105 protein-coding genes and 1 tRNA gene (1 of these 106 running past the window's edge) are annotated in these 115343 nt (G+C 36.4%); 40 read left to right on the top strand and 66 right to left on the bottom strand.

Translation table 11 applies throughout. The annotated features are described in order from the left end of the window. Window positions 1-789: 789 nt before the first annotated feature. The 7 genes from C1634_RS23625 to C1634_RS23655 form a co-directional block, all read right to left on the bottom strand. A complete protein-coding gene (locus C1634_RS23625; RefSeq protein WP_103233981.1) occupies window positions 790-1149 on the bottom strand; it encodes a VanZ family protein in 360 nt (119 codons plus the stop codon). Next, window positions 1142-1519, bottom strand: a complete 378-nt coding sequence (gcvH, locus tag C1634_RS23630; RefSeq protein ID WP_047373847.1) for a glycine cleavage system protein GcvH — start codon at window positions 1517-1519, stop codon at window positions 1142-1144. Before gcvH ends, C1634_RS23625 begins: the two co-directional genes overlap by 8 nt. Window positions 1520-1626: 107 nt before the next feature. Further along, window positions 1627-8661, bottom strand: a complete 7035-nt coding sequence (sov, locus tag C1634_RS23635; protein WP_109739249.1) for a T9SS outer membrane translocon Sov/SprA — start codon at window positions 8659-8661, stop codon at window positions 1627-1629. A gap of 57 nt (window positions 8662-8718) precedes the next feature. After that, on the bottom strand, window positions 8719-9303 hold the full coding sequence (gene ruvA / locus C1634_RS23640; protein ID WP_103233979.1) for a Holliday junction branch migration protein RuvA: 585 nt from the start codon (window positions 9301-9303) through the stop codon (window positions 8719-8721). A gap of 237 nt (window positions 9304-9540) precedes the next feature. Beyond that, complete coding sequence (locus C1634_RS23645) at window positions 9541-11826, bottom strand: NADP-dependent malic enzyme (RefSeq protein ID WP_109739250.1); 2286 nt, start codon at window positions 11824-11826, stop codon at window positions 9541-9543. A gap of 16 nt (window positions 11827-11842) precedes the next feature. Next, window positions 11843-12694, bottom strand: coding sequence for a BadF/BadG/BcrA/BcrD ATPase family protein (locus C1634_RS23650; protein ID WP_109739251.1), 852 nt, complete (start codon window positions 12692-12694; stop codon window positions 11843-11845). A gap of 85 nt (window positions 12695-12779) precedes the next feature. After that, window positions 12780-13043 carry a hypothetical protein gene (locus C1634_RS23655; protein WP_103234995.1) on the bottom strand — a complete coding sequence of 88 codons (264 nt, stop codon included), beginning with the start codon at window positions 13041-13043 and terminating at the stop codon, window positions 12780-12782. Between the two features lie 363 nt (window positions 13044-13406). On the opposite strand from C1634_RS23655, the gene C1634_RS23660 reads away from it, so the two are divergent. From C1634_RS23660 to C1634_RS23690, 7 genes are all read left to right on the top strand, one after another. Beyond that, window positions 13407-13865: a GtrA family protein gene (locus C1634_RS23660; RefSeq protein WP_103234996.1), complete on the top strand. Its 459-nt coding sequence runs from the start codon at window positions 13407-13409 to the stop codon at window positions 13863-13865. A 3-nt stretch (window positions 13866-13868) separates the two neighbouring features. Continuing rightward, on the top strand, window positions 13869-14606 hold the full coding sequence (locus C1634_RS23665) for a lysophospholipid acyltransferase family protein (protein WP_103234997.1): 738 nt from the start codon (window positions 13869-13871) through the stop codon (window positions 14604-14606). A gap of 30 nt (window positions 14607-14636) precedes the next feature. Further along, window positions 14637-16082, top strand: coding sequence for an MFS transporter (locus C1634_RS23670; protein ID WP_103234998.1), 1446 nt, complete (start codon window positions 14637-14639; stop codon window positions 16080-16082). Between the two features lie 91 nt (window positions 16083-16173). Continuing rightward, a complete protein-coding gene (locus C1634_RS23675; protein WP_228410149.1) occupies window positions 16174-17133 on the top strand; it encodes a DUF3810 domain-containing protein in 960 nt (319 codons plus the stop codon). Between the two features lie 837 nt (window positions 17134-17970). Then, window positions 17971-19485 carry a thioredoxin domain-containing protein gene (locus C1634_RS23680; RefSeq protein WP_109739252.1) on the top strand — a complete coding sequence of 505 codons (1515 nt, stop codon included), beginning with the start codon at window positions 17971-17973 and terminating at the stop codon, window positions 19483-19485. A 190-nt stretch (window positions 19486-19675) separates the two neighbouring features. Further along, window positions 19676-21871 carry a peptidase domain-containing ABC transporter gene (locus C1634_RS23685; protein ID WP_109739253.1) on the top strand — a complete coding sequence of 732 codons (2196 nt, stop codon included), beginning with the start codon at window positions 19676-19678 and terminating at the stop codon, window positions 21869-21871. A gap of 298 nt (window positions 21872-22169) precedes the next feature. Next, the gene (locus tag C1634_RS23690; RefSeq protein ID WP_103232360.1) at window positions 22170-23468 is read left to right on the top strand and encodes an HlyD family secretion protein; all 1299 of its coding nucleotides are present in this window, start codon (window positions 22170-22172) and stop codon (window positions 23466-23468) included. A gap of 420 nt (window positions 23469-23888) precedes the next feature. Here C1634_RS23690 and C1634_RS23695 read toward each other — a convergent pair. From C1634_RS23695 to greA, 7 genes are all read right to left on the bottom strand, one after another. Continuing rightward, window positions 23889-23962 (bottom strand) — tRNA-Met (locus tag C1634_RS23695). Window positions 23963-24006: 44 nt separating this feature from the next. Beyond that, window positions 24007-25299: a TlpA family protein disulfide reductase gene (locus tag C1634_RS23700; RefSeq protein ID WP_103232361.1), complete on the bottom strand. Its 1293-nt coding sequence runs from the start codon at window positions 25297-25299 to the stop codon at window positions 24007-24009. A 61-nt stretch (window positions 25300-25360) separates the two neighbouring features. Beyond that, complete coding sequence (locus C1634_RS23705; RefSeq protein ID WP_103232362.1) at window positions 25361-25573, bottom strand: signal peptidase; 213 nt, start codon at window positions 25571-25573, stop codon at window positions 25361-25363. Between the two features lie 5 nt (window positions 25574-25578). Next, complete coding sequence (locus C1634_RS23710; protein WP_103232363.1) at window positions 25579-27564, bottom strand: T9SS type A sorting domain-containing protein; 1986 nt, start codon at window positions 27562-27564, stop codon at window positions 25579-25581. A 74-nt stretch (window positions 27565-27638) separates the two neighbouring features. Beyond that, a complete protein-coding gene (clpX, locus tag C1634_RS23715) occupies window positions 27639-28826 on the bottom strand; it encodes an ATP-dependent Clp protease ATP-binding subunit ClpX (RefSeq protein WP_103232364.1) in 1188 nt (395 codons plus the stop codon). A 71-nt stretch (window positions 28827-28897) separates the two neighbouring features. Beyond that, complete coding sequence (locus tag C1634_RS23720; protein WP_103232365.1) at window positions 28898-29287, bottom strand: HIT family protein; 390 nt, start codon at window positions 29285-29287, stop codon at window positions 28898-28900. A gap of 50 nt (window positions 29288-29337) precedes the next feature. Further along, window positions 29338-29808 (bottom strand): transcription elongation factor GreA, encoded by a 471-nt coding sequence (gene greA, locus C1634_RS23725; RefSeq protein ID WP_103232366.1) that lies wholly within the window; start codon window positions 29806-29808, stop codon window positions 29338-29340. A 109-nt stretch (window positions 29809-29917) separates the two neighbouring features. Here greA and C1634_RS23730 point away from each other — a divergent pair, with 109 nt between their 5' ends. From C1634_RS23730 to C1634_RS23745, 4 genes are all read left to right on the top strand, one after another. Next, window positions 29918-30373 (top strand): hypothetical protein, encoded by a 456-nt coding sequence (locus C1634_RS23730; protein ID WP_103232367.1) that lies wholly within the window; start codon window positions 29918-29920, stop codon window positions 30371-30373. Window positions 30374-30381: 8 nt separating this feature from the next. Continuing rightward, window positions 30382-30831: a D-aminoacyl-tRNA deacylase gene (dtd, locus tag C1634_RS23735; RefSeq protein ID WP_103232368.1), complete on the top strand. Its 450-nt coding sequence runs from the start codon at window positions 30382-30384 to the stop codon at window positions 30829-30831. Window positions 30832-30840: 9 nt separating this feature from the next. Then, window positions 30841-31437 carry a zinc metalloprotease gene (locus C1634_RS23740; protein ID WP_103232369.1) on the top strand — a complete coding sequence of 199 codons (597 nt, stop codon included), beginning with the start codon at window positions 30841-30843 and terminating at the stop codon, window positions 31435-31437. Window positions 31438-31723: 286 nt separating this feature from the next. Beyond that, the gene (locus tag C1634_RS23745) at window positions 31724-33382 is read left to right on the top strand and encodes a S8/S53 family peptidase (protein ID WP_109739254.1); all 1659 of its coding nucleotides are present in this window, start codon (window positions 31724-31726) and stop codon (window positions 33380-33382) included. Window positions 33383-33469: 87 nt separating this feature from the next. Here C1634_RS23745 and C1634_RS23750 read toward each other — a convergent pair whose 3' ends face one another. The 13 genes from C1634_RS23750 to C1634_RS23810 all read right to left on the bottom strand — a co-directional run bounded on the left by C1634_RS23750 (window position 33470) and on the right by C1634_RS23810 (window position 45125). After that, complete coding sequence (locus C1634_RS23750; RefSeq protein ID WP_103232372.1) at window positions 33470-33982, bottom strand: hypothetical protein; 513 nt, start codon at window positions 33980-33982, stop codon at window positions 33470-33472. 60 nt (window positions 33983-34042) lie between these two features. Beyond that, complete coding sequence (locus tag C1634_RS23755) at window positions 34043-34582, bottom strand: hypothetical protein (protein WP_103232381.1); 540 nt, start codon at window positions 34580-34582, stop codon at window positions 34043-34045. A 71-nt stretch (window positions 34583-34653) separates the two neighbouring features. Further along, on the bottom strand, window positions 34654-35343 hold the full coding sequence (locus C1634_RS23760; protein WP_103232373.1) for a DUF1361 domain-containing protein: 690 nt from the start codon (window positions 35341-35343) through the stop codon (window positions 34654-34656). A gap of 6 nt (window positions 35344-35349) precedes the next feature. Next, the gene (locus C1634_RS23765; protein WP_109739255.1) at window positions 35350-36720 is read right to left on the bottom strand and encodes a DUF4153 domain-containing protein; all 1371 of its coding nucleotides are present in this window, start codon (window positions 36718-36720) and stop codon (window positions 35350-35352) included. Between the two features lie 58 nt (window positions 36721-36778). Continuing rightward, entirely contained in the window at window positions 36779-37072 is a 294-nt protein-coding gene (locus tag C1634_RS23770) for a hypothetical protein (protein WP_103232375.1), read from the bottom strand. 11 nt (window positions 37073-37083) lie between these two features. Continuing rightward, the gene (locus C1634_RS23775; protein WP_103232376.1) at window positions 37084-37569 is read right to left on the bottom strand and encodes a Coq4 family protein; all 486 of its coding nucleotides are present in this window, start codon (window positions 37567-37569) and stop codon (window positions 37084-37086) included. A gap of 21 nt (window positions 37570-37590) precedes the next feature. After that, complete coding sequence (locus tag C1634_RS23780; RefSeq protein WP_103232377.1) at window positions 37591-37887, bottom strand: hypothetical protein; 297 nt, start codon at window positions 37885-37887, stop codon at window positions 37591-37593. A gap of 32 nt (window positions 37888-37919) precedes the next feature. Continuing rightward, the gene (locus tag C1634_RS23785) at window positions 37920-38210 is read right to left on the bottom strand and encodes a hypothetical protein (RefSeq protein WP_103232378.1); all 291 of its coding nucleotides are present in this window, start codon (window positions 38208-38210) and stop codon (window positions 37920-37922) included. A gap of 65 nt (window positions 38211-38275) precedes the next feature. Next, the gene (locus tag C1634_RS23790) at window positions 38276-38566 is read right to left on the bottom strand and encodes a winged helix-turn-helix domain-containing protein (RefSeq protein WP_109739256.1); all 291 of its coding nucleotides are present in this window, start codon (window positions 38564-38566) and stop codon (window positions 38276-38278) included. 99 nt (window positions 38567-38665) lie between these two features. Further along, window positions 38666-39283, bottom strand: a complete 618-nt coding sequence (locus C1634_RS23795) for a hypothetical protein (RefSeq protein WP_103232380.1) — start codon at window positions 39281-39283, stop codon at window positions 38666-38668. Window positions 39284-39456: 173 nt separating this feature from the next. Next, window positions 39457-40962, bottom strand: a complete 1506-nt coding sequence (locus C1634_RS23800; RefSeq protein WP_109739257.1) for a RagB/SusD family nutrient uptake outer membrane protein — start codon at window positions 40960-40962, stop codon at window positions 39457-39459. A gap of 11 nt (window positions 40963-40973) precedes the next feature. After that, a complete protein-coding gene (locus C1634_RS23805; protein ID WP_228410150.1) occupies window positions 40974-43919 on the bottom strand; it encodes a SusC/RagA family TonB-linked outer membrane protein in 2946 nt (981 codons plus the stop codon). Between the two features lie 441 nt (window positions 43920-44360). Next, on the bottom strand, window positions 44361-45125 hold the full coding sequence (locus C1634_RS23810) for an enoyl-CoA hydratase/isomerase family protein (protein ID WP_103234317.1): 765 nt from the start codon (window positions 45123-45125) through the stop codon (window positions 44361-44363). 251 nt (window positions 45126-45376) lie between these two features. Between C1634_RS23810 and C1634_RS23815 the strand changes: the two genes are divergently transcribed. After that, on the top strand, window positions 45377-45925 hold the full coding sequence (locus C1634_RS23815; RefSeq protein ID WP_103234318.1) for a phage tail protein: 549 nt from the start codon (window positions 45377-45379) through the stop codon (window positions 45923-45925). 36 nt (window positions 45926-45961) lie between these two features. After that, a complete protein-coding gene (locus tag C1634_RS23820; RefSeq protein WP_103234319.1) occupies window positions 45962-46783 on the top strand; it encodes a T9SS type A sorting domain-containing protein in 822 nt (273 codons plus the stop codon). An 86-nt stretch (window positions 46784-46869) separates the two neighbouring features. On the opposite strand, the gene C1634_RS23825 is transcribed toward C1634_RS23820, so the two are convergent. The 21 genes from C1634_RS23825 to C1634_RS23920 all read right to left on the bottom strand — a co-directional run bounded on the left by C1634_RS23825 (window position 46870) and on the right by C1634_RS23920 (window position 65051). Beyond that, window positions 46870-47556, bottom strand: a complete 687-nt coding sequence (locus C1634_RS23825) for an SMUG2 DNA glycosylase family protein (RefSeq protein WP_103234320.1) — start codon at window positions 47554-47556, stop codon at window positions 46870-46872. Window positions 47557-47558: 2 nt separating this feature from the next. Next, window positions 47559-48329, bottom strand: coding sequence for a DUF4241 domain-containing protein (locus tag C1634_RS23830; RefSeq protein ID WP_103234321.1), 771 nt, complete (start codon window positions 48327-48329; stop codon window positions 47559-47561). 75 nt (window positions 48330-48404) lie between these two features. After that, entirely contained in the window at window positions 48405-48653 is a 249-nt protein-coding gene (locus C1634_RS25830) for a bacteriocin-like protein (protein WP_123921561.1), read from the bottom strand. A 133-nt stretch (window positions 48654-48786) separates the two neighbouring features. Next, window positions 48787-49404 carry a transposase gene (locus C1634_RS23835; protein ID WP_109739259.1) on the bottom strand — a complete coding sequence of 206 codons (618 nt, stop codon included), beginning with the start codon at window positions 49402-49404 and terminating at the stop codon, window positions 48787-48789. A 156-nt stretch (window positions 49405-49560) separates the two neighbouring features. Next, window positions 49561-52056, bottom strand: coding sequence for a phenylacetic acid degradation bifunctional protein PaaZ (gene paaZ, locus C1634_RS23840; RefSeq protein WP_109739260.1), 2496 nt, complete (start codon window positions 52054-52056; stop codon window positions 49561-49563). A gap of 109 nt (window positions 52057-52165) precedes the next feature. Further along, on the bottom strand, window positions 52166-52993 hold the full coding sequence (locus C1634_RS23845; protein WP_103233833.1) for an alpha/beta hydrolase: 828 nt from the start codon (window positions 52991-52993) through the stop codon (window positions 52166-52168). Between the two features lie 18 nt (window positions 52994-53011). Then, entirely contained in the window at window positions 53012-53605 is a 594-nt protein-coding gene (locus C1634_RS23850; protein WP_103233834.1) for an acyltransferase, read from the bottom strand. Between the two features lie 88 nt (window positions 53606-53693). Next, entirely contained in the window at window positions 53694-54899 is a 1206-nt protein-coding gene (pcaF, locus tag C1634_RS23855) for a 3-oxoadipyl-CoA thiolase (protein ID WP_103233835.1), read from the bottom strand. 103 nt (window positions 54900-55002) lie between these two features. Further along, a complete protein-coding gene (locus tag C1634_RS23860; protein ID WP_103233836.1) occupies window positions 55003-55416 on the bottom strand; it encodes a PaaI family thioesterase in 414 nt (137 codons plus the stop codon). 5 nt (window positions 55417-55421) lie between these two features. Next, the gene (locus C1634_RS23865) at window positions 55422-55730 is read right to left on the bottom strand and encodes a hypothetical protein (RefSeq protein WP_109739261.1); all 309 of its coding nucleotides are present in this window, start codon (window positions 55728-55730) and stop codon (window positions 55422-55424) included. An 89-nt stretch (window positions 55731-55819) separates the two neighbouring features. Next, entirely contained in the window at window positions 55820-56953 is a 1134-nt protein-coding gene (locus tag C1634_RS23870) for a 3-hydroxyacyl-CoA dehydrogenase NAD-binding domain-containing protein (RefSeq protein ID WP_109739262.1), read from the bottom strand. Between the two features lie 40 nt (window positions 56954-56993). After that, window positions 56994-57347 carry a four helix bundle protein gene (locus tag C1634_RS23875; RefSeq protein ID WP_103233838.1) on the bottom strand — a complete coding sequence of 118 codons (354 nt, stop codon included), beginning with the start codon at window positions 57345-57347 and terminating at the stop codon, window positions 56994-56996. 34 nt (window positions 57348-57381) lie between these two features. Further along, a complete protein-coding gene (locus C1634_RS23880; protein ID WP_109739263.1) occupies window positions 57382-58182 on the bottom strand; it encodes an enoyl-CoA hydratase/isomerase family protein in 801 nt (266 codons plus the stop codon). 142 nt (window positions 58183-58324) lie between these two features. Continuing rightward, a complete protein-coding gene (gene paaD / locus C1634_RS23885; RefSeq protein ID WP_103233840.1) occupies window positions 58325-58789 on the bottom strand; it encodes a 1,2-phenylacetyl-CoA epoxidase subunit PaaD in 465 nt (154 codons plus the stop codon). A 3-nt stretch (window positions 58790-58792) separates the two neighbouring features. Next, entirely contained in the window at window positions 58793-59602 is an 810-nt protein-coding gene (locus C1634_RS23890) for an alpha/beta hydrolase (protein ID WP_103233841.1), read from the bottom strand. A 6-nt stretch (window positions 59603-59608) separates the two neighbouring features. Continuing rightward, window positions 59609-60358, bottom strand: a complete 750-nt coding sequence (gene paaC, locus C1634_RS23895) for a 1,2-phenylacetyl-CoA epoxidase subunit PaaC (protein ID WP_103233842.1) — start codon at window positions 60356-60358, stop codon at window positions 59609-59611. A gap of 103 nt (window positions 60359-60461) precedes the next feature. Next, entirely contained in the window at window positions 60462-60743 is a 282-nt protein-coding gene (gene paaB / locus C1634_RS23900; RefSeq protein WP_103233843.1) for a 1,2-phenylacetyl-CoA epoxidase subunit PaaB, read from the bottom strand. 103 nt (window positions 60744-60846) lie between these two features. Next, window positions 60847-61785 carry a 1,2-phenylacetyl-CoA epoxidase subunit PaaA gene (gene paaA / locus C1634_RS23905; RefSeq protein WP_109739264.1) on the bottom strand — a complete coding sequence of 313 codons (939 nt, stop codon included), beginning with the start codon at window positions 61783-61785 and terminating at the stop codon, window positions 60847-60849. 113 nt (window positions 61786-61898) lie between these two features. After that, entirely contained in the window at window positions 61899-62984 is a 1086-nt protein-coding gene (locus tag C1634_RS23910; protein WP_109739265.1) for a 2Fe-2S iron-sulfur cluster-binding protein, read from the bottom strand. Next, the gene (locus tag C1634_RS23915) at window positions 62984-64300 is read right to left on the bottom strand and encodes a phenylacetate--CoA ligase family protein (RefSeq protein ID WP_103234540.1); all 1317 of its coding nucleotides are present in this window, start codon (window positions 64298-64300) and stop codon (window positions 62984-62986) included. Before C1634_RS23915 ends, C1634_RS23910 begins: the two co-directional genes overlap by 1 nt. Window positions 64301-64472: 172 nt before the next feature. Beyond that, on the bottom strand, window positions 64473-65051 hold the full coding sequence (locus tag C1634_RS23920) for a TetR/AcrR family transcriptional regulator (RefSeq protein WP_103234541.1): 579 nt from the start codon (window positions 65049-65051) through the stop codon (window positions 64473-64475). 370 nt (window positions 65052-65421) lie between these two features. Between C1634_RS23920 and clpB the strand changes: the two genes are divergently transcribed. The 8 genes from clpB to C1634_RS23960 all read left to right on the top strand — a co-directional run bounded on the left by clpB (window position 65422) and on the right by C1634_RS23960 (window position 75311). Continuing rightward, complete coding sequence (gene clpB / locus C1634_RS23925) at window positions 65422-68016, top strand: ATP-dependent chaperone ClpB (RefSeq protein ID WP_103234542.1); 2595 nt, start codon at window positions 65422-65424, stop codon at window positions 68014-68016. 140 nt (window positions 68017-68156) lie between these two features. Next, window positions 68157-68309 (top strand): hypothetical protein, encoded by a 153-nt coding sequence (locus C1634_RS26170; protein WP_165835393.1) that lies wholly within the window; start codon window positions 68157-68159, stop codon window positions 68307-68309. A 202-nt stretch (window positions 68310-68511) separates the two neighbouring features. Beyond that, complete coding sequence (locus C1634_RS23930) at window positions 68512-69081, top strand: hypothetical protein (protein ID WP_103234543.1); 570 nt, start codon at window positions 68512-68514, stop codon at window positions 69079-69081. 650 nt (window positions 69082-69731) lie between these two features. Continuing rightward, window positions 69732-70517 (top strand): sensor histidine kinase, encoded by a 786-nt coding sequence (locus tag C1634_RS23940; protein WP_103232532.1) that lies wholly within the window; start codon window positions 69732-69734, stop codon window positions 70515-70517. Continuing rightward, window positions 70514-71155 (top strand): response regulator transcription factor, encoded by a 642-nt coding sequence (locus C1634_RS23945; protein WP_109739267.1) that lies wholly within the window; start codon window positions 70514-70516, stop codon window positions 71153-71155. Before C1634_RS23940 ends, C1634_RS23945 begins: the two co-directional genes overlap by 4 nt. Before the next feature lie 245 nt (window positions 71156-71400). Continuing rightward, complete coding sequence (locus C1634_RS23950; RefSeq protein WP_103232531.1) at window positions 71401-72414, top strand: zinc metalloprotease; 1014 nt, start codon at window positions 71401-71403, stop codon at window positions 72412-72414. Window positions 72415-72778: 364 nt separating this feature from the next. After that, window positions 72779-73792, top strand: coding sequence for a zinc metalloprotease (locus tag C1634_RS23955; RefSeq protein ID WP_103232530.1), 1014 nt, complete (start codon window positions 72779-72781; stop codon window positions 73790-73792). 109 nt (window positions 73793-73901) lie between these two features. After that, complete coding sequence (locus C1634_RS23960) at window positions 73902-75311, top strand: phosphatase PAP2 family protein (protein WP_103232529.1); 1410 nt, start codon at window positions 73902-73904, stop codon at window positions 75309-75311. 36 nt (window positions 75312-75347) lie between these two features. Here C1634_RS23960 and C1634_RS23965 read toward each other — a convergent pair whose 3' ends face one another. Then, entirely contained in the window at window positions 75348-77213 is a 1866-nt protein-coding gene (locus C1634_RS23965) for a M1 family metallopeptidase (RefSeq protein ID WP_103232528.1), read from the bottom strand. A 106-nt stretch (window positions 77214-77319) separates the two neighbouring features. Next, a complete protein-coding gene (locus C1634_RS23970) occupies window positions 77320-79689 on the bottom strand; it encodes an outer membrane beta-barrel family protein (RefSeq protein ID WP_103232527.1) in 2370 nt (789 codons plus the stop codon). Between the two features lie 461 nt (window positions 79690-80150). Here C1634_RS23970 and C1634_RS23975 point away from each other — a divergent pair, with 461 nt between their 5' ends. Together C1634_RS23975 and C1634_RS23980 are read left to right on the top strand one after the other, a co-directional pair. Beyond that, window positions 80151-81467 (top strand): sensor histidine kinase, encoded by a 1317-nt coding sequence (locus tag C1634_RS23975; RefSeq protein WP_103232526.1) that lies wholly within the window; start codon window positions 80151-80153, stop codon window positions 81465-81467. Continuing rightward, window positions 81457-82143, top strand: coding sequence for a response regulator transcription factor (locus tag C1634_RS23980; protein ID WP_103232525.1), 687 nt, complete (start codon window positions 81457-81459; stop codon window positions 82141-82143). The genes C1634_RS23975 and C1634_RS23980 overlap by 11 nt, the downstream gene beginning before the upstream one ends. 5 nt (window positions 82144-82148) lie before the next feature. Here the strand turns inward: C1634_RS23980 and C1634_RS23985 are convergent, their stop codons facing one another. The 9 genes from C1634_RS23985 to C1634_RS24025 form a co-directional block, all read right to left on the bottom strand. After that, window positions 82149-82976, bottom strand: coding sequence for an endonuclease/exonuclease/phosphatase family protein (locus C1634_RS23985; RefSeq protein WP_109739268.1), 828 nt, complete (start codon window positions 82974-82976; stop codon window positions 82149-82151). Between the two features lie 66 nt (window positions 82977-83042). Next, complete coding sequence (locus tag C1634_RS23990) at window positions 83043-83246, bottom strand: hypothetical protein (RefSeq protein WP_103232523.1); 204 nt, start codon at window positions 83244-83246, stop codon at window positions 83043-83045. Then, a complete protein-coding gene (locus tag C1634_RS23995; RefSeq protein ID WP_103232522.1) occupies window positions 83243-84505 on the bottom strand; it encodes a S8 family peptidase in 1263 nt (420 codons plus the stop codon). The genes C1634_RS23990 and C1634_RS23995 overlap by 4 nt, the downstream gene beginning before the upstream one ends. A 12-nt stretch (window positions 84506-84517) precedes the next feature. After that, a complete protein-coding gene (locus tag C1634_RS24000; RefSeq protein WP_103232521.1) occupies window positions 84518-85096 on the bottom strand; it encodes a hypothetical protein in 579 nt (192 codons plus the stop codon). Continuing rightward, a complete protein-coding gene (locus tag C1634_RS24005) occupies window positions 85096-85794 on the bottom strand; it encodes a phage tail tape measure protein (protein WP_103232520.1) in 699 nt (232 codons plus the stop codon). The genes C1634_RS24000 and C1634_RS24005 overlap by 1 nt, the downstream gene beginning before the upstream one ends. 15 nt (window positions 85795-85809) lie before the next feature. After that, window positions 85810-86697: a DUF2589 domain-containing protein gene (locus C1634_RS24010; protein ID WP_109739269.1), complete on the bottom strand. Its 888-nt coding sequence runs from the start codon at window positions 86695-86697 to the stop codon at window positions 85810-85812. A gap of 335 nt (window positions 86698-87032) precedes the next feature. Further along, window positions 87033-88973 (bottom strand): M1 family metallopeptidase, encoded by a 1941-nt coding sequence (locus tag C1634_RS24015; RefSeq protein ID WP_109739270.1) that lies wholly within the window; start codon window positions 88971-88973, stop codon window positions 87033-87035. Between the two features lie 82 nt (window positions 88974-89055). After that, window positions 89056-89937, bottom strand: coding sequence for an SDR family oxidoreductase (locus C1634_RS24020; RefSeq protein WP_109739271.1), 882 nt, complete (start codon window positions 89935-89937; stop codon window positions 89056-89058). A 176-nt stretch (window positions 89938-90113) separates the two neighbouring features. Then, window positions 90114-90524: a DUF1573 domain-containing protein gene (locus C1634_RS24025; RefSeq protein WP_109739272.1), complete on the bottom strand. Its 411-nt coding sequence runs from the start codon at window positions 90522-90524 to the stop codon at window positions 90114-90116. A gap of 161 nt (window positions 90525-90685) precedes the next feature. Between C1634_RS24025 and C1634_RS24030 the strand changes: the two genes are divergently transcribed. The 3 genes from C1634_RS24030 (at window position 90686) to C1634_RS24040 (ending at window position 95010) form a co-directional block, all read left to right on the top strand. Continuing rightward, window positions 90686-91939 carry a sensor histidine kinase gene (locus C1634_RS24030; RefSeq protein ID WP_109739273.1) on the top strand — a complete coding sequence of 418 codons (1254 nt, stop codon included), beginning with the start codon at window positions 90686-90688 and terminating at the stop codon, window positions 91937-91939. Window positions 91940-91951: 12 nt separating this feature from the next. Further along, window positions 91952-92635: a response regulator transcription factor gene (locus C1634_RS24035; protein ID WP_109739274.1), complete on the top strand. Its 684-nt coding sequence runs from the start codon at window positions 91952-91954 to the stop codon at window positions 92633-92635. Between the two features lie 77 nt (window positions 92636-92712). Then, entirely contained in the window at window positions 92713-95010 is a 2298-nt protein-coding gene (locus C1634_RS24040; protein ID WP_103234476.1) for a GH92 family glycosyl hydrolase, read from the top strand. Window positions 95011-95164: 154 nt separating this feature from the next. Here C1634_RS24040 and C1634_RS24045 read toward each other — a convergent pair whose 3' ends face one another. Next, window positions 95165-96220: a tetratricopeptide repeat protein gene (locus C1634_RS24045; RefSeq protein ID WP_123921563.1), complete on the bottom strand. Its 1056-nt coding sequence runs from the start codon at window positions 96218-96220 to the stop codon at window positions 95165-95167. 206 nt (window positions 96221-96426) lie between these two features. Then, window positions 96427-97764, bottom strand: a complete 1338-nt coding sequence (locus C1634_RS24050) for a dihydroorotase (RefSeq protein ID WP_103234474.1) — start codon at window positions 97762-97764, stop codon at window positions 96427-96429. Between the two features lie 100 nt (window positions 97765-97864). Between C1634_RS24050 and C1634_RS24055 the strand changes: the two genes are divergently transcribed. The 8 genes from C1634_RS24055 to ribA all read left to right on the top strand — a co-directional run bounded on the left by C1634_RS24055 (window position 97865) and on the right by ribA (window position 104910). Next, a complete protein-coding gene (locus C1634_RS24055) occupies window positions 97865-99292 on the top strand; it encodes an oligosaccharide flippase family protein (protein WP_103234473.1) in 1428 nt (475 codons plus the stop codon). A 147-nt stretch (window positions 99293-99439) separates the two neighbouring features. Beyond that, window positions 99440-100456, top strand: a complete 1017-nt coding sequence (locus C1634_RS24060) for a sugar phosphate nucleotidyltransferase (RefSeq protein ID WP_103234472.1) — start codon at window positions 99440-99442, stop codon at window positions 100454-100456. A 105-nt stretch (window positions 100457-100561) separates the two neighbouring features. Beyond that, complete coding sequence (locus C1634_RS24065) at window positions 100562-101407, top strand: DUF4292 domain-containing protein (RefSeq protein ID WP_109739275.1); 846 nt, start codon at window positions 100562-100564, stop codon at window positions 101405-101407. Further along, window positions 101404-102966, top strand: coding sequence for a murein hydrolase activator EnvC family protein (locus tag C1634_RS24070; RefSeq protein WP_109739276.1), 1563 nt, complete (start codon window positions 101404-101406; stop codon window positions 102964-102966). The genes C1634_RS24065 and C1634_RS24070 overlap by 4 nt, the downstream gene beginning before the upstream one ends. Window positions 102967-102997: 31 nt before the next feature. Next, window positions 102998-103210: a twin-arginine translocase TatA/TatE family subunit gene (locus C1634_RS24075; RefSeq protein ID WP_103234782.1), complete on the top strand. Its 213-nt coding sequence runs from the start codon at window positions 102998-103000 to the stop codon at window positions 103208-103210. 15 nt (window positions 103211-103225) lie between these two features. Then, on the top strand, window positions 103226-103840 hold the full coding sequence (locus C1634_RS24080; RefSeq protein ID WP_103234783.1) for a DUF4254 domain-containing protein: 615 nt from the start codon (window positions 103226-103228) through the stop codon (window positions 103838-103840). Beyond that, the gene (locus C1634_RS24085) at window positions 103837-104295 is read left to right on the top strand and encodes a hypothetical protein (protein ID WP_103234784.1); all 459 of its coding nucleotides are present in this window, start codon (window positions 103837-103839) and stop codon (window positions 104293-104295) included. Before C1634_RS24080 ends, C1634_RS24085 begins: the two co-directional genes overlap by 4 nt. A gap of 18 nt (window positions 104296-104313) precedes the next feature. Continuing rightward, window positions 104314-104910 (top strand): GTP cyclohydrolase II, encoded by a 597-nt coding sequence (gene ribA / locus C1634_RS24090; protein ID WP_103234785.1) that lies wholly within the window; start codon window positions 104314-104316, stop codon window positions 104908-104910. A 244-nt stretch (window positions 104911-105154) separates the two neighbouring features. On the opposite strand, the gene C1634_RS24095 is transcribed toward ribA, so the two are convergent. Further along, window positions 105155-105706, bottom strand: coding sequence for a hypothetical protein (locus C1634_RS24095; RefSeq protein ID WP_103234786.1), 552 nt, complete (start codon window positions 105704-105706; stop codon window positions 105155-105157). Window positions 105707-105822: 116 nt separating this feature from the next. Between C1634_RS24095 and C1634_RS24100 the strand changes: the two genes are divergently transcribed. The 5 genes from C1634_RS24100 to C1634_RS24120 all read left to right on the top strand — a co-directional run bounded on the left by C1634_RS24100 (window position 105823) and on the right by C1634_RS24120 (window position 110818). After that, on the top strand, window positions 105823-107547 hold the full coding sequence (locus tag C1634_RS24100; RefSeq protein ID WP_103234787.1) for a glycoside hydrolase family 3 protein: 1725 nt from the start codon (window positions 105823-105825) through the stop codon (window positions 107545-107547). A gap of 4 nt (window positions 107548-107551) precedes the next feature. After that, window positions 107552-108700: an N-acetyl-alpha-D-glucosaminyl L-malate synthase BshA gene (bshA, locus tag C1634_RS24105; RefSeq protein ID WP_109739277.1), complete on the top strand. Its 1149-nt coding sequence runs from the start codon at window positions 107552-107554 to the stop codon at window positions 108698-108700. A 28-nt stretch (window positions 108701-108728) separates the two neighbouring features. Further along, complete coding sequence (locus tag C1634_RS24110; protein ID WP_109739278.1) at window positions 108729-109985, top strand: DUF2851 family protein; 1257 nt, start codon at window positions 108729-108731, stop codon at window positions 109983-109985. A gap of 95 nt (window positions 109986-110080) precedes the next feature. Then, a complete protein-coding gene (locus C1634_RS24115) occupies window positions 110081-110302 on the top strand; it encodes a PspC family transcriptional regulator (protein ID WP_103234050.1) in 222 nt (73 codons plus the stop codon). A 3-nt stretch (window positions 110303-110305) separates the two neighbouring features. After that, the gene (locus C1634_RS24120; RefSeq protein WP_103234049.1) at window positions 110306-110818 is read left to right on the top strand and encodes a GNAT family N-acetyltransferase; all 513 of its coding nucleotides are present in this window, start codon (window positions 110306-110308) and stop codon (window positions 110816-110818) included. Between the two features lie 186 nt (window positions 110819-111004). Here the strand turns inward: C1634_RS24120 and C1634_RS24125 are convergent, their stop codons facing one another. The 4 genes from C1634_RS24125 to C1634_RS24140 form a co-directional block, all read right to left on the bottom strand. Beyond that, on the bottom strand, window positions 111005-111739 hold the full coding sequence (locus C1634_RS24125; RefSeq protein ID WP_103234048.1) for an SIMPL domain-containing protein: 735 nt from the start codon (window positions 111737-111739) through the stop codon (window positions 111005-111007). Window positions 111740-111847: 108 nt separating this feature from the next. Next, window positions 111848-112660, bottom strand: coding sequence for a carboxypeptidase-like regulatory domain-containing protein (locus C1634_RS24130; RefSeq protein WP_228410151.1), 813 nt, complete (start codon window positions 112658-112660; stop codon window positions 111848-111850). Between the two features lie 12 nt (window positions 112661-112672). Then, complete coding sequence (locus C1634_RS24135; RefSeq protein WP_103234052.1) at window positions 112673-113485, bottom strand: hypothetical protein; 813 nt, start codon at window positions 113483-113485, stop codon at window positions 112673-112675. Window positions 113486-113490: 5 nt separating this feature from the next. Then, window positions 113491-114237, bottom strand: coding sequence for a hypothetical protein (locus C1634_RS24140; RefSeq protein ID WP_103233940.1), 747 nt, complete (start codon window positions 114235-114237; stop codon window positions 113491-113493). Window positions 114238-114419: 182 nt separating this feature from the next. On the opposite strand from C1634_RS24140, the gene C1634_RS24145 reads away from it, so the two are divergent. After that, window positions 114420-115343: the beginning of a UvrD-helicase domain-containing protein gene (locus C1634_RS24145; protein WP_109739279.1), read on the top strand. The gene runs 2217 nt beyond the window's last position; only the first 924 of its 3141 coding nucleotides appear in the window; it begins with the start codon at window positions 114420-114422; the stop codon falls past the right edge of the window.

The following is a 115343-nucleotide window of genomic DNA, read 5'->3' on the forward strand; positions in this document are numbered from 1 at the left end:
TTTATTTAACATAAATTTTACCTTTTATTAATATTTAAACCTAAAACACTGGTAGGCAGAGAGAAAAATTTTAAACATTTGTTTGGAAGATCGAGAGGGAGTGTGGGAGGGTTAGAGCGTGTGAGGGACGGAGAGTGTTTTGGGAGGGGTTGAGGATAGGATTAATGTATAATGAGTAATGAGTAATGAGTAATGGAAGGTATACCTATATATAATAGCAGGGGCTTTTCTAAAAACAAATATTCTTTATTTAAGTTTTGGGCTAAAGCCAAAAAGGACATTTTCTTTTTATTAAAAGGGCTCCCTTCGACTAAGCTCAGGATTATAGCCCGCTTCTATGGAATTTTTATTGTCTGGATGAATATTTGGATGAGGATCATGATTATTCGTTGACAGGATCATCAAACGGATTTGTACAGAGGTGGATGGGTATAATATATATAAGAGAGAGAAAGTTGATGATACTGAACCCATCTATTGACAACCTAAAACCTGGAATTGTAATCTCAAAACTAAAAACACGGAACGAGAAACCCGAAAATCTAATTCATCATTCATCATTTATAATTCCCTCCCCTAGCCCTGATAAGAATGGTTACCCCACAGCTTGCGTTGGAGAGTGGGTGGGTTCAAGGGACGGAGTGCGCTGGAGCGAGGAGTAAAAATGGATAGCAGGAAATAGCTCCTAAGAATGTTTGAGAGGTTTGAGAGTTTGAGGGTTTGAGAAAACTTGAATGTTTCTGAGTGGAAAGGCAGGGAATGAAGATTTGCTCTTTCCTAAGGGTATGATTAAAAGAAACGTTTGATTAATACCTTATATATATAGTATCCTAATAGGCATCCGATAGTGTCTGCTACGATATCCAGTGTTTCCATAGATCTTCCTAATCCCATTTCTTCCTGTAGAATTTCGGTAAGGAATGCATAGAGAAGCATGATCTGAAAAAAGTATGAGAATTTTATTTTGGGAAACGCGGCAATGAAAGCGAAACCCAGTGCTCCAAATATGCTTAGATGCAGCACCTTGTCTATACCGCTGAACATGAACCAATATTCATTGTTTTCTTCTCCCGGCTTGAGGAGCATATAAGTAAGAAATGCCCAATAAATGGGCAGTATCTTACTAAATATTTTTGAAATCTTATCCAATGATTGCTTTGTAATCGTCTGCAGAAAGTAACTCTGACTGATCTGCTCCATCAGCAATTTCCAATTTGATGATCCATCCATCTCCATAAGGGTCTGTATTTAACAGTTCCGGCTGAGCTTCTAATTCTGAATTAAACTCAATAACCTTCCCTGCGATAGGCAAGAATAGATCTGAAACAGTCTTTACTGCTTCTACACTTCCAAAAACGTCTCCTCCATTAAGATCATCATCTACAGTATCTATGTCTACGTATACGATGTCTCCAAGTTCTCCCTGAGCGAAGTCTGTAATACCGATTGTAGCAACGTTACCCTCGATCTTGATCCATTCGTGATCTTTGGTGTACTTTAATTCTGATGGTGTGTTCATTTTTAAATTTTTATTTTGTACAAATGTATTCAAAAATATAGTAGCTTCAAATATTGGATATAAAAAAAGTCCTTCAAAACTGAAGGACTTTTACGTTTGTACTATTTTTAGAATCCACCTCCGGAATCTCCGAATGTAAATGTGGCAGAAATACCTGCTCTAATTGTAGACAGCGGGAATGCTGTGGAAATCTTATACTTTGAGGTCATCTGTTCGTAGAATACTCTCAGGTTCAGATTCTCGGAAACATTATAGTCTGCGGAAAGCTTGATATTCATCAGTCTTTGTCCTCCTGTAACCTGGGCATCATTCAACAGGATATTCATAATGGAGGTCTTACTGTCTCTTAATGAAATATCTCCTCTGATATTAAGGTCACTTCCTTTTCCTCTTGTTCCTCTTCCTCTGATATTAGCAGTTCCTAGTCTGAAGTTTCTGACAATATAACCAAGTCTTACTACATATTCTGTATTGGCATCTTCGGTAAGTGTCTGGTTTACCAATCCCAATACCATCATTCTGGTTTTGTTGTACTGTATCCCGAACTGCATGTTGTTTCTCATGGTAACATCTACTCCAATAAGTGGTGAGAAAGATTCTACATATCCCACCTGTGCAAATGTATATGGATTGATCTTATCCCCGGCATTTTTGATTACATTACCTGCATTATCCACGGTCTGATAGTATCCATTCGGGTTGCCATGATAATCTACATTGCTCTGAATACCAGTTGCGGTATAAGTAGCTGTATAGGCATGTAGAATATCAAACTTCGTGAACTGCCCACTAATAATCGGGATATTTTTTAATCCTGAATACGTAATTCTCCAGTTTGGTAGCGGGAATCCTGATTTCTTCGGATTGCTCATTGGTGTCACCGATTTTCCTTCCATCGCTGCTTTAAAGGCTGGGATCAATACATAAGCATTTCCAATACTGTAATGCTGAGCAAATCCATTGTTATCCAATACAGCGCCTGGTCCTCCCAGCTGTTGTGAAAGTGCTCTTGCATTTTCCCTGATCGCCTGGTAAACCGCTTGTCCATCTTTAAATGATGTACTAAGAAGCGATGTCGTATTGGAATATGTTATCATTTCGCTGGCAAATGTAAAGTCAGGATCCGAAACGCCATTATTGGTATAGTTAAATCCTGTATGTGAAAAGTTACTGTTAAAGGTATGTAACACATTAAGATCTATTCTTAAATCATTCATCGGCACCACTTGTAAGTCTGCTCTCAATTCTTTGGTGGACATCCTCACGTATGGATCTGTCATATAATTGGAACCACTCACCCATCCATTTTCCATCACTGTTCTTCTGATATCAGCCTGTGATCCTAAAAGGAATCCTAAAGTTGGACCTCCCAGTGTCTGTCCTGAACCATACCAGTTAGGAGCCGATAATAATCCCGGAAGTACTGTTCCATTTGTTTCATTATAACTTACGTTCAACTGTTTGAAAGAAGTCAGCAAGAATGCTGCACTTTGAAATGGAGTAAGTCTGTTTTTAAATTTATATTTCTTATATCTGTATCTGTTCTTCTCCCATTGTTTTGTATATACATTGTTCAGAGAGTCCATCTCCTGTCTGCGTTTCTGAAGCTTAGCATTTATCTTTTTGAAATAATTAAACTGTCCAAAGAACTTAGGAAGATCCGCTGAAGCTGTTGCCTGAATAACATTCGTATTCTGACCAACAGACCCCAAGCTTGCAGGTTTATTAGTCTCAGGATCCACAAATCCAGTCAACGAAGTAGACCTTGCAGCCCAGTTGTAGGTAAATCCATATCCTATTTCTGCATCAATGAAATCCAGATAAGGAAGATACTGGAACGGCAGTTTATAGTTCAGCTGTGCTCTGTGGTTATACAATACCGGTCTTCCTGCTCTGAATACATTTCCAAAGATCGACTTGTTGTCCATTGAATTTACATCCAGGTTATCATTAAGGGTTCTGGTTGCAGAATTGATTTCCAGTTTTAATGATTTTGTAAAATTGAATCCTAACCCGTACTGCCATCCAAAGAAGAAGTTTCTGTTTCTGATGGCATCGAAATCACTGTTCATATTTCCATTCAGGATCGCTTCCACGTTTCTGAACTCAAGTTCATTATAATTTCTGTCGATTTCAGTTCTGAAAGAGATTCTTGTAGGAATTGGATTAATATTGAATTCCTTCACCCATCTCAGATACTTTGTAGATTTTGCTGTATCACTAATCATCTTATTGAAAGGCTTGATGACCCACGGCTTAAATGTATAGTTATAATCAACATATCCTCTCAAATACTGTCTATAGTTTCTCTTGGTATAGATATCTCTGAAATAGTCATCGTTATAAACAGCCGTTACTGATACGTTTTCGATATCATAAAACTTAGGCTTTTTATTTGGGTTTACTCTTTCTTTGTGCATATTCACTACTCCTATACTTCTCTGTTGAGTATACGTTCTCGCTACTTTTTTCAACTGATCTTTGTTTGGCGCCTTACTGAATTCCACGTCGGTATCCAGAGGGTTGTATTTCGGGTCTTCAATGGTCTGTGAGTAAGAATAGTTTAAAGGAATCTTCACACCTGTTTTTTCCGGAAGGAATTTATCTACATTGATCGCCGTATTAATACTAAACGCTGATTGAGTAGATTGCGTTCTTTCTGCAGGTTTTGAATCGATATTTCCAAAACCAACTGATGTATAAGAAGCATTGGCATTTACTGTTGCCAGGTCTCCCATGTTAAAGTTTAAGCTGGCATTTCCTGCATACCCTCCATCATTCTCGATTTCAGAAAGACGGACTTCATTCACCCATAATATTCTTGTAATTCCGGTTCCTCCTCTTACATCTGCATTTCTTACCCCAATCATAATTGTGGTAATATTTCCTAAACTTGGTCTACCTTTGATATAAATATTCTTAAAAGGTTCCTGGTAGGCCGGATCTACTGTTCTATCGGTAATTTTCACCCCCGATTTATCTCTTCTGATTTTAGCATCTACAAAGTTCTGAACATCAAAATCCACCTCATTTTCCATTGGCCAGATTTCCATAGGAGCTGTTGCCGTTGTAGGTGTCATTTTTAAAGATGATTCATATTCATAATAGTTGTCAGTAGCATCACTTCCAAAACGGATAAAGAATTTGGTTTTCTCATCCATTCCTATTACTCTATTCAATGGATCATGAGCATGTACAAAAAGTTTCAACTTTTTATATCTTCTCATATCCAGTGTTGTATTCTTGAATACTCCTCTTGCTTCAGATTTAAGGTCATTTACTTTCATGTAAAGTGAAGCTTCATTTTGTCTTTGAGCTCCAGCATTTCCACTTAATACCTGTCTGTCAATACCTGGAGGCAATACATACGGAGGCTGATTTAAAGCATTTTCTTCAATATTTACACTTCCTACTTCAAAGTTCGGATCTACCACTTCTCCTATCCCTTCTTCAGGACCGGAAACAATTGTACTGGCAATTTTATTGTTATATTTTCTCCAGTCTGATCTTACAAGATCCATTGTTCCAAATCTTAAAGTGGATGTTTGGTCGAATCCTGCCAACATTAATCTTGCAAATCTTACATTATTCAGCACCGAAGCATCATGAGTTCCTTCCTGCAAATCGTACTTAGATACTGGTATTCTAAATAAGAACCATTTAACATCTGCAGTTTGCCCATTCTGAAATGCTGCTTTTACGGTCTTTACATCAACAATATTGTTTTGTCCTAATGACAAACTTGGCTGATCAAGTTTTACAACATACTGATTATAGTTTTCAGTCTGATCAAGGTTGTAATCTTTATTGATATCTTCCGCATCCGGAGTTTGTGAAGCTACGTTCAGAGAGTTTGCTTCTGAGTTTCCTTCCGGATTTCTGAAATACTTGTATCGTTCTACAACTGAAGCAGCCTGGCTTCCTGTAAATTTATCAGACAGATAGAATACGAAGTCATCCACTGCAGGGTCAGCAATATTAGTTACCGGGTTTACAAATGTATTCCCAAACCTCATGGCTTCCTGGTCAGAAGTAAGACCATCATATCCGGCATCCTGTACTTTTCTATCCTCTCCTTCTGTAGAGAATGCATATAAAATTGGCGGCTGCTTTGGCTGTACTCCCCAGGTTGAATTCGTAGTTGATGATGGGGTACCAGAAGTTGGAAGTCCATTTTCATACTGCATTTTTCCATCCTTCAGAACATCTTCTGATACGTTTCCTAAATGAAGTAAAAGCCTTGGATCAGTACCCAATGTTTTACCATCTGCGTATGGATCCATCATCCAGAACTCAACATATTCGATATTGGAAGTAACGAAGTTTGGAACGCTGATGGACCTCATAATTCCTCCCCATCTGCTTTGCGCCTGCTCTGTTAATGGGTTTACATTATATGGCCCTTTTTCCTTAGGGAAATAAGAGATATCAAAAGTATTGGTAAAAGTCTGTTCACCTGCAACGAAATCTCTGTTGTTGTAAATCTCCGAGTATTGTACTCTTCTTGAAGCGTGATTGGATACGGACTGCGGTGTAATTCCTGAAGGAGCTTTTCCTCCAACACCCCAGAATCTAGGGTCGATATTATACCATGTTAATAGTCCTCTTCCATATCCGCTTGTTATATCGTCATTTGCCGGCACCGTATTAAACGGTGGCAATGTATTTTTTTCCGGTTTTGAAGCCAAGCTCCATGCTGCCGGTTCTTTTAATGATATCTTGGAAGTCGTTTGTTCAAAATCGTCAATATAAGACTGATTATTTGTCCCTTTATTTAGTCCAGGCATTAAATAAGCAGCTTCCATCTTAAAGTTTAAGTTGGATGGCGCTTCGGTTTTTACCATAGGAAGCTTATTGGTAAGCCTTGTCAGATAAGGAGCCTGATTGTTATACATCAAGTTGATCCCCGCCATGGTATTGTTTACCGCTTCCTGTCCGAAGTTTACCTTCTGAGTCAATGGAGATTCTGAGTAATTAATTACTGTTCCTCCTAAGATAAAGTTTTCACTGAATCTTCTTTCTAAATTTAATCCTAAGAATCTTTTTCTTTGGGTATTAAATGTCAACTGGTTTTCCAGTGAAATATTGATAGCCTGTCCGGACTGTTTTACGTTTTCGTTGATGATCGTAACAGTCCCCAACATATAATCTACGGTATAGTCTACCCCTTCTGTAAGCTGTACTCCGTTTGCGGCCACTTTTACCGATCCCTGAGGCACGTTTACTGCACCTAACGAAATACCTTGTCCTTGAACTCCTTTATAACGGCCTTCCATTGTATATCTCTGTGAAAGGTTACTGGAAAGAACAGCTTGTTTTTGCTTGGTATAAAGATCCTGGAAAACATATTGAGGATCAAAAGTTCCCCCTAAAACCTTTTGCATATAACTTCCGAAAGGCTGTACTTTGGTAAAAATAACCCGCCCGGTTTCCGGTCTTATTGTAATTCCATTGACAAAGTCAAAAATACCATCTCCCTTGCTTCCGTCTTTATTATTCTGGATGTCTCCGTTCATGTTAAGGCGATCCCAGTTGAATAATTTCAGTAAGTTCTGATCCTTTACAGGAGTATCCGGAAGGTAGTTTACTTTACCTCCTGTTTTTGGATCTCTGTAGTATACATTCAGGATAAATCCATCCGGTGCTACCTGTCCTGCATCCATAGAATAGATATTCTTCATCATCAGGTCCCACATCGGAGATTGAGTGTTCACTTTATTGTTTACTCTCAATACTTTGGTAACAAGCACCGGGCTTTCCTCGGAGAATTCCCCTACTTTGTATACTTTATTGCTTCCATTAACAGTATAGGAGTATGAAACGGCTAAAAGCTGTTGGTCATTCAATTTTTGATTTAATGAAATATATCCTAGCTGTGGCTGAAAGGTAAATTCATTAGCATTCAGCTTTCTGGCTTTTGTATTGTATATGAATTGCTCTCCATTATCATAAGGAGTTGGATCTGTCCCAATCACCTGTCCCTGGAAAATAGTACCGTAGTTTTTTCCGGCTTCTCTGGATCCTGCTACTGACGAAACTGCGTCATATAAACCGTTCAGAGAGTTATCCGGTAAAGTAACACCACCAGGCCCTTCTCCAAGGTCTCTGATCCCGATAATACTTTTCTGATAGGCAAGATTACTGTTCCCTTGATCAAGTACCCATACTTCTAATCTGGTAATATTAATGGTGGAATTGATCTGTGGATAATTAAGTAAGGCATCATCATATTTGTTCAGGAAATAGTGCCCTAAGAAGTAGTGCTGATTTTCTTCATAGTCAATAGCATTGACTTTAAAATTATTCATAACACCACCACCCTGTACTACAATATTACGGGCCTCACCCTGCTGTTGGGAAAGGACCACTGTTCCAAATGTTTTTCCTAACTGGAATTCTGTTTTCACCCCAAACAGTGATTGTGAACCACGGATCAGACTGGTTGAAAGCGGCATATTTACGTTACCAAATTCAACTCTTTTGATGATTTTATCTTCTCCTCCTTCGTTGGGTTTATCTACATTTCCAAGGCCTTTGCTTTGAAGATCTTTCCAGCTTCCTTTTGCCTGCCAAACGAGGTTCATCCTGTTTTCAAAAGCAAAACCACTCTGGGTATCATAATTGGCTTTTAACTGCAAATTTTCACCTACTTTACCCAATAATCCCAGCTGAATTCTCTGATCGATATCGAAAGTAAAACTGGTCCTGTTTTGTGGCAGAATCAAAGGGTTATCAATTTTCTGATACAATCCGGCAAAGTCCAAAGATGCATACCCCGAAGGAATAATTTCAATTTTATTACCCCCGAAAATCGTTTCGAACAACTTGTTATTGATCAAGAGTGAAGGAATAAGTCCTTTCTTCCTTGCATCTGATCTATCTCTTCTGAAAAGAAGGTTGTATTTATCAGATTTCTCCTTGTAATAAGCTTTTGTCTGGGTAGCAAGCATATATTCTTTATACTCTTGCGGAGACATCGCTGTAGGAGGACCTGTTATGGTATTTCCGATTTTAGGATATACATAGTACATCCCGGTTTTTATATCGTAATAGGCTTCGTACCTCGTAGGGTCGGCCACTTCATATTGTTTTCTTATGATCGCCGTGTCATTCCGTACCTGCGCAAACGCGCTGACAGACATACACAGAAACGACAGGAACAAAAATATGTTAAGATGCTTACTTTTCGCCACCAAATGTTAAATGTTTTTTAAGATTTGTTTAACCAATTCTTCTACCGAGATGCTTGGATTTTGTTTTATTATTCTATCCGCAATCTTCTCACTCGCCCGCTTAGGAATTCCTAAAACTTCTAATGCAGATAACGATTCTTCCTTAATTTTATTATCCACCATCACAGAAATATTCGCGTTCGGATCACTGAATTTCTGTACTTTATCTTTAAGGTCTACGATGATTCTTTCGGCAGTTTTGGCACCGATTCCTTTTGCTTTTTGGATGAGTGCACTGTTGCCTGAAAGTATGGCAGTAGCGATCTCATCAAGGCTCAGTGTTGATAGCAGAATCAATGCAGAAACAGCCCCTACTCCGTTAACGCTAATTAACAGATTGAACATTTCTTTTTCTGAACGTGTGTTAAAACCAAAGAGAAGATGAGCATCTTCACGGATGATCTGCTGGATAAATAAAATAGTCTGCTGGTTCAAAACCAGCGTCTGTGAGGTCATCAAACTGATTCCCACGTAGTAGCCAACCCCTTGTACATTGATTACCGCGTAGGTAGGCGTAAGTTCTTGAACAGTGCCTTGTAAAGAAAATATCATTATTAATTTTTAAAACTCCCAAATATAGCAATTTAAACTAATTAATGTTTTCATTTGACGCGCGAATGATTTTTAACTTAAATTTCAAATAAGAATTCAATGAATTAACATAAAAGCAAAAGACTCCAAAATATGGAGTCTTTTTATTATCTCAACACGGTTTAAGGTGTCATTTTTTAAATAAGAAAAATCTGATCAGAACTTAGTGATTACTACTCATGATCTCAATTTTTATATTTATTTCTTTTCTCTTCTTTGAGCATCAAGAACGGCAATCGTAGCAAGGTTTACGATCTCGTCTACGCTTGAACGCATTTGAAGAACGTGTACCGGCTGTTTTAATCCCATTAAGATTGGTCCTATCACCTGTGCTACTTTCATTCCTCTTATAATTTTGTAAGAAAGGTTGGCACTTTCCAGATTCGGGAAGATAAATGTATTTGCTGGTGTTGTTCCTAATTTTGAGAATGGATAATCGCTCAGGTGATCCGCGTTCATTGCAAAATCAGGCTGAATTTCTCCATCTACAATCATTTTAGGATATTTCTCATGAAGGATGCTTACTGCTTTAGCTACTTTCTTAGAAGTTTCAGAAATAGCAGCGAAGTTTTCGAACCCAAGCATTGCAATTCTAGGCTCGATAGCAAAAGATTTCACTGTAAATTCTGCCATTTTAGCAATATTCACAAGGTCTTCAGAAGTAGGGTTTTGGTTGATGGATGTATCTGCAAAGAAGATAGGTTTCTTTTCAGACAGGATCATCATCATTGCCGCTACTTTGTCCACTCCTTTATCTTTTTCAATAACCTCCAACACAGGACGCAATACTGAAGTATAGTTTTTAGAGAATCCTACGATAAGACCATCCGTATCTCCATGTCTTAGCATCAGAGGTCCAAAATAATCTCTCTGACGAACATATCTCTTCGCTTTGTACTCGTTCATTCCTTTTCTCTGACGAAGTTTCCAAAGGGTTTCTCTGTATTTTTTTCTGTTTTCTTTCTGGTCATCATCACTTGGATCAATGATCGGAACATCCAGGGTAATTCCATAACGTTCCATCTGCTCTTGGATGTATTTCTTATCTCCTAAAAGGCTTGGATAAGCAATTCCTTCTTCATAAAGGATCTGAGCAGCTTTCAATACGTTGTATTCTTCAGCATTCCCAAGGGTAATTCTTTTCGGATTGGATTTTGCACGGCTCTGCATCATTCTTACCAATCTTTCATCTCTTCCCATTCTGTCTAAAAGCTGGTGCTCATATTCTTCAAAATCAGCAATCGTTTTTCTCGCAACACCACTTTCAATAGCCGCTTTTGCTACAGCACTCGATACTTTTGTGATCAGTCTGTTATCAAATGGTTTTGGAATGAAATACTCTCTTCCAAATTGCATATTTTGAACGTTGTATGCTAAAATTACAGCTTCCGGTACTGGTTCTTTTGCCAAGTCAGCAATAGCGTGTACGGCAGCAAGCTTCATTTCTTCATTAATTCCTGTAGCCTGTACATCCAATGCACCACGGAAGATATAAGGGAATCCTAATACGTTGTTTACCTGGTTAGGATAATCACTTCTTCCTGTTGCCATGATAACATCTTTACGAGTCTCGATAGCAAGATCATAAGCGATTTCCGGATCAGGGTTAGCTAAAGCGAATACGATAGGATCGTTATTCATGCTCAACAGCATTTCCTGAGTCATCACGTTTCCTTTTGACAATCCCACAAACACATCCGTTCCTTTTACAGCATCTTCTAATGTTTCAATATCTGTCTGAGCGATGAAATCTAATTTTTCAGGAGTAAGATTTTCTCTTTTATGATTGATAACCCCCTTACTGTCACACATCAGAACATTTTCTTTTTTCAGTCCTAATGAAATATAAAGCTTCGTACATGCAATAGCAGCGGCACCTGCACCATTCACCACCATTTTCACTTTATCAATATCTTTATTAGCAATCTGCAAAGAGTTGATCAATGCTGCTGCAGAGATAATGGCTGTTCCGTGCTGGTCATCATGCATCAAAGGAATATTTAATTCCTCTTTCAGTTTTTGTTCTATATAAAATGCCTCAGGAGCTTTAATATCTTCCAGGTTGATTCCTCCGAAAGTAGGAGCAATACCTTTTACAATTTCAATAAATTTATCCGGGTCTTTTTCATCAATCTCGATATCAAAAACGTTGATATCAGCAAAGATCTTGAATAAAAGACCTTTTCCTTCCATTACCGGTTTTGAAGCTTCAGCACCGATGTCTCCCAGTCCAAGTACTGCAGTACCGTTAGAAATTACTGCTACCAGGTTTCCTTTTCCTGTATAATCGTAAACAGTTTCCGGTTTATCATGAATTTCCATACAAGGAACAGCTACCCCAGGAGAGTAAGCCAGTGACAGATCTCTTTGAGAAGAGTGTGGCTTTGACGGGATTACTTCAATTTTTCCTTTGGGTTCTGCTTTATGATAATCTAGCGCGGCCTGGCTAAAGTTCTTTTCGTCACGATTGTTGTTACTTGACATAAAATTTTGTTTTTTGTTAAAGTATATATTTAATGTGGTAATCTACTAAGCTTTCAATTGGTTTCTGCACAACATGTCCCACATTTAAATTAAGTTCTGTAGCTACAGAACGCAGTATGTTTTCATAATAATAAGCGATAGAGCCGATGAAATTGATCTCGGCATCTTTTGCTTCCTCATAAGGGAGAACCTGGTATTCAAAGAAGTTTCTCATTTCTTCAAAAACCATATCCTGGAAATAAGGATGATCTTTTCTTTCGATCACAAATTTGGTAAAGTTCGCCAAATAGGCGTTGGGTCTTGGAGTATGATACATATTTTTCAATGCATCTTCTACGGTAAGCTGATAGTCTGCTTCAAATTCTTTGTGAAGGTCTGAAGGCAGTTTTTTCATGAAATATCTGCGCACTAGCTGCTTTCCGATAGCACTGCCACTTCCTTCATCCCCGATCAGGAATCCAAGGGAAGGCAATTCAATCTTCAGATTTTCACCATCAAAAAAACAAGAGTTTGATCCTGTGCCCAAAATGCACACGATGGCAGGTTTTCCGTTATAGGCTGCATAGGCTGCGGCCATCAGGTCTTCCTTTACAATAATTTCTGCTTTTCCAAATACCTTCAGCAATTCTTCTTCAATGGTTTCACAATTTTTCCTCACTCCACATCCGGAACCATAAAAAAAGACTTTGGTAATTGAATTTTTAACTGATATCAGATTGCTATTCTTCTGTATTTCAGGAGCGATAAGTTCTCTGTTGATAAAATTCGGATTGAAACCTATTGTTTCTGTTTTTAGAAAAACTTTTTTAAAGTCATCAAGTATTACCCAATCCGTTTTAGTAGAACCACTATCTACAATAGCAACCATATTTTAGATTTTAATTTAAGCGTGCTAAATTATGAATTTATCTTCAATTAGCATTTAAAAACAACCTGGAAGCTGTCTAAAATCATTAATGTTTAATCTCTGTTTTTTTTTCATTGAATTGTAAAAGCCAATCTTCTATTTCGTCTTCCAGATAGGAAGTCTGTAATACCATTGCATTGATAAAATCATCGGGGACAGGTTCCCCGCTGGAGTTTTCAAGATTCCACAATTCGTTTGACATATTTTCATATTCAGAATACACTCTTTTGAAGCGGGAATTTTCTTTCTCAAGAGCCTCAATATTTTTCTGTTGAAGCTGGAATTTTCTGTATTTGTTTTGACGTTTCATACAAATATTATTAATAATTGGGTCATAAAATGTTGGAGTATATGCTCTTAATCGTGCACTACAAGATAGAAAAAACCATCAACACAAGGAGTTGAAAATGAATTTATTATCAGGTCATTATTACATCATTCTGAATATTAAAATTAGAAATAATTTTTATTAAAAAAAATATTTTAACAACTTTTTTCAGTGTTTAACATATAGTTATAAATTTGCATATTCATATTATGAAGTTTTATAATTATTGGCATTTTAAAATCATTATGAACAATCAGAGTACAGTAAGGCTTTCACCTGCTGAGATATAAACACTCTCTTACTTCATACAATATGTACACAAATTTTTAGTTTTATATTAATTCAATGAAAGATATACTCATACGCCAGAAACAGGTTTTGTTCTTCATTATTGCAGGAGGACTGAGCGCTATTGTAGAAATAGGCAGCTTTAAGATTTTCAGCACTTCTCTTCCTCATTTCTTTGTAAGGGAAACCAACTTTCATGGCATACATTATCCTTTAAGTAATATTTTTTCTACGAGCTGTGGGATCATCACCAATTATTTTCTGAGTATCTGGTTTGTTTTTGAAAGAGGAAAACATTCGAAGAAAAAAGAGTTCGCTTACTTTATGGTGGTATCTTTCTTTTCAACATTACTCAGCTTAGGATTTTTCCAGATATTTTATAGTTTTATATTTAAAGACAATATCAATTTATTTTTTTATACCTTGAGCCCGGAAATAATCAGTAAAATTGCAGCAATATTGCTGGTTTCCATTCTTAATTATTCGGTAAAAAAGAAAGTAATTTTTAACGGTTAGGCTGTGACAAAAATTTTAAATTATCTATGGAGATTCTGGTTGCTGTTGTTGGCATTTTTTCTGACAGTTACCATTGGAATCCCGGTCTATATTTTATCTTTCAATAAAAAGCATTACAAGTACGGGTATAAACTTGTCAGACTCTGGTGTTTCGGAATGTTCTACGGAATGGGCTTCAGATATGATCTCATTAAGCTTTCAGAACAGGAAATGGACAAAAAGATACCGTATGTCTTTATCTCCAATCATACTTCCATCATGGATATTATGCTTACCTGTATTCTATTACCGGATCATCCGATATGTTTTGTAGGGAAGAAAGAACTGGTAAAGATTCCTATTTTTGGAACCATATATAAAAGGATATGTGTCATGGTAGACAGAGCGAGTGCGAGAAGCCGCGCTGATGTATATCGGAGGTGCGCAGAGAAGATGGAGGAAGGCAACAGTATTGCCATTTTTCCTGAAGGCGGTGTACCTGATGACACTTCTATCATCCTGGATGATTTTAAGGACGGAGCATTTATGCTGTCTTCAAAACATCATTCCCCAATAGCTGTTTATACCTTTATCGGACTCAAGGAAATGTTCCCTTTTGAAAACTCAAAAGGCTATCCTGGAAGAGTAAAGGTGTATTTCAATGGAATCATTGAGCCTACAGATTCGCCAAAAGACTTAAAGGCAGAGGCTTATGAAAAAATAAAAAAAACCTTAATCAGGTATTCCGTTGAAAGGAAATAGTTATATTTGTTTGTGAAATCTATAATAAATATGTCAAATTATTCTAAACAAACCAATTGGGCTCAATTCATTCCATTGGTTACTGTATTCTTCTTTTGGGGATTTGTAGCAGCCAGTAATGATATTCTCATCCCAGTTTTTCAAAAAGCCTTCAACTTATCACAAACTGAAAGTATGCTGGTCCAGATATGCTTTTATGTAGCATATACTGTAGGTTCTTTAATTTATATGATCATATCAAAAAGCATTAAGCAGGATTTGATCAATAAAATAGGGTACAAAAACGGTCTTATTGTGGGACTTCTTATCTCTGCAATGGGAACCTTGTTGTTCTACCCGGCTGCCAATATGCATTCTTTTCCGTTAATGATCTCCGGATTATTTATTGTAGGTTTAGGATTCTCTCTTCAGCAGATTGTTGCTAATCCGCTCGCTATTGAGGTAGGTCCTACAGAAACGGGATCTCAGAGATTAACAATGGCTGGGGGAATCAATAACTTAGGAACGACAATAGGACCGCTTATCGTTGCATTTGCTATTTTTGGTTCTGCAAGCGCAGCCAATACAGAAGCAAGTATCGAAAGTGTAAAAATACCTTATCTTATATTAGGAGCAGCTTTTGCTCTTGTAGCTTTAATGCTTAAATTCTCTTCCCTTCCTGCTATCACACCTACCAATAGTACGGATACAGATGATACCACTCCGGGAGAGCACAGAAGTTCAGCTTTCCAGTACCCTCAATTGGTAATGGGAATGATCGCGATCTTTGTGTATGTAGGAGTAGAGGTTTCCACAGCGAGTAACCTTCCTGCTTATATGGAAAAAAACTTAGGATTTGAAACGAAAGATGTAGCTCCTTACATCTCATTATACTGGGCGTCATTAATGATTGGCCGTTGGACAGGTGCTGTAGAGGCATTTGACGTGAATGCAGGCTTCAAAAAGGTCTTAAGATTCTTAGCGCCTTATCTTGCGTTTGGTGTCTTTTTATTCGTAAATGCACTGGCTCATCATGATCTTTCTCCATTCTATGTATATGGATTTATCATTATTGCGATGATCATCTGTGATATCATGAGTAAAGGAAACCCGGCAAGAATGCTTTTAATCTTCTCATTAGCAGGAATTACAGCTCTACTTGTTGGTATGTTTACTTCAGGTATGGTTTCTGTGTATGCATTTACCAGTGTAGGTCTTTTCTGCTCTACTCTATGGCCATGTATCTTTGCATTGGCTATCAACGGACTTGGAAAGCACACCAACCAGGGATCAGGATATCTTATCATGATGATTATGGGGGGTGGTATTGTAAGCTTTATACAAGGTTATATTGCAGATATTACGAATATCCACTTCAGTTATATCGTTGGGGTTGTTTGTTTTGCTTATCTTGCATTCTATGCGATCCGTGTGAGTGGGATTTTGAAAGCCCAGGGCATTGATCTGGATAAAGTATCTAAAGGTAATGGTCATTAATATAACAAGGAAAATATATAATAAGAAAAGATTTTGGGCGGGTGTTTTACTTGCCCAATTTCTTTTATTTTACGGTTTCTCAAAATCCAACATGATGATTTCTTTTTTTGAGAGCTTCTTTGAGCTTCAGAAAGCACTCCATCAGATGCTGTTCAGCTGGATTCCTTTTTCTATGGGAGATCTTATCTATATTATATTGGGAGCTTTTATATTGTATTATGCAATCACTGTATTCAGGAAGCAACGAAGAAATGATTCTATGATGAAGATCCTGATTATCATTAATATCTTTTATTTTATCTATCAAATCTTTTGGGGAATGCTGTACTTCCAGACTCCTATCATTAAGAAGCTTTCAAGCCAGAAAGAACCGGATGTAGAAAAAGCAAAAAAACTGGCTCTTACCTACCTTGAAAAATGCAAGCTAACGCGACAGTCTGTTCATGAAAATGCTAAGGGAGTTTTTATCATCACAAACCTTACTGCTATACAAAAGGAAATTCTCAATCAGCAGACAAAATTACCCTCTTACATATCAGATAAAAAGACAACTCAGATATTAGCTATTAAACCGAGTGTATTCAAGAATGTGATGAGCTTTACCGGGATTTTGGGATATTATAATCCTTTTACCGCAGAAGCCCAATATAACTCTGAGTTACCCCCTACTTTCATCCCTTTTACAACCGCTCACGAGAGTTCTCACCAGCTGGGTTTCGCCAGGGAACAGGAAGCTAATTTTGTGGGGTATTTAATAGGGATTCATTCCACTAATCTGGAGTTGCGGTACAGCACCGAGCTTTTTACTTTAAAGAGTCTTTTAAGGTTTATTGTTGAGGAAGATCCTGAGTTTGTAAAAAATGTTCTTCATCATTATTCTCCTGCTATGAAAAAAGACCGTACTTATGAAAAAAGTTTCGTGCTCAGCCATCAGGGATGGCTGGATGACTTCTTTGGATACACCAACAATCTGTTTTTGAAAAGTAACCAGCAGGAAGGCTCGGTCACCTATTCTTACTTCATAGATCTCCTCTTAAATTACGAAAAATAAACACAAAAAAGAATCGTATCAGGCGATACGATTCTAAAAACACAAATGATGAAAAAAAATTTATTACCTTGACTTGTTCCCTCATTCAAGGCGATGTAAAAGTACGACATATTTTATAAATACAAAAACATTTCCATCCTTTTTTAAAACTTTATGAAAACTTTATGATTTTTTAAGTTTTTTTGAGTTCATGCCGAAACATCACAAATCGCAATCAATCCGGGCATCAATATAAAAAACATCAATTAAACACCATATAACCTACAAAAATATTAATAAATTAAACAATTGTTTAAATATAATTCATTGCTCTTTTCCAAATTTTTCACACTTTTAAAGTTGGAGTTATCACCCCTATTTTGCATGATATTTCTAAAATTTAAGTTCAAAGAAGCAGAGATATTTGGGTCAGAATGACAGCGTTTATTTCTCCTGTTTTACCACAATTTATTCCTTGCAAAAACGCGCTATATTTTGTTTAAAAGAAAGCTCTTTTTACTCCCAAAAGTAAAACTTAATCTAAACTTTACCATGAAAGCTTAAAAACATCTGCCTATGCAAAACGATCCTCTATTTTGACAAAAACATATATTCTGAAACTCATGTATTTTCCTCAAAAATCTATTTTATCAAAAAATAATCTATCTCTGAAAAGAGGTAAAGCCAGCCAATTTTAATAAAAATCATATTATAAAATTTACTTTTAAATTCAAGTTTTGTAAAATAAAATACTGAGATTCAAATAAAATCTATCAACACCTGTTTATATCTCACTAATAAAGGAGATTTTTTTTTGTATATTTAAAACATCTGTGTATTTTAGATAAAAATATTAACATGATTTTTGACAAACTAATTAACCACTTAAAACTCGATAAACAGGAATTCATTTTCCAGTTCAACTCACATCCCAATTACCCATCTGCACTTGCCTTTAGTGATACACTCAACTTTATGGGGGTAAAAAATGATGCTTATGAACTTGACAAAGAGTATTGGGATGAGCTTCCGGAAGAATTTATTGCAATTGTTGAAAACTCATTCTCTTTGGTAAAAAAATCAGGAAGTAACTATTCAGTATATTCAGAAAAGGCAAAAACTTTGGGTAAAGAAGAACTTTATACCAAATCAACAGACTTTGTTCTTTTGTTTGAAAAAACGGAGAATGCAGAAAGCAAAACAACTTTCAATTTCAAACCTGTCCTTTATTTGATTTTTGCCGCTATTTTGGCCTATTCTTTTATAAGCCAGACGATCTATGAGGCACTATTCAATCTTCTTTCGTTAGCCGGCGTATATATTTCACTGGAAATTTTCAATCAGAAATTCGGAAATACCTCTACTGTAATTGGAAGTATATGTGGTGGCGGAGGTGCTGCTGCCAGCCAAACAGCCAATTCATGTGATAAAATTATAAAACAGGATAAAACAAGTATTTTAGGGTTAAAGTTTTCAGACTTTTCTCTGATTTATTTTGCCGGTCTTGCTGTATTGGGTCTGTTTTTACCCGCAACCGCTTATATTGTAAAAGGATTTACTTTTGTCTCTGTACTTGCCATAGGATATTCTTTATACATCCAGGCATTTGTAGAAAAAACATTTTGTAGAGTTTGTCTCTTGATCATTTCAATCCTTGTGGGACAATTGGTCATCAGCAGTTTATTGTTCGAGAACCTCTCTTTCAGTATTGGAACCCTTTTATTGACGGTCATTCTATGGGCGCTTGTATTCTCTTCTATTATTTACTTTAATACTCTACTTGAGCAAAAAGAAACGCTTCAGAAATCGAATGCTAAAAACCTTAGATTTAAAAGAAATTATGAGCTTTTCAAAAATCAAATGGAGCAGAACCAAAAAATAGAATTCCAGGATACTGAAACTTTCGCCGTTGGGAAAAAAGATGCTAAACTTCGTATCTCTATCGTTTCAAATCCATATTGTGGTTTTTGTAAAGATGCTCATAAGCTCGCAGAAGGTCTTTTGGAGAAATACCCGGATAACATCTCTTTACAGATGAGATTCAACTACAGCCCGGAAAGAGCTCAAGAAAAATACACTGGGCTTATTTCAGATTTAACATATATCTATCATAATAAACCTGAAAAAGAGTTTTTACATGCTGTAGAAGAATGGTTTGAAACGAAGGATGAAAGCAAAATCAATGCTCTTTCCGGAGGAAATGTAACATCGGAAAACCTGAACCCACTGGTAGAGATGTCTAAGGAAAACAGTAACGCTGGATTAAGCTTTACTCCTATCTTTATCATCAACGGATACCAGTTCCCGGACAAGTATGATCGTGAAGACATTTTGTTCTTTATTGATGAATTAATTGAAGATGATGAGATTTAGTAAATAAATCTTATGCATTCAAAAATTTCACTATCTTAGGAAAAACAAAATAACCATCTGAAAAGGTGCAAAAGAGTAGAAAAGCGGTGATAAATGGACCTATTTCCGGTTCACCATTTCATTGAATTATAATTGAATTAAAGTAAAAATGTCGTCATGTATTGACGGCATTTTATAATGAGTATTAGTTTTGAAAAAAAAATTTCCTTTTTATAAGCAGCCAGATACCAAAGACTGCGGTCCTACCTGTCTCAGGATCGTAAGTAAACATTATGGTAAAAGTATATCCCTGCAGCAGATTCGTAATCTCTCCGAAACCACGCGTGAAGGAAGCAGCCTTCTTGGGCTGAGTGATGCAGCAGAAAATCTGGGATTCCGATCAATGGGAGTCCAAATTGACTTCAACACCCTCACAGAAGAGGTTCCATTCCCTTGTATTGCACACTGGAATAAAAATCACTTTGTTGTTGTTTATAAAATTGATAAAAACAACAAGGTCTATATTTCAGACCCCAGTTACGGGCTGATCACCTATACGCGGGAAGAGTTTATCAAATCCTGGATCGGAGAAAATGCAAATGAGAAAACAGAAGAAGGAATTATCCTTATTCTTGAAACAACTCCTGCCTTCTTCCAAACTGAATTTGATGCGGAAGAGAGCAAAGCCAGCTTTACTTTCCTTTCCAAATACCTTCTCAAGTATAAAACACTAGTTATTCAGCTTGCTGTAGGACTTTTGGGAGGAAGTTTACTATCCCTGATATTCCCGTTTCTTACCCAAAGTATTGTAGACGTCGGGATCCAGAATCAGGATATCAACTTTATCTATGTGGTTTTACTTGCACAGATCATGTTGTTCCTGGGAAGAATGGGTATTGAAACCATTCGAAGCTGGATTCTTCTTCACCTTTCGGCAAGAATTAATATTTCGATCATTTCCGATTTCTTTATCAAATTGATGAAGCTTCCAATAAGCTTCTTTGATACGAGAATGACGGGAGATATCATGCAGAGAATAAATGACCACCATAGAATTGAGCAGCTTCTTACAAGCTCATCTTTAAATACATTATTTTCATTGGTGAATCTTATCATTTTCAGTATTGTACTTCTGTTTTATGATTATAGATTGTTCATTGTTTATCTTGTAGGAGCAATATTATATATCGGCTGGATCAGCTTCTTTTTGAAGAAAAGAAAAGAGCTTGACTACAAAAGATTCTCTCAGGTATCTCAGGAACAGAGTAAGGTAATCGAGCTTATCAACGGGATGCAGGAAATCAAAATGCATAATGCTGAAAAGCAGAAACGATGGGACTGGGAATTTCTTCAGGTAAAATTGTTCAAAATCCGAATAAAATCGCTTTCACTAGAGCAATGGCAATCTGTAGGAGGAAATTTCATCAACCAGATGAAAGATATCCTAGTGAGTTTCCTTTCAGCAAAACTGGTTTTAAGTGGAAATCTTACCTTAGGGATGATGCTTTCTGTACAATATATCATTGGACAGCTAAACAGCCCTCTTCTGCAGCTTATCGACTTTATCAAACAGACACAGGATGCTAAGATTTCCCTTGAAAGATTGGGCGAAATTCATGACAAAGATGATGAAGAAGATAAGAATGAACAATACGTCACAGATTTCCCAAAAAAAGACATAGAGATCAAAGATATGTCATTCAGATATATTGGTTCTGATGTTCCCGTTTTTGAAAACTTAAACCTTACCATACCTTATCAGCAGACTACAGCCATTGTAGGAGCCAGTGGAAGTGGAAAAACAACTCTGCTGAAACTCTTGATGAAGTTCTATGATCCGGACAAAGGGGAGATCAAAATTGGAAGCACCAATATGAAAAATATTTCTCCAAGAAACTGGAGAGATCATTGTGGAGTGGTAATGCAGGAAGGATATGTATTCAATGACACTATTGCCAATAATATCGCGGTAGGTGAAGATCATATTGATAAACAAAAACTAAGACGTGCCGTAGAAATTGCTAACATCAAAGAATTTATAGAAAGTCTTCCACTAAGCTATAATACAAAGATTGGAAATGAAGGTGTAGGAGTCAGCGGTGGCCAAAAACAAAGGCTGTTTATTGCAAGAGCAGTATACAAATCACCTGAATACATTTTGTTTGATGAAGCAACCTCTGCACTGGATGCCAATAATGAGAAAGTGATCATGGAAAATCTTGAGCAGTTCTTCAAAGGAAAAACTGCTGTAGTTATTGCCCACAGGCTTTCCACAGTAAGACATGCTGATAAAATCATTGTGCTGGATCAAGGAAAAGTAGTAGAAGAAGGAAGCCATGCTGATTTGGTAGATTTAAGGGGAGAATATTACAGACTTGTAAGAAACCAACTTGAATTAGGAAGTTAGCCAACATACAGCGGAATCCGAAAAGCTTGTAGAGTAGGAAAATAAAACTATAATTAATCATGAAAAACCTCAAAAAACTTTCGAGAAAAGATCTGGCATTTGTCAGCGGAGGTGTGGTTATTCCGGACAACAACTGCTGTGGTTCTTGGTGTCTTGGCAGCTGGATGCCATGCCATCTCCACCATATTGCATGTCCACCGGATGCAGATACTTCACCACCATCGTGGTATGACGGGAATTGCCCATTTGGTTAAATTATATTCCCCTTGAAATATTGGGGAAATTTTATCTTAGAAAAATGAAAGAAGACGTTTTAGACAATATTGAACTCCGCTCAGAAAGCGTACAGGATATTCTTACCCAGCCACCTCATTGGATGATCCGCTGGGGGAATACCGTTATATTTATTATCCTCCTGCTCATTCTCTTTATGAGTTACATTATAAAATATCCGGAGTTTGTACCAGCTCCCATTATTGTAACTTCTCAGAATCCTCCAGAGAAAATAGAAGCCAGAACAAGTTCAAAAATTGAAAAAATATTTATAAAAGATCATCAGGAAGTCAAAAAAAATGATGTACTGATGGTCATGCAGTCTGCAGCCAACTATAAAGATATTTTAGAGTTGAAAAAACTGGTAGACTCTATTACTCCTGACAAATTGTACGCCTTCCCTATTGCCCAGACATCAAGTTTTAAATTAGGCGAATTACAGGGTGAATATAACAGTTTTGCCAAGGCATTTCAGGATGAGGCTCTATTTACAAGACTGCAACCTTATGCTCCGGAAAATCTGGCAGCCAATCAGAGTATTTCTGAGTACAGGATAAGAATAGCTACCTTAAAACAACAGAAGAATCTTGAATCTATAAAATATGATCTGACGAGGAAAAACTTCAACAGATCTCAGGAACTTTTTAATCAAGGTGTTATTTCAGCGATGGAACTTGAGAATGAAAAGATCAAATTTCTTCAGGCTCAGCAAAACCTTGAAAATCTTAAAATTTCCATATCACAAATGGATGAAGGTATTTCCAACCTTAATAAAACCAAAAGTGGAACTGCCATTAACACAGAAAAGGATAAAATTACCTACTCTTCACAAACTTTACAGCTCCTTGAACAGCTGAGAAAGTCTCTAAAGCAATGGGAACTGAATTACCTTGTCATCTCATCTACTGATGGTGTTGCCAGTTTTCAACAGTTTTTTGGCGAGAATCAGTTCGTAAAGTCAGGGGAACCCATTCTTTCTATTCTTCCTAAAAACAAAGAGCAGTTAGTAGGCAGAATGTCCGTTCCAACAGTCAATTCAGGAAAAATAATTCCGGGTGAAAAAGTACTGATTAAGCTCGACAATTACCGATTCCAGGAATACGGGATTATCGAAGGAAAAGTGCAGAACATCTCTCTTATACCCGATGAAAAAGGAAATTATTATGTAGATGTGATTTTACCAAAAGGATTAAAAACAAGCTACAACAAAACCCTTACATTCGATAAAGAACTAAGAGGAAGTGCAGAGATTGTAACACAAGATCTGCGACTGATTGAAAGATTCTTCTATCAGATCAGAAAGCTACTTGGATACCAGGTCTGATAAAGAAGCTGTACAAAAAATAAAAAGCCGTTTTGCAGATTGTAAAACGGCTTTTTTTATGATGTTTTAAGAAGTATTCTCCCAAGACTTTTTTTAGGGAGAAAACCATCCATTACATACATCCGTTTTACAGATCAATTACGCGCTTTATCCGACCAAACAAGAGATGTGATCAAAATAAAATAGTTCTTTCAAAAAAAGCCTATGAGAAAGCAAATAAAAGAAACATATTAATTTTCCTTTATTATAAAACAATAAGCATTATGGTAAAAAGAGGTATCGACTTGAAATCCCTCAATTTTCTCTTGGAAAGTCAGAATCTATAAAAAAAGGAAATATTTTGGAAAAATTAGATGATCATGTTTTAGACTATTCTAAAAATAAAAACCGCAATCATTAATCAATGATTGCGGTTTATTGTAGCGAAGACGGGAATTGAACCCGTGACCTCAGGGTTATGAATCCTGCGCTCTAACCAACTGAGCTACCTCGCCTTTTTGGTGGTGCAAATATAGAAAATATTTCTTTACCTCCAAAATTATTTTAGCTTAAAATATTCCAAAACATCCCCAACATGATCTGGTTTACTGATTATCTTATTGTTAGCATCTAAAATAAAATACGTCGGAGTTGCATGAATATTGTACAAGTCGGTGTAACTACTGTTCCAGCCTCTCAATTCTGAATCATTCACCCAAGGAAAAGCAGCAATTTTTTTAGAATAAGAGTTTTTGTCAACATCCAGCGACAGCCCAATAACCTGAATATTTTTTGATTTCAGATCATTGTATTTTTCCAGAAGTTTCGGAAGCTCGCTTTCACAGTGTGAACATGTAGATGACCAGAAAACAACCACCTTTTTATCAGCCTTTATATCGTATAATGACTTTGCAGTGGTATTAACAGGTGACTGGAATTTATAATTAGGAAAAGCAGCCCCCATTTCAATGTTCGCATTCGATTTCAATGTAGAAGCAAGCCTGTCAGTAATTGTGCATTTAAGGTTCTTAGCAAGCGAAAGATATTTACTCTTATATTCATCCATCTCATAAACATCAAAGATGTCGATCAGTTCTGATAATACAGTCTGCCCTCTTGGAGTTTCCACTTTCAAACGATCTAATAGTTTATCAACAGAAGCTGTAACATTAGCATTACCACCTGAATTCAGATAGTTAACTAATACAGGTCTCAATAATGATGAGCTCTCAAGCATATCCCCTGATTTATCCAAAAAGTTGATTATTTCTTCCTGATCTACTTTTTTGGTTGTATCCGTTGAATTGGATAAGAACTTACTATAATTCGTATTATAATAGGTAATAAACGGATGCTGTGCTGCATCAATAGAACTAGAATTACCCGAAAGTCTGTCAATTTCAGTTTTCAAGGCTTTTCCGAAGTCTGTGTTATCTTTATAATATTCTTTGATCTGAGATAAAGCGGGCAGGATAAGCTCTTTCTTTTGTGATCCCTCCTGCTGTTTACTCATCAGAGCATTAGCTTCGTCCAGATAAGTAACATCTTTAACCTTATTATTCTGGATATCCAGTTTAAAGTTGACATTTTTATTTTCAGAAATAAAGCTTACTGTATTATTAGAAACCGGGAAATAGACTTTCATCATTCCCATATAGTTGCTTGGATATTTAAAGGTCCATGTATTATTCTTACTTTGTTCTTTAGTAACAATAATATCTTTCGAACCGTTTAATGTATATAGAATAGCATCCTGATCTTTAAAATCTGCCGGAGTCTGAATTGTAACCGTAAATTGAGCCTGTAGAGCAAATGCGGCCAAAACAGCAGATAGTGTATAAATCTTTTTCATAGAGTAAAAATAAAAAAACTCTCTGACTAATCAGAGAGTTTAATATTATTTTAATAAAATTTTATGCTTTTACGCTTTTATACTTTTTTGTAAAGTAAACAACAAATCCAATTGCTACAACACCAAGTACATATACATACATATCAATGGGTGAAGCAAGTGATCCGGTACCATTTCCTCCGTTTCCTCCTCCGCTTGGTGGTGGTGGAGCTGCATTTGCTAAAGATATAACAAATAGAAAAAAGGCCAATACTAGTTTATTAATAGTCTTCATGTGGTTTATTTTAAGATTTTAGTGTTAACAGTTTCTCCCTTATCTGAAACGATTTTTACAACATATGAATTTTTAACTGAGCCATCAAGCTCGATTACAAAATCTCTGGATGTTTCAACCGCTTTTTTAGAGATTACCAGTTTACCGCTCATATCATAAACTTGAATATCTGCTTTTTTCCATTTTGGATCAAATCTTACAATGTAATTTGTAATAGATGGATCATACACTACAAGTGTTCTTGAAGCATTAGCTTTATTATTATCTACTCCTAAAGTAATATTACTTGGTTCTCCATAGTACAAATTAGCTTCCTCATTTGTTACCGCTACAACATCTCCTTGTTTAGCTTCTATTAAACTGCCATTTTCTGCTTTATAATAGAAACCAATTCCTGAAGATAACTGGTGTGTACCAGCTGGAATTAACTCAGTATTTTCTCTGATCTCGAATTTATAAGACTTCACCTGGTCGTAATAGCTCATTAACTTAACATTCTTACCCTTGAAGTTATTCTCATTAGCTTCGTTAATATATAACCAATAGTTTTGATTATTAGTATCATACCCGCCATTCAATGCTTCTTCATAAGTACCGATAAGATTTTTACCCGCTGAAGCCTGCACCGAAGTTGCAGCAGAAATCTGGTGTCCTGTTGTTAATCCTGGAGAAACAACATAGTATGTTCTGGAAAGTTCTTTTCCATTAGCATCTAGTCCAATTACCCCAAGCTGTTTTATAGTATTCCTTTCAGATTTACCATTAGCCGTTCTAGCAGCATTCACATTATAATCAGTACCTGATGTTCTTGCTGTTGACTTAAATCTTCTTAGTGTATTAAAATTTAAAGTTTGAAGTGAATTATCTCTTAACTTTATTTTAAACGACTGCATAGGTTTGATAACCATTTTATCTAAGTTCACATCTCCAACTGCCGGAGCAACTCCATCCCCTGTAGGGACGTAAGTAACTACCTGAGCTCCTGTAGCATAAGTAGACCCATTTGGTAGAGTAACCACTGTACCCGGGTTATATTCAATACCCCAGATATTCTTCACAGCATTTCCATCAGTTGTTGTACCACCTTCAGTATATCCAATATTAGCTAAATCTATATTGGTAAGGAAAGGGTTTCCGAATTGATACCAGTTTTGACCAAATGTTCCAGACCATGGGGTTAGAGTAAACTCAAAACTGTCATCAAGATAAGTATTGTACTTCTCGTTGTACTGGTTTACAGCATTACCGTTGGTTCCAAACACTACATTAGAGGCACCTAAATTAGATTTCCCTCCATTCTGCAATGTTACAGCACCAGCATATGGTGCATATGGCTTACCATTGATATTGAATACAGTCGCTGCACCTGCAGGAGTACTTGGATTCCAGTCATTATTTTTAACCTTAAGCATATAATAACCTGAAGCATCCCAAGTAGTTGAGGTAGGAGCTAGATTCAAAGTGGTAATAGAAACAGCATTAGCATTATCCCATTTAAGAATTGGATTATCATACCTTCCAGTATTGAAAACCTTCCCGACTTCAGTAGATAATGAACTGTAAGCTTTACCAGAGAAAGGCAAAGCAACCTGCTGGAAATAATTACCGCTACCGTTACTTGTAGTTCTGTATTCTTTGGTGACAACACCTGAAATGTTGGATTGGGATAATCCATCGATGTACAACTGACCATACGTGGAACTAGCAAAAGTAGCAGGGGTATTAAGTCTTAAAATAATATTTCCACCATCGGTTTTATCTGCACCGAGAGCATCAATTGTCTTAAAACTATCTGTACCAGATCCCACGACCATGATATTTCCATGTACATCCAAAATACCATTGGCTTTTGTTTGTACACCTCCACCGCTATAAACTAGGGTGCCTTCGCTCACATACATATTAGCATTAGTGTCAACATGACATAGTATCTGCGCCTGAACAGAATAACTAATTGCTAAAAGACCTATAGCAAATAAACTTTTTCTCATTGTATAAATTATTTGTGTGTTAATACAATCTTCACCCGCAAAGGTATTATTTTTTTTTCTAAAAAAAAAAAAAATTATCTATTAATCAAAACATTATCCTCTGTAAGGACAATATCTTTCTCCTCTCCGATTGAAAACATGTAGTCTTCTAAAACTTTTTCAGTAGTACCTCTAAGTCCTCGGGCACCTAATCCTTTTTCAAGGGTTTCTTCAACAATTTTTTCAATTGCTCCATCCGTAATTGCCAAATTCGTGCCATCCATTTTGAAGAGTTCTACAAATTGGTTCACGATTGAGTTTTTAGGTTCCTTCATGATTCTTACCAGCGTCTCTTTTGTGAGTTTATCGAGGTAAGTGATGATTGGAAACCTTCCTAAAAGTTCCGGAATTAATCCGAAAGTACGAAGATCAATTGCATTAATATTTGTTAATACATATTCGTCTTCATCTGTTTTATTAATTTTTTCAGAGCTGAATCCGATTGCCTGCTTGTTCATTCTTCTTTCGATAATCTCTTTGATTCCGTCAAAAGCTCCTCCGGCAATAAATAATATGTTCTGAGTATTCACCTGAATATATTTTTGATCCGGGTGTTTTCTTCCTCCCTGTGGTGGAACATTCACAATACTTCCTTCCAACAGTTTCAATAATCCCTGTTGTACTCCTTCTCCGGAAACGTCTCTTGTAATACTTGGATTGTCAGATTTTCTTGCAATCTTATCAATCTCATCGATGAAAACAATTCCTTTTTCAGCTTTTTCCACATCGTAATCTGCGACCATCAGAAGTCTGGACAGGATACTTTCAACATCCTCTCCTACATATCCGGCTTCTGTTAAGATAGTAGCATCTACGATACAAAAAGGAACATTAAGTTCTCTCGCGATTGTTTTTGCAAGAAGGGTTTTACCTGTCCCGGTCTCCCCTATCATGATAATGTTTGACTTTTCAAGCTCCACCTCTCTGTTTTCGTCCTGAGCGTGAAGTAGTCTCTTGTAGTGATTATATACAGCAATTGAAAGCTGTTTTTTCGCCTGATCCTGGCCAATCACATATTGATCAAGAAATACCTTGATCTCCTTAGGTTTTTTAAGTTCATCCATGTTGTCTGCAGGTGAATGTTCTGTTTTGGATGCACCGTCTTTTACAATAGCATGTGCCTGCTCTATACAATTTTCACAAATAAAACCATTCTGGCCAGAAATCAGCATCTGCACTTCATTTCTTTTTCTGCCACAGAAAGAACATTGGTTTGAGTTCATATGATATAATATATATGTATATGTTATTAAAGAAAATCGTAAAAAATTACTTTTTTACGATTTTCTGTTTTTTAAGAATTAATAATTGAGTTTTGAATCTCTGTATATTCTTCGTTCGTTAATTTTAATCTTTCATTTCTAAAATTCATTTCTTCCACCTTGTTTAAAGGGATGAGATGGATGTGCGCATGAGGGACTTCAAGCCCTACAACCGCTACTCCCACTCTTACACATGGAATTGCAGTTTTGATCTTCTTGGCTACCTCTTGGGCAAATCCCCAAAGGTTTTTGTATTCTTCACTTTCAAGATCAAAAATCAAATCCACTTCTTTTTTCGGAACTACTAAAGTATGTCCCTTCACCAAAGGCATTGCGTCTAAAAATGCAATAAAATTTTCATCTTCTGCAATTGTATAGGAGGGAATTTCGCCATTGATGATTTTTGTGAATATAGTGCTCATTTTATATAGAAGTTGGATATCAGAAGTTAGAAATAGAATAGGGTATCAGACTATAAAGAAATGTCTAATACTTCAAAAGATAGTTTGTTTCCGTTGGGTAAAGTAATTTCAGCCGTTTCGCCAATCACTTTTCCTAACAGACCTTTTGCGATAGGAGTGTTTACAGAAATTCTTCCTGTCTTCAGGTCGCTTTCGTTATCCGGTACCAATTTAAATACCTGTTCTTGCTGAGTAGCATTATTTTTAAGTTTCACTGTTGTTAAGATTGAAACTTTTGAAGTATCTAATTGGCTTTCGTCTATAATTTTAGAAGTAGAGACAACGTCTTTCAGCTTAGAAATTCTCATTTCAAGCATACCCTGAGCCTCTTTAGCAGCGTCGTATTCTGCATTTTCTGACAAATCTCCTTTGTCTCTGGCTTCTGCGATCTGCTGAGTAATTTTTGGTCTTTCCACAGTTTCCAACTGTTCAAGCTCAGCTTTCATTTTCTCTAGGCCCTCCTTAGTTACATAGCTTGCCATAATTTTCAAAATTTAGTTTTAGTATAAAAAAATAATCCGACATTTGCCGGACAATGTTTTCGTGTTGTAATCGTTTAACTTTTACAAATATATAAAAATTTAAATTGAAATGAAAAAAACTTTCTCAATCTTATCTATTTTCAGTTTATTGATTTTCAGTAATTTAACTATAAATTCTTGTGGGAGCAGAGAAGATACAGTGAGCTGCTTTCCCAATACTCCGATCAATGTATCGCTTAATTTAAACCTGCCTGCCTACTATGCTTTGAACAACATCAACGGTTGGATTTACGTGAATGAGCAACAGGCCGGGACAAGAGGGCTAATCATTGTTCGAACAGCAAACGGATTTAAAGTATATGACAGGAATGCTCCTCATATATGCCCTGATAACAATACAACTCTTGAGGTAAAAGATAATATTGCCATTATATGCCCTCAGGATAACACAAGATGGATATTAAGTACAGGACAGCCAGAGTCGGGTGCTAAAACATCTCTTCCGCCTAAGACCTATCCTTACAGTTATGATGCGCCAAGCAAAACGTTGAATGTTTACTATTAGAATATAAAATGAAGATCGTTATACAAAGAGTCTCTGAAGCGAGTGTAAAAGTAGAAGGAAAAATAGTGGGTGAAGTCGGAAAGGGACTCATGCTGCTGGTAGGTGTAGATGAAAATGATGAAAAAACAGATGCAGATTGGCTTGTACAGAAGGTTTTAAATCTAAGAATCTTTGGAGATGAAGAGGGAAAACTGAATCTTTCTGTGAAGGATATTTCAGGAGAAATCCTTTGCATCAGTCAGTTTACATTAATTGCAGATTATAAAAAAGGCAACCGTCCTTCTTTCATAAAGGCCGCAAAACCTGATAAAGCTGTACCTCTTTTTGATTATTTTAAAGAAGAAATAGCTAAGTCAGGATTAAAGACAGAAAGTGGAATTTTCGGAGCCGATATGAAAGTATCCCTGGTCAATGACGGACCTGTCACAATTGTAATGGATTCTATTACCAAAAACTAATTCAGAGAAATGAAGAACAAAAATATAGTCATTGCTTATCTGGCGGTGACTTTAATTTTTCTGTTGGGGATCGTATTAAGTCTGAACCATTACAGTTTTGCCGGATATTATATTGATAAAATAATTAGCTGGATTTGGCTGGCAATGACCATTTTTATCATCATTTGGTTTTGGAAGAAAAAAATAATCAAAGTATACTTTGGTCTTTTGATATCGGGAATTATTCTGAGCATTCTACCGATGATGATTCCTTTTTTTGGTATGCTTCTTTATTTCTCTACCATTGGGTGTGAACAGCGAGTTCAGCTGGATGATACTTACAGAATAGAAAGAGGCCGGCCGGGAGCAATGTCTAGACCGCTCATTACGATTTACAAAAAAGAAGGAATCTTCGAAAAACAAATCTCAAGAACTCCCTATTCAGACGTTATAGAGAAGGTAGTACAATCTTCCCCTGAAACTTATTTAGATGAAAAAGGGCAGTCAATTCAGGAAGCGAAACTCATCAATGTCAATCAGGACAGCATTGGTATTGAATACCGGATTATGAATAAAAAGAAAGTGATTTACCACAAAAATACATTAAACTGGTTTGACGATATATAAAGAGTAAACCTGTACCCCTCAACAATACCATTCAGCGATTCTGGGTGGTATTTTTTATGATAAACAGATGGAAATTTAAGATTAAAATACTATTAATATCATTCTTTCAAAGCCTCATCGGTTTTAAAAATCGGTAAGGTTTATGATCAAAAAACGATAAAATGCCCTACCCATAAGGCAAAGAAAAAAAATTCAATAATAAACTCACAAAAATGTGATTTGTTTTCATTTTATTATTATTTTTGATGTAAATCAGTTTTGATTTACAACCATTTAACAAAATAGTATGAAAACAAAAATCAACCTTCTCGCATTATTTGCGTTCTGCTCTTCTATGTCATTTGGCCAGGACAGCCAAGCCAAAATGGCTAATGATCAAAATTCAGTGATCTATGTATGCTTTTCAAAAGGCATTAATTCAGAAAAAACAGCTTTCAGCAGAAATGCTGATCTGGAGAGATTTTCAAGAGAAAATCATATTTCGTTTAAGTATGATCTGGATTTCACAGACCATAAACTTGATGAAATGGCCAGAAGCAGCAAAGCCATCGGTAACTCCGCAGAATCTGTGGAAAAACTGAAAAGAATTTACAAAGCAGATCTACCGATTCAAAACCAGGAAGCAGCACAGAAAATCATTCAGACTCTGGAAAGATTTCCGGAGATAGAATATGTATCTGTGATGAGCGCTACCCCAATAGAACCTCCTTTGGTAAATGCTTTTGTAGCAACTCCAGATCTTGAAAGCCTGCAGACTTACCTGAATGACAATCCGGGAATCAATGCAAAATATGCATGGTCAAGAGGAATCACCGGACAGAATATTCGTGTACGTGATGTAGAATATGGTTTTTACAAAACTCATGAAATGCTGACTAACCAAAATTCTATACAACTTGAACCGGGATATTCACCGAATGCCGGGTTAGCTAATAATAATTATCGTGACCATGGGACTGCTGTGGTAAGTATTTTAGGCTCTATAAAAGATAATATCGGACTTACAGGAGCGGCTTACAATACTTCTGAAATAAAGGGATACATGGAATGGACCACGGTGGGATACAACAGGGCTTCTGCAGTGAGCAGATCTATAAACGCTTCCCAGGCCGGCGATATTATTTTATATGAAATGCAGACGGGTGGAAAAGACGGACAGTATTGTCCTGCAGAATATGATAAAGTAATCTGGGATCTTACAAAAGCGGCTACTGATTCGGGAATTATTATCATTGCTGCTGCGGGTAATGGAAATCAGAATCTGGATGATCCGTTTTATGCGACATATAATGCAAGAGGAAATAGTGGTGCTATCATTGTAGGAGCTGGATCTCCCAATACAACCCATTCAAAATTAAGTTTCAGTACTTTTGGAAACAGAGTGGATGTTCAGGGTTGGGGAAGCAGTGTTATGGCAGCGGGTTATGGATCTTATGCGAAATATGATAATGACAACAACAGAACTTATAATTATTTCAGTGGTACAAGTTCTGCGACACCGGTAGTCTCTTCTGCAGCTATTTTGATCCAATCTTTCTATCGCCAAACGACAGGTCAATATTTGACTCCAACAGCGATGAAGAACCTTTTAATTTCTACAGGGATTCCTCAGGGAGGAACTGTGACTGGTCAGAAGATCGGACCTCTTCCTAATGTGAAGAATGCCATTGTTCAACTGGAGAGTAAATTTGTAACACCTATTAAAACTTTGGCTGCTTTAGAGGTTAAAATTTATCCTAATCCATCAAGCAATTCTATTGCTATTCACAATGCAGAAAACAAAAAAATGGATTTTGAAATCATCAACCTTCAGGGGCGTACCGTGATCAAAAATTCTGTTTTATCTGATGAAAAGATCGATATTTCACAGTTGTCAACCGGACAGTACATTATTAATATCAACGAGGGGCAAAGAAGAGTTGTTGAGAAGTTCACAAAACTATAATAGACAAACTTTATATACATTTTACTTCACATCAAACCGCCTTTCAGAATTCTGAAAGGCGGTTTTTTTGTAAATATTTATTCGGTTTTATTTCGCAGGAACACTGCTGAAATTAAGGGCTACCTTAATATTCATATCTGAAGAGGTTTGATTCTTCAGCTCGTAAACCGTTCTTACGGTTAATCCTGAACTTTTCACAATTTCATCCAGGAATCCTGTATCATTCAGATCCAGATTTAAGCTGGAAGAATTAGCAGATATATTGGCACGTGATGCGATCAATCTTTCTCCCGTTCCGTTGGATGAAACATATATTTTAATGGTTTTGAATGCACTCAGATTTCCTCCTGAGGGAGATGCAACAGAAATTTTGGCATCTGAAATTCTCACATCTTTAATCTTTGCATTATTATTTCCTCCGAACCATGTCTGTACATTAGTAGCAGTTGCAGTGGAAGAAACTTCTTTATCTGCAGGAACGCCTGTAGAAACTAAAACATTCGTTGTGTATGGAAATGTATTCTGAACCAGCGACTGTACGGTTCCGCAACTTACGAGTACGGCTGAGGCAGCTATGGCTGTTAGAACTATATTTTTCATAATATTAAATTTTAAACTTCAGAGTTTAGTTTGCAGAAACTGTACCAAATTGATTTCATCTTATTCTACAGTCACTGTAAAACTTCCCTTGGTATTTCCGGAAGCCATGTTGCTTTTCCCTATAATCAGCCATACCTCTCCTTTTCCGGAAGTGTCATACGTAATTTCTCTTCCGAAAGGACCGTCATAGTCTCCGTTAGGAAGTTTGATCTGATTGAAACGGATATTGAAATCTTTCTCTTTGGTTGAGATTTTTGCTTTAATATTCGGGCGGTCGTAATGGGTCAGTTTTAAAACCAGTTCCTGATCATCTTTTGTAAATTCTTCTCCCAAAGTAAAAGGAAGCTGATTAGCATCGGCAATCCTAATGATCTGGCCTTCTTTTTCATTTCTCATTACGCCTTTGCGCAAAACATCTTTAGTGGCCGGAGCATTGTTAATAATTGAATCTCTTTTTCTCAACGCAGCGGAATCAGCTTTTACCACAGAGTCCGGCATTTCTGTTACGATTGTAGAATCCTTATCCTGAATTGCTGTCACAGCAGGTTCTTTTTTACAAGCGACAATAATCAAAGGGATTAACAATAAGCATTTTTTCATAATATTAATTTTAAGGATGATCAACATTCATTTGTTGAGCTCATTTAAATGCTAAAATTGTTCCAATTCATTTAAGGATTTATTTTCTCCTGCTGTAATTCTCTTCCATTATTTGTTCCCATCCATTTAAAGGTAAAGTACATAAAGTTCAGCATAATTCCCATCAAAAGAGTAACGCCCCATGTTTTGGTGTATTCCAGCGGATAGATAAACCGCACTACAATATCTGAGAAAAGACCAAAAGGATTATTGAGTACATCCCAGCTGTTCCACCTCAGAAATCGTCCCAGATACACCCCAAAGCTGCTCATGAAAAGGAAAAAGACAATCAACCCGTTGATGAAGTTTCTTTTACCATAATAGTATGAAAGCCGTTGCTCAACATCATTAAGACTGATAAAACCACAGATCAGTCCTGTCCATGCATAAGAGAGAATGACAATCAGATCATACCAGATCGGGATCGTATTCCTAGCTTTCAGGTGAAAAAGATCAGTGAGAATATAAGGTGAATTGGGGAAAAACAAAATCCAGACTATAATAATAAAGATCAGTGATATTTTACTTTTGATGTTAAAAGCAAGAATAAAAGAGCTTAACAATAAGGGAATCCACGCCAAGAAAAGATTCCAGTTGAGGAATAAAAATACTTTTGTATCACTAATATAATATCTGAAAGCAGAGAGACTGAAACAGAATATAGTCATCAGTATCAATAACATATTGATTTTAAACCTTGAAGATTCTAGGAATTTTCTCATGGCTGGTTATTTAAGGGTCTGATAATACATGATCTTTGAAAGAAAACTCTTGGAGGTTTCCATTTTCACTTTATTCTGTAAGGACTTTTTAAGCTTATGATCATTTTTTTCATCTGCATATTTCAACAGCGCTTTTTCACTGAAATTGATAGACGTTAAATGATAGTTGACTGCAAAATCTTTTCGCTTTATATTCTGGGAAGTAATAAAACCACCCCAATTGAAGTAACTGCACACTAAAATGGTTCCATAAAGATACCAGACCATCATATTCACCAGGAATATATTTCTTTTTCTCTTTTGAATTTTAATAAAGGTTAAAACCAGTCCTACTATTGATAAAAGCAAAAAGGCAAAAACCCCCAGTCTTTTATAGGTAAATGCGTAATTCACAATATACTCGTAGTTTTTTAGAGCTGCAGATAGTACAAGGATGGCATTGAGGAAAATCCAGATTTTGGCTAATATTTTCAGGAGACCTGCTTTTGGATCAAAATTAAATCCAGATTTAAAGTAAAACATGATCACAAGAATGGCCATTACAATAGACATGATCACAGCATTTACTCTTTCATGCGTTTCTTCTGAAAGCTGAACTGGTGTTTTTACCGCTTCATAAAACTGTTCATAATTGTACGTAATAATGAAGAAGACCAGTAAAATATTCAGCAAGACAAAGGATATTACTCCACTCATTCTTTCGGCATCAAGATCAAGGAAAGAGTAGGTAGATTTAGGAGTTTGAGAATCTTTTTGAAAATCATTGTCCAAAAAATAATTGTTTTTATAGATGAGCTTTTCTACGGCATAGTTCCAATAATTGAAGGCAATAAAAAAACCTAAAACAAAAAGACAGAAGACCTGCCAAAGATTAAGATCCAGCTCATAATCTGTAAAAATGGCTGCAAAATGGTCACTTCCCGCAGAATAGATACCAAAGAAAACCGAAACAAGCACAAGTGGAATGAGAATAAAAGCCACCACCTTCTGCCACAATCCGGGAACATTCTTTTGAGGAATCCATTTATCGAAATTAAAAAAACGACAGAAGGAAGTACAGCAGTTGACAATAAAAACCGGAACAAGAAGAAGAACTTTCATCCTTCTATTTTTTGATTTATACCCCAGCAAAAGGAGCGAACTTACTACCGCCAAAAAGGATGGAAAATCTCCATACCAGGCAAAAGCGATACTGGAGAGAATACTTGTTGCAAAAAGAGCATACAGAGTTCCGGTTTTATTTTTTTTCGGAGTTCTGAACAGGGTTAATACCGCATAGACAATTCCCAGAATTCCAAGGTTCAGCCCTACATCCTGATCGTAAAAGACAATGACAAATAGAATGGCTGTAAGAAATATATAGTGATGTGTTTTCATGATATTTAAAGATTTAAGAATTAAAAAATTGAAAGACTTAAGGTGACAATTATTGAGGTTAGCAAATATTCAAGAATAAAGTGAGGTATGTAAGAGCAATAGGAATGTTGAGTAACAATAGAAGTACAGAATTTCCTGAACTTTTGTTTTCTGAGATATCATTCAGATATTCCATGAGTTCATATAAAGTGATCAACAGGTTAATAACCGCAGCAATAACAACGTAGTAAAACCAGAATATTATAAGAAATCCTGCTCTTGTAATCCAGAACAAAAGCAATAAACATGTTCCCAGCAAAAAGGAGATCATAAATGTTTTCTCTCCTAACGGACTGAATTTTATTTTTCTCATCATATCAAGTTTTAATGAAGAACAACGGTTTCTTTCTGTTGAATGAAATCCATCACATGATCAAAATTCTGCCATAGCAGTTCTTCAAAATTCCAGTGATGGAAGGTTCTCATGTTCTGACCTTTTTTGTAGGCATTGATATAAATTTTCACATATTCCGGAAGAATAATTGTTCCTAATACGATTGCCGCCAGAAGGTGTGCATTGAGCTTACCGTTTCCGAGAAGCAAATACTGCATGGCAATTTCATCTTCGAAGTTGGTTCCACAGCCGGTGATCAGATGGTGTACGTCATGGTTTTCCATTTTGGGAATCATAGAAAAACCATGTTTCCTATAAAACTCTCCTAGTTTTCTTCCTAGGGAATCTTCCTGAAATTCCAGCAGCTGTTTTTCGTTGAACTGCCATTGTCTTTTTTTCTTTTTAAAGTATTTTCTGTATAATTTCTGAGTTTTATCGTACACAAAAAGTAGAAACTGAACGCGTATTTTTTTCATAATAGTATTGATATATGTACATTAATCGAAAAGACTAAGACCTATAATAGTGTAAGTAAATGCGATGGGAATATTGGCCGTCACAATGAGTATCGCTACCATGCAATCTTTGAATTTTGATGTATTTATCATACCATATATCAAAAATCCCAGGATGCATAATCCGTTGACTGGCACTCCAAAAACAATTAACAGATAGCCTGCCCCGGCAAATCCGTCATTCTTTGTAATAAGTGCTCCTAATAGAAAAAGCGTTCCCACTGAAAAAAATACACCGAATATAGCCTTACCCAGCTTTATTATTTCCGAATCTTTCATAATTATTTAGGGTTAATGAATCATTGAAATGTTTAGCTTCCGGCAAATGGACTTCCGAAAATACCTACCGCCAGTTCCATCCATACCAAGGCAAGAGCTAGCAAAATGAAAATACAGATCAGAACTTTCTGACTTTGTTTTTTGATTTTGTTTCTGACCAGGTTGATCAAAAAAGCTGTTGTAAAGAGTAAAGTTCCTGCTATCAGAAAATCTGAAGCTGACCAGTTTACTTCCTTAGAAAATAAGCTTCCCAATAATGGAATACACAGTAAAACCAATGGAAGAGCATAAATTGCGAGTGTTTTTTGTTTTTGTGTCATCATTTTATTTAAATTTTATTTTATAAAGTACTTTGTGATTCAAAGTAAATTTTCAAAAAAATATAGGACTATCGTCCCAATAATTTTTCAAGGCCATCTAAATGTTCAGTAAATGCCTGTCTTCCACTCTGCGTTACGCGGTAAGAGGTTTTAGGCTTCTTCCCAACAAATTCTTTCTTCACTTCAATATATCCTGCTTTCTCCAATGCATTGCTGTGACTGGCCAGATTTCCATCTGTAATTTCGAGCAGGCTTTTCATTTCTGAAAAATCAACCCAGTCGTTGACCATAAGAACAGACATAATGCCCAGTCTTACACGGCTTTCGAATTCTTTATTGAGCTGATTTATTTTGATCATTTTACTTTATCTTGTTTATTCAGCAATCACTGCTAAAGGCAACATTTATACTTATTCTATCGGTTATACTATCAATGGCAAAACCATATCTAACTTCCACTACTTATACTTTTTATGCATAATCAATCCATATACGATATGCAAAACTCCAAAACCAATTGCCCAGAACAACAATCCCCATCCTAAAAAGAATAAAGAAATAAGTCCTAAAATGATCTCAAGATATCCTAAATATTTTACATCCGTTAATGTATAGCGTTCCGCTGCTACCAGAGCCAGTCCGTAAAAAATCAGAGTAGCCGGAGCAATGAAAACGAAAAGATGATGATAAAGAAGCGCCAGACAAAAGACTCCTCCTGCTATCAATGGTACTGCAAAGGTAATCAAAAGCCGCTTTGTAGTAGCATCCCAGATCTTCAACCCTTTCTTTTTACTCTTATGTGCCGTGAAAATGTAGCCACTAAGAATAGCAACCACTAAAATAACGAGTCCAATCACAACAAGTTCTTTCACCAAGGCAGGCCCAAGAATGTTTCTGTCCCCATCAAAATAACTGATCCCTTCCCTCTGAAAAACAAAATACACATATACAGCTCCAATAATTGCCGTCAGTCCTGCAACAACTCCTGATAAACCGCTTAAGGAAATAAATCTGGAAGACCGTTCCATCATAGAACGGATATGAGATAAGTCTTCGTGATAGTTTTTTGAATCCATAAAAAGAACTTTGAATTACAAAGTTAAAATTTATTTTCAATCCAGCAATTATTTATTTTAAAATTTGAAAATAATTTTTCATTGAAACCTCATCTCTTATTCGCTCATAGAAATAAAAAAAGAGAACCCTGCCAGCAGCCGGGTTCTCTATCATATATTAAAATCTGTACGTGTTATAATGGATTCTGAACAATCAATGGGTTGGCATTGATCTCAGTTCTTGGAATCAGGAATTCCCAGCGTAAATCTGTATTGGCAACGGTCATTACATTATTAGTAACTACAGAAGAATGATTTGCACCAGTTCTATCTAAACCTTGATTAAGTCTTTTCAGATCCAAAAATCTGAAACCTTCACCCCAAAACTCAAGTCTTCTGCTGTTAAGAATTTCTGTGATATATGCCGCTCCTGTTGTGCTAGCTCCCGCATAAGAAGGGTTTCTATTTTTCGCGAACAGATTGAAAACTGTTTTCGAACCCGCTTCATCTCCTGATCTTGCCAAAGCTTCTGCTTCAATAAGATACATTTCTGCAGATCTCATATAAGGAACATCTACTCTACTGTCTCCTTGGCTTGCAGCAAGGAACTTCTGGCTTGTATATGGGAATTTAGAATAGGTTGAAGGCAAAGCAAGAGCTGTGTGCGCTCCCGTTGGATCGAAATTTTTAGTTCTCACATCTGTGGATGGGAATGATAAAAATAATTTACTGTTAATTGCTTTTGGAGCCTGACGAATATTGGTTGAGTTAAAGTTCCTAGACATATAAGCCCCAAAGTTCGAGAATGAATCTCCCTGATCTGCAATAATAGTAGCACCCCACATCCATTCACCTACACCTGCCAAATTATTAAACCCGGCAGTATAAGTTGCATTATCCATAAGAGCAAATCCTACACGGGCTGATTGAGCAGCCGTCACAGCCGCCGCGTAATTCCCTTGTGTCAATGCAATTCTAGCTTTTAATCCTAAAACAACTTTGTCATTAAAATGAGATTTTGTCGCTCTGGTAATTCCTGTAAGCCTGGTTGACGCTTCATCAAGATCTTTTCCGATCTGAGTATACACTTCTTCTACCGTATTTCTTGCCAAAGGAATTTCATTGGCCACCAATCTGATAGGAACACCAAGCTGAGTATTGTTTGTAGCCGGAACATATCGTTTACCATAAATCTGAACCAACATATAATAACAGAAAGCTCTGAATGCATATGCTTCACCAATGGCTGCTTTAATGGTTGTTGCATCAGCTGCCGTAGGTGCAGGAACCGAAGGACCGTTAGCAATAACAAGATTTGCATTTCTGATCAATGCATAATAAAATTGGTAAGGATAAAAATCATTAGAACCACTTTCATTCACCTGATCCTGCCATCTTACTGTTGATACATACCAACCATTTCCTGTGGATGGAAATACAAGATCATCAGCTAAGGCATCCATCATAATCATGATACCTCCCTGACCATTCTGTCCCTGACTATCATTTTGTCTGTAGTACATATCTCTATGCATCCCATTGACAATGGCCATAAGGTTAGAAGCACTTGAGTAAGCAGCTTCTTCGGAAGCTGCGGTAGTAGGATCTGTCTCCAGATAATCACTCTGACATGAAGCCATTCCCGTAAGGACTGAAAGAACAACAGCCCATTTTATATATTGTTTTTTGATATTTTTCATTACTTAATTATTTAAAATGACACATTAAATCCTATCGTTACTACTCTCGCCGGCGTATATCTGTTTGATGCAGTACCATTGAAAGCTTGTGCCGGTTCTAACCCTTTTCTTGCTGTTTTGCTCCATAAGTTCTCACCCGAAACAAGGATTTTTAACCCTGACACTCCAAGCTGAGATAAAGTTTCAGGACTGAAACTATAGCTTAAAGTAGCCTGTCTAAATGTAATAAAATCTGAGCTTACCAGCCATCTTGATGAATTCCCAATATTTGAACTCGTATATGTTGACGAATTTAATGCAGGAATATCAGTAATCTGACCCGGAGTTGTCCATCTGTCAAGGATATCTGTGCTTAAAGCTCCTCCCTGTGAGTAGCTGGACATCAATGCTGCATAATTGGAATCATATGTTTTTCCGCCTAACTGATAGGTAAACATTGCAGATAATGACCATTGTTTATACGTAATTGATGTTCCGAAACTTCCAAATAAATCAGGAATTGCTGTCCCAGAATAATCATATTTCGCTTTGTTAAAATTGGTAGTCACTTTTTGACCGTTCACAGTTCTGATATCAGCAGCTGTTGTATTAGCAAACGCATCAGCAGCCAGGAATAAAGGTGAACCATCTGCCGGATCTACCCCATACCATTGTCTTAACCAGTAATCATATATTGAATGTCCCACGGAAACTTTCTTTGTTCCATTGATGATTTCCGTTATTCCATTGGAAAGTTCGGTAACCTGGTTTTTAAGGGTGGATGCATTCGCATTGATATTCCACGTGAAATTTTGAGTTTTAATAACGTCTGCATTAATGCTGAATTCGAATCCACGGTTATACATTGTTCCCACGTTTCTACTGATTGTATTATCAGGAACTCCGGAAGAAACCGGAAGTGGAACCGGGAAGATCAGATCTTCGGTCACTCTTTTATAATATTCTACAGAACCTGTAATTCTGTTATTTAAAAATCCAAAATCAATCCCTATATCGGTTTGTTTGTTTGCCTCCCAAGTAATGGTTGGATCAGCCAAAAAGCCAAATAAGATTCCAGGCTCCTGAGCATTATTATATCCTAAAGTATACGTACTTTTATACATATAATAACTGTCTGTTCTGTCATTCCCTACTTCACCATATGAACCTCTCAGTTTCAATTCACTGATAAGATTAGAATTGCTCAAGAATTCTTCTCCTTTCAGCCTCCATCCTGCACCGATAGACCAGAATGAAGCCCATCTTACATCTTTAGCAAATCTGGATGAGCCATCCCAACGGATAGACCCTGAAAGTAAGTATTTTGATTTGTAATCATAATTCAATCTTGAAAACACTCCTTCTTTTCTGTAATTATCTGTACGGGAAGTAAGCGTTGCAGGCGTTACAAAGTTGATCAATTCATCATTATCGTCTACAATCTGTCCTTTTTTATATCCGTACAGGTATTCATACATGAATTTATAGCTTTCATGTCCAAAAAGGAACTCAAAATTGTGCTCTCCAAATTTTCTTTTGTAGTTTAAGAGCTGGTTCCAGGTGAAGGTTTGTTCAGTAAAGCTATATTTTTCTGCTGAACCTAGCGGAGCTGCATCTCCGATAATTTTATTTCCATAGGTACTTCTTCTGTTATTTCTGATGTCATACCCTACATTGGTAGATAAAGTAAGATAAGGATCTACTTTGATCTCAGCATAGGCTCTGGAAATGATATAATAGTTTTTAGAAAGATCTTTATTTAAAAGTGTTTCCTGAATTACGTTTCTTCCTGCCGCCGCATCAACTCCTCTGGCACTTCCCGCATCGTAAACTATGTTTCCCGCTTTGTCATAAAGGGTCGCAAATGTATTGGGATCATGCGCATAAGGACTGTAAATAGGCCCCATTGTTCTTGTCCATCTATATGGGTTGATATAAGCAGAATTATTATCCACACCTTCTACAGAGTTGTTTCCGTTAGAAGATACCCCACTGATACTTGTTCCTAATTTCAACCAGCTTTTAACTTGTGAATCTACTTTTAACCTTGCTGTAAATCTTTCAAAATCTGATTTGATAAGGTATCCTGTTTCATTGGTATATCCTACTGAAGAAAAGTATGTCGTTGTATTGCTTCCTCCACTGTAATTCAATTCATAGTTCTGTCTGAACCCTGTATTCATCAAAGGTTTCTGCCAGTCTAAATCAGTATATTTCAGTTTTGCGTCTGGATTTAGCACCCCATTCACCACTAACTGATTATCGGGAACATTAAAAACATTGGTCTTCAAAACTCCTGAAATCAATTGTGCTGTGGCATAAGCATTCGCATCAGCTATAGATGTACCTGGTATTGAGGTTATTCTACCATTTCTTATGGACTCCCAGATAAGGGGATAATACTGATGAACATTCACTCTGTCATATTCCGGAATTGATCTTCCAATTGCTCCGGTACTCATACTAAAGTTGAATGCATCTTGTCCTTTTCTACCAGATTTTGTAGTAATCAAAACAACACCATTGGCTGCTGCAGAACCATATAACGAGGTAGAGGCAGCATCCTTCAGGATATTGAATGATGCAATATCATTGGGATTGATAGCAGCAAGAGAGCCGGTATATATGGTACCATCCACTACATATAAAGGATTTGTTGTAATACCATACGAACCTATTCCACGGATTTGAATACTTGGTGAACTTCCCGGCTGTCCTGTACCGGTACTTACTTTTACCCCAGCACTGGCTCCGTCTAAAGCTTGTCCGATACTTGTAATCGGGCGGTCTGCAAATTGCTTGGCTTTTACTTCGGTATTGGACCCTACCATGGTTTCTCTTTTCTGGCTTCCATAGGCAACCACAACAATTTCTTCAATCTTAGTGTCCTGAGGTATTGTGTCCCGCTTCACCTTTTGGGCTTCCACCAAATGTCCTCCTACAAAAAAGAGCACAGCAGTGCTTAGTATTAACTTCATTTTCATATTTAACATATTTTAACAGTATGAAGGCAAATATATGTAATAAAAACTGTTAAAAACACAACAAAAAAGATATTTAAATAAATTAAACACAATTGATTTATATTTTTAATCAAGATTGTTTAATTAGTTAAAAAATTAAGTTAAAATTTCGTTAAATTAGTTTTAAAAAAACTAAACAATTATTTAAAAAGCGTTAAAACATTGAAAACATACAATCAAAAAGACGATTTAAATACCAATAAATAATAATAACCAGAAATAAAATGAAAACATCTCAATTTAAACATACGTGAAATACAATTGATTTCAGTCCCGTTGAAAAATTTTCAGATAGGACCGTACGATAATAAAAGACATAAAAAAATCCGGAGAAACAAAAATTTCTCCGGATCGTATACTCATTAAAATCCCGTATTAAAAAAAATAAGAACAAGATTATTTCGCTCTTAATCTTTCTTTAATGGATTCGATATTTTTCTTTGCAGAATCTTCAAGGATAAGACTGGCACTCATATGGATTCTTGCAGGCATCAATTCATTGAAATGATCTGTCCCTTCCCATGAAACTTTTTTTATTAAAGCTAAAGCATCACTGCTTCTTGACGCTAAAGTCTGTAAAAACGTCTCCAATTTCTCATCCATTTCCTGAATAGAACCTGAAACGGAATGGTAAACATTATGCTGTTCAGCCCACTCAGCTGATCTGAAGTCAGCATCAATAGCCATTGCAGAGAATTGTGACTTTCCGATTTTTCGCTCCACATAAGGTCCGATTACAAAAGGTCCGATCCCAAGATTGATTTCTGTAAGGGCTAAAGCGGAGTCTTTTGTTGCAAAACAATAGTCTGCTCCACAGGCAATTCCTACTCCTCCACCGGTTGTTTTTCCCTGAACTCTTACTACGACGATTTTTCCACAATTTCTCATGGCATTTAAAACTTTTGCAAAACCACCGAAAAATTGAGTGGAAGCTTCGAGCTCATCAATGGCTAAAAGCTCATCGAAACTTGCTCCTGCACAGAATGCTTTCTCCCCTGCACTTTTTACTAAAATAGCTTTAACCTCATCTTTCGCGCCTTCTTCAAGGATGGTTTCTGCCAGTTTTTCTAAAATTGCCCCCGGAAGAGAATTACTTTTAGGGGTCCCGAAACTGATCTCTGCGATATTATTTTTAATTTCTGACGCTACAAATTCGCTCATTTTTATTTTTATTGGATTCTTACAAAAATACGAAATACAGCTCGTTCAGAGAAACTTAAAGAAGAAAAATTCCTTCAAAATATTGCTTAACAAGGGAGTCACTACGTAGAAATACGGAGTTTGTAATTTGGTATTTTCTACTCTAGTACCCAGTTCTTATTAATCGTTCCTTTGAACTAGAAATAATAACCAAAGGCGGAATCTGAAAAGCCCATAACAGAGTAAGAAATTTAAAACTAAAAATTATTATCATGGACGAGTACATTGGAATTGTCAAATTATTTGCTGGAAATTTTGCACCTAGAGGCTGGATGTTTTGCGACGGAAGCTTATTAAGAATCTCAAACAATTCTGCCTTATTCTCTATCTTAGGAACAACTTATGGTGGAGATGGTATCACAACTTTCGCTTTACCCAACCTAAAAGGACGTATCGCATTAGGAGCCGGAAATGTAAATGCTAATGAGTATTATCCTTTGGGAGTAATGGCAGGTACTACACAAAATACCATTTTGTCTTCAAACCTTCCAAGTATCGGAAGTGGATTTCAGTTGAAAATAGCTAATCAGAACGCAAATTCAGTAACCCCTACAGCAGCATCTTCTTTTGCGATCACAGGAATTCCAAATGGAAGAAATTTTCAGGCGGTACCAAGTTATATAGACACAGATCCTGACACAGCTATCAACGCCAGATCTATTTCATTTATCGGGCAAAATCTTCCAATGAATAATATGCCTCCATATCTTGGACTAAACTATATTATCTGTATTGAAGGTATATATCCTCCACGCAGTTAATACTTATATAATAACCTAACATTTAAAACAGAAATCATGAAAAGCACTACTTTTTTTCTAATGTGTAGTCTGCTCATTTCAACTCTTTCCTTCGGGCAGACCAGTACAGAGACTTTCGAAACAGAATCTTCAGGAAGCACAAGCTTTACAGATAATGGAGTTATCTTTAATATCATCTCCCATTCTTCTACTTTCAACATAGGACTTTTTCCTGGAACAGGATGGGGTGGCACTGCTAATGATAACAGGTATATCGATAATACATCTAATGTAGGGCCCGCAACACCTTCTTTCAGTATAAAAACCACTTCTAATTTATACAAGATAAATAGATTCTGGGTATATGTCGCCAATCAGTTTTCAAATCCAGCTGTAACAGGGACATTAACTGTAACAGGAAAACTAAGTGGGATCACAAAATTTACGCAAACCAAAACGACTGGTTTTGCAACCACCATAGGTACTACCAACGGATATACCCTGATTGATATGACTAATCTAAACGGGCAAAATTATTCGAACATAGTTATCGATGAGCTTCAACTAACTCTTGGAGGTAATTATTATTATCTTGGCGTAGATGCCTTCACCTGGGTAAAAGACAGTAACATTGTATTGGGTACTTCAGAAGCTAAAAGCACACAGAAAAACATGACTGTTTATCCTAATCCAACCAATGGACCTCTTTCTATCAATACTGAAAAAGCCAGTGAAGCTAAAATATACAGTATGGATGGTAAAATGCTGAAAACGGTACAAACCCAGAAAGGAAATAACGAAATTAATATTTCAGAGCTTCCAAAAGGAGTTTACATTATCAAAACAGCTAGTGAATCTACCAAGGTCATTAAAAACTAATATCAGGAAATTTTACATAAGTTCCACATTCCCATAAAGATTCTAATTCATAAATGGCAAATCCCTTAATTGTATTATTAAGGGATTTATTTTTTCAATGCTAAAATGTATTTGTCTATATAAAGCTGTTTCTCTTTTGATTTGTATTGCTGGATATATCTGGGATGCTCCAGGACGGTCATGGTATCAAAAAGTTTTGCTTCTTTATTCAATTTTGATATAAATTCGGCGTTCTTTTTACCAAGAATGAAAACCTCTGAGGTATCCAGGTTAAGACTGATATGCTTCTTCAGAGAATCAATCATAAAATCTTTGACTGCTTCGAACAGTTTTTTATCATCATAATAGTTGGCATTAAGCCATCCATTTTTTGCTTTTCTTACAATAGCCAGCGGAAATGGAGAGTTGATGTAAATGTCTTTGTAGAAAAGATCTGCACCTCCATATTCTTCGATCATATCATACATGAAAACAGAGGAGACTTCATGAGTATGGGCAGATTCCATTGTTATTCCGCAAATACTTTCCAGCCTTTTTGTATCAGTAAACGGAACACCTGTAACGCCTGCTCCGTGACGGCTGGGATTGATTCCGATCATAAATTTTCTTTGAGCAGAATCATTATAGTATTTATGATAAAACTTTTGCATGACTTCCATCGTTTCCGGATGATCCAAATACGGATTCAATACCTGAAAACCTTCAGGAAGATCTCCCAAATATTCCAGATTTTTATTGAACTGAACCACTTTATCAGCAAAAGTTTTATTCATATTTAGTTTTTAAGAAAAACGAAATTTTCAGGTTGATCATCGTCTTCTTCCTCGTCCTCATCTTCATCACTTAGAGCCAATTCAACATCAATAAATTGAATGTATAAACCACAAATTTCTTCGTTGCCATCATAAGCAAAGTAAACAGGATAGCTACCATCACCAAAACCACTTGCAAACATTGGAATCTGATAATTGGTATTGGGAACCGTCCAATTGATCCAGTCTCCTGCTTCTCTCTGATTGTCGGGATGATCTTTATAGCTTTGTGAGAAAAGCTCGGCGAAAAAATCATCATACACATTGTCGACTTCTATTTCATCTACAAATTTATCCACAAAAGGAAGCACTTCCTTATCAGTAATACAACCTAAACCTGCATCTACTCCGAAACCAAAAAAATCATCTTCGGTTATGTCATTTAATTCTTCAATTCCTACTAAGGCTTCTCTGTAAATAACAGGCTTTTCTTTAGTAAATTCTACTTTTACAACAGCATACCTGTCACCCCAATCTTCAGATTTTACCACAGCAATAGTTACAGGAAAATTACCTTTCGGAGCCTGAATAAAGTAAGGTGATTGATTCGCGTTTAGAGAAACCAACGGATCTCTTACCACCACTTTTCCGGAAGGAAGAGAAACATTTCCGATTTCCATCGTCTCCATTTTCTGCCCCAGAATTTCATCAGAAGTAAAATAGGTTTCCAGATCTGTAGGGCAAACCAAAATATTTTTTGCTTCTTCCCATTTTTGCATCCAGTTTTCGTTCATCGTATTATTTTTTTGAATTGATTTCAGGTTTGAAAGTAATGAATAAATGTAAAGGCGTCAAATATGTCAGAATTTTTAACAAAATATTATAAAAATAAAGCAACAAACTCCGAAGAACTGCTGCTTTATGTATTGTTTTAAATGTTTAAATGAATTAAAAGGACTAAGAATCTGCACATATATAACATGCTCTGGCAATGTCTGGCCATCTTCCAGGAAGACAACAGCTTCCGGGAGGACAAGGATTAAGGGCACAGACCAGTTTGGCCCGGCACCTTTAAGAGATCTCAACTCGTGTCTTGAAAGTTTTTTTAAGTTTTTCATAGTAATCAGTTTTGAAGTTCTCTCCTACTCTATATGCTTTTCGGATTTCGCCTATTAAAGTTAATCATTTTTAATCATACTTTGATCCTTGTCAAGGTTTAAAACCTTGACAAGGATGAGTTGGACTTTCAAATTAAAATTCGCTATCAAAATCAATTACTTTTTGATGTGACAATACAAAATTTTCTCTATTATCAAATAATTCAATAACCTTATCCCTTCTCAATAATGTTTTTGATTGACTCAAAATAGATTGGTAGGAAGAAAAACTATATTTTGGAAATTGAACAACAGAATGATTTTGCGGATTTTGATGAATATAAATTATGACACTAATTAAATATTCATCCGATGTAATCAATTTTCTTTTAAATGGAGATTCAATAAGAGCGCCATGCCTTTTATTCTCTTTATTAAAAGCCTGGGAATAAGAATTGAAGATCCGGGCAAACTGTTTTGAGAAAATATTCTGAGGAGAATGAAGGCCAGCTTTTATAGTATCTTCAAAATTTTGACTTTCGACAAAGTTACTCAGTTCAACATCAGACTTTATCTTAACCAAAAGATGAAAATGATTAGACATGAGACAATATGCATATACATCACAGACAGGAATAAGAAATTCCGAGACTTTATTGAGAAAGAACCTATAGTTTCCATCTGATTTGAAAATTGCTTCTCCGTTAATACCACGGTTGTAAATATGGTAAAAACGATCTGCCTCAATTGGAGTAGTTCTAATATCTGTCATCTTATTTTGTGTTTTTAGACTTTGAAAATATAAAATAATTCTGAATCATTAATTCCTCTTGTCAAGGTTTTAAACCTTGACAAGGGGAATCATCCATAAAAAAAATCCCTTTCAGCTTAAACCGAAAGGGATTATAAATTTATATTTTATTCTGAATTAAATCAATCCAAACTGTTGGAAGTGGTGCGTAAAATGTTTTTTGTGCATCAGTTCCCACATTTCTTTATTCAGTTTTCCGAAAACATAATTCATATGTTCTGCCTGTGGATTTTCTTTGTAATAGATCACAAATTTCTTCAGGTTATCCATGAATGATAGTTTTGCTGCTTCCAGGTTTTTGTGGGTAAGTTCAGGAAGTGAACCATCCTGAGGAAGGAATGGAGCTGTAAATTCTTTTGGCATTGCTCTGTGATTATACAGGGAATCCTGCCATTTTTCAAGATTTTCTTCAGGAGTGAAACATTTTTCTGCTTCGGGTTCTCCAAAGCTTACCAAGACCGCTTTCTCCAGGTGTTCAATCATTTGCTGCGGAGACATTTTACCCCAAATTGGAGGAGTATTTTCCGTCAAACCGTTCAAACTTTTTTGAATATTTTTTACATTCAGATCGATGAAAGGGGATTGTTTTGCCACCAATGTCAAAATTGTTGCTACGCAAACTACCTCATCTCTTTGGTTTACCACTTCAACCAACCATTTTACAACACCGGAAGGAATGTTTCTTCCTTTTACTCCTCTGTTGATCTTTTCTTTTGCTGTCAAATAAACCGTAATGGTATCTCCAGCGTATACTGGCTTGAAGAAACTACATTCTTCCAATCCGTAATTAGCAATGACAGGTCCTTTCTTACCGGAAACAAATAATCCTGCCGCAGCCGAAAGGATGAAATATCCATGGGCTACCGTTTTATCGAAGATTGTCCCCGATAGACTTGTTGCATCAGTATGGGCATAGAAATGATCCCATGAAACATTGGAGAAGTTTACGATATCTGCATCAGTTACGGTTCTTCCTGCAGTTTCTAAAGAGTCTCCGACTTCTACTTCCTCAAAATATTTCTGGAAAGGATGTTTGTCTGAGAATTTTTTCTCTGCTCCTTGTTGATAAATTTTAGTAATTGCTTTCAATACATCCGGTGAACCCTGAATAGCTGTTTTCTGCAGGAAGAAATGAAGACCGCTCAATCCGCCCATTTCCTCTCCACCACCTGCTCTACCAGGACCTCCGTGCATCAATGTAGGAAGTGGAGAACCGTGACCTGTACTTTCTTTGGCGTTATCTCTGTTCAAAACAAAGATTCTTCCGTGCTGGGAAGCCATTTTCCATGAAGTTTCGGCGATAAAGTTCTCGTCATGAGAAACGATAGATCCTACTAAACTTCCTTTTCCTCTTTTTGCCAATGCAGCAGCTTCTTCAGCATCTTTATATGGCATCAAGGTAGATACCGGACCAAAGGCTTCTACATCGTGAGAGATATTTTTTTCGAAAGGCTTATCGTTCAGGAATAATTTCGGACTCATAAATGCACCGTTTTCATAGTCGGCATCTACAAGCTCGTGTTTTCCGTCATAGACAAGTTCTGTTTCTGATTTTAATAGGTCTACTTTTCTAAGAACTTCTTCATACTGCTGTCTTCCCACCAAAGATCCCATTTTGGTTTCTCTGCTTAATGGGTTTCCGATTTTTGTTTGATCCAAAGCTTTAGACAAAGCATTCTGAACATCACCGATTAAGTGCTCAGGAACGATAATTCTTCTGATCGCCGTACATTTCTGTCCCGCTTTCGTCGTCATTTCGTTACGAACTTCTTTGATGAATAGGTCAAATTCTGGAGTTCCCGGTTTTGCTTCCAATCCAAGGATAGAACAGTTCAATGAATCTGCTTCCATATTGAAACGTACTGCATTTCCAGCGATAGAAGGCATTGATTTCAATTTTCTTCCTGTATGGGCTGAACCGGTAAACAACACAGAGTCTCCGTCTTGTATATAATCCAGAATATTTCCTGGTTCACCGCACACTAACTGAACGGCACCTTCAGGCAACACTCCACTTTCAATCATATCCTGGAATACAGCATTCGTAAGATAAGATCCGAAAGGTGAAGGCTTCACAATGGAAGGTACTCCTGCCAATAATGATGTAGATAACTTCTCTAACATTCCCCAAACCGGAAAGTTGTAAGCATTGATCTGTACAGAAACTCCTTCACTCGGCGTTAAAATATGAGTTCCTAAGAAAGTTCCGTTAGCAGAAATTTTCTGAGTATCTCCATCTACCCAAAATGAAGTGTTAGGCAGCATTCTTTTTGCTAATCCTGAATAGGTAAAGAACGTTCCGAAACCTCCTTCGATATCCACCCATGAATCAACATGGGTAGCTCCTGTTTTATATGATAAGTCGTAATATTTCTTCTTTCTTTCCAGCAGGTAAAGCGCTACTTTTTTCAACATTTCTCCACGGTCGTAGAAAGTCATTGAAGAAAGGTTTTTATATCCCACTGTTCTTCCATAGTCAAGAGCCTGTTCAAAATTAAGCCCTTCTGTATCGGAAACAGCCACCTGCTCTCCTGTAACGGCATTGTACAAGGGAACTCCGCTTCCGGTACCTTCTACCCATTGTCCGTAGATATAGTTTTTTAACTTTTCCATATAGTTTTTTACTTTTTGCTTAGATTATTCTTTTTAATAAGCTTATCTAAACCTTATAGGTTTTAAAAACCTATAAGGTTTGAGTATACAATCATTCTTTCAGATAAAATTATTTCGGTTCCTGATAAGGAAACATTTTCACCAATCCTTCATATAAACTTCTGTGAAGAATGGTTGCATGGTTGTCTGTTTCCATCATTTTATATTCTAATGTCCAGTTTTTCTTTCCTGCTTTTTTCAAAACATCATAGAAATTCTCTGCATCTTTTATCATCACCGGATGTTCTCCTTTTCCTACAGAAACATAGACGAACTTTTTAGTATCCGGAGATTTTGAAAGTAATGTTCCTGCCTGTTTAAGAAGACTTTCATCATCCCACCATAAACTTGGACTGATGATAAAATAGTTATTGAACATTTCCGGTTTTTTCAAAAGGATTTCTGTTGCCAAAAGGCCTCCCAAAGATTGACCAAAAAGGTATTTATCGGTTGTTTTAAACTGACTTTCCACATAAGGTTTTAGTTCTTTTTCAAGAAATGCAATGAACTTATCAGAATGTCCCGTTGTAGGATAGTCTTTCTGTAAGTCTTTTAAATCCGTATGAAAAGTAAAGTCTCTTTTTCTGTCTACATTAGCAACTCCCACCACAATGGCTTCAGGCATGGAATACATCTGATTAAAGAATTGTACTAGTCCTGTCACGTGAATAAAATCTTCATTCATACTTCCATCCAATAAATAGATCACCGGATATGATTTTGTTTTATCAAATCCTTGTGGAAGATAAATATTCAACGTTCTGTCTTCATTTAAGGTTTTGGACTTAATCGTCCTCACTTCTCCTATTGTAAGCGGTTTTGTAGTAACAGTCTGTGCTGACAGCGTACTCCCTACCGCAAACATTATGCTGCATGCAAGTGCAATTTTTTTAATCATATTTAATTGTAATAGTCTTTATTTTATATCATCCCAAATGCTGTAATCCACAATTTTCGTTGGAATCTGCTGAACATATTCTGTAAAAGGTTCACATGGCAGAATGGCTTCTTTTCCTTCTCTTGCCAGCTCCTGATATAATTTTGTTCCTTCTGTTTTCCAGTGAATCATTTCGTCAGATACATCACGGATCACTTTTGCAGGGCTTCCAACGATCAGTTTTCTTGGCTCACATCTGAAATTGGCAGGTACAAAAGCCAATGCTCCGACGATACTTTCGTCACCAATATAGGCTTTGTCCATTACCACAGCGTTCATACCGATTAAGCAGTTTTTCCCAATGTGTCCGGAATGAATGATGGCTCCATGTCCGATATGTGCGGATTCTTCCAATATGGTTTCTATATTCGGGAAAACATGAAGGGTACAGTTTTCCTGTACATTGGCTCCGTCTTTAATGATAATTTTTCCCCAGTCACCACGAATGACTGCATTGGGACCAATATAGACTTCTTCACCTATTTCTACGTTCCCGATAATGACTGCCTGCGGATGAATGTAAGCAGATCGTTTTATAATGGGACGAATTCCGTGGTATGAGTAGATGTTCATATTTTTTAATTTGAAAATCTGAGAATGGGATAATTTGAAAATTAATAATGTCTTTAAACATTCTCAAATTAACTCACTTTCAAATTAATTATACTTTTTCGATAACCATTGCATATCCTTGTCCTACACCTATACATAGGGCACACAATGCATATTTTTTATCTTGTTTTTGAAGTTCCATTGCTGCAGAACCTACAATTCTTGCTCCGGAAACACCCAGTGGATGACCGATGGCAATAGCTCCTCCGTTCGGGTTTATTCTTGCATCATCATCTTTCAATCCTAAGCTTCTTGTTACCGCAAGCGCCTGTGCTGCAAATGCTTCGTTGAGTTCAATGATGTCCATGTCTTCAAGAGAAAGATTTAATCTTTTCAATAGCTTTTGAGCAGCTTCTACTGGTCCTATCCCCATAATTCTTGGCTCTACTCCTGCTACGGAAGATCCTAAAATTCTGGCTTTTGGTTTTAAACCATATTTTTTAACAGCTTCTTCACTTGCTAAAATCAAGGCAGCAGCTCCGTCATTCATTCCTGAAGCGTTTCCAGCAGTTACCGTTCCTTCTTTTCTGAAAGCCGGACGAAGTTTTGCCAACCCTTCTATAGAAGAAGAAGGTTTAATGAATTCATCTTTTTCAAAAACGATTGGATCGCCTTTTCTCTGAGGAATTTCAACTTTTACAATTTCTTCTGCCAGTCTACCGCTTTCCTGTGCCTTCGTCGCTTTTTGCTGAGACCAAAGGGCAAATTTATCCTGATCTTCTCTGTTGATCTGATGCATGTCTGCCAAATTTTCTGCAGTTTCTCCCATTCCGTCAACCCCATATAATTCTTTCATTTTAGGGTTGATGAAACGCCATCCGAAAGTAGTATCAAACATCTGGCTGTCTCTTCCGAAAGCAGCACTTGGCTTTGACATCACATAAGGAGAACGCGTCATATGCTCTACCCCTCCTGCAATATAAATTTCTCCTTCTCCGGCAGCAATAGAACGGAATGCATTCGCTACAGCAGACATTCCTGAAGCACATAGCCTGTTAACGGTTTCCCCTCCAATTTTGTAAGGAAGACCTGCCAGTAAAAGTCCCATTCTTGCAACGTTTCTGTTATCTTCTCCCGCCTGATTGGCACATCCGAAAATAACGTCTTCAATTTCTTCCACAGGAACTTCAGGGTTTCTTGCTACGACTTCTTTAATAACAATAGCAGCCAGATCGTCGGCTCTTACTTCTGATAATCCTCCCTGTAGTTTTGAGATGGGAGTTCTGACATAGTCTATGATGTATACGTTGTTCATAATTTTAATTTGAAAATGAGTCAATTTGAGAATTTGAAAATTTCAGGTAAGTAAAGAATTAATGGAGTGCAATAATTTTAAAATCACCTCATTTTCAAATTCTTTATAATTCTGTTACTTTTTTCCCGATTTTGTAAACTGTCCCTACAAATTTTGCAATCAGCTCCTGATTTTGATTGGTAATCTGAATGTCATAAACAGCTGTTTTTCTCGTGTTATTCACCAAAATACTTTCTGCTCTGAAAACATCGCCTTCTTTTCCTGCTTTGGTAAAATTGATGATACAGTTCAATGCTACAGCGGCATCTCCGGTATTGTTGGAAGAAAATGCCAGCGCAGAATCAGCAAAAGCGAACGTGACTCCGCCATGAACTGTTTTAAGCCCATTAATCATATCCTTCTTAATCGGCATTTCTATTAAACAGTAATTTTCTTTTACTTCAATCATCTTGATATTCATCCACTGGGAAAAATAATCCTGATTGAACATATAATCTGCTACTTGTCTTGGATTCATTTCTATTATATGTTTGTTATTTCTTCATAGAGTTCATCGGATAACCTGTCATAAACACTCATGGTCTTACCCAGAATGATTTGTTCGTATGAAAGATTTTCTAGGTCTGATGAATTTTCAGAGGGATATGATTCGTTTAACTCAATTCCGTTTTCGTTGGCTAATCTTTTGATCAACTCTTTATATTTTTCATTAAACTTTCCTAATAGCTCTAGCCTTTCTTCACTATTTACAGAGGAAGCTTCCTGTGTTAAATACTGTTTTTCAATTAAAAGTCTGGTCTCCAGCTCTGCTCTGAATTCTTCTATATCCATAATATTAATTTGAAAATTAAATAAATTTGAGAATTTGAAAATGAAAACCTATTATAATCAATTTTCAAATTGGCACATTTTCAAATTATCTAATTCATTTTACGAAGTAAGGGACTTTGTCTGTATCTTTCTTCCTGATATTCTTCGTAAAGGCTCTGAAGGGTTTCGGAGATTTTTGCATACCCGATTTCTTTCCCCCAGCTTAATAATCCTTTCGGATAGTTGACACCTTTCTGCATGGCCAGTTCCAGATCTTCATCATTTGCAACTCCTAATCTTTTGGCTTCAACGGCTTCATTGATCAGCATGGAAATGATTCTTAAAAAGATCTGCTGGTATAAAGCTTCGTCTTTCTGAGCAACAGGTTTTTCTGCTCCTTCGTTGTAATCATAGAAACCTTTTCCTGTTTTTCTGCCGTGAAGTTTTGCTTCAGACATTCTTTGCTGTAATAAAGACGGCTTGTATTTCGGATCGTAGAAATAATCTTTGTAAACGGTTGTTGTTACGGCAAAGTTTACATCTACTCCGATAAGATCCATCAATTCGAAAGGTCCCATTTTGAAGTTCCCAAGGGTTTTCATGGCATCATCTACCTGTTCTGGTGTTGCGATGTTTTCTTCAGCAATTCTTAAGCCTTCCCCATAATAAGGTCTGGCAATTCTGTTGACAATAAATCCAGGGATATCTTTGGCAATAACAGGCATTTTTCCCCATTCTTTCATGAGGTTGTATATTTTTTCTGCTAATGTATTTTCTGTTAGTAAGGATGGAATAACTTCCACTAAAGGCATTAATGGAGCCGGATTGAAAAAGTGAATTCCGATGAAACGCTCCGGTTTCTTTAGTTCTGCACCCAGAGAGGTGATAGAAATAGATGAGGTATTGGAACTGATGACACAGCTTTCTGAAACATACGTTTCAAGTTCTGTAAACACTTTGGTTTTGATGTCTTTGTTTTCAATAATTGCTTCAATGACCAATTCACAATCTTTGAAGTCTTTCAATTCTGTAGCAATGGAAATATTAGCTAAAATTTCAACCATTTTCTCAGATGAAATTTTTTGTTTATCAACCAATTTGGTTAATGTTTTTTCCAAACCTACGGTTGCCGTTTCTACTTGCTTTGCGTTGGCGTCATACACCCAAACTTTGCATCCGTTCGTTGCGGCTACTTGTGCAATGCCGATTCCCATCGTTCCGGCACCGATAATTCCTACATTCATATTTTAAATTTGAAAATTTGAAAATGAGTTAATTTGAAAATTATTTTAATTTTGAGCTTGAAATAATTTTAGACAGAATTAATAGAATTTCTTTTAAATCAGATATTAATTTTTCGTTTGGAGATTTCAAATATGGAGACTTTAAGCATAGCAAAAGCCAATATTCTGTTTCATCAGCTTCTTTAGCTGCAATTTTTAATTTATGAATAAAATCTGCCTTACTCTCTGCATTTTGAGCTTCTCTAACATTTGCTCCAATCGAAGTTCCTGATTTAAAAATTTGATTTGCCAAAGGAAATTTTTTAGCCTCGTATAAATCTTCTGAAAATTCAATAATATGTAGTGCAAAATCAAAAGTCTTATTTACAATAATATTTTCTTTGTCATTTCTCATTTTCAAATTCTCAAATTAACTCATTTCAAATTAATTATTTTCCTTTATAATTAGGTTTTCTTTTCTGTAAAAAGGCATTTACTCCTTCAAAGAAGTCTTCTGTTCCTGCAGCTTCCTGCTGAAGATCTCCTTCCAGCTCAAGCTGTTCTTTCAATGTGTTGGTATAAGAACTGGCAAAAGCCTTTTTCGTAAGTTTAAGTGCTGCTGTCGGCATGTTTGCCATTCTTTCAAGAATTTCCATAGATTTTGGAACGAACTCTTCTTCAGTGAAAACTTCAGCAACAAGGCCATGAGTTTTAGATTCTTCTGCAGATAACTTTTTACCTGTGAATGCTAAATAATTGGCCAATTGTCTACCTAAAAGCTTCGGTAAGAAGTAAGTTCCTCCTGTATCAGGAATCAAACCGATATTTGAAAATGCCTGAGCAAAATATGCTTTCTCATTTGCTAAAACGAAGTCGGAGATTAAAGCCAACATCGCTCCCGCTCCTACTGCAGGACCGTTTACTAAAGCAATAACCGGCTTTTTGCAACGGGTAACTTCCAACACTAAAGGGTTATAATAATCTACCACAATTTTTCTGATAATATCATGATCGTGGTGTTCTTTGCCCGCCACAAATGCTTCATCCAGATTCTGACCTGAGCAAAACGCTCTTCCTCTTCCAGAAATGGCAACACATCTTACTGTTTCGTCTTCGCTGCATTCTTTAACAAAATCTCTAAGATCTGATAAAGCCGGCTTTGTAAGAGCGTTCATTGTTTCCGGTTGATTAAGATATGCGATTTTAAGCTTCCCGTCAAAATGCGTTTCGATATCGAGTTGTGTATACATAGTTTTTATTAATTTATTATTTAACAACGCACTAATTTAACAATATAAATTAATGTAACCGTCTAATAATTTAACAATCTAGCAATTCCTTCGTTATGCTTTGCATAGCCGTAAAGTTTGTTGCTGATTGATGAATAACTCATCAATGACATTTAAAATAATCAAATGGCTCCAGGCAGTCTAAACATTGATAAGAAGCCTTACACAAAGTAGACCCAAATCTGCTGATCTGCTTGGTGTGCTCGGAACCGCAACGTGGACATTTTTTCGGTTTCCCAATGTGATGTTCGTCTGCTCCTTTTTCGGGAGGTGTGATTCCATAAACACGGAGTTTTTCTCTCGCTTCATCCGTTATCCAATCTGTCGTCCAGATTGGAAACATTTTCGTAACTACTTTAGCATCCCATCCGTTTTCTTTCATCATTTTGATAATGTCCTCTTCGATGGTAAACATAGCAGGACATGCAGAATAGGTAGGCGTAATAGTCACTTCACAAGTATTCTCACCTGTGACCTGTGCCTCTCTTACAATTCCCAGTTCCACGATATCAATGACCGGAATTTCCGGATCGGGAATGGTTTTTAATAAATCTAAAAGCTGATTCATATTTTATTTTTTATCAGAATCAAGAATTGTTTTCATTGCGTTCTGATAATCCAAATTATCTGTTATTCCGTTGTGATACTCATCTTTTAATACAATCAGACTATCATCTTTTTTAAAGTTATTTTTAAGTTGTAAAGATGCTTTATAGTTAATAACCTCATCTTTATCACCATGAAAAATAACTACTGGTGACGTAACGGTTTTTAAATATTCACCAGTTTCAAAATTATATTTCAGCAAAAATTTGGGAAGAAATGAGAATTTCTTACTCATTTCATCTTCTATACTGTAATAAGGTGCCTGTAAAATCAACAATCTAGCATTGTGCATTGATGCTACTTTTGCGGCTAACCCTGACCCTATAGAATATCCTAAAATAATAATTTTATTTTCCGGATATCTTTTCAAAAGCTCTTTGTAAGCAATCTCAACGTCCGAAAAAAACTGATCTTTACTATTAATTTTATCTTCACTTTTCCCATAACCCCGGTAATCGAGTATCAATGTATCATAATCCATACTGCGATATAATTGAGCTACTTCTCCCCAGCTTTTTATTGAACCGGAATTTCCGTGAAGATAAAAGATAACTCCTTTGGGATTTTGAGTTTTAAACAAAACTGAACTCAAATGCTTATCATCATGTGTTCTGATCGGTATTTCTTCAAAATCACCATTAAAATTAAACTTATAATTTTCCGGCAACTTTTCAGGATAAAAAATAATTTTCTCCTGATAGAAATAGATTCCTACGCATAGCATCACATATACTATAAGAAAAAAAGCAAGTATTCCCAGAAGCATCTTTTTCATGACCTATTACCAAGTACACCCCGGATACGCTCTCTGCATATACTGAAGTTCACAAAGGATAAACCCGAAATACTCTGTATGATATCCTGTTCTTGATTTTGGCTGCATGAAAGGGTTTTCAGGATATTCCAACCCGAAATCTACAAAATCTTTCTTTGTAATGGCAATGAATTCTTCGTAAAGAGCATCTGCATTTGGAACGATATTCAAAGCAATAAGATCATCTTCACCTTCTGTTTTGGCAAAAAGTCCTTTTGTATATTCCCAGATATTTTCAATAGCTTTCGTCAAACGCTCACGGCTTTCTTCTGTTCCCTGAGCAAAAATCTTCATCCATGAAGCAGAGTGAGTATAGTGATACCTCACTTCTTTCAAAGATTTTTGAGCAATCGCCGAAAGTTCTTCATCAGCAGAGCTTGATAATGCTTCGTACATCAGTTTCTGATATACAGACAACACATATACTTTAAGAATGGTGTGGGCATAATCTTCATTCGGAAGCTCAGTCCAGTGTGCATTTACATATTCGTGCTCATATCTTAAAAAGGCTAAATCATCTTCGCTTTTACCATTGTCTATTACTCTTGAAGCATAAACATAAAAGTTATTAGCCTGACCTAGCTCATCTAATGCAATGTTTGTCAATGCAATATCTTCCTCTAAGTAAGGACCTTCACCACACCATGCAGATAAACGCTGTCCCATAATGAAACTGTCGTCTGCTAGTTTTAATAAATAATTATATAATGGGTTCATTGTTTAATACATTTTAAGACAAATAGATGATAGACAGATAGAAAATAGACTTCAATGCTTTATCTATTATCTTTTGGTCTATTATCTCCAAGTCTATTCTTTATTACATATTTTTTACGTCGTTTGGAATATCGTAGAAAGTAGGGTGACGGTATAGTTTGTCATCAGCCGGATCGAAAAAAGCTTCTTTGTCCATTCCTTCCGAAGTCACAATATATTTACTTGGAACTACCCAAACAGAAGTTCCTTCTTTTCTTCTGGTATAAACGTCTCTTGCATTCTGCAAAGCCATTTCTGCTGTTGGTGCCTGTACAATTCCAACGTGTTTGTGAGATAATCCCGGTTTAGTTTGAATAAACACTTCCCACATATCTAAATTTGCCATATTTTAATTTGAGAATTTGAAAATTTGAGAATTAGGTAATTTGAAAATGAATCTGCAGCAGTTACATTTTCAAATTAGCACATTTTCAAATTGATATATTAAATTATATTACTTCTTTTTGTTGCTTCTCTGCAAAAGCTGCCGCTGCTTCTTTTACCCAAGAATTTTCTCTTTGCGCTTTTCTTTTGGTTTCGATACGCTTTTTATTGCAAGGTCCGTTTCCTTTTAAGATTTCCATGAATTCTCCCCAAGGAAGTTCTCCGAAATCGTAATGTTGCCTTTCCTCATTCCATTTTAAATCCTTATCTGGAATCGTTAATCCTAAGAATTCAGCTTGAGAAACGGTAACATCAATAAATCTTTGACGAAGGTTATCATTACTTTCTCTTTTCACTCTGTAATTCATAGAAATCTTAGAGTTTGGCGAGCTGTCATCATTTGGACCAAACATCATCAAGGCTGGCCACCAGAAGCGGTTTAACGAAGCCTGAGCCATTTCTTTCTGTTGTTTTGTACCACGGCAAAGTGCCATCAGAATCTCATAGCCTTGTCTTTGGTGGAAAGATTCTTCTTTACAGATTTTCACCATTGCTCTTGAATAAGGACCATAAGAATTCCCCATCAGCATTACCTGGTTCATAATCGCTGCACCATCTACCAACCAACCGATTGCACCGATATCGGCCCAGCTTAATGTTGGATAGTTGAAAATACTCGAATATTTAGCTTTTCCTTCTAACATATCGTCATAAGTAGCGTCTCTGTCAGCTCTGATAGTTCCGTTTCCTAACGTTTCAGTTGCTGAATAAAGGTATAGCCCGTGGCCTGCCTCATCCTGAACTTTAGCCAGAAGAGCCATTTTTCTTCTTAATGAAGGCGCTCTGGAAATCCAGTTGGCTTCCGGCAACATTCCTACAATCTCGGAATGAGCGTGCTGTGAAATCTGACGAACCAATAATTTCCTGTAGTCATCAGGCATTACATCTTTTGGTTCTACTTTATTTTCGTCATGTACGTATTGTACAAATTTTTCTAAGTCCATAATCTTTTAGTTTGAGAATTTGAGAATTAGGTAATTTGAAAATTATTTAGAGAAACTGAGAATAAGCTATTACCCATTTTCAAATTTCCAAATTAGCACATTTTCAAATTGAATTAAACATCATAATTAAGCATCACCACATTGGTTGTCGGGTGACATTGGCAGGTAAGGACAAAGCCTCTGGCCACTTCGTCTTCGGTAAGCGCATAGTTTTTCTCCATGAAAACTTCTCCTTCCAAAACCTGAGCTTTACACGTACAGCACACCCCTCCTTTACATGCGAAAGGAACTGGAAGCTGGTCTTTCAATGCTTTATCTAAGATACTTTCTTTTTTAGAATTAAGGTGGAACGAATATTCATCATCATCAATGATTACCGTTACCATACTTTCAATATTGGCAATCGCCTTGAATTCATCGCTCATTTCCTCCGTATTTTCTTCATCCGGAGCGGTAAAATATTCAAATAACACCTGAATAGCAGGAACTTTTTTATCTTTTTTCAGATAATCAGCGATCCCTTTGATCATTTCTGAAGGTCCACAGATGAAATAAGTGGCTTCTTTTACATCAATATCGATGTATCTTTCAAATAACTGCTCTAGTTTTTCAGCAGAAATTCTTCCTTCAAAAATAGGATCTTCGTGTTTCTCACGGCTTACCAAATAAACTACTTTCAACCTGCCATTGAAATGCTCTACCAGCTTATCAATTTCAGATTTTCTTAAAATATGATTCATGCTTCTGTTGCTATAGAACAGGTAAGCATTACTGTTAGGTTCCTGATAAAGGCTTTCTTTAATATTGGATAGAACAGGAGTAATTCCGCTTCCTGCTGCCAATCCCACATATGTTTTTACATTGGTCGGGTGATAAGAAGTATTGAAACCACCCATCGGAGGCATCACTTCCAGGATCTCATCCATATGAAGATGCTCATTGAAATAGCCTGATACTTTCCCGCCTTCAAGCAGCTTTACCAATACTTCCAGCGTATTGCTCTTTTCACTTGGAGCATTACAGATAGAGTAAGAACGTCTTTCCTCATTTCCGTTGATCATCATTCGGAAATTCAGATACTGCCCTTGCTTGAACCTGAACTTATCTTTCAGTTCTTCAGGGACTTCTACCGCTACACTTACTGCTTCGGAAGTATCTTTCTGAACTTTAACTGTTTTAAGTTTATAAAATGAATTCATTATTTTTTAAGTATTCTATTAATTTTTCCACCTTCGCACTTCGGCAAACTGTCCTGGGCATGAATTTTCACTTTCGTAGTGATCCCTACCCGTTTTTTTATTTCGTTTTCTATGCTTTTTCCAAAGTTCCCGACAAAATTAAAATAATCATCGGTATTTGCTTGTATTTTTTGTTCCTCCACCAGTTCATCACCTATTTCAACATCAATATCCAGGGCGATGCACATATGTTCTTTTTCAACAGGCGTTAAATAATAATTAGGAACCACTCCCTTTACATAAGAGAATGCATCTTCAATCTGGCTTGGATATACATTGACACCTCTCACGATCAGCATATCGTCTGCTCTGCCAACGATAGGTTTCATTTTCACCATTGTTCTTTTGGCATTCTCATCATAATAAAGACTGGTGATATCATTGGTCCAATACCGTAAAAGCGGCATTGCTTTTTTCGTTAAAGTTGTAATCACCAACACTCCTTCTTCTCCAAAAGGCACCGGCTGTTTAGTAACCGGATCTAAAATTTCAGGGTAAAAATGATCTTCCCAGATATAAGAACCTCCTTTTTCTTCGAAATCCTCCATGGAAACTCCGGGACCGATAATTTCACTCAATCCATAAATATTGGTTGCGTGAACTCCTAATCTTTCTTCAATGTGGCCTCTGATAATCTCTGTCCATGGTTCTGATCCTAACACTGCATATTGAAGACTTATTTCATCTGCTGAAATTCCTCTTTTGGCAAATTCATCAGCAATGGTCAAAGCGTATGACGGTGAACAACAGATCACTTCCGGTTTGAAATCTATAATCAGATCTACCTGTCTTGCCGTCATTCCTCCTGAAATAGGAAGAACACTCATCCCTAAAGTTTCTGCCCCATAATGAAGTCCTAAGCCTCCAGTGAAAATCCCGTAACCATAAGCATTGTGTAACTGCATTCCTGGTTTTGCTCCTGCGGCATTTAAAGATCTCGCCACTACTTCACTGAAAAGGTCTACATCTTCTTTGGTGTATCCTACCACAGTTGGTTTTCCTGTAGTTCCGCTTGAACAGTGAATTCGCTGAAGCTCAGCTTTAGGAACTGTAAATAAACCGAACGGATAGTTATCTCTTAAATCCTGCTTGTAAGTGATTGGAAGTTTCGTGATATCTTCAATCGACCTTATTTCCTGTGGAGACATTTGCAATTCATCAAATTTCTTTTTATAAAATTCCGACTTCTCTCCCAAATAGCTGATCAAGCTGATCAACCGGTCGGATTGAAGCTGTCTCAACTGACCCAGCTCCAGATATTCAACTGAAAAATCCATAAAACTAACTAACATTTGTTAGGTGTAAATTTAAAAAGATTTTATAAGCTGGCAAAATTTTTATGACTTTTGTCATATTTTGAATGATTCTAAATAAGGAAAATAACGCTGAGGCTTTTATCTTGCGGAAGATACTATGTAAAAGATATGAATGATTTCCCTTTGGGAGAGACTATATCGCCTGATTTCCAATAAGTCCAAAAAGGATCTTTTCTCTTATTTCCTCAGTAATTTCATCGGTGGAATCACTGCTTCTTTTAAACCAGAAATAGGAATTATTTAAAGTATGAAGGATAAATCTTGTGGTAAATGATGGTGATTTTAGCTCCCAGTTTTCAGCTTTGTAGATCTCAGAAATTAATTCTTCAACTTCCTGTTGATAATTTTTTCTTAATTCTACAAATTCGGGAAGCCTTTCTTCCAGATGTCTCCATTCATTGGAATAAATATGGGTAACATCACGGTTGTTAAGAACGACTGAAAGGTGTTTATCCAATAACAGATTCAGTTTTTCTCTTGGAGCAATATCTGTATTTTTTACATGCTGAAGTTCATCGAAAAATTCCTGGGCAATGCCAAAACAAATCCATTCCAAAATTTCTTCCTTTGAACGGATGTGCGCATACAGCGATGCTGCTTTGATATTAAGTTTCGTAGCCAGATCTCTTACCGAGCTCCCCATATAGCCCTTCTCCTTGAAAAGTTCTACTGCTACGTCTAAAATTTTTCTCTGTTTTTCTTTAAGTTCCATCTGTAAAATGCAAAAGTAATTATTCTAAAATAAAAAGCTGAATTTTAACACTTACATTAAAGAAATTCAACCATTTTAAAATTTACTCATCAACTTTCCCCTTTATGATATGACTATTTGTTCATAGATTTCCAAGAGATAATTGTGAAATCGGAAATTTTGTCAAGTTAAATTTCCGTTAAAAATACAAAATCCGGAAAATTTGTCCATATTTTTTATAAATTTAATAATTGAACAGTTTTTGCGATATAGTCATCGAATAAATGATTAAATAATTGATGGCATTAAGAAACTGAGCCTGAAAATTTAGTTTCTTGATGTTTTTTAAAAGCTAAACTTAATACGAACCATTACCAAAAATATAAAAGATATGAACTTAAACCAATATACTGTAAAATCACAGGAAGCCATCCAGGCAGCACAACAGGTTGCTATGGAATTGGGCAATCAAAGTATCGAACCTCAACATCTCCTTGAAGGAATCTTCCAGGTAGATGAAAATATATCGCCTTTCTTATTAAAAAAATCTGAAGCAGATGCCAATTTAGTAAGAGAGCGAAACCGTGAGAATTTAGAAAAACTTCCTAAAGTACAAGGAGGAAACATTTATCTTTCACAATCGGCAAACAAAGTATTGCTGGATGCTCCCAACATCGCTAAAAAAATGGGTGACGAATATGTAACGATTGAGCATTTATGGTTATCGCTTCTGGAAACCAGTTCTGAAGTGTCCAAAATGCTTAAAGATATGGGCGTAACCAAAAATCTGTTGGAAGGTGCCATTAAAGAATTAAGAAAAGGAAGTAAGGCAACTTCTGCAAGTTCTGAAGAAACCTATCAGTCTTTAAATAAATATGCTAAAAACTTCAATGAATTAGCAGCAGAAGGAAAACTGGATCCTGTAATCGGGCGTGATGAAGAAATCAGAAGGGTTCTACAGATCCTTTCCAGAAGAACAAAAAACAATCCCATCCTTATTGGAGAACCAGGTGTCGGTAAAACGGCGATTGCTGAAGGAATTGCCCACAGAATCATCAGCGGTGATGTTCCGGAAAATCTGATGGATAAAACTTTATTCTCCTTGGATATGGGAGCTTTGATCGCCGGAGCTAAATATAAGGGTGAATTTGAAGAGCGTTTAAAATCTGTAGTCAATGAGGTGACCAAAGCTGATGGGCAGATTATTCTTTTCATTGACGAGATCCATACTCTGGTAGGAGCCGGTGGTGGTGAAGGTGCTATGGATGCAGCCAACATCTTAAAGCCTGCTTTGGCAAGAGGTGAGCTGAGAGCCATTGGAGCCACTACTTTAAACGAATATCAAAAATATTTTGAAAAAGATAAGGCGTTGGAAAGACGTTTCCAGAAAGTAATGGTGGAAGAACCGGATACTGAATCTGCAATTTCGATCCTTCGTGGTATTAAAGATAAATATGAGGCTCACCACAAAGTAAGAATCAAAGATGAGGCAATTATTGCGGCTGTGGAAATGTCTCAAAGATATATTTCAGACCGTTTTTTACCGGATAAAGCCATTGACCTTATTGATGAAGCTTCTGCAAAACTGAGAATGGAAATCAATTCCAAACCGGAGGAGCTGGATGTTCTCGACAGAAAACTGATGCAGCTGGAAATTGAGCTGGCAGCCATTTCAAGAGAAGGCAACCAGACGAAAATTGATCATTTGAAGGAAGATATTGCAAAAATTTCAGAACAGAGAAATGAGATCAACGCCAAATGGCTGAAAGAAAAACAGAAAAGTGAAGATCTTACCCAGATCAAAAAAGATATTGAGTCTCTGAAACATGAAGCGGAAAGAGCTTCCAGAGCAGGAGATTATGCAAAAGTAGCGGAAATCCAGTATGGAAAACTTCGTGAAAAAGAGGAAGAGCTCACCAAGATGGAGCTTGAAATGCAGAATCATCAGAATGAGCTGATCAAAGAAGAGGTTACTGCAGAAAATATTTCGGAAGTGATTGCTAAGTGGACAGGTATTCCTGTCACCAAATTGCTGCAGTCTGAAAGAGAGAAGTTACTTAATCTGGAATCTGAACTACACCACCGAGTGGTAGGACAGGATGAAGCAATACAAGCGGTTGCTGATGCGATCAGAAGAAACAGAGCAGGTCTGAGTGATGACAAAAAGCCTATTGGTTCTTTCCTATTCCTGGGAACAACCGGAGTGGGTAAAACGGAATTGGCAAAGGCATTAGCTGAGTTCTTATTCGACGACGAAAACAACATGACCAGAATTGATATGAGTGAATATCAGGAACGTCACAGTGTTTCAAGATTGGTAGGGGCGCCTCCGGGATATGTAGGATATGATGAAGGCGGACAGCTGACTGAAGCGGTAAGAAGAAGACCTTATTCTGTGGTCCTTTTGGATGAGATTGAAAAAGCACACCCGGATGTTTTCAATACTTTACTTCAGGTTTTGGATGATGGACGTCTGACTGATAATAAAGGACGACTTGTTAATTTCAAAAACTCCATCATCATTATGACCTCTAACCTAGGATCTCATTTGATTCAGGAAAATTTTGAAAATCTTACTGAGGAAAATCAGGATGAAATTGTAGATAAAACTAAAGACGAAGTTTTTGATCTTTTGAAGCAAACCTTACGTCCGGAATTCCTGAACAGAATTGATGAAATTGTACTCTTCCAGCCTTTAAGAAAAAAAGAAATTGGAAAAATCGTTCAGTTTCAGTTGAGAGGATTTAATGAGATGTTATCCAAACGAAACATCATTATGACCTTCACTCAGGATGCCGTAGATTATCTGATGAATAAAGGCTACGATCCTGCCTTCGGAGCAAGACCATTAAAAAGAGTGATCCAGCAGGAAGTGTTAAACAAACTTTCTAAAGAGATTCTTGCAGGAAGTGTAAATGATGGAGACAGAATCACCCTGGATTATTTTGTAGAAACAGGTTTGGTTTTCAGACCTACTGAACAATAAAATAGTTTTTTTTCATATATTATTTTTGTAAATAAGTGCTGTAGAGAAATCTGCAGCACTTATTTTTTATTTATTTTATCCTATTATGGTGAAATAATATTATATTTACACTAAAAATCAATAACTAAAACAAAATCACTATGAAAAAGCTAAAAAGACAAGATTTAAAGAAAATAGATGGTGGAATTGAACCACCCACTATACAATGTGGTGAGGACTGGAGCTGCCCTCCAGGTCTTTGCTGTACAGTGGGATATGTCTGCATGGATTGGAGAAAATATCCTTGTATTTAAAGAACAGGCGGAGAAATATACTTTCTCCGCTTTTTTATAGAGTAAATCTGTATTTGCTTTCTCTCTCAATTATTATCCTTTACATACAATCCGTAAAAACACGGTAAAAATAACAGTATAATTCCCTATTTACGAATACATTTTCTAGCATATTTTTTACGAGATTTGCATATTAATTGAGTTTTACCGTAAACCATAAGCTATGAATACAGAATCAAACAACCCACTAGAACCTGGAATCATGTCAAACAGTCTTATCCAGGCTCTGATCGACAATTACCGTCAAAACCACCTAAGCACTATCAACACTGCTTTAGGAATTCAGGATGCCCACTCTATTTGGTTTGACCTTCCAAAATTGAAAAACTTTATTGCGAAAATCGAAGAAGAAGCCGCTAAAGTAAATCCTACAACTTCAGAGGCAGACCTAGGAATCAGATTTTACTATGCAACTTATCCTAAGCAGGAAAACTGGTCTATGATGGACTCTCACCCTGTTCCTGTTGAGTTTGCCGGAAAGCATACTTTAGTAATGATCCCAACCTTGAAAAAAGCCAGTGAAGCAGGAGAGCTTATTGATTTTGACTTTAACCCTTTTCAGGCCAATGGAGAGAATTCAAATTTAGCACTAAATTCACGTAATTTTACTCCATCCGGCAATGGCGGTGATAATGGTAATGGCGGTGGCGGGCCTCTTGGTGATGACTCTGGTCTTGGAGAAAATAATGGAATACTTATACCACCATATACATCGTCGGGTGAATCTTTTTAATTATAATCAATATCCCTAATACACAATATGACAGAATTCCAGGAATTTGCACAAAAATGCATTCTTTGGTCTGAAGGACTTGCTGCGGCCATTGCAATTTTCCATTATAATCGTTTAAAAGAACAACATTGGAAATTTTTTGTGTTCTATCTGGTATTCATTTTCCTAGGGGAAGCCTATGGTAAATGGGGAAGTTTTATTCATTTTACTAAAGCCCAATACTATAACTATCTTTTGATGCCGATCCAGTTTATATTTTTTTACTGGTTATATGCTGTGAAATCCCTAGGTAGAACTAAATTATTTTGGATATTATCTATTTTATATTTGCTATCATTTATTCCGAATGAATTATATTTTTCAAAAAGTAAAATAGTGTTTGCTTTTAACTATACATTTGGATGTCTTATCTTAATGCTATTGGTAATAATGGAGTATTATAAACAAATTAATTCTCACAACATTCTCAATTTTAATAAAAACAAAATGTTTTATATTAATCTCGGAATTACATTATCATACATAGGAACATTACCTTTTATGGCATTTTTATCATTCCTGGTAAACTATAAGGAGATCTGGAATATTTATTTCAATTATTTTCTAATGTCAGTTATTGTGATGTATATTTTATTTGCAAGTTCATTTATATGGGGAAAACAGAGCTCTTAATTGTCATTATTCTATTCAATGTACTTTTTGTAATGTTTGTAACGGCGGTATTAATCTATATCAGAAGTTACAAACAACGCAAGAAGGAGCATCTTAATGAAATTGAAAGAAAAAATGAACTTCATCAAAGAGAGATCCTTTCTACCCAACTGGAAATCCAGCAGGCTACCATGCAGCAGATCGGCCGGGAACTTCATGATAACATTGGTCAGAAACTTACTCTTGTGAGCCTTTATGTACAGCAGATGCTTTATGAAAATAGGGCACCGGAAGCCAATGAGAGAATTGATCAGGTTTCTCAGATCATCAACCAGTCTCTGCAAGATCTTCGAAGCTTGTCAAAAACATTAACCGATGACAATATCAACCAAAAGGAAATTGTAACTTTAATACAGGAAGAAGTAGATAACACTAATTCTTTTAAAAGGTGTAAAGTAAGCTTTGAGCACAATTTTAAACAGCTGGATTTAGGTTTTGTTCATAAAAATGTTCTGCTCAGAATCACTCAGGAGTTTATTCAGAATAGTATAAAACACTCAGGCTGTAAAAATATTTTCATCAGCCTGAATACTTCTGAAGACATTCTTTGGGAACTTGATATTCGTGATGATGGAACCGGGTTTGACACTTCCCAGATCAAGTCCAACGGAATAGGCCTTACCAACATGAAAAACAGAGCCGAAATCATAGGAGCTCGCTTTCGCATGGAAAGCCAGGAAAATGCAGGAACCCACCTTAATATTATCTTAAAAAAACAGTCATGAAAAAATCAATTGTAATTGTTGACGATCATATACTTATAGCCAAGGCTCTGGAAGGAATTATTGGTAACTTCAATGAATTTGAAGTAATCTATGTGTGTGAAAATGGGAAGGACCTTATTCAGAAACTTGAGGAGGGCAACGCAATTCCGGATATTATTCTTTTAGATATCAGTATGCCGATTATGGACGGATTTGAAACGGCAGCCTGGCTTACAAAAAACCACCCAGACATCAAGGTTATGGCCCTCAGCATGCAGGGAGACGACAACAGCGTGATCAAGATGATCAAAAGCGGAGCAAAAGGCTATCTCTTAAAAAACACCCATCCAAGAGATTTGGAAACAGCCCTTACCCGATTGAATAGTGATGGCTTCTTTTATCCGGACTGGGCTTCAAAAATTATTTTCTCCAACCTTAATAAAGAAACGGAATCTGAAATTGCCATAAGAATTTCCGACAGGGAAAAAGAATTCCTGAAATATACGGTCACTGAGCTCAGCTATAAGGAAATTGCAGACAGAATGTGCTGCAGTCCAAGGACCGTAGAAAGCTACCGTGATCAGCTTTGTGAAAAACTGGATTTAAAAACCCGTGTAGGACTTGCCGTTTTTGCCATTAAAAATGGTTTTGCAAATTAATTTTAGCTACAAAAAATTAATTTAAAAGCTGGTTTAAACGAAACATATTCGTTAAAAACAATTTACAGACAAAACACATCACCATATTTATAAAGATTGATTAAAATTCAAAACAAACTAAATAACACTGAATTAAAATCAATAAAAAATCAAAATCAATAGTAATTCCGTAATTATTTTACAGAATTACTTGCATATTAATTTCAAATAATATAATTTCACATCCTCAACCAAATTATAACGATATGAAAAAACTATTATTCGGAGCTCTTATGCTCGGGTTAATGACAGCTTGTAACAATGACAACATTTCTAACCAAAATGAAACACAGGCTGAACCGGAAACTTCTTCACTAGCCTCCAAAAGAATTTGTCCATCTGAGGAAATGAGACAAGAGGCATTACAAAAAGATCCTGCATTGAGACAAAAAGTAGAAGAAATTGAGGCCAATGCAAAAAAATTCTCCAACAATCTTGCTTTAGGAAAAGTTCTTGCGGATGGAACTGTTGAAATTCCAGTTGTTGTTAATGTAATCTATAAAACTGCTGCACAAAACGTATCTGATGCCAGAATTGCAGAGCAAATTGCGATTTTGAACGCTGACTATGGAGGTACAAACAGTGATGTTTCCCAAATCCCTACAGAATTCCAGGGAGTAAAAGCAGGTGATGTAAAAGTAAGATTCAAACTGGCAAACACCATAAGAAAAACCACTACCAAAACATCATGGAGCAAAACAGACAGAGCAAATAATACTATGAAAAAAGCCTCTACAGGAGGAATTGATGCTACTAATCCTACAAATTATTTTAATATCTGGATTGTTGGAAGCATGCCAGATACTCAAGGAAGTATCCTTGGATATGCAACTTTCCCTGAGGATGCAGGCACATGGAAAGATGGTGTAGTAATTGCCTCTCCTTATTTTGGAAAAACAGGAACTTCTGCTCCATTTAATCTGGGAAGAACTGCCACTCATGAAGTGGGTCACTATTTAGGTCTTAGACATATCTGGGGAGATACCAATTGCGGTGATGATTTAATTGCTGATACCCCTACCCAGACAACAGCTAATACAGGTGCTCCATCTTACCCTCTTTACAACACTTGTTATGGCGTGAAAAGATCTGTAATGTTTATGAATTATATGGATTATTCTGATGATAATTCACTCTATATGTTTACAGCAGGACAAAAGACAAAAATGCAGTCTGTAACAGCTTCTTCTGGAGCAAGATCCGGACTAAGAGTTTTATAAAAATACATTTTTTAAAATAGTTGAAACCTATCTCAAATGTTGAGATAGGTTTTTTTACTATTATTACCGTGGTTACCCTGTAAGTTTATGAAAGCTTAAAAAAAACAGGAGCGCATTTTATCCTAAAAAAATTCTACAAATAATAAAAAATATAAAATTATTTACATTAAAAATACACTTAAAAGTGAAATAAAAAACAAAATATAAGAATTTAATGAAAACTCAAAACAAAACCAATAACTTTAAATTAAAAACACGCAAACGCATTAAAACATATTAATTTCGTAAATATTTTACAAATTGTTTGCACATTAATTTTAAATAATATAATTTCACAACCTCAACCAAATTATATTATAACGATATGAAAAAATTCTTATTTGGAGCCCTCATTCTGGGCTTTATGTCGGCATGTAACACCGACAGCTTAAACAATCAAAACGAAACACCTTTGAATGAGGAACCTCCTATCGCAAGTGCCCTTAAAAGAAGCTGTCCTTCTGAAGAATTGAGAGCTGAAATGTTACAGAAAAACCCTTCTCTAAGGCTAAAAGCAGACGAAATTGAAGCCCGTACTCAAAACTTTGCAGAGAATCTTAAATTGGGAAAAGTTCTCGCAGATGGAACAGTTGAAATCCCGGTTGTTTTTAACGTAATTTATAACACCTCTGCTCAGAATGTTTCTGATGCAAGAATTGCAGAACAAATCGCTGTACTAAATGCTGATTATGGTGCTACCAATTCTGATATTACTAAAATTCCTTCCGCATTTCAGCCATCTGCTGCAGGTGATGTAAAAATTCGTTTCAAATTAATAGCTACCAACCGTAAGCAGAATTCAAAAACAGGCTGGAAGTCTAACCTGGAAGAGATGAAAAAAGCAAGCACTGGAGGTATTGATGCTACTGATGTAAATAAAAATATGAATATATGGGTTGTTAATTCAATCCTTGACCAAAATGGTCAGGCTGGAACGCTAGGCTATGCTTATTATCCTGAAAATGCAGGACAATGGTATGATGGTCTTGTAATTGGATATCAGTACATCGGAAAAACAGGTGCTTCTGCTCCGTTCAACTTAGGAAGAACGGTAACTCACGAAGTAGGACACTACCTAAACCTTCCACACCTTTGGGGATCATCTGATGCTGGCTGCCAGACAGATTACTCTAATGATACTCCTACATCTCCTGGCCCTAACTACGGGAATCCTACCTATCCTCTAAACAGAGTTTGTGGAGGTGTAAGCCGCTCTCAAATGTTCATGAATTATATGGATTATGTAGATGACAAATCTATGGTGATGTTCTCTGCTAACCAAAAAACAAGAATGCAGGCTGTAGTAGCTGCATCCGGACCAAGATCTGGATTAAGATAATCAACAACGCAAGTTGTAATATTATAAAAATATTAAAATAGTCTATCTCAATTTTTGGGATAGATTTTTTTAATACTTTTACATGATTTAATTTCGCACCACTACTAAGATGAAAAAATTAGCACTAGCATCAGGAATACTATTGCACTTATACTGTATTAAAGCACAGGATACTATCCAAATTAAAACACAGGATACCATCCAAGCCAGGAGTCTTAAAGAAGATCTTGCATTAATTAATTCCGGTTACAGCATTCAGGAGAAATCCCCTTTTTTCAAAAAAGAATGGGTAAAAAAATCAGTCGCTCCTGCTCTGCTTTTTGCCGCTGCTGCGGCAACATGGGGAGAAAAGGAGAATATCCGTGAGGTAAGAAACCGATACCTTCCCAACTTTAAAGTCAAATATGATGATTATCTTCAATATGCTCCTGCAGCTGCCGTTTACGGATTAAAACTGGCAGGTGTAAAAGGTAGAAACAATCTCGGGCGGGCCACTTTATCCTATGGTACCAGCTTAGTCATCATGGCTATTTTAGTCAATTCTATTAAATATACCGCAAAAGTGGAACGTCCGGACGGGTCCAAAAACAATTCTTTTCCATCAGGACATGCTGCTATGGCTTTTACCAATGCCAGTTTTCTACACAAAGAATATGGTATGGTAAACCCAGCCTATAGTATTGCAGGGTATGGTTCTGCTGCTATTACGGGACTTGGACGGAATTTAAATAACAGACACTGGGTTCCGGATATTCTTGCCGGTGCTGGGATAGGGATTATCTCAACAGAGCTTGGATATTTCTTTATTGATAAAATTTATAAGAACAAAGGAGATAATTTAAGTCTCTTATCCAGAATACAAGGAAACGATTATCCATCTTTTCTTGCCTTAAAGACGGGTGTGGCATTAGGAACCACCAACTTCCTGAAAGAATCTGAGCTCGATGACAAAAAGCAAACAGGTTTTGAGGGCGGATTGGAAGGAGCTTATTTCTTTTCAAAAAAATGGGGTGTGGGTGCAGATATCACCTTCAGCAGCTTCCCGATTAAATCTCAAAGGATAGACTTTGATGACGGGCAGGATTTTGGTAATCATGAACTAAAAACGCAATCCATGGGCTTCCTGGCTGCAGGTATTGGTCCATATTTTTCTCATGAATTCTCAGATAAGTGGCAGCTTACCTTAAAGCTAACCGGAGGGTATGCCGCCACAGCAAGTGGAAAAGTATTTGTAAAAGGAGATGATATAGACGCTCCTAACCATGAGCTTCAAATAGCCCGATACAAGCCCAAACCAGCCTTCCGCTGGAATACAGGAGCTGCTATGACCTACAAATTCAATCCGGGGCTAGGTCTTACTTTCTATACAGATTACAATCAGATCAACTCTACGATCCGTTATCACTTCAGTGACGAGATTAAAGAAAGTGCCGAGCTGGATGAGGAACTTAATAACATGATTGCTAAAGAAAGAATCAATTATATTACATTAGGCTTAAGATTGACAGCCTATTTTTAAAATAAAAAAGCCTTCAGAATCTGAAGGCTTTTACTTTTATAAATTTTTGCGATTATTTTCCGGAGTATAATCCATAAACAGATCTCCATCCAGCTGTACCGATTTTATTTTTTTCTTAATAGGAATTACCAGATCTGTTAGTTTCTGATCTTTTTCCCAAACAGAAGGTGAGAAATGCAGTTTCTCTGTAGTCCCATCTTCGTATGACAATATTGCATCAAACGGAATTACAAATCCACCTACATTCGCCACGTTTACCGTAAGCATATCATTCATCTGGGAAGCTCCCGTTACTTTTAAATCAATATAATTATTGGTATAAAACCAATTCTGGAAGAACCAATTCAGATTTTTCCCTGAACCGGTATTCATAGAGTTGAAATAATCCCATGGCACCGGATGCTTTCCATTCCAGTTGTCCATATAATGGTGTAATGCTTTTTTGAACAGTTCATCTCCTAAATAATCTTTCAGCGCCAGATAAGACAAAGAGGCTTTCACATAGGAATTGTTTCCATATCCCGCACCACTCACCTGTGTACTCATCGTAATTATAGGCTGATCCTGTTCTGCAGACGGATCATTGATCCATTTTTTGACACGGAAGTTTTTATAAAATTCTTTAGCAGCAGCTTCTCCATTCTCATCAATACCTATAAGATATTCCAGGGTGGTAGCACAACCTTCATCCATGAATGCATATCTCGTTTCGTTGATTCCCATGTAAAAAGGAAAATACGTATGGGCAATTTCATGATCTGCCGTCAATCTTGCATCCTGAAGATCATCAGGAATACTGGTATCATTGATCATCATTGGATATTCCATATCTGCATATCCTTGGATAGCGGTCATTACATTGTAGGGATATTCTACTCCCGGCCAGTTTTTAGAAAACCAATCCAGGTTATAACGCATCCAGTCTACATAGTGTTCAAAATCTTTTGCTCCGTTTTTATATCCGGATTGAACGCTCGCTCTTTTTGTTTTTAACTGAACACTTGCTGCATCCCACACATAATGATTACTCAATGCAAAACAGAAATCTGTAATATGGCTGGCTTTGAACTTCCATATATTCCATTTTTTCTGCTGCGTAACTTTCCCGGACCTCATTTCCTGCTCTGTAGCAATATGCATTACTTTATCGCTTTTTAATGAAGCTTTATATCTTTTTAAATATTCCGGCTGAAGTACAGCTTCCGGGTTCAGAAAATCTCCCGTTGCCCAAACTACATAATTTTTAGGTGCAGTAATGGCAAAGCTATAGTCATTGAAATCATTATAAAATTCCTGTCTGTCTGAGTGCTGAAGCATATCCCATCCGTTGTAATCATCATACACAGATATTCTTGGAAAAGAATAGGCTACGTAAAAAGTTTCAGAATCTATCTGACCCTCTCTTCCACTCTGTACAGAAAGCGGATACTCCCACTCTATTTTAACTTCGGATTTTGATTTTGATTTTAAAGCTGTTTTTAATTTTACTTTTTCAACGGTACTCCAATCGTCACTATCAATATCATATTTCTCACCATTCACGATGAAAGATTTAATCTTAAGCCCTGAAGACAGAAAATCCTTAGAGACCACTCCAGATCTTGGCGACTGTGGCTTGTGAAGGTTATTTACAAATCGTATCGCCAGTTCATTCAGGTTATCCGGGCTGTTGTTTGTGTAGACAATCGTTTCTTTTCCGGAAACCACCTTTGTGCTGGCATCCACTTTCACCTCTACATTATACGCTCCTTTATTCTGCCAGTAGCTTTTACCTGGTGCCCCGGAGATATCCCGTGTTCCTTTTTCATATGCTTTTTTGATGTTCCTCGGCATATATAGTTCCTGTGCAGACAGTTGCAGTAAAGAAACTGCTATCAGCAATCCGGAAAAAATTTTCTTCATATCGATCTTTTTAAAGATAGGTATCAAAAATAGCGAAAATGTGACAGCAGGTGATGATTTCTTTTATAATAATATTTTATTATAATTGGTTTTACATTAATTTATTCTATAATCTTTCCTGTTCCGTGGTTTTCTTTATTGTTTTTGCATTTTTCACAGACTGGTTTCCAAAGTTGAATTTCAATGATAATGTGACTCCCTGCGCATCGGTATAATCAAGGAAATAATTATCCTGATTTGCATATTTCGTACTCACTTTCTGACCTGTACTTCTGAAAATATCGCTGACCACAAAACTCGCTTCCAATTTTTTATTAAAGAACTTTCTATTCATGACAAAATAGGCTGACCAGACAGAAGAAATCCTGAATGTCCCCTGTATTCCCGGAGAATAATAACGATGCCCCATTTCCATTTTCCAATCGCTGCTTTTATCAAGTGTAAAGCTAGTGGAGATATTGGAAACCCAGTTCAGGACTTTATTTTTATACAGCATTCCGTCTGTTCCCTTGAAATAGTTTTCGTTATGTTCAAGATTTTCGGACACGATGATATTCCACCATGGTTTCACCTGGAAATTTTTGTAAAGACTGGCCCCGAAAGCTTCTCCTTTTTCAATATTGGTAAAATAGTAAATCAGACTGTTGGTGCTTGGCTCCTGATAGGATATTTCCATAGAGGGATAAATTTCTTTTCGATAATACAGATCCAGGTTCCATTCTTTCCATGAATAGGTAAGATTCAGGTTATGTGTAATTGTTGCCTTCAGCTTCGGATCTCCCTGGTAGTATGAAAACAGGTTGTAATAAGATTTGGCAGGATTCAACCATGAATAGGAAGGTCTGCTGATCCTTTTTCCATAAGAAAACCCGAATTCCTGCTTATTTTCTGTAGTATACTGTACATAGAAAGTCGGAAAGAACTTCCAGTAGTTGCTTTTATTCAGTTCATAGGGTTCAGAAACGACACCTTCAAGATCTGTCATTTCGGCACGAAGCCCTCCCTTAAAGTTCCATTTTCCAATATTGTAGGCCAGTGAAGAATACAGGGCAAAATTATGTTCTTTATAATCAAAAATACTGCTCTTTTCGGGACGGTATTGCAAAACGCCATTCTCGTTGTCTGAGAAATCAAGTGTACTGTTTGTCTTTACAAAACTATATTTCGCTCCGGATTCCAGCTCCAGTTTTTCACCTTTCCACTGATAATCCAATTGGGTAGAATAAAGCTGTACATCTGCTTGATTCTGTGTAATGAAGTTATCTTCTTTAGGGGGCTGACCCGCAAAGTTCAGATAGGTAATCACATTCTGATATTTATCGCTATTATTTCCGGTAAAGTAATTGATCCAGGAAAGACTGCTTTTTTTATTCAGTTTATGGTCTATCTGAAAACTCACAGAATTATTGATAGACCTCGATCGGTGATCATTAATTGTTGTGTAATTGGATTCCACGATATCCTGAGCATTATAGATCAGCGTAGGAACATGGTAGGTTCCGAAAGATTTTGGAGAGAAAAACCCTGAATAATTGAGGCTTAAGCTGGTCAAGCTGTCCAGCTCATATTCCACATTAAAATTCAGGGTATTTTGGTTAGTGTTTTTATCCTTCCTGTTCATCGTACTCACCCATCGGGTTTGGCTTTCCGGGTAATTCACATAGTCTGTCCCTTCCCGGTAATACGTTCCCATCCCTCTATAATAGCTTCCCATAACGGAAAGTTTATCTTTTTTATAATACTGAGAAAGTCCGACAACGCCTTTCGCATACTGTGTCTGTATATATTTGGATGAAATGATCCCTCGGTAGCCTTCAATCTTATTTTTCTTCAGAACGATATTCAGGACTGCACTTCCCGAAGCTTCATATTTTGCTGGAGGATTGGTGATCACCTCTATAGACTTCACATCATCTCCCTGTGTATTTTCAAGAAGATTTTTGAGCTCATCTCCCGTTAGCATTACTTTTTTATCATTAATGGTCACCAGGATTCCAGTACCTCCTTTTACACTCAGCGTACTATTATTTACAGTGACACTGGGTGTATTTTTTAAAATTTCCCAGGCATTGAGTGATGAAACATTGCTGTTTTCAACATTAAATTCCAAGCGGTCAACTTTTCTTTTCACCAACGGTTTACGCTTCGTCATTACTACTCCCTCTATTTCCTGAGTTTCTTTTTTAAGAGTAATATGTAAAGGGTCAAGCTGCTTCAGATCAATCTTTTTCTCAAATAGAGAATATCCCTGATTTTTGACAACGAGTTTCACATTCTCTTCTATAATATCCTCCAGCACGAAATTTCCATTATCGTCTGTTTTTAATTCTTTGATTAATTTATTTTGAGAATTATAGAGCTCTACCTTTACAGATGAAAGTTTTTCGTTATCCGTGTTTACAACAGTTCCTCCAAGTTTTTGTTTCTGGGCAAGAACCATGAGGGGCAGACACAGAAAAAAAAGAATTTTATACATGGCTTATTTTTTAATCCTATCAAACAAAACAATGGTTCTGTTCTATGGGTACAAAATTCCATATTGAAAGGGAGAATCTCGGTTAACGATGGGTTAATGATAGGTTAATGTCTTTTCTTTAAAATAATAAAGCCTGAATTTCCGAATTCAGGCTTCAAAATATATAGAGAATATGCTTATGGATAAGGAATTGCTTTATCCAGTTATTTTTTGATGTACATCTGCGTTTGTTTGGTCAAACCTGCAAACTCTTCTTTACTTTTGCTGGACATTTCAAAAACATAATAATAGGGCATCATCATGATCTGAACAAAATTTTTATTTTTATTGGAATTTCTTTTTCATTACATAGCCTTTTAATTTTATAAAAACACCCAAAACAGCACTAATCATCAGGTTAATAAAAGGTTAATGATAAAAATACTATTTCAGTAGAATGTTAAAGTTTTATCTTTGTTTCAATGATCACTAAAAGCAAAAACCTTATTGCTCTTTTCGCTACCCTGTTCCTTCTTCTGCTAGGGATACAGGCTTATTTTATGTACAAGACATATCAGGTAAAGGAACGCGAGATTTACAGAGATGTTCATGCAAGACTTACCAACTATACCGACAGACTGGAAGATCTGGGTGGTATCAAAAGTAGAACAGATGATACCATTCAGAAAATCTTAATTCGATATCATGATAAAAAGATCAGTAAAAAAGATTTTCTGGAGTACTTTAAAAAAAACAGAAAGGAAAATGAAAAGCATCTCAGCGACTACGTAGATGCAAGTTTTAAAAAAGAAGGTTATGAAATTGCTACGAAAACAGAATACATTTCCATCATTTATATCCCTGACAGCACCCGCCTGATTGATCAGCCGATCACCTTGTATGAAACCCGAAACAAAGTTTCCAATCCTAAAATTGCCAATACAGGTAAATGGGAAACTACATCAAGATCCACGACTAATGATGACACTCCCGGCCGAAACGACTCTTTTCTTCTGAAAAGCAATACCGGTTTCGAGATTTTAAATATCAAAACCATCATATTTAAAGAGCTTGCTCTGCTCACCATATGCTGTGCCGCCATTCTCGCCAGTGTGCTCTTACTTTATATTTTCACCGTTAAAAATCTAGCCCGCCAGCAGAAACAGGTAGAAGTTCTCCACACCGTTGTGGATAATATTTCCCATGAATTTAAAACTCCCATTGCTACATTAAAAATAGCCTCAAAAACTTTAAAAAAGGAATGGAATCCTGAAACGCTGCCCCTCATCGACCGGCAGATCAACCGTCTAGAAAACCTGATGCTTCAGCTCCACAAAGACGAAACCTCTGAGGAAATTCTTTCGATACAACCTGAAGACTGGAGTTTTTTTGTGCAGGATCTGGCCTTCACTTATCCTGAAATCAATTTTGATTTGTCCAATAAAATCACAGAAGAGCTTCCTTTTGACCAGCATCTTATGGAAACCATCATCAAAAATCTTTGTGAGAACAGTGTAAAGTACGGAGCTTCCGATGTGAAAATCAATATCAATAATTCTCCTCAAACCTTCAAAATAGAGATCAGCGACAACGGTTGTGGCATTGAGAAAAAAGAACTTGATCATATTTTTGAAAAATTCTACAGAATACAGAACAATAATATTCATAACAGTAAAGGGCTTGGACTCGGGCTTTATTTCGTGAAGAAAATCATTACAAATTATGGCGGCAAAATAAACGTGTCCAGCCAGCTTACTATAGGCAGTACTTTTAAAATATCAATTCCTTATGAAAACTAAAATCCTTCTGGCAGAAGACGATCCGGATTTCGGAATGATCCTGAAACAGTATCTTGAATTGGAAGATTTTGAAGTCAGCTGGTTTCAGAATCCTGAAGAGGTTGTGCCGTTACTTCATGCTGATTTTCCTTTTCAAATAGGAATTCTGGATGTGATGATGCCTCATCTTGACGGCTTTTCTCTGGCTAAAATGATCATCAAGGAAAAAAAGGATTTTCCATTGCTGTTTTTAACTGCCAAAAACCAAAAAATAGACCGCCTAACGGGATTGAAAATAGGCGCCGATGACTATATTGCTAAACCTTGTGATCCTGAAGAGCTTGTTTTAAGAATTAAAAATATCCTGAAGAGAACACTTCCCGCTGTTTCGGAAAACGAGATCCAGATCGGACAGTTTTCTCTGGATACAGCCAAACTTCTGCTGTCACATCCCAATGGCAATTCAAGATTAACCATCCGGGAACAACAGCTTCTTTTGTATCTTCTGAAACACAACCGCTCTATCATTACAAGAGATAATATTCTGGATAACCTGTGGGAAACCAATGATTATTTTACGGGTCGAAGTCTTGATGTATTCATCAGCAGGCTCCGTAAGTATTTCATTAGTGACCCCGAAATAAAAATCCAATCCCTGAGAGGAATTGGATTTGAAGTCGATTTTCCAACCCACTGATTTTTTTATAGGGAAAGATTTACAATAACCGGGAAATGATCAGATGGATAAAGTAAATTTTCTCTTCTGTCATTGATGTGTCTGTGAGATTTTATCTTAAAACCATTTGTAAAAATATAATCAATCCTGTCTTTCGGAACTTCGTTTACGTTGAAACCTGTGAAAGTTCCTACCGGGCCATAATGCTTGGTTTCGGAATGGTAAAAGGTATCTTTCATATTCTGGGAAAGGATTTTAATGGGCTCCGAATCATCTGTCAGGTTAAAATCTCCACTTAATGCTACCGGAAGGTTTTTAGGATTCAATTCTTTGATCTTTTTCAGGATCAGCTCAGAAGATTTTACTCTTGCAACATTTCCTACATGATCGAAATGAAGGTTCATCGCCAGAAATTCCTTTTTCGATTTTTTATCTTTAAATACAGCATAGGTACAGATTCTGTTCAATGCAGCATCCCAGCCTTTTGAAGGTTTCTCCGGAGTTTCAGACAACCAGAACGTTCCCGATTTTACGACTTCAAGTTTGTCTGTATCATAAAATATAGCAGAAAACTCACCTTTTTCTTTGCCGTCATCTCTTCCTACTCCTATATAATTGTAGTTCTTCAATCCGTTTTTAATATCCTTCATCTGTTCCGGAAGCGCTTCCTGAACTCCGAAATAATCCGGATGATAATACGTTAGTAAATCGGCAACATCCTGTTTCCTATTCGGCCATGCATTGTCTTTATCGGATTCAACATTCAGTCTGATATTGAAACTCATCACGGTAAGGTCCTGTGAAAATCCTAATGCAAAAAGCATCAGAAACATCATTGAAAATCTGAAATTCATATAGTATTTTATCAGTAAGAGACAAAAATAAAACTTCTCTGCGACAGAAAAGCTTTATTGATATGATTATATTGTTAAATTATCTTTTTCTTCTTCTATAGATATAAAATAGTCCTGAAATTCGGTTTCCGAAATCGGAAGCTGACTTTCAAGTTTCATAACCCCTATCGTTTTGTAATGAGCCACAAGTTTGATTTCTTTACTTTCCAGAAGCACTTCAAGCTTTTTCACCTTTATATCTTTCTTTAAAACGGCGAGATACGTGTTCATAAGTAGATCTGTATTAAACCATTTCCTATATCTCTGTATTTTATACCTTCAATAGGCCTGGCTTTGTTTTCAATAAGTTCCCAGATCTCTTTTGCAGATTTATTAGGAAACTGTTCCATGTACAGTGCTGCAAGTCCGGAAACATGTGGCGCTGCCATACTGGTCCCACTCATGCTATAGTAAAAATTATTTTTGTTCTTTGCGTTTTTAGGGTAGGCACTTATAATATCCACTCCGGGAGCACAAACGTTGATATTCCCTCCTGTAGACGGATTGATTCCTGCATTGGAGAATCTGGCTATCTTCATTTGACTATCAATAGCCCCGACAGCCATGATAGATTTTGAATTGGCCGGCATTGAAACCGGTTGCGGAATCTGCGGTCTGCTGCTGTCATTTCCAGCCGCCGCTATAATAAGACAGTTATTTTCCAATGCTCTTTCTCCTATTGTTTCAAAAAGGACAGAAGGCTGATCATCCAGCTTCACCGGAGATGCCAGCGAAAGAGACAGTATTCTGAATTTTTTCGTGATGGCCCAGTCTATCGCATCAATCACACTGCTGGTAGTACCTCTCCCATTATCTGCAAGCACTTTTGCAATCTTCAAATTACAGTCCTTAGCAATTCCGTAACGTTTTCCGTTATCACTTCTGGTATTTCCTGTGGCAACTCCCGCACAGTGGGTTCCATGTCCGTTGGGATCTCTGTTCCAATCTTCTCCGTCTATGAAAGACTTCCCTTCAATTTCTTCCGTGGAAAAATCGGGATGGGAGGTCTCAAGCCCGGTATCCAGAATGCAGATATTAATCCCTTTTCCTGTAAAATGGGCATTTTCCAAGCCGATAGCTTTCAGTCCCCATTCCATTTCAATGAATGATTGTTGAGGTAAAGGCTTACTGGTGATATATTTTTCAAGTTCTGAAATCTTTTCTGCGAGTCCGGCTGACTGTTTTTTAAGCTCGTTGATCAACTGTAATTCATCAGCAGGAAAAAACTCCCGTTCTTTTTCGTAATAAATAATAGAATTCGAATCATTTTCCACCGCACTTTTCAATTGCTCTTCATCCATATTATCTACTACAAGAACCCCAAGATTCTTGTAAAGCACCCCGTTGTTCTGATCAATGATTTCATAAGAACGGTTTTCTTTGGAAAGAAATTCTGAAGAAGTAATATTCACTTCCAGTTCTTTCTCTATTTTTTTGAGCGAATTTTTCTGCTGATCCTGCAGCAGAACAATGTATCTTCCGGTTTCCATAATGATCTTTTTTTAAATTAATTTCAGAAATACTTTCTCCAGCACAAGGAAAATATCCTCCGGAATAATGGTCAGTCTGAGCTTTTTATTAATTCCGGATATGGCTGCATTCTGTTCAACGAGTGAAGCCCAGAAGCTTTCAATTTTAGGAATAGAATCAAGTTCTTTCAGCTTTTCATCATCCAAAATTCCATTCTGATATAATGAAACAATGATCCCTGAAATAAGTTCTTCTGCATCGTCAAGCTTTTTGTTTTCCTTAGTGTAAACTTCCATCAGGATATCATAAATACTTTCCATTGCATTGAATGAAAATCCTCCGAGAAGTTCTCTTCTTCCTGTTGTTATTTTCTCCATTTTTATGGGATTAAAACCTCTTTTAACAGTTGAAATCATATTCATGATTTTCAAAACTTCAGATTCATGGCTGGTATTTCCTTTGGTACGGAAATACTCCAGAATTTCGTTAAGAAATACATCAAACCGGACATCAAAGTCAAATGATTTTGACAGATACAAAGCCTGAACTTCATTGAAATGTTCCAGAAACTCCTTTATTTTCTGTACTGTGTAGTGAATAAGTTGCTGCATTACTCAAAAGTTATCTGTTCTATTTCGTTGCCGTCTTTATCTTTGTATGACACAATCCTGATTCCTTCTTCCTCCATTTCCACATGAAGGTTGATGAATAGCTTATCTTTATCTTCTGCTGAACTTGTATTGGGATCTATGTAGATGTTGTTCAGCTTTGCATTCACCAGCGTATATTTATTCAGTAAAACCTTTGAAAAAATTTCTTTCAGTTCATCAGTCTCTTCTTCAGTGGTCCCGTCCTGAGGCCTGAAGATTCCGGAATTAAGAATTTTGATTTTGTTTCTGAGATCCAGTTTGAGCACTTCATTGGCAGGAAGCTTTCCGAATTTCTGATCATTTTTTTCCAGTTTACTGAACAGTGTTTTAAACTCTTCAGTCTGAATCTGTTTTATACTAATTTGAGGAATATTCATCCTTTTCTCTTTGTTCACCAGGCGGATTCTCTCATTCATTTCTGTAACAAACTGATCCTGATTCAGTTTGAAATTATATTTGGGAGCAGAATCTATATCCGTAATCTTTATCGGGATATCCATCTTTACACTGGGCAGGGCATATCTCGGAACCTTAAAATATTTAAGGTATTCATGACGGGCATATTCTTTTGCAATAAGAACTGCATTCTCGTCCGCTTTTTTACGAGCCTGAATTATCTCATTGTTGAGATAATCCAGGTAATCTGATAGTTTTATCATCTTTCGTAAAATATATTATTGTGAAAGAAGTCCAAGAACTTTTTCAAGTCCCGCAGGCATTTCATCATTGGTCGCACGTACTTTTACGCCAAGAGAATATTCTTTTTCCACTTTAATTCCTGTACTTGAAGTTCTTTTGTAAGAAACATCCACTTTGAATTTCACAGGTCCCCATCCTCCGGATACTCCGGCATTGATACCAAATTCATCACTTACATCCTTAGTATAAGTTGAATTAAGCTTAACATTAAAGTCTACTTCACAGGTTTCAATTCTAAAACTTGGAACGTTTAGCAAGGCTATAAAAGGAACGGAAAGCTCTACCGGATCAGGAATTGTTTTAGGATTAGTATTATCTACCGGCTTATCTGGATCAAAATCCGGGTTGGGAATATTTTTAGTGTATTTAAACTCTGCCATTCTCAGTTTTTTCGCGCTATTCGGGTTGTTGGGATCCGTAAGCTCAAAACCTACTTCATTGATGAAATTAACGGTGGCGATAGAAGCGTTAGACTGCGCTTTTACACAAGCATCCAAAGGTCCGCCAATGATGGTGGCAAAGTCAATACTTCCCAATTCTGCTGCAAAATCTGCACTGGCAGCGTCTGAAGTTTTGAAAATTTCTTCATCAGCAGCCATTTTACCGGCAATCAGTTTCATGATCTCCGAAGAAGCACCAGAAAACGATTTTTCCCACTTTTCATCATAATTCTTTTTGAAATCTTCTACGATGCCTAACAGTTCTTTATTGGTTAATGCACTCAATTCTGAAGTTTCAATTCCCGATACCTTTTCATAAACTGCAGGGGTAAGAACTTTTTCTACTCCTGATAAAAGGTCGATTAACTCATTTTTTGTTTTCTTGGCGTGGCTTGTTTCAAGCACTGATTTTAATGTTTCCATGTTGTTTTGTTTTTAAATTAATATGGTAAGACAAAATTATATTGCCGACCGCCAAAACATTGCAGGAGAACCCCTTCACTTGCCCCGGAAAAACACCCTAAAATAAAAAGCCTGAACTTATGATGGTAAGTTCAGGCTTTTGTGATATTTATTTTATAAAACGCAAAGATGATATGATGTCGTCTTATAATTAAGTAAGCTAAGAAAGCAACAAGTTGCTGATGAAGCTGTGTGATTATGCGTTTGCTTAGAAAGAATCAATGAAATTGATTCCAACTTTGCTTCCTTGAAAATTCAACAAGAGATAATAATTCTTTGTTTTAAATCTAAAATTTCTATGCCGGAGTTTTGCTATTGTTTTCGATATTGATATCGGGAACTACCGAATTCGGATCCAGTTTTACCTCATCTATTTCTTTATTAGAATCTACTTTGAATGTCCATTCTGTATTTCTCTTCCATACTTCAACAGGAATTTTCATTGTTTGCACCGTTCCGTCTTTGAATTTGATCTGTACGGTTGTAGGCATTGGCAGCTGACCCATATTTTCAACGGTAATCTGAACTCCGTTTTTAAAGTCTCCATTGATATATTTTACGTTTTTAACCGCCTGGTCAATTTTCCATTTATTAAAGAACCACCCTCTCCAGAACCAGCTCAGTTCTTCTCCGGAAACATTTTCCATCGTATGGAAGAAATCCCATGGTGTAGGGTGTTTGAAAGCCCAACGGTCTATATACGTTCTGAATGCTTTGTCAAATTTTTCAGGTCCGAGAACAGTTTCTCTTAAAACAGCTAATCCTGTTGCTGGTTTGTAGTACGCCAAAGCTCCGATATTTCTTTCTCTCATATTATCCGGTCCTACCATAACAGGCTCCAGGCTATCTGTCATCAGATAACTTCCTGAGCGCGCAAGATTCGGTTTGGTATAATATTCTCCTTTATTGAAAGCTTCGGTTGAAAGCCCGTTAATGAATGTATTAAACCCTTCATCCATCCAGGCAAATAATCTTTCATTAGATCCCACAATCATCGGAAACCAATTGTGCCCAAACTCATGGTCTGTAACGCCCCAAAGATCTTCTCCTTTGGAATCCATATGACAGAAAACAATTCCTGGATATTCCATTCCTCCTTCATTTCCTGCCACATTGGTGGCAGCCGGATAGGTGTATTCATACCATTTTTTTGAATAATGTTCTATGGCAGCTTTTGTATATTCTGTAGACCTTCCCCATGCTTTTTCTCCGGCACTTTCTGCAGGATAAGCTGAAATAGCCAAAGATTTCTTTCCACTAGGCAAATCAATTTTTGCCGCATCTAAAATAAATCCGGCAGATGATGCCCAGGCAAAATCTCTTGTCTGTTTTATTTTAAACTTCCATGTTTTTGTCCCTGAAGTTTTATTTTTACCAATTTCAGATTCAGGGTGAATCATTACTGTTTTATCGCTGTTTCTTGCCTGATTCCATCTGTTGATTTCTTCTTTGCTGTAGACTTCTTTTTCATTCAGAAGCTCTCCGGATGCCACTACATAATGATTAGCCGGAACGGTAATATTGGCTGTAATATCTCCGTATTCTAAATAAAACTCCGAAGCTCCAAGATAGGGTAAGGTATTCCATCCCATTACATCATCATACACACACATTCTCGGATACCACTGTGCCATGGTGAAGATTTTACCATTTTTAGTGTCCTGTATTCCCATTCTGTCTGAACCATATTCAGGAGAAACAAAAGAATATTCAATTTCTATTTTGGCAACACCTCCATTGGCTTTCAGTTCCTTTGGAAGATCAATCTGCATTCTTGTATCGGTAATGGTATAGCTTACTTCTCTTTTTCCGTCAAGTTTGATTGATTTAATCTTGTACCCGCCATTAAATTCTTCGCCATGCGCTCCATTTCTGCTTCCTGAAAGCGGAACGACTCCATTTCCTCTGGAATCTTTTGCAAACAGGTTTTGATCCAGCTGCAGCCAAAGAAAACCCAGTTTATCCGGGCTGTTGTTGGTATAGGTAATTTCTGCAGTACCGGTAATCTCTTTTTTATCTTCATTCAGACTGACATTCAAATGATAATCTGCTGAATTCTGCCAATAAGCATGTCCCGGCTGTCCGCTTGCAGAACGGGTTGCTGTACCTGTCTGCGGATAGAAAAACGGCTTAAATGCCTCTACATAATCATATTTCGGGGTTTGCTGCGCATATACAGCCCCTGAAAATAATACAACTGCAACAGTCGAAACAAGGGTTGGAAGTTTAAAATTCATTTGAAAATTATTATTTACTACATAGGTAAAAAAACTCCCGGAATTGTTACACATCCGGGAGCTTTTTTTACTATAACTTTAACTAGTTTGATTTTTTAGACTTGATCATTGCTTCCAAAGCATCCCACATTTCACTTGGGATTGCTTCAAGCATATTAAATTCTCCTGCTCCCTGAAGCCATTCTCCTCCATCTATCGTAACTACCTCACCATTCATATAGGCTGAGTAATCAGAAACCAGATATGCAGCAAGGTTGGCAAGCTCCTGGTGTTCTCCTACTCTTCTCAACGGGACTTTCTTTTTCATATCAAATTTCTCCTGAAGATCTCCCGGAAGAAGTCTGTCCCAAGCTCCTTTTGTAGGGAAAGGTCCCGGAGCAATGGCATTGAAACGGATTCCGTATTTCGCCCATTCTACAGCCAAAGATCTTGTCATCGCCAGGACTCCCGCTTTTGCACAGGCTGATGGCACTACATAGGCAGAGCCTGTCCACGCGTATGTTGTTACAATATTCAATACAGTTCCCGGAGTTTTAGAATCTATCCAATGTTTTCCTACTGAAAGGGTACAGTTTTTTGTTCCTTTTAAAACAATATCCAGAATAGAATCAAAAGCGGAGTGAGTCAGTTTTTCTGTTGGAGAGATAAAGTTTCCGGCAGCGTTATTCAATAAGATATCAATCTTTCCGAATTCTTTTAAAGTAGCTTCTTTCATCGCCTCTACTTCCTCCCAGTTTCTTACGTCACAAGCTACACAAAGAACTTTACCGCCTGTTTCATCTTCCAGTTCCTTAGCTGTTGTTTGCAACTTCTCCAGATTTCTGGAAGTAATCACCACTTTGGCACCCAGTTCAAGAAAGTATTTGGTCATCGCTTTTCCAAGACCGCTTCCGCCTCCTGTAACAATCGCTACTTTATCTTTTAGTGCACCTTCGCGCAGCATAGGTTGTGTATATAGATTCATAAAATATTTTTTCTTAAAAATAACAAATATTGAAATGCAATCCCTTAAAATAGGTTGATAAATAATGCTACAAATAACTATTCTTTATATTATTTGAAAAAATAAATCAAATATTAGAAAACAAAATAGCCTGATAACAGGTACCAGGCTATTTTTTATCTTTTTTAAATGATATACTAAGAAGCAACTACTCCTTTGAATGAAAGCGCTTTAGGCGTTTTGCTATCACTTGTAGTAACGTTCACTGTTTTCATAAACGGACCTGCCGCTGCTGCATTAAAACTAGCTTCTACAAAACCTTTTTTTCCTGGCTGGATAGGAGTTTTTGTATAATCCGCTGTAGTACATCCGCATGAAGGTGCTACATTTTGTATAATGATTGGTTTTGAACTTGTGTTGGTAAATTCAAATCTGATCAATTTTGGTTTTCCCTGAGGAATATTTCCTACATCTATAGATTCTGATTTCCATTTAATAGCATCTACAACCATTTTTACGATTGAAGGTGCATCTGAAGTAAGTACATTCGCATAAAATGGAGAGAATGCTAAAACAGCTAAAAGAGCTGTGATTTTTAATTTTTTCATGAGTATAAATTTTAATATGTTAGAAAAGGATTATCTTCTTTCGATGTAACAAATGTAAAACAGACTATGGTTACAACTTGTTAACCGCTGTCAAACATTTGTTAACGAGTTGTTAATGATAAAAGATAAATAGATATTTTTGGATAATATTGTTTCAGGAAATGAAAATAAAAAAACTCAATATTATAATAACACTGGGATTTGTAGCTATTATCGGGATTTTAATAGCTCAGTTGATGTGGACGCGCCAGGCTTATAATCTTGAAGATAAAAAGTTTAATCAAAAGGTAAATATAGCCTTAATGGAAGTCGCGGAGAAATTATCCGGAGGCAAAACTTCTTATACAGAAAACCCTGTACAAAATATTGCGAATGACTATTATGTAGTTAATATCAATAATGAATTTCATCCCATCGTTCTTGAATATTATCTAAAAACGGAATTCACACGTTTTCAAATCAATACAGACTATGTATATGCATTATACAACTGCCACAGTGATAAAATGGTGTATGGAAAGTATATGACTTCCCATCAGGAAAGCCCAAGCAATAAGGTGATTAATTTTCCCAAGCACAAAAATCTGATCTATTATTTCTCCATCCGTTTTCCTGATAAAACAACGTATCTGATCAGTTCATTGAGGTTCTGGTATCTTCTTACATTTGCTCTTATTATCATTCTTCTGGTGTATGTTTATTCTATTTATACCATTATTCAGCAAAAGAAATTTTCAGAGCTGCAGCGTGATTTTATCAACAATATGACCCATGAGTTCAAAACGCCGCTGTCTTCTATCCTTTTGGCTTCAGAAGCGCTCAACAAGCAGGAAATGGTGCAGGAAAATTCTAAACTGCAGACCTACACATCCATTATTATCAACCAAAGCCACAAGCTCAATAATCATATTGAAAAAATATTGAATATTGCAAAGAATGATGCTTCCGGATTGTCTTTAAAACCTCAAAAAATCATTCTGCTTCCCTTTATTCAGGAGATTGCAGACACCATACAGCACAAAAATACAGACCTCAGCATCGAAATAGATATTGAAAACAATACCTTCATAATGGCTGATGAATTTCACTTTACCAATATCATTTACAACATTTTAGATAACTCCATCAAGTATTGTGAGACAAAACCTGTTATTAAAATTTCATCCTATAAAGATTCAAAAGGTTTATATTTAAAGTTTAAAGACAACGGAATGGGTATCCCGGCTAAAAATATTCCTCAAATTTTTGAAAAGTTTTACAGGGTACATACCAAAAGAAGCGAGGAAGTGAATGGTTTTGGACTGGGATTATTTTATGTAAAGAAAGTAGTACAGCAGCATCACTGGAAAATTTCTGTGGAGAATAATGAAGACAAAGGAATTACCACCACTCTTTTTTTTCCGTTTTCAATTTAATCATGGGTAAGTATGGAGAAATCTAAAATTTTATATGCCGAAGATGACAAAACAATAGCATTCCTGGTTGAAGACAGTCTGGAAAGTTATTATGACATCAGCTGCTATTCGGATGGTGAATCTGCACTGGAAGCATTTAACGGTCAACATTTCGACATTTGTTTGCTGGACATTATGATGCCTGGTATGAACGGATTTGAGGTAGCAGAGCAGATTCGCAGTAAAAACTCAGACATTCCGATTATTTTTATTTCTGCAAAAGCTTTAAAGGAAGACAGAATCAAAGGACTGAAAATAGGCGCTGATGATTATCTGGTAAAACCATTTAGTATTGAAGAACTAATCCTGAAAATTGAAGTTTTTCTGAAGCGTACAAAAAAAACAGATACTTCTCCTCTGAAATATAAAGTCGGGCAATATGATTTTGATCCCAAAAATTACACACTTCAAGGTTTAGAAAACAGTATTACTCTTACCCAAAGAGAATCTGATCTGCTTTTATATTTCATCCGCCATAAAAACCTGGTTGTGAAAAGACAGGATATCCTGAAAGCCATTTGGGGAGACGATGATTATTTCATGGGACGAAGCCTTGATGTATTCATTTCCCGATTGCGAAAAGTATTGGCTGAAGAAAAGGATGTTTTAATCGAGAACCTGCATGGAATAGGTTTCCGTTTTTCCGAAAAAAAATAAATATTGAACGAATTCGTGTAAAATAAAACTGCAAATGGTGATTTTAATTAATTTTAAACTTTGAAAATTTGTCATTAATGAAAAATCACAGACCCATTGTTTTTCTGTTTCTATTATTTTTAAGTGTACACTTTAAAGCTCAAAAATTTGAAAAATTAGTACAATATGTCAATCCACTGATCGGTACCGAAAAGATGGGGCATACTTACCCGGGAGCTACCACTCCTTTTGGGGCCGTACAGCTAAGTCCTGAAACGGATACAATCTCTTATGAACTCAACGGAAAATACAATGGTGACGTTTACAAATACTGCGCCGGCTACCGTTATGAAGATAAAACCATCGTAGGTTTCAGCTCTACCCACTTCAGTGGAACAGGACATTCTGATCTTGGAGACTTTCTGATCATGCCTACCGTAGGAAAACTTCAGCTGAATCCCGGAACAGCTTCTCATCCTGAAAGCGGTTACAGAAGTAGGTTTTCACATCAAAACGAAACCGCAGAGGCCGGATACTATAAAGTAAAACTGGATGACCACAATATATTGGCAGAGCTGACCGCAACTCCAAGGGTGGGTATTCACCGCTATACTTTCCCAAAATCTGACCAGTCACACATCATCCTGGATCTGATGGCGGGTATTTACAATTATGACGGGAAAAATGTATGGACTTACGTTCGCGTAGAAAATGGAAATACGATCACAGGCTACCGCCAAACCAATGGCTGGGCGAGAACCAGAACCGTTTATTTTGCGATGACATTTTCAAAACCTTTTAAATCATATGGTCAGAAAAACTATGATGAAAAACAAGTATATAAAGGATTTTGGAGAAAATTTGATCAGAATCAGAATTTCCCGGAGATCGCAGGTAAGAATCTGAAAATGTATTTTGATTTTGACACCAATGAAAATGAAGCGATTGAAGTTAAACTGGCTATTTCTCCCGTAAGTCAATCCAACGCTTTGGAAAACCTGGAAAAAGAGGCTGGAAGTATGAATTTTGATCAGATTAAAACCCAAGCTCAGAACAACTGGAATAAGGAATTAAATAAAATTGTCATCAAAGGTTCTGATACGGAAAAGACGAATTTTTATACTGCAATGTATCATACTTTTATCAATCCTACCACTTATATGGACGTCAATGGAGAATATAAAGGATTGGATCAGAATATTCATAAGGCGGAAGGTTTTACTAATTATACTACCTTCTCTTTATGGGATACCTATCGTACCCTTCACCCTTTCTTTAATATTATCCAGCCCAAGCGAAACAGTGATATGGTAAAGTCTATGATGGCTCATTATAATCAGTTTTCTATGAAAATGCTGCCTATCTGGTCACATTACGCCAATGATAACTGGTGTATGAGTGGCTATCACAGTGTAAGTGTGGTTGCTGATGCCATTATTAAAGGAAATTATGAAGGTGATCCTGAAGAGGCGTTAAAAGCATGCATAGAAACTGCTAACAAAAGAAATTACGAGGGCATCGGACAGTATATTGATCTTGGGTATATCCCGGCTGAGAAAAGTGGAACTTCAGTCTCTAATACTCTGGAATATGCCTATGACGACTGGGCTATTGCTCAACTTGCCAAACATTTAAACAAAACTGAAATTTACAATCAGTTTATCAGGCGGTCTGAAAACTGGAAAAATAATTTTGACAAGACCATTGGATTCATGCGTCCACGTCTGGCAGATGGAAGCTTTAAAAAAGATTTTGATGTGCTGAGTACGCATGGACAAGGTTTTATTGAAGGAAACTCATGGAACTACAGTTTCTTTGTTCCACAAAATCCTGATGAGCTGATCACGATGATGGGTGGCAAGAAAAAATTTGCATCCAAACTGGACGAGCTGTTCACTATGCATTTACCCGATGAATTCTTTGCCGATACTGAAGATATTACCCGGGAAGGAATTATTGGTGGGTATGTTCATGGGAATGAACCTGCTCATCATGTTGCTTATTTCTATAATTGGGCAGGACAGCCATGGAAAACACAGGCACAGATCCGCCATATTCTGGAAATGCAGTATAAAGCTACACCGGACGGACTGGGAGGAAATGATGATGCCGGACAAATGAGTGCATGGTATATTTTAAGTTCATTAGGATTTTATCCTGTCGCTCCGGGATCAGAAGATTATTCTATCGGAAGCCCTGCGGTTAATAACGCTGTTTTGAACCTGGAAAACGGAAAAGCTTTTGAAATTGAAGCCATCAATCAGGGTCCAAAAAATGTATATGTTCAGAAAGTTCTTTTGAATGGAAAAGAGATTAAGAATTTTACTTTGAAGCATTCTGAGATTATGAATGGTGGGAAGCTTACATTTTATATGTGGAATAAAGCGAAAAAATAAAATATTCTCGCAGATTGAGCAGATTGAGCAGATGATTAGGTTTAAAAATCTGCGTAATCTCCCAGATCTGCGAGTGCTAAGAATAAGTTTTGGCTAAAGCCAATGGAAGATCTATAAATAAAGAGAGCGGGCTAAAGCCCGCTCCTATTCATTATTATTTTCCTGAACATTTTTCGTTGTATAATTTAATTCCTTCAGTTTGTTCCAGATCTTTTAATTTTTTTAATGCGGTACATGCAACATCTGTTTTGTTTTGAGCAATTGAAATTGAAACTATATTATAAAGTGCATCAGTATTGGTATTATCATATTCATAAGCCTGATTAAAAAAGTAAATTGCATTATCAAATTTTTGGCTGTTGATAGCTCCTAAACCTTTGTTGAAATTTTCCGAAGAAACTCTCCTATCTTTTACATTCACTGCAATCCCTTTACTTTCATGATAAGGAATCAAGTTATAAAAAGCTAAACTACCAGAGCCATCTTCCATTTCACTCTTCAATCGATAAGGAATAATAATTTTGTCAAAATTTTCATAACCTGTTATATCCCATATTTTATAATCCTCCTGTAAAGTTGTCTTGAATAAATCAATACTTTTCTGGCTATCTTTATTCTGTTTCTTATTATCTGTTTTTACTTCAATTTTTTGTTTTTTTGGGGAAATTATGACTTCTCCATCCACAATAAAATTGTGCACAGACTTTTTCTGCGAGTACAAGTCCATCATTTCAGTAATTATTCCTTTCGTCAATGTTGGAGTAATATTTCTGGAAGTAATTATAATGGAATCGCCTGCTGAATTATTTGTAAAGTTTTTCACAAGAATAGATGTTTTGACAAACTTCATCTTTCTTATTTTGTCAGGAAAAGTTATCCCATCTACTTTCTGTATGACAATTAATGAATCTGATGTTAATGTTTCAATTTCATAAGCAGACTTATCTGATAACTTCATCAAGTTCTTTTCAAATTTAAAATCTTTACATTTTGTTCTTTCTATAGCCCAAGGATCAATAGATTCACATATGTTATTTCCTTTAATCTTCCATACCAAAAATCGATATGACTCTAATGATAAATCTCGGCTCCCATCTAACATAATAGACTTCACATGTGTCCATGACGTGTTTGATAATAATTGAGTGTTTATTTGGGAGCTAAGCTGTAAAGAAGCTGAGAGAAATAAGATTAAAAAGAACTTATACATTGATTATTATTTTTTCCGCACAAAACTAATTAAATAAAACTTCATGAAAAGTATACCTCTAATATTTTCTCTTTTTTCTTAATTAATATAAGTTTTGGCTGAAGCTGATGAAAGATCAAAAATAAAGAGAGCGGGCTAAAGCCCGCTCCTATTGAATTATTGTAATAATCTCTTAATCCGAGACTACATGCTGCGATGTCTCTTTATTACTCTCTCGCTTCAAAAAGCAATCTCTCCCCAAATTTCTCCTCTGCAATTTTGCCATTATCATACACCAGATGTCCATTGACAAAAGTGTGGGTAACTTTAGAATGGAAGTTCATTCCTTCTAATGGACTCCAACCGCATTTGTACAGTAAATTATCTTTGGCAACTGTCCAGTCTTCATTTAGATCAACTAAAACAAGATCCGCTTTATAACCTTCTCTCACAAAACCTCTTTTTTCAACTTTGAAAAGAATTGCAGGATTGTGGCACATCTTTTCAACGATTTTCTCAAGGGAGATTTTACCGTTTTTATAGTTTTCAAGCATCACAACCAGTGAATGTTGCACTAACGGAGCTCCTGAAGGGCATTTCGTATATACATTGTTCTTTTCTTCTGCAGTATGCGGGGCGTGGTCTGTAGCAATCACATCAATTCTGTCATCCAGTAACGCTTCCCAAAGGGCATCTTTATCCTTTTGCGTTTTTACAGCTGGATTCCATTTGATAAGATTTCCTCTTGTTTCGTAATCTTCATTGGTAAAAGTAAGGTGGTGAACACATACCTCAGCAGTGATTTTTTTATCTTTTAAAGGAATATCATTTCGGAAAAGCTCCATTTCCTTTGCAGTTGAAAGGTGGAAAACGTGAAGTCTCGCACCCGTTTTTTTCGCAAGCTCGATAGCTTTGGATGAAGATTTATAACATGCTTCCTCGCTTCTGATCAGGTGATGGAATTTTACAGGAATATCATCCCCATATTCATCCATATATTTTTGAGTATTAGCTCTGATTGTAGCTTCATCTTCACAGTGAACAGCAATCAGCATTTTGGTATTGCTGAAAATATTTTCAAGCGTTTCCGGATTATCCACCAACATATTTCCTGTAGATGAACCGAGGAATAATTTGATTCCCGGAACATTTCTAGGATTTGTTTTCAAAACTTCCTCCAGATTATCATTGGTTCCGCCCATCATAAAACCATAATTGGCATACGCTTTTTGGGCACCAATCTCATACTTATCGGCTAACAATTCCTGAGTAACAGCATTCGGAACTGTATTAGGCTGATCAATAAAACTTGTTATTCCCCCTGCAATGGCAGATCGTGATTCACTTTCAATATCTCCTTTATGAGTAAGCCCCGGATCACGAAAGTGTACCTGATCGTCGATCACTCCTGGAAGAAGAAATTTCCCGGAACCATCAATGGTTTGGTCTGCATCTTCAGAAATACCGACAGCTATTTTAGAGATTAAATCATTTTCTATTAAGATATCGCTTTCAAAGACTTGTCCTTCGTTGACGATATTTACGTTTTTTATAAGAACTTTCATTTCAATTTATTTCCCTACAAAATTAAGATTTTAAGTTTTAATTCACTCCAAAATCACAAAACGAATGCTTAAAGTTTTACATTTGTAAAAAATTTCGACTTTGTACAAAAAACTATTAGGGCAGACAATCATCTATGGAGCGGGGGCTATAGCACCCAGAATTATTTTGTTCATCCTGAATCCACTGTTGATCTATAAAATCCCCAATGACGGTTTTGCGATTTTCACACAGCTTTACGCGTGGATTTCGTTTGTTAATATTATCCTTTCTTTTGGTTTTGAAACAGCCTATTTCCGATTTTCAGCTGAAGAGGGTAATGAAAAAAGAACTTTCAACACTTCGTTTTGGTTCTTGTTTTCAACCTCCACTATTTTTCTTGCATTGTGTTATTTATTCAACCAGCCTATTGCTGACTATACAGGATACCATGATAACCCTGAGTACATCAGATGGTTTGCTTTAATTGCCTTTTTTGACAATTTACTGGTGATCCCTTTTGCATGGCTACGTTTTCATAACAAACCTATCAAATACTCTGCAGTAAGGGTCGTTCAGGCTATATTTCAGGCCGTTTTTACAGCTGCATTATTCTTCTGGATTCCGGAGAACATATCAAAAAGTTTTGGGTTGGACCAAAATGTAGATTACCCATTCTTCAGTAATTTGGCAGGAAGTGCATTGGGAGTTTTACTACTATTTCCTATTATATTAAAGGTAAGATTCCAGTTTGTAACTTCTTTGTTTGGCCGTATGATCAAATATTCCTTCCCTCTTATGCTGGCAGGACTTGCTTTCATGGTCAATGAAAACTTTGATAAATCTATCCAGAGAAACCATATTTCAGATGAAGAAGCGGGTGCGTATGGGGGTTGTTATAAACTGGCTGTACTCATGACCTTATTTGTTACTGCTTACCGAATGGGTATAGAGCCTTTCTTTTTTAAACAAATGGATAAAGGCGATGCCAAAAAAACGTATGCTAAAGTAGCAGAATACTTTGCCTTTTTTGCCTGTGCTGTTGCTTTAGGAATTATTGCCAATATATCCTGGCTGAAAGAAGTTTTTATTCCTAATAAATCTTACTGGATTGCTATAGATATCATCCCGATTATTGTTATTGCCAATCTTTGCTTCGGGATCTACTACAACTTTTCCACCTGGTACAAAGTAACCGATAGAACCAGTGTAGGAACTGTTATTTCATGGCTTGGAGCGGGTATTAATATCGCTCTCAATCTTTTAGCATTAAATTATTATCACAGCATGATCGGCTCTGCATGGGCTACTTTCAGTGCCTATGTTATTATGATGATCGTATCCTATCTGCTGGGACAAAAATATTACCCTATTCCTTACAGAATGAAGAAAATGGCTTTCTTCCTGATATTATTGAGTATCTTTAGTTTTGTCATTGTAAAATATCTCAACTACAATATCATAACCAGTAATTTACTATTTTTGATCTTCACCGGAATTTTGATTTATTCTGAAAAAAACCTGATTTTATCGAGAATCAGAAAGAATTAAACTTTGGTCTTTATTTTGATTATACACAAACCATTGTTATTGTAAACAAATATTTAAAAAGATATAAATCATACCCCACCAAAGGTTTTAATTATTATCTTTAACCGTATATAAAAACAACTAATAAAAACATCTTTTATATAATTTATGAAAATTATTGTTCCTATGGCTGGACGTGGTTCCAGATTACGTCCTCATACACTGACTGTTCCAAAACCTCTTATTCCTATTGCAGGAAAGCCTATCGTACAGAGATTGGTGGAAGATATTGCTAAAGTTGCAGGAGAAAATATTGAAGAAGTAGCATTTATCATCGGAGATTTTGGTGCTGAGATCGAGAGATCCCTTATTCAGATTGCTGAAAAGCTGGGAGCAAAAGGAAGTATATATTACCAGAACGATCCTCTTGGAACCGCTCATGCTATAAAATGTGCTGAAGAATCTATGCAGGGAGATGTTGTTATTGCTTTTGCAGATACCCTTTTCCGTGCAGACTTCCAGTTGGACAAAAATTCTGACGGTGTTATCTGGGTGAAAAGTGTTGAAGATCCATCTGCTTTCGGAGTTGTAAAATTGGATAACTACGGTTTCATCACAGATTTTGTTGAAAAACCACAGACTTTCGTTTCAGATCTTGCCATCATCGGTATCTATTACTTCAACAGTGCAGAAAAACTGATGGATGAGATCAACTACATCATGGATAATGATATTAAAAACGGAGGTGAATACCAATTGACAACAGCACTTGAAAACCTTAGAGCAAAAGGAGCTAAGTTTACTCTAGGAAAGGTAAATGACTGGATGGATTGTGGAAACAAAAATGCTACCGTAGAAACCAACAGCAAAATCCTTGAATACGAAAGAGAGGAAATGATGCATTATCCTGCTTCTGCTGTGATTGAAAACTCTCTGATTATTCAGCCTTGCTTTATTGGTGAAAATGTAAAAATCTCCAATTCAAAAATAGGTCCGGGAGTTTCATTAGGAAATAATACAGCGATTGTCAACTCTAATATCGAGAACTCTCTCATTCAGGAAAACACAAGAATCAATCATGGAAATCTTTCCAATTCTATGATCGGTAATTCTGCACAGTATTTCGGGGTTGCCAGAGAAATTTCTTTAGGTGACTATTCCGTTTTAGATTTTCTGTCTAAATAACAATAGAAAAATTTTAACTTAAACAAGATATCATCAGGCCACACAAAAGATTTTGTGTGGTTTGGCGTTAATATTGCAACGTATTTTTAATTTAAAGATAAATACATGAAAAATTGGATCCCGTTTCTTTTCTTGCTTCTTGCCCTATCGTCCTGTAAGACCCGTACCGCCGCTAAAAACGATACAGATCACACGCGGGATAGCATTAATACTACAAAAGATGACGGAAATCCAAAAGATGTAAACGAACCGGTGAGAGAGAAACTCACTTTTTACGAACATGTATTAATTGCACCAAAATTTGAACAGATAAAAATTGACAGTAAAGTACGGGTAGAAACAGGAAGTTTTGTTCCGACACTGGATGCTACCATCTATATTGAAAATGATAAAAAAGTATGGATGAATCTTAGGGCTTTATTCATCAATGCTGCCAGAGGGATTGCAACTCCTGAAGGAATAAAAGGACAGGATAAGATCAATAAAACTTATATAGACTCGGACTTCGATTATCTTAATAATTTACTGAACGTCAACTTTATTGATTATAAATCATTGGAAAAGATCTTATTAGGGAGAACTTTTGTAAAGATCAATGACAGACAATTTGATCTGACTCAAAATGCACAAGGCTTCAAAATGGTTTCTAATATCAATCAGAAAATTATGACGGATGAAAAAAACAGGGAATATAAAATTGCCCTGCAGTATGATACTAATTACGATCTACTATCTGTCAATCTAAAAGATATTTTATCTTCAGATGAGCTGGATGTTTCTTACAGCGACTGGAATGAATATGAAGGAATCCGCCTTCCGAAATATGTTAAAATAATTATAAAAGGCTCAAAATCTAGTCAGATTTTAATTGAAAATACGAAATTTGACTTTTCGAGGATGGAAACACCTTATTCTGTACCATCTAGTTATAAGAAAATTGAGATTAAATGATTAAAAAATTTAGCTTTTTAATAGGCGTTTTGATGTTTGGACTGCACCAGGGACAGCAGAACAAAGAACAGCTGCAGAAGCAGAATGCCGAACTTAAAAAACAAATTGCACAAATAAATTCCGATTTAGCCAAAACCAGAAGTGAATCTAAGCTTTCTGTAGCCTATCTTTCTAATGTCAATCAAAAATTGGTATTGAGAGAAAAGGTATATAATAATACACAGAAAGAAAAAAGATTCATTGAGGATGATATCTATCTACGTCAGCTGGAAATCAACCGTCAGAATAAAGAACTGGCTGTGTTGAGAAAAAACTATGCTGAGGTTTTGGTAAACGCTTATAAAAATAAAGGGGTACAGAACAAAGTAACTTTTATTCTTTCTGCCAAGAATCTGGGAGAAGGGATACGAAGAGTACAGTATCTGAAACAATACTCCGATTACCAGGATAAAAAAGCGGCTGAAATTACAAATGCTGCCAATCTGATCAAGAAAACCATTTCACAAAAACAGAACTCAGTAAAAGCGAAAGAAAACCTTCTGGTAAACCAACAGAAGGATTTGGCGACGATCAATACTGAACGAGCACAAAAAGAGCAGCTGGTAACCGAATTTAAGAAAAATGAGACTAAACTGACTGCGGAACTTAAGCAAAAACAGGTTCAGTCTAAAGCATTAGAAGGACAAATCAGAGCTATCATTGCAGAAGAAATCAGAATTGCCAAAGCAGAAGAAGAAGCAAGAAGAAAAGCGGAAGCAGAAAAAATACGTTTAGCAAAAATAGCGGCTGAAAGAGAAAAAGCAAGAATTGAAGCGGAAGCTAAAGCAAGAGCAGAAGCCTTGGAAAGAGAGAGAAAGCTTGCAGAAGCAGAAGCTAAAAAAGCAGCTGACCTGGCTGCAAAAAGAGCAGAAGAAGAAAGAAAGCGTAATGAAGAAGCTGCAAGGGCTGAAGCCGGCGCAAGAGATGAAGCCAGAAAAATAGCGGCTAAAAAAGCTTCAGATGAGGCCAATGCAAGAGCTAGAGAAGCCGCTGATAAATTAACGGCCGCAAGAGCCGCAGAAGCCGCCCTTACAAAGAGAAAAGAAGAAGATAAAAAAGCTGCTGAAACGAAAGCCATGACAAGCTATGGAGTTTCCACAGCCAGCGGAAATAGTTTTGCAGATAACAGAGGAAGACTTGGTTACCCTGCAGACAGAGCCGGACAGATCACTCACCGTTTCGGAAGACAGCCACACCCGGTTTTCAAAAATATATCTGAAGACAATACGGGTATTAAAATCGCTGTTCCATCTGGTACACGTGCCAAATCTGTATTTCCGGGAACTGTATCTTCGGTTGTAGCCAGCAGTGATGGAACGAAGACCGTTATCATTAAGCATGGAAGCTACTTTACCATTTATTCCAACTTAGGAAATGTAAGTGTTTCCAAAGGACAGCAGGTTTCATCAGGAACTCCGGTAGGTACAATAGCTCAGGATTTTGATGGCGCTTACACCCTTGATTTCCAAGTATGGAGCGGAAGTACACCAGTTGATCCATTAGGTTGGATTTCATATTAAAAAAAGTGTAACTTTACAAAAATTTTAAGAGATGAATACACTAACTATACTTGCCTTATCTTGGCAGCATATCCTTATCGTAGCGATACTCTTAGTATTGCTGTTTGGAGGAAAGAAAATTCCTGAATTAATGAGAGGAGTTGGTTCTGGAATCAAAGAATTTAAAGATGCGGTGAAAGAAGAAGACAAACCGGGTGCTGAGAAAAAGCCGTCTTCCGATAATAATAATTCTTCAAGCAACTAAAATTACTTAGAATTAATGAAATTTACTGAGACTGCATGGAAGGTCTTCAATCAAGCTATTGAAGACTATCACGTGTCTGATGACGTTAACACTCTAATTAGTAACCCGTTCGAAAAAGATAGTTTGGAACGGATTTTGTATGCAAAGAACTGGATTGATACCGTTCAATGGCATCTGGAAGATATAATTAGAGATGAAAATATTGATCCGGCTGAAGCTCTTCAACTCAAGAGAACAATAGACGCCTCCAATCAGAAAAGAACTGACCTGGTAGAGTATATTGACGGCTGGTTCCTTAATAAGTTTGAAAATATAACTCCTAAATCTGAAGCAAAAATAAATACAGAAACTCCCGCTTGGGCAGTAGACAGATTATCAATTCTTGCATTAAAGGTTTATCATATGTCGTTAGAAGCTAATAGAGAATCTGCTTCTGAAGAACACAGAAACAACTGCCAGGCTAAACTGGATGTTCTGCTTACTCAGAAAGAAGATCTATCAACTTCTATAAATCAGTTGCTTGCTGATATTGAGAACGGTAACGTTAAGATGAAAGTATACAAACAAATGAAAATGTATAACGATGAAAGTCTTAACCCAATCCTTTATCAAAAAGGGCAACAGAAATGAAACGATTAATTTTTCTTGGAGTACTTATCATATTAACATCTTCCTGCGCAACGGAAAAGCTTAACCTTTCTCCGCTGTCAAATAATTTTTATAGTGATACCAAAGGTTCTGATTCCGACAGAGGCTCAAAGAAGAATTTTAATATCAATATTAAAGAGAATGTAAATGCTTCTGAAATTTCAAATATGATCTCTACTTTTCCTAAGTTTAAAAACAACGGATTGAATGATGAGATCACCAGTTTGAAATACAGCCTTCAGAATTATTTATATGCTATTGATGCCAACAATTCTACTGGAAAGGGCAGAGCCCTTAAAAGCTTCGAAAAATCTTACAAAAAAATTCAAAAGCTAAGGCAAAATCTTGACAGAGATGACGATGATGTTCTGAACAGATATCTGGTTCGTTTAAAAACCAATATTTCTGTTATTGAAGATGCTTTACCAGGAAGTTAAAAACTAATCGAACAATCAATGATTAAAATTCAAGCGGAAGCCAATGTTCCTACAGAACACGGTACTTTCCGAATGATCGCTTTCTCCGAAAACGTAAACGACTGGATGCCTCATATGGCAATTGTTGCAGAAAATACAGATTTCTCAAAACCAGTTAATGTTCGTTTCCACTCAGAATGTATTACCGGAGAAGTTTTCCATTCAAAAAAATGTGAATGTGGCCAGCAATTGGATGCTGCAATGAAATATATCCATGAGAACGGTGGAATTATCATCTACCTTCGCCAGGAAGGAAGAAACATCGGGATCATCAACAAGCTAAAGGCATACTCCCTACAGGAAAAAGGTTTGGATACTGTACAGGCCAATCTTGAACTGGGACTTCCTGCAGATGATAGAAATTTCAGCGTAGCGATTGAAATCCTTAATCTATTGGATGTAAAAGATATCAATCTTTTGACCAATAATCCTGAAAAGGTAAAATATGTGGTAGACAGCAACATTCACCTTAATGCAAGAGTACCGCTACAGATTCCTGCCAACGAAATAAGCAAAGGATATCTGCAAACAAAAAAAGACTTCTTTGGACATCTTCTTGATGACAATGATAACTAAATAAAACAAAAGCTTCAGAATATTTCTGAAGCTTTTTATTTTTTTGATCTCTTTTTATCTAACCATTTGTGTCCGCATCTAAAAAAAACTAGACTAAACATCTTAATCAGATTCACTCACATACAGATACGTTGAAATTAAATAGCTTGATCCATACTTGAATACCTTTTATATATAAATCAAAAGCCCCAAGATTGCTCTCGGGACTTTTTTAATTATAAAAAACTGAAAAGATATTTCTAAATTATTTAGTCTTGATTTTAGACTCGTCAATATTGTAATATTTAATTACACTCTTATAATCGTTGTAATCTACTGCATTACCTTTAGCCGCTTTTGCTCCACCAGTTCCCGTTCCATTAGCTGGAAGAATAAGAACTCTGAAGTTTTTATTCTGATAGTAAGATGGATTCGCTGTTAAACTGAATGTAGAAGTAGAGTTAATATTAATGGTAGCTCCAAACTTACTGAATTCATAAATATAATCTACAGCATCTTTATTTGCATTACCCACATAATAGGTATATGGAAGAAGTTTCCACAGAGGAGCCCCACCATCAGTTCCGATCTGCATATAAATAAGCACCATATCGGATTGTACTAATGGGCTATTAAAATCATCACTCCATCTGTAAAGATTGTCATTAACCTTCGTAAAACTAACATTTGTTAAATCAAAAGATTGATTTATAGTATCATAGTCCTTTCCCTGTACAACAACATCGTCGTCCTTATCACAGCTATAAGCAGTAAAACCTACAGCACCCAGGAATAAAAAGAGAAGTATTTTTTTCATTTCTTATTAAAGTTTAGTTATTATTTATATTGCGTATTCAAATCATATACCAAAAATTGCAAAAACTTTGTTTTCATCATTTTTTTAATTGTATTTTTGTTCTTATTGAAAAAGTCATGAAGAAATTATTATATACTTCACTCTTTATTGTTGCATTGATAAGTCCTAAGGTTCATGCCCAGTACCAGCCTAAAAATGCTTCTAAGGAAGATTTGAAAAAGGCTCAGCAATGGGTTGAAAAGACCTACAAAAATCTTTCTCAGGATGAAAAGTTAGGACAGCTTTTTATTATTGCACTTTATACCAATAAAGGAGAAGACTATATCAGCCAGGTAAGAAATATTGTTGCGAATGATAAAATAGGAGGTTTGATTTTAATGCAGGATGATGCAGCAAGAGAAATCAATCTGGTAAATGAGTTTCAGCAAAAATCTAAAATCCCTTTGATGATCGGTATGGATGCGGAATGGGGACTATACCAAAGAATTGCAACCGCTCATAAATTTCCATGGGCCATGACATTGGGTGCCATCCATGATAAAAACCTTGTCTATCAGATGGCAGCAAAAATTGCGGAAGATTGTCACAGAATGGGTATCAATTGGGATTTTGCTCCTGTAGTGGATGTTAATACCAATCCAAATAACCCTATCATCGGTAACCGAAGCTTTGGTTCTGAAGTGAATAATGTAATCAGCTCTGCCCTATCCTATTCTAACGGGCTTCAGGATAACAATATATTAGCAGCCATTAAACATTTTCCAGGTCACGGAGATACCAGCACAGATTCACACCTTGACCTTCCGGTAGTTTCCCACACTATAGACAGACTGAATACTATAGAACTGGCACCATTCAAAGCGTTGATGAATAAAGGAATCGGCGGAGTAATGGTGGCCCATTTATATGTTCCAAGTTTAGAATCAGGGAAAGGAATTCCTGCATCTGTTTCTAAAAATATCATTACTGGATTACTTAAAGATAAATTAGGCTATAAAGGCTTAATCATTACAGACGCACTCAATATGGGTGCTGTTGCCAATAAATACAAACCGGGTGAACTGGATGCGATGGCATTCAAAGCAGGAAATGATATTATGCTTTTCTCACAAGGTGTTTCTGAAGGTAAAAAATTGATCCAGAAAGCCATTGATAAAAAAGAAATCCCTCAATCCAGAGTAGAAGAAAGTGTAAAAAAGATCTTATTAACCAAATATTTTCTTGGCTTGACTCAATACACTCCAAAAAATCCTGAAAATATCAATACAGACCTGAATAATAATTCTCATACTCAATTAGTACAGAATCTTTATTCTAATGCATTGACATTATTAAAGGATGAAAAGAAATTACTGCCTCTTACAGGAAAACAGATTTATTATGTTCCTCTGGAAGAAGGGCCTTATCAGACTTTTGCCAACCGATTAGGAAACAATGTCATCATTAAAAAAGCGGGCGAAATTAATACTATTCCGGCAGGTTCTACAGTAATTGTAAGTTTCCATAAGGATAACTCAACAGCTTACAAGCCTTACAAAATATCAGAAGAATCAAAAAAAGTGCTTTCTGATCTTACCAAAAATCAAAATGTAATACTGAATGTATTCGGAAGTGCATATGCATTAAAGGATATTGATATTTCAAAAGTTTCAACCGTTCTTGTTTCTTATGAAAACAATGAGGATTCAATGAACGCTGCTGCAGATGCCCTAAACGGCAAAACAAAAATATGGGGGAAACTTCCTGTACTTGTCAATGACCAGTTGAAACCAGGAATGGGTATAGAGCTTAATACAGCTACCTCAACAAACCCTAATAACACAACATCAAAACAACAATAATCTAATGAAAATAGGCATACTTTGCTATCCAACATACGGAGGAAGCGGAATTGTAGCAACAGAATTAGGAATGTCCCTTGCCAATAAAGGATATGAAGTACATTTCATCAGCTCTGCACTTCCTGCAAGATTAGACATCACTAACCCGAATATTTTCTTTCACAGGGTAAATGTTCAGACCTATCCGCTTTTCCAGTATCAGCCTTATGATATTGCATTAAGCTCGATGATCTACAGGGTTGTCAATCTTTATAAACTGGATCTTCTTCATGCACATTATGCCATTCCTTATGCATATGCGGCTTTTACAGCCAAACAAATGCTTCAGGAAGACAATAATGACATTCCACTGGTGACTACGTTGCACGGTACAGATATTACCCTTGTAGGCCAGCATCCAAGTTATAAACATGCTGTAGAATTTTCAATCAATCAGTCTGATGCAATTACTTCGGTTTCTCAAAGTCTGAAAAAAGATACGCTTCAGTTTTTCAACATCAAAAAAGAAATTCAGGTGATTACCAATTTCATTGACAATTCTGAATTTGATGACTGCTCTGAGTGCCAGAGAACACAATTTGCGAATCCTGATGAAAAAATTCTGATCCACGTATCCAATCTTCGTCCTGTAAAACGTGTAGATGAAGTATTACAGATCTTTAAAAATGTAGAGAAGAAGGTTAAATCTAAACTTATCATCATTGGAGAAGGTCCTGATATGGAAAAGGTAAATCAGTTTCTGGAAGAAAATCCGGAGCTTATTTCAAAAATCCGTCTTCTGGGAAAAGTGAATGATCTTTATAAAATCTTACAGCTTTCCGATGTATTTCTTCTGCCTTCGGAGCAGGAAAGTTTCGGTTTGGCGGCTTTGGAAGCAATGGCAGCTTATACCCCGGTTATCAGTTCCAATGCGGGAGGAATTCCTGAAGTAAACATTCAGGGAGAGACCGGATATCTTGCAGAAATAGGAAATGTAGAAGCCATGAGCAACTACACCATCAAATTGTTAAGCAATGATGAACTTTTAGCCAAAATGAAGCAAAATGCGAAAGATCAGGCTATAAAATTCGATTTGAAAAACATTCTTCCTATCTATGAGAAAATGTATAGAACAACCATAGAAAATTTTAATAAGGAGCTGACGAAAGCATAATATTTCTATTATATTTATCGTCATACTTATGACGGAAAAATTACTTCAATATCTTTGGAACTATAAGGTTTTCAAACATTTTGACTTCAAGGATATTGAAGGTAATTCCGTTGAGATCATCCATTTTGGAAAATGGAATACAAATGCCGGCCCTGATTTTCTGGATGCCAAAATCCGAATCAACGGCTTGCTTCTCGCAGGAAATATAGAACTCCACGTCCGTTCCTCGGACTGGATTTTTCACAACCATTCTCAGGATCCCAATTATCAGAATATCATTCTGCATGTCGTTTTTCTACACGATATAGACATTAATGAATTTACAGGAAAGAATGTTCCTACTTTGGAACTGAAGGATTATATTGATGAAAATATAGTCTGGAAATATGAAAAGCTCGTTGACAAAGAAGAGTTTATCACCTGTGAAAATATATTCGATACAGAAAAAATCCCGGTTCATTTTCATGAAGAGAATATTCTGAAAAAACTGGATGAGAAATCTTCAGAACTTGAACAGAGTTTAATTCAATACAAAAATAATTTTGAAGCCGTTTTATTTCACAGCTTTGCTTATTCGTTTGGGTTAAAAGTTAATGCTCATCTTTTCCGGCAGATTGCAGAAAGTGTAGATTACAGCATTATTAATAAAATTCGTCAGAATACTCTTCAGCTTGAAGCTTTGTTGTTTGGAATTTCAGGATGGCTTGATCATCCGGATGACGAACAGATGAAAATCTGGAAGAGAGAATTTGAATTCATCAAAGTCAAGTTTTCTATTTCAGATCTTAAGTTTCATCCTAAATTTTTAAGATTAAGACCTCCTAATTTCCCCACCATCCGTCTCTCTCAATTGGCAGACCTTTACAAACATCAGAATTTATTCTCAAAGATTATGGAAACCCGAAATACAGATCAGCTGTATAGCATTTTCAATTCTATAAAAGCTTCTGAATATTGGGATTCCCATTTCAATTTCGGAAATATCTCAAAAGTACATCCTAAAACATTGAGTAAAGATTTTATTGATATTCTGATTTTAAACACAGTTCTTCCTTTAAAGTATTCTTACCACAGATATCATCGGGAAGAGATTACAGACGAAATCATTGAAATGTACAAAGATATTTCTGCTGAGAAAAATACCGTCATTACAGGATGGAAAAAACTGGGACTTAAAATCACCAATGCTCTCGAAAGCCAAAGTTTGATTTACCATCACACAACCAATTGTGAAGCAAAAAACTGTTTAGCCTGCAGTATCGGATTTAAACTTTTAAAAGAATAATTATCCCCAAACAGATCGCATCATTCAAAAACCTTTATCAAAAAAATTGCTTACCTTGCAGTATTAGGATTCAACTTTTAAATAACAATCTGGAAATGCTGAGTAATATCCGTCATAAAATGGAAAGAGAATGGTTTGGTGTACTGACAAGAATGGGTGCCAAGCTGGGAATTCCTGTATCTAAATTGAGAGTTTTCTTCATTTATTCTACTTTTGCCACAGCCGGTTTTTTCTTTTTGATCTACTTGGGATTGGCATTTATGCTTTGGATTAAAGATATTTTCATCACCAGAAGACCCAGTGTCTTTGATTTATAAATTATGGAATTTTTACCGATTACTTCTGCTGAAGATCATAGAGTTCAGGAAATCTATACTTCTTATACGACCACTTTTCCTGTAGACGAACAAAGAGATAAAGAACAATTTGTGGGTTTATTTTCAAATCCGCGGGTAAAATTCATGTCCGCTGTTCATGAATCAGAAGCTATAGGCTACCTCATTCTTTGGGAGCTGAGTTCTTTTGTTTTTGTAGAACATTTCGAAGTGTTTGAGACCTTCAGAAGTAAAAAACTGGGATCTCATATCATGAATCACTTATCAGAAAGTTATCCGAAGATTATCTTAGAAATTGAGCCTGCTGAATTGAGCGAAGATGCCTCGAGACGGTATTCTTTCTATCAGAGAAATAATTTTAGTCTGATCGATACCACTCATATCCAACCGAGCTATGGTGAAGGGAAAAAGTCCTTGAATTTATGGCTGCTCGCCAATTATACTCCTGAAAATGTAGAGGAGCTTAAAAATGAAATAGGTAATACTGTTTACGCTTAAAATATAAAACGCCGGAATTGTTTTCCGGCGTTTTTTGTTTATATTTTTTAACCACAAAAGGCACAAAAGTTTTAAACACTTAAGTTAGCTTTTCTGAGACATTATTGTAGACTTACTTAAGTGGGCTAAAGTGTTTTAAAATGAATGCTTTTGGAGTTTTGTAAAGTTTATTAGACAACTTTTCTGTTAATTTACTTCATACTCCAACTTGATTGTAATACTGGCTTCTTTTTCTTTGGAAGAAGTATTGAAAGTTCCACCATATGAATAATCTTCGTTGGAATTGGGCGCTGTAATCTGGATCACTCCCATTGTTGCTTTCTTCAGATTTCCCAGTCTGCTTCCTGAATTTTCTGCAATTTTTTCAGCACGTTCCTTAGCATCTTTTGTTGCACTGGCAATCATTTCCTGTTTCACCGTTGCAAGTTTAGTATAAAAATAGGCAGGTGAAGAGGAGGTGAATTCAATTCCGCGGTTGATAATTTCGGTAATATTTCTGGATAAGTTTTCTATTTTGCTGACTTCTTTACTTTCAATGGATACTTTTTGGGTAAGATTGTAACCAGAAAATTCTCCCTGTACATAATTCCCGTTTGAATCATTATAGCTTCTGAACTGCTTTTGAATATCTACCGATGAAAATACAATCTCCTTCTGCTGTATTCCTTTTGAAAGCAAATAATCGTTGATTACTTTTCTGTCTGTTGCCAGTTCATCATAAGCAGATTTCAGATCTACATTGTTTTTGGAAAAACTTCCGGACCAGGTGATCAGATCTGAAGTAAATTGTTTTGTTCCAAGTCCTGTTATAGAAATTGTATTTTCAGATTTATTTCTGTTTTTAATGGCATTTCCTAAAAGCCCGAGTCCAATTACAAAACCTAGTGCTGCGATGGCTACTGCAAAAATGTTTTTATTCATAAAATTTGTGAATTTCGTTGTTGTTACAAGAAGATTGTATCAATTTCTATTCCATTATTTTAAGATTTCTTTAACATTTTAAGAACAGAAATCTGAAGGCATATAGAACTACTTTTGCTGCTGTTTCAATCTTTCAAGAAAAAGAGGTGCTGTTTCTTCTAACCTTAGCATGACACCGGAAAGGTTTCTTGCTTTCACATAAGTTCGTACCTGCGGTTTCGCCAAAAATGAAAACTGAATAAATTCTGAAATTCTATCAGCCGGAATTCCTGCTTTCACAAAGTAATCATCATCTATCCTGTTCCGAACCCAGGCAATATGTTCCTGGAGATCATCATATTTATATTGTCTTTTCTGCCTTCTCGCTTTACCGCTTATCAGATCATATACTCCCTGAACATTCAGGTTTCCCAGAAGTATGGGTAAAAGAACACTTTTCACTTCTGCCGGCTTCTCTCTCATTTTACCCACCGGCTGCGGAAGACCTACAGCATCTCTTACCTGTTCTCCTTTGTCTACTTTTGCCACAATTCGGGAATCTACGTTCAAATCTCCGGTGAGTTTCTTAACGATCTTCACTTCCCCTACATCTCTCGGAATCTGATAAAGGGTAATAAACAGCGGTGAATTGATACCATTGGTAAGAACTCTTCTGGATGTCCTGTTGAAATCTTCTTTTACAAATCTCAACTCATCATTAGGATTGGCATCAATAGAAAAAATCCCCTGTGCATCAGAATACACTTTTTTGTCGGTAGACATATTAATAACGATCACTCTACTTAAGTCCTCACCATTGTCATCTACTATTCGTCCTGTCACGGTCTGCTGAGAAAAAATGAAAGTACTGCACAGCATCATAAGGAAAAGAAAAATTTTTCTCTGCCTCAATGCTTCGATATTTTTAATGAAATAATTCAATTTTTATAAAAGTTATTCTTGAGTTCCTTCTAGTTTATTCGTTTTACTGTATTCTGCGAATGCTACTTTAAGCTCATATTCTACATCATTTATCTGAAAATCTTTCCTAAATCTTTTTGCTAGTGAACGTGTTTTCTCTGCATAGAGAAGAAAACTATCAATCTGCTCTTCATCCATCCCATATTTTTTCAGGAAACTCAAATTGATCTGATTTTTTACTCTCTTAAGAAAATCTTGAGTTTCATTGTAATTGGCCTTGGTAATTTTAGGTTTTGTTGCTTTCTTTACCAAACCAGCTACAGCACTCAACACCCCTAGCACATTTACCTGTCCTGCATTAAAATCATGCCCTGTAAAAGTTTTTGATATGGTATTATTTGGCAGAGCCTGAATAAGGGGACTCTTCATATAACTCTCAAGGTCTGACTTTAATGACTGAATTTTTCGGGATTCATTCAAACGCTGATTATCTTTAGCCAAATTTCCTGTAGGTTTGTATGTTATTTTTACCTCAGGAATCTGGATCTCCATTTTCTTCAGAATGATATTCAACGGAGCATTCATATCTTCTCCGGTAATTTTCCTATCAACGCGGTAATAACCTTCTTTTACAAATCTTATCTCATCATTTTCTTTTGCTTCGATCTCAAATCTTCCGGACATATCACTTAACATGCTTTTGCTGTTTGAGATATTAACAACCAACACAGGAGTTAAATCCAGTTCATTTCCTGTAATGACTTTTCCAGATATTTTTTGCTGCCCCCATAATCCTGAAGCGATACAAAAAAGCACAAGAAATAAACATCTTTCGATACATCTCATCTCCATTACTTTTGAGTTTGTGGAGTACGGTAGGTTGAAATTCTTGTCAAGACAAAACGTTGAAACCTGTACAGATCCGCATCACTGCAGAATCCATACTTCAGGATTTTTTTTCTTTCAAAACCGCCTGCAAAAACGTAATAAATAAAATGGTCTATCAGAGGTTTTTCTATTTTAAGATGGGTAAAATACTCATCTCCAAGACTCGCTCTGATGTATTTCATCAAATCTACATCATCCCATTTATCCTTTACTTTCCCAATAGAAAATCCTTGCCCTTTCGGCTGTACAAATTCTCCGGGCCTTGCCGCCAATATTCTTGGATCTGATTTCTGAGCAATATACTGATCAATATCTTTAATCAGTTTTTCTACTTTCTTAGGCTTATTGTAAAGTTTTGAGTCTATTTTTAAGTTTCCGGTAAGGCCTTGCTTCACTTCAACTTCAGGAATCTGAATAGTTTGCCGTACAAGACTTACATTCATAGGAGACTGGGTATTTTCCTGAGAAACTTTTCTTGCCAAACGCTCATATCCTGCTTTTATAAAGCGTAATTCATCTCCTTCTCTTCCGGAAATCATAAAATGCCCATCCCTATTTGAGACTACGATTTCGTCTGTTCTGATATTGATTACATTGACATCCTGCATTTCAGCACCGTCTTCGGAAGTAATCTTACCAAATATATAACTTTGAGCATGGGTTTGAATAAAAAAGATAAAGGATAAGAAAAAGAATAGTTTAAGTTTCACAGGCTATTTTTTATAAAGCAAAGCTAAAATTATTTTTAAATTCTACCATAAGTTTAACCACAGTTAACGCGTTTTAATATTTCTTTTTGATTTTTGCCTTGTAAACTGTTAAATAGGCCGATTAAATTGTTAAAGTTTCTTTCAAATTTTAGCTAACTTGCAGTCTCAATCCTCTTTTAACAATGCAAAATTCTTACACAGTCATCAATGCTTCTGCCGGATCAGGGAAAACATATGCCCTGGTACAAAGGCTTCTGATGATCTGTCTCCGCTACCCTAATCAACAACAGTCAATCAGGAATATTCTCGCACTGACTTTCACCAATAAGGCAGCCAACGAGATGAAGGAAAGAATTTTATCCTGGCTGGGAAATTTCTCAGCAAAAGAGTATGCCGAGAATACAGATCTGAAAAATATCCAGAAAGCATTTGAAGAGCAAGGTTTAAAAATAACGATCGATGATCTTCATGAGCGTTCTAAAAGGTTATTGGACTATGTTCTCCACAATTATTCCACACTGAATATCGGAACGATTGACCGTTTTAATTCAAGACTGGTAAGAAGTTTCTCTTACGAATTGGGACTTGCTAAAAATTTTAATCTTGAAATTGAAGCCGAACCTTTTCTGATAGAAGCTGTTGATAAAATGCTGGACCAGATTGGTGAAAATGATACGATCTCCAATTCTTTCATGGATTATGTAGACTACAGTCTTGAAAATAATGAAAGAATCAATCTTAATAAAAACCTTTATGATTCGGCAAAAGAATTCGTGAAGGATATTCATTATGAACATCTGAAAAGTAATAAGAGTTTTGATGATGCCAATTATGAAGATATAAAGAATACACTTCGTAAAGAAATTGTTTTAAATAAAAAAACTTCTGCAGAGCTGGCTGCCAGTTCTATTGAATTGTTCAAATCGAGAAATATAGAGATTGAAGATTTTGCCCAGGGAAAAAACGGAATCGGAGGTTTCTTTACTAAAGTGACCGATTTTTATCAACAAAAAAGACCTGGATTCCCCTTTCCCACCACTCAGGAAGAATCTGTTATCAACAATTACAGGAAAGGAGCTTCTTCAAAGTCAAAGCATAAAGAGTCT

It is taken from the genome of Chryseobacterium viscerum (genome assembly GCF_002899945.2).
GTDB lineage: Bacteria > Bacteroidota > Bacteroidia > Flavobacteriales > Weeksellaceae > Chryseobacterium > Chryseobacterium viscerum.

Excerpts from the sequence above, each read along its gene's own strand:
- C1634_RS24010 (WP_109739269.1), bottom strand. The coding sequence starts at position 86,697 with ATGGAAACATTAAAATCAGTGCTTGAAACAAGCCACGCCAAGAAAACA.
- C1634_RS24030 (WP_109739273.1), top strand. The coding sequence starts at position 90,686 with ATGAAAATAAAAAAACTCAATATTATAATAACACTGGGATTTGTAGCT.
- paaA (WP_109739264.1), bottom strand. The coding sequence starts at position 61,785 with ATGGACTTAGAAAAATTTGTACAATACGTACATGACGAAAATAAAGTA.
- C1634_RS24035 (WP_109739274.1), top strand. The coding sequence starts at position 91,952 with ATGGAGAAATCTAAAATTTTATATGCCGAAGATGACAAAACAATAGCA.
- C1634_RS24120 (WP_103234049.1), top strand. The coding sequence starts at position 110,306 with ATGGAATTTTTACCGATTACTTCTGCTGAAGATCATAGAGTTCAGGAA.
- C1634_RS24115 (WP_103234050.1), top strand. The coding sequence starts at position 110,081 with ATGCTGAGTAATATCCGTCATAAAATGGAAAGAGAATGGTTTGGTGTA.
- C1634_RS23845 (WP_103233833.1), bottom strand. The coding sequence starts at position 52,993 with ATGATTAAAAAAATTGCACTTGCATGCAGCATAATGTTTGCGGTAGGG.
- C1634_RS24125 (WP_103234048.1), bottom strand. The coding sequence starts at position 111,739 with ATGAATAAAAACATTTTTGCAGTAGCCATCGCAGCACTAGGTTTTGTA.
- C1634_RS24020 (WP_109739271.1), bottom strand. The coding sequence starts at position 89,937 with ATGAATCTATATACACAACCTATGCTGCGCGAAGGTGCACTAAAAGAT.
- ruvA (WP_103233979.1), bottom strand. The coding sequence starts at position 9,303 with ATGATATTTTCTTTACAAGGCACTGTTCAAGAACTTACGCCTACCTAC.
- C1634_RS24110 (WP_109739278.1), top strand. The coding sequence starts at position 108,729 with ATGACGGAAAAATTACTTCAATATCTTTGGAACTATAAGGTTTTCAAA.
- C1634_RS23870 (WP_109739262.1), bottom strand. The coding sequence starts at position 56,953 with ATGAATGTAGGAATTATCGGTGCCGGAACGATGGGAATCGGCATTGCA.
- greA (WP_103232366.1), bottom strand. The coding sequence starts at position 29,808 with ATGGCAAGCTATGTAACTAAGGAGGGCCTAGAGAAAATGAAAGCTGAG.
- C1634_RS23930 (WP_103234543.1), top strand. The coding sequence starts at position 68,512 with ATGAATACAGAATCAAACAACCCACTAGAACCTGGAATCATGTCAAAC.
- bshA (WP_109739277.1), top strand. The coding sequence starts at position 107,552 with ATGAAAATAGGCATACTTTGCTATCCAACATACGGAGGAAGCGGAATT.
- C1634_RS23920 (WP_103234541.1), bottom strand. The coding sequence starts at position 65,051 with ATGGAACTTAAAGAAAAACAGAGAAAAATTTTAGACGTAGCAGTAGAA.
- C1634_RS23800 (WP_109739257.1), bottom strand. The coding sequence starts at position 40,962 with ATGAAAAATATCAAAAAACAATATATAAAATGGGCTGTTGTTCTTTCA.
- C1634_RS23890 (WP_103233841.1), bottom strand. The coding sequence starts at position 59,602 with ATGAAAAAGATGCTTCTGGGAATACTTGCTTTTTTTCTTATAGTATAT.
- C1634_RS24095 (WP_103234786.1), bottom strand. The coding sequence starts at position 105,706 with ATGAAAAAAATACTTCTCTTTTTATTCCTGGGTGCTGTAGGTTTTACT.
- C1634_RS23745 (WP_109739254.1), top strand. The coding sequence starts at position 31,724 with ATGAAAACAAAAATCAACCTTCTCGCATTATTTGCGTTCTGCTCTTCT.
- C1634_RS24005 (WP_103232520.1), bottom strand. The coding sequence starts at position 85,794 with ATGATAAAACTATCAGATTACCTGGATTATCTCAACAATGAGATAATT.
- C1634_RS23645 (WP_109739250.1), bottom strand. The coding sequence starts at position 11,826 with ATGTCAAGTAACAACAATCGTGACGAAAAGAACTTTAGCCAGGCCGCG.
- C1634_RS24025 (WP_109739272.1), bottom strand. The coding sequence starts at position 90,524 with ATGAAAAAATTAAAAATCACAGCTCTTTTAGCTGTTTTAGCATTCTCT.
- C1634_RS23970 (WP_103232527.1), bottom strand. The coding sequence starts at position 79,689 with ATGTATAAAATTCTTTTTTTTCTGTGTCTGCCCCTCATGGTTCTTGCC.
- C1634_RS23825 (WP_103234320.1), bottom strand. The coding sequence starts at position 47,556 with ATGAATAAAACTTTTGCTGATAAAGTGGTTCAGTTCAATAAAAATCTG.
- C1634_RS23700 (WP_103232361.1), bottom strand. The coding sequence starts at position 25,299 with ATGAAAAAGATTTATACACTATCTGCTGTTTTGGCCGCATTTGCTCTA.
- dtd (WP_103232368.1), top strand. The coding sequence starts at position 30,382 with ATGAAGATCGTTATACAAAGAGTCTCTGAAGCGAGTGTAAAAGTAGAA.
- C1634_RS23815 (WP_103234318.1), top strand. The coding sequence starts at position 45,377 with ATGGACGAGTACATTGGAATTGTCAAATTATTTGCTGGAAATTTTGCA.
- C1634_RS23760 (WP_103232373.1), bottom strand. The coding sequence starts at position 35,343 with ATGAGAAAATTCCTAGAATCTTCAAGGTTTAAAATCAATATGTTATTG.
- C1634_RS23820 (WP_103234319.1), top strand. The coding sequence starts at position 45,962 with ATGAAAAGCACTACTTTTTTTCTAATGTGTAGTCTGCTCATTTCAACT.
- gcvH (WP_047373847.1), bottom strand. The coding sequence starts at position 1,519 with ATGAACACACCATCAGAATTAAAGTACACCAAAGATCACGAATGGATC.
- C1634_RS23675 (WP_228410149.1), top strand. The coding sequence starts at position 16,174 with ATGATGATTTCTTTTTTTGAGAGCTTCTTTGAGCTTCAGAAAGCACTC.
- C1634_RS23940 (WP_103232532.1), top strand. The coding sequence starts at position 69,732 with ATGGGGAAAACAGAGCTCTTAATTGTCATTATTCTATTCAATGTACTT.
- C1634_RS23880 (WP_109739263.1), bottom strand. The coding sequence starts at position 58,182 with ATGTATACACAACTCGATATCGAAACGCATTTTGACGGGAAGCTTAAA.
- C1634_RS23810 (WP_103234317.1), bottom strand. The coding sequence starts at position 45,125 with ATGAGCGAATTTGTAGCGTCAGAAATTAAAAATAATATCGCAGAGATC.
- C1634_RS23765 (WP_109739255.1), bottom strand. The coding sequence starts at position 36,720 with ATGAAAACACATCACTATATATTTCTTACAGCCATTCTATTTGTCATT.
- C1634_RS23770 (WP_103232375.1), bottom strand. The coding sequence starts at position 37,072 with ATGAGAAAAATAAAATTCAGTCCGTTAGGAGAGAAAACATTTATGATC.
- C1634_RS24135 (WP_103234052.1), bottom strand. The coding sequence starts at position 113,485 with ATGAGATGTATCGAAAGATGTTTATTTCTTGTGCTTTTTTGTATCGCT.
- C1634_RS23720 (WP_103232365.1), bottom strand. The coding sequence starts at position 29,287 with ATGAGCACTATATTCACAAAAATCATCAATGGCGAAATTCCCTCCTAT.
- C1634_RS23780 (WP_103232377.1), bottom strand. The coding sequence starts at position 37,887 with ATGAAAGATTCGGAAATAATAAAGCTGGGTAAGGCTATATTCGGTGTA.
- C1634_RS23650 (WP_109739251.1), bottom strand. The coding sequence starts at position 12,694 with ATGGTTGCTATTGTAGATAGTGGTTCTACTAAAACGGATTGGGTAATA.
- C1634_RS23995 (WP_103232522.1), bottom strand. The coding sequence starts at position 84,505 with ATGGAAACCGGAAGATACATTGTTCTGCTGCAGGATCAGCAGAAAAAT.
- C1634_RS23875 (WP_103233838.1), bottom strand. The coding sequence starts at position 57,347 with ATGAGAAATGACAAAGAAAATATTATTGTAAATAAGACTTTTGATTTT.
- C1634_RS24015 (WP_109739270.1), bottom strand. The coding sequence starts at position 88,973 with ATGAATTTTAAACTTCCAACCCTTGTTTCGACTGTTGCAGTTGTATTA.
- C1634_RS24070 (WP_109739276.1), top strand. The coding sequence starts at position 101,404 with ATGATTAAAAAATTTAGCTTTTTAATAGGCGTTTTGATGTTTGGACTG.
- paaC (WP_103233842.1), bottom strand. The coding sequence starts at position 60,358 with ATGAACCCATTATATAATTATTTATTAAAACTAGCAGACGACAGTTTC.
- C1634_RS23990 (WP_103232523.1), bottom strand. The coding sequence starts at position 83,246 with ATGAACACGTATCTCGCCGTTTTAAAGAAAGATATAAAGGTGAAAAAG.
- C1634_RS23965 (WP_103232528.1), bottom strand. The coding sequence starts at position 77,213 with ATGAAGAAAATTTTTTCCGGATTGCTGATAGCAGTTTCTTTACTGCAA.
- C1634_RS26170 (WP_165835393.1), top strand. The coding sequence starts at position 68,157 with ATGAAAAAGCTAAAAAGACAAGATTTAAAGAAAATAGATGGTGGAATT.
- C1634_RS23680 (WP_109739252.1), top strand. The coding sequence starts at position 17,971 with ATGATTTTTGACAAACTAATTAACCACTTAAAACTCGATAAACAGGAA.
- clpB (WP_103234542.1), top strand. The coding sequence starts at position 65,422 with ATGAACTTAAACCAATATACTGTAAAATCACAGGAAGCCATCCAGGCA.
- C1634_RS23950 (WP_103232531.1), top strand. The coding sequence starts at position 71,401 with ATGAAAAAACTATTATTCGGAGCTCTTATGCTCGGGTTAATGACAGCT.
- C1634_RS24060 (WP_103234472.1), top strand. The coding sequence starts at position 99,440 with ATGAAAATTATTGTTCCTATGGCTGGACGTGGTTCCAGATTACGTCCT.
- C1634_RS23655 (WP_103234995.1), bottom strand. The coding sequence starts at position 13,043 with ATGAAACGTCAAAACAAATACAGAAAATTCCAGCTTCAACAGAAAAAT.
- C1634_RS23980 (WP_103232525.1), top strand. The coding sequence starts at position 81,457 with ATGAAAACTAAAATCCTTCTGGCAGAAGACGATCCGGATTTCGGAATG.
- ribA (WP_103234785.1), top strand. The coding sequence starts at position 104,314 with ATGATTAAAATTCAAGCGGAAGCCAATGTTCCTACAGAACACGGTACT.
- C1634_RS23910 (WP_109739265.1), bottom strand. The coding sequence starts at position 62,984 with ATGAATTCATTTTATAAACTTAAAACAGTTAAAGTTCAGAAAGATACT.
- C1634_RS23710 (WP_103232363.1), bottom strand. The coding sequence starts at position 27,564 with ATGAGAAAAAGTTTATTTGCTATAGGTCTTTTAGCAATTAGTTATTCT.
- C1634_RS23795 (WP_103232380.1), bottom strand. The coding sequence starts at position 39,283 with ATGGATTCAAAAAACTATCACGAAGACTTATCTCATATCCGTTCTATG.
- paaD (WP_103233840.1), bottom strand. The coding sequence starts at position 58,789 with ATGAATCAGCTTTTAGATTTATTAAAAACCATTCCCGATCCGGAAATT.
- C1634_RS23830 (WP_103234321.1), bottom strand. The coding sequence starts at position 48,329 with ATGAACGAAAACTGGATGCAAAAATGGGAAGAAGCAAAAAATATTTTG.
- C1634_RS24075 (WP_103234782.1), top strand. The coding sequence starts at position 102,998 with ATGAATACACTAACTATACTTGCCTTATCTTGGCAGCATATCCTTATC.
- C1634_RS23955 (WP_103232530.1), top strand. The coding sequence starts at position 72,779 with ATGAAAAAATTCTTATTTGGAGCCCTCATTCTGGGCTTTATGTCGGCA.
- C1634_RS24045 (WP_123921563.1), bottom strand. The coding sequence starts at position 96,220 with ATGTATAAGTTCTTTTTAATCTTATTTCTCTCAGCTTCTTTACAGCTT.
- pcaF (WP_103233835.1), bottom strand. The coding sequence starts at position 54,899 with ATGAACAACGTATACATCATAGACTATGTCAGAACTCCCATCTCAAAA.
- C1634_RS23775 (WP_103232376.1), bottom strand. The coding sequence starts at position 37,569 with ATGAAAAAAATACGCGTTCAGTTTCTACTTTTTGTGTACGATAAAACT.
- C1634_RS24050 (WP_103234474.1), bottom strand. The coding sequence starts at position 97,764 with ATGAAAGTTCTTATAAAAAACGTAAATATCGTCAACGAAGGACAAGTC.
- C1634_RS23865 (WP_109739261.1), bottom strand. The coding sequence starts at position 55,730 with ATGGATATAGAAGAATTCAGAGCAGAGCTGGAGACCAGACTTTTAATT.
- C1634_RS24000 (WP_103232521.1), bottom strand. The coding sequence starts at position 85,096 with ATGCAGCAACTTATTCACTACACAGTACAGAAAATAAAGGAGTTTCTG.
- C1634_RS23740 (WP_103232369.1), top strand. The coding sequence starts at position 30,841 with ATGAAGAACAAAAATATAGTCATTGCTTATCTGGCGGTGACTTTAATT.
- C1634_RS24065 (WP_109739275.1), top strand. The coding sequence starts at position 100,562 with ATGAAAAATTGGATCCCGTTTCTTTTCTTGCTTCTTGCCCTATCGTCC.
- C1634_RS23750 (WP_103232372.1), bottom strand. The coding sequence starts at position 33,982 with ATGAAAAATATAGTTCTAACAGCCATAGCTGCCTCAGCCGTACTCGTA.
- C1634_RS23790 (WP_109739256.1), bottom strand. The coding sequence starts at position 38,566 with ATGATCAAAATAAATCAGCTCAATAAAGAATTCGAAAGCCGTGTAAGA.
- C1634_RS24085 (WP_103234784.1), top strand. The coding sequence starts at position 103,837 with ATGAAACGATTAATTTTTCTTGGAGTACTTATCATATTAACATCTTCC.
- C1634_RS23690 (WP_103232360.1), top strand. The coding sequence starts at position 22,170 with ATGAAAGAAGACGTTTTAGACAATATTGAACTCCGCTCAGAAAGCGTA.
- C1634_RS23985 (WP_109739268.1), bottom strand. The coding sequence starts at position 82,976 with ATGAATTTCAGATTTTCAATGATGTTTCTGATGCTTTTTGCATTAGGA.
- paaZ (WP_109739260.1), bottom strand. The coding sequence starts at position 52,056 with ATGGAAAAGTTAAAAAACTATATCTACGGACAATGGGTAGAAGGTACC.
- C1634_RS23755 (WP_103232381.1), bottom strand. The coding sequence starts at position 34,582 with ATGAAAAAATGCTTATTGTTAATCCCTTTGATTATTGTCGCTTGTAAA.
- C1634_RS23975 (WP_103232526.1), top strand. The coding sequence starts at position 80,151 with ATGATCACTAAAAGCAAAAACCTTATTGCTCTTTTCGCTACCCTGTTC.
- C1634_RS23945 (WP_109739267.1), top strand. The coding sequence starts at position 70,514 with ATGAAAAAATCAATTGTAATTGTTGACGATCATATACTTATAGCCAAG.
- sov (WP_109739249.1), bottom strand. The coding sequence starts at position 8,661 with ATGTCTGTCAGCGCGTTTGCGCAGGTACGGAATGACACGGCGATCATA.
- C1634_RS25830 (WP_123921561.1), bottom strand. The coding sequence starts at position 48,653 with ATGAAAAACTTAAAAAAACTTTCAAGACACGAGTTGAGATCTCTTAAA.
- C1634_RS23660 (WP_103234996.1), top strand. The coding sequence starts at position 13,407 with ATGAAAGATATACTCATACGCCAGAAACAGGTTTTGTTCTTCATTATT.
- C1634_RS23860 (WP_103233836.1), bottom strand. The coding sequence starts at position 55,416 with ATGAATCCAAGACAAGTAGCAGATTATATGTTCAATCAGGATTATTTT.
- C1634_RS23730 (WP_103232367.1), top strand. The coding sequence starts at position 29,918 with ATGAAAAAAACTTTCTCAATCTTATCTATTTTCAGTTTATTGATTTTC.
- C1634_RS23670 (WP_103234998.1), top strand. The coding sequence starts at position 14,637 with ATGTCAAATTATTCTAAACAAACCAATTGGGCTCAATTCATTCCATTG.
- C1634_RS23960 (WP_103232529.1), top strand. The coding sequence starts at position 73,902 with ATGAAAAAATTAGCACTAGCATCAGGAATACTATTGCACTTATACTGT.
- C1634_RS23805 (WP_228410150.1), bottom strand. The coding sequence starts at position 43,919 with ATGAAGTTAATACTAAGCACTGCTGTGCTCTTTTTTGTAGGAGGACAT.
- C1634_RS23835 (WP_109739259.1), bottom strand. The coding sequence starts at position 49,404 with ATGACAGATATTAGAACTACTCCAATTGAGGCAGATCGTTTTTACCAT.
- C1634_RS23785 (WP_103232378.1), bottom strand. The coding sequence starts at position 38,210 with ATGATGACACAAAAACAAAAAACACTCGCAATTTATGCTCTTCCATTG.
- C1634_RS24100 (WP_103234787.1), top strand. The coding sequence starts at position 105,823 with ATGAAGAAATTATTATATACTTCACTCTTTATTGTTGCATTGATAAGT.
- C1634_RS23850 (WP_103233834.1), bottom strand. The coding sequence starts at position 53,605 with ATGAACATCTACTCATACCACGGAATTCGTCCCATTATAAAACGATCT.
- clpX (WP_103232364.1), bottom strand. The coding sequence starts at position 28,826 with ATGAACTCAAACCAATGTTCTTTCTGTGGCAGAAAAAGAAATGAAGTG.
- C1634_RS23915 (WP_103234540.1), bottom strand. The coding sequence starts at position 64,300 with ATGGATTTTTCAGTTGAATATCTGGAGCTGGGTCAGTTGAGACAGCTT.
- C1634_RS24040 (WP_103234476.1), top strand. The coding sequence starts at position 92,713 with ATGAAAAATCACAGACCCATTGTTTTTCTGTTTCTATTATTTTTAAGT.
- C1634_RS23705 (WP_103232362.1), bottom strand. The coding sequence starts at position 25,573 with ATGAAGACTATTAATAAACTAGTATTGGCCTTTTTTCTATTTGTTATA.
- paaB (WP_103233843.1), bottom strand. The coding sequence starts at position 60,743 with ATGGCAAATTTAGATATGTGGGAAGTGTTTATTCAAACTAAACCGGGA.
- C1634_RS24080 (WP_103234783.1), top strand. The coding sequence starts at position 103,226 with ATGAAATTTACTGAGACTGCATGGAAGGTCTTCAATCAAGCTATTGAA.